The 112,756-nt window shown below is 63.8% G+C and carries 106 protein-coding genes and 4 tRNA genes (1 of these 110 cut by a window edge); 57 read left to right on the top strand and 53 right to left on the bottom strand.

Annotated features, from left to right (window positions below; all coding sequences use genetic code 11):
• Positions 1 to 757, bottom strand: the 5' portion of a protein-coding gene (locus ACFPO9_RS05165; RefSeq protein ID WP_379768068.1) for an RluA family pseudouridine synthase. Its footprint begins 212 nt before the window's first position; the window shows 757 of its 969 coding nt (coding positions 1-757); it begins with the start codon at positions 755 to 757; the stop codon falls past the left edge of the window.
• Positions 758 to 1,326: 569 nt separating this feature from the next.
• On the opposite strand from ACFPO9_RS05165, the gene ACFPO9_RS05160 reads away from it, so the two are divergent.
• From ACFPO9_RS05160 to moeA, 4 genes are all read left to right on the top strand, one after another.
• Positions 1,327 to 4,491: an Rne/Rng family ribonuclease gene (locus ACFPO9_RS05160; protein WP_379768065.1), complete on the top strand. Its 3,165-nt coding sequence runs from the start codon at positions 1,327 to 1,329 to the stop codon at positions 4,489 to 4,491.
• A 150-nt stretch (positions 4,492 to 4,641) separates the two neighbouring features.
• A complete protein-coding gene (chrA, locus tag ACFPO9_RS05155) occupies positions 4,642 to 5,955 on the top strand; it encodes a chromate efflux transporter (protein WP_379768062.1) in 1,314 nt (437 codons plus the stop codon).
• Positions 5,948 to 7,063 carry a GTP 3',8-cyclase MoaA gene (gene moaA / locus ACFPO9_RS05150; RefSeq protein ID WP_379768059.1) on the top strand — a complete coding sequence of 372 codons (1,116 nt, stop codon included), beginning with the start codon at positions 5,948 to 5,950 and terminating at the stop codon, positions 7,061 to 7,063. Before chrA ends, moaA begins: the two co-directional genes overlap by 8 nt.
• A 5-nt stretch (positions 7,064 to 7,068) precedes the next feature.
• Positions 7,069 to 8,937, top strand: a complete 1,869-nt coding sequence (gene moeA, locus ACFPO9_RS05145; protein ID WP_379768056.1) for a molybdopterin molybdotransferase MoeA — start codon at positions 7,069 to 7,071, stop codon at positions 8,935 to 8,937.
• Here the strand turns inward: moeA and ACFPO9_RS05140 are convergent.
• The 5 genes from ACFPO9_RS05140 to ACFPO9_RS05120 form a co-directional block, all read right to left on the bottom strand.
• On the bottom strand, positions 8,934 to 9,122 hold the full coding sequence (locus ACFPO9_RS05140) for a hypothetical protein (protein WP_379768053.1): 189 nt from the start codon (positions 9,120 to 9,122) through the stop codon (positions 8,934 to 8,936). The two genes, moeA and ACFPO9_RS05140, sit on opposite strands and share 4 nt — an antisense overlap.
• 68 nt (positions 9,123 to 9,190) lie before the next feature.
• Positions 9,191 to 10,522 (bottom strand): DNA recombination protein RmuC, encoded by a 1,332-nt coding sequence (locus tag ACFPO9_RS05135; RefSeq protein WP_379768050.1) that lies wholly within the window; start codon positions 10,520 to 10,522, stop codon positions 9,191 to 9,193.
• Between the two features lie 6 nt (positions 10,523 to 10,528).
• On the bottom strand, positions 10,529 to 10,957 hold the full coding sequence (locus tag ACFPO9_RS05130) for a group II truncated hemoglobin (protein ID WP_379768048.1): 429 nt from the start codon (positions 10,955 to 10,957) through the stop codon (positions 10,529 to 10,531).
• Between the two features lie 14 nt (positions 10,958 to 10,971).
• Positions 10,972 to 13,503, bottom strand: coding sequence for an ABC transporter permease (locus ACFPO9_RS05125; protein ID WP_379768045.1), 2,532 nt, complete (start codon positions 13,501 to 13,503; stop codon positions 10,972 to 10,974).
• Positions 13,504 to 14,514, bottom strand: coding sequence for an adenosine deaminase (locus tag ACFPO9_RS05120; RefSeq protein ID WP_379768042.1), 1,011 nt, complete (start codon positions 14,512 to 14,514; stop codon positions 13,504 to 13,506).
• Positions 14,515 to 15,093: 579 nt separating this feature from the next.
• Here ACFPO9_RS05120 and ACFPO9_RS05115 point away from each other — a divergent pair.
• The 17 genes from ACFPO9_RS05115 (at position 15,094) to ACFPO9_RS05035 (ending at position 35,021) form a co-directional block, all read left to right on the top strand.
• Complete coding sequence (locus ACFPO9_RS05115; protein ID WP_379768039.1) at positions 15,094 to 17,016, top strand: PrkA family serine protein kinase; 1,923 nt, start codon at positions 15,094 to 15,096, stop codon at positions 17,014 to 17,016.
• Positions 17,017 to 17,182: 166 nt separating this feature from the next.
• On the top strand, positions 17,183 to 18,454 hold the full coding sequence (locus ACFPO9_RS05110) for a YeaH/YhbH family protein (protein WP_379768036.1): 1,272 nt from the start codon (positions 17,183 to 17,185) through the stop codon (positions 18,452 to 18,454).
• 13 nt (positions 18,455 to 18,467) lie between these two features.
• The gene (locus tag ACFPO9_RS05105) at positions 18,468 to 19,994 is read left to right on the top strand and encodes a SpoVR family protein (RefSeq protein ID WP_379768033.1); all 1,527 of its coding nucleotides are present in this window, start codon (positions 18,468 to 18,470) and stop codon (positions 19,992 to 19,994) included.
• 557 nt (positions 19,995 to 20,551) lie between these two features.
• Entirely contained in the window at positions 20,552 to 21,214 is a 663-nt protein-coding gene (locus ACFPO9_RS05100) for an energy transducer TonB (protein ID WP_379768030.1), read from the top strand.
• Positions 21,215 to 21,298: 84 nt separating this feature from the next.
• A complete protein-coding gene (locus ACFPO9_RS05095; RefSeq protein WP_379768027.1) occupies positions 21,299 to 22,213 on the top strand; it encodes a MotA/TolQ/ExbB proton channel family protein in 915 nt (304 codons plus the stop codon).
• 3 nt (positions 22,214 to 22,216) lie between these two features.
• Positions 22,217 to 22,645, top strand: coding sequence for an ExbD/TolR family protein (locus ACFPO9_RS05090; protein ID WP_379768024.1), 429 nt, complete (start codon positions 22,217 to 22,219; stop codon positions 22,643 to 22,645).
• An 81-nt stretch (positions 22,646 to 22,726) separates the two neighbouring features.
• The gene (locus tag ACFPO9_RS05085; protein WP_379768021.1) at positions 22,727 to 23,158 is read left to right on the top strand and encodes an ExbD/TolR family protein; all 432 of its coding nucleotides are present in this window, start codon (positions 22,727 to 22,729) and stop codon (positions 23,156 to 23,158) included.
• Positions 23,159 to 23,228: 70 nt separating this feature from the next.
• On the top strand, positions 23,229 to 24,458 hold the full coding sequence (locus tag ACFPO9_RS05080; RefSeq protein ID WP_379768019.1) for a tetratricopeptide repeat protein: 1,230 nt from the start codon (positions 23,229 to 23,231) through the stop codon (positions 24,456 to 24,458).
• A 117-nt stretch (positions 24,459 to 24,575) separates the two neighbouring features.
• Positions 24,576 to 25,547, top strand: a complete 972-nt coding sequence (locus ACFPO9_RS05075; RefSeq protein WP_379768016.1) for a bifunctional riboflavin kinase/FAD synthetase — start codon at positions 24,576 to 24,578, stop codon at positions 25,545 to 25,547.
• A gap of 80 nt (positions 25,548 to 25,627) precedes the next feature.
• Positions 25,628 to 28,516 (top strand): isoleucine--tRNA ligase, encoded by a 2,889-nt coding sequence (ileS, locus tag ACFPO9_RS05070; RefSeq protein WP_379768013.1) that lies wholly within the window; start codon positions 25,628 to 25,630, stop codon positions 28,514 to 28,516.
• Positions 28,517 to 28,527: 11 nt separating this feature from the next.
• On the top strand, positions 28,528 to 29,046 hold the full coding sequence (gene lspA / locus ACFPO9_RS05065) for a signal peptidase II (RefSeq protein WP_379768010.1): 519 nt from the start codon (positions 28,528 to 28,530) through the stop codon (positions 29,044 to 29,046).
• A 2-nt stretch (positions 29,047 to 29,048) separates the two neighbouring features.
• Positions 29,049 to 30,266, top strand: a complete 1,218-nt coding sequence (gene coaBC / locus ACFPO9_RS05060; protein ID WP_379769199.1) for a bifunctional phosphopantothenoylcysteine decarboxylase/phosphopantothenate--cysteine ligase CoaBC — start codon at positions 29,049 to 29,051, stop codon at positions 30,264 to 30,266.
• Between the two features lie 33 nt (positions 30,267 to 30,299).
• Positions 30,300 to 30,749, top strand: a complete 450-nt coding sequence (gene dut / locus ACFPO9_RS05055; RefSeq protein WP_379768007.1) for a dUTP diphosphatase — start codon at positions 30,300 to 30,302, stop codon at positions 30,747 to 30,749.
• Positions 30,750 to 30,766: 17 nt separating this feature from the next.
• The gene (locus ACFPO9_RS05050) at positions 30,767 to 31,840 is read left to right on the top strand and encodes a M48 family metalloprotease (protein ID WP_379768004.1); all 1,074 of its coding nucleotides are present in this window, start codon (positions 30,767 to 30,769) and stop codon (positions 31,838 to 31,840) included.
• Between the two features lie 303 nt (positions 31,841 to 32,143).
• Positions 32,144 to 33,043 carry a DMT family transporter gene (locus tag ACFPO9_RS05045; RefSeq protein WP_379768001.1) on the top strand — a complete coding sequence of 300 codons (900 nt, stop codon included), beginning with the start codon at positions 32,144 to 32,146 and terminating at the stop codon, positions 33,041 to 33,043.
• Positions 33,040 to 33,918: a DNA-3-methyladenine glycosylase 2 gene (locus tag ACFPO9_RS05040; protein WP_379767998.1), complete on the top strand. Its 879-nt coding sequence runs from the start codon at positions 33,040 to 33,042 to the stop codon at positions 33,916 to 33,918. Before ACFPO9_RS05045 ends, ACFPO9_RS05040 begins: the two co-directional genes overlap by 4 nt.
• A gap of 44 nt (positions 33,919 to 33,962) precedes the next feature.
• Positions 33,963 to 35,021 carry a hypothetical protein gene (locus tag ACFPO9_RS05035; RefSeq protein WP_379767995.1) on the top strand — a complete coding sequence of 353 codons (1,059 nt, stop codon included), beginning with the start codon at positions 33,963 to 33,965 and terminating at the stop codon, positions 35,019 to 35,021.
• Here ACFPO9_RS05035 and ACFPO9_RS05030 read toward each other — a convergent pair whose 3' ends face one another.
• Entirely contained in the window at positions 35,022 to 35,432 is a 411-nt protein-coding gene (locus ACFPO9_RS05030; RefSeq protein ID WP_379767992.1) for a T6SS immunity protein Tdi1 domain-containing protein, read from the bottom strand.
• 159 nt (positions 35,433 to 35,591) lie between these two features.
• Positions 35,592 to 35,668, bottom strand: a tRNA-Met gene (locus ACFPO9_RS05025).
• A 128-nt stretch (positions 35,669 to 35,796) separates the two neighbouring features.
• Between ACFPO9_RS05025 and ACFPO9_RS05020 the strand changes: the two genes are divergently transcribed.
• The 5 genes from ACFPO9_RS05020 to ACFPO9_RS05000 all read left to right on the top strand — a co-directional run bounded on the left by ACFPO9_RS05020 (position 35,797) and on the right by ACFPO9_RS05000 (position 40,181).
• Positions 35,797 to 36,378, top strand: a complete 582-nt coding sequence (locus ACFPO9_RS05020) for an NUDIX hydrolase (protein ID WP_379767989.1) — start codon at positions 35,797 to 35,799, stop codon at positions 36,376 to 36,378.
• A 13-nt stretch (positions 36,379 to 36,391) separates the two neighbouring features.
• Positions 36,392 to 37,114: a leucyl/phenylalanyl-tRNA--protein transferase gene (gene aat / locus ACFPO9_RS05015; RefSeq protein WP_379767986.1), complete on the top strand. Its 723-nt coding sequence runs from the start codon at positions 36,392 to 36,394 to the stop codon at positions 37,112 to 37,114.
• A 59-nt stretch (positions 37,115 to 37,173) separates the two neighbouring features.
• Positions 37,174 to 37,902, top strand: a complete 729-nt coding sequence (locus ACFPO9_RS05010) for an arginyltransferase (protein ID WP_379767983.1) — start codon at positions 37,174 to 37,176, stop codon at positions 37,900 to 37,902.
• A gap of 130 nt (positions 37,903 to 38,032) precedes the next feature.
• Positions 38,033 to 39,097: a quinone-dependent dihydroorotate dehydrogenase gene (locus ACFPO9_RS05005; RefSeq protein WP_379767981.1), complete on the top strand. Its 1,065-nt coding sequence runs from the start codon at positions 38,033 to 38,035 to the stop codon at positions 39,095 to 39,097.
• Between the two features lie 37 nt (positions 39,098 to 39,134).
• Positions 39,135 to 40,181 carry an aldo/keto reductase gene (locus ACFPO9_RS05000; protein WP_379767978.1) on the top strand — a complete coding sequence of 349 codons (1,047 nt, stop codon included), beginning with the start codon at positions 39,135 to 39,137 and terminating at the stop codon, positions 40,179 to 40,181.
• A gap of 61 nt (positions 40,182 to 40,242) precedes the next feature.
• Here the strand turns inward: ACFPO9_RS05000 and ACFPO9_RS04995 are convergent, their stop codons facing one another.
• The 7 genes from ACFPO9_RS04995 to ACFPO9_RS04965 form a co-directional block, all read right to left on the bottom strand.
• Positions 40,243 to 41,175 carry a CysB family HTH-type transcriptional regulator gene (locus ACFPO9_RS04995; RefSeq protein WP_379767975.1) on the bottom strand — a complete coding sequence of 311 codons (933 nt, stop codon included), beginning with the start codon at positions 41,173 to 41,175 and terminating at the stop codon, positions 40,243 to 40,245.
• Positions 41,172 to 42,245 carry a sulfate/molybdate ABC transporter ATP-binding protein gene (locus ACFPO9_RS04990; protein ID WP_379767972.1) on the bottom strand — a complete coding sequence of 358 codons (1,074 nt, stop codon included), beginning with the start codon at positions 42,243 to 42,245 and terminating at the stop codon, positions 41,172 to 41,174. Before ACFPO9_RS04990 ends, ACFPO9_RS04995 begins: the two co-directional genes overlap by 4 nt.
• Complete coding sequence (gene cysW, locus ACFPO9_RS04985) at positions 42,242 to 43,147, bottom strand: sulfate ABC transporter permease subunit CysW (protein WP_379767969.1); 906 nt, start codon at positions 43,145 to 43,147, stop codon at positions 42,242 to 42,244. Before cysW ends, ACFPO9_RS04990 begins: the two co-directional genes overlap by 4 nt.
• Position 43,148: 1 nt before the next feature.
• Positions 43,149 to 43,994, bottom strand: coding sequence for a sulfate ABC transporter permease subunit CysT (cysT, locus tag ACFPO9_RS04980; protein WP_379767966.1), 846 nt, complete (start codon positions 43,992 to 43,994; stop codon positions 43,149 to 43,151).
• A gap of 124 nt (positions 43,995 to 44,118) precedes the next feature.
• Positions 44,119 to 44,892, bottom strand: a complete 774-nt coding sequence (locus tag ACFPO9_RS04975; RefSeq protein WP_379767963.1) for a sulfite exporter TauE/SafE family protein — start codon at positions 44,890 to 44,892, stop codon at positions 44,119 to 44,121.
• A 171-nt stretch (positions 44,893 to 45,063) separates the two neighbouring features.
• Complete coding sequence (locus ACFPO9_RS04970; RefSeq protein WP_379767961.1) at positions 45,064 to 45,702, bottom strand: peroxiredoxin; 639 nt, start codon at positions 45,700 to 45,702, stop codon at positions 45,064 to 45,066.
• Between the two features lie 36 nt (positions 45,703 to 45,738).
• Positions 45,739 to 46,125: a diacylglycerol kinase gene (locus ACFPO9_RS04965; RefSeq protein ID WP_379767958.1), complete on the bottom strand. Its 387-nt coding sequence runs from the start codon at positions 46,123 to 46,125 to the stop codon at positions 45,739 to 45,741.
• Positions 46,126 to 46,243: 118 nt separating this feature from the next.
• On the opposite strand from ACFPO9_RS04965, the gene ACFPO9_RS04960 reads away from it, so the two are divergent.
• Complete coding sequence (locus ACFPO9_RS04960; RefSeq protein ID WP_379767955.1) at positions 46,244 to 47,029, top strand: IclR family transcriptional regulator; 786 nt, start codon at positions 46,244 to 46,246, stop codon at positions 47,027 to 47,029.
• Here ACFPO9_RS04960 and pbpG read toward each other — a convergent pair whose 3' ends face one another.
• The 3 genes from pbpG to ACFPO9_RS04945 form a co-directional block, all read right to left on the bottom strand.
• Complete coding sequence (pbpG, locus tag ACFPO9_RS04955) at positions 47,030 to 48,142, bottom strand: D-alanyl-D-alanine endopeptidase (RefSeq protein ID WP_379767952.1); 1,113 nt, start codon at positions 48,140 to 48,142, stop codon at positions 47,030 to 47,032.
• Between the two features lie 172 nt (positions 48,143 to 48,314).
• The gene (locus tag ACFPO9_RS04950; RefSeq protein WP_379767949.1) at positions 48,315 to 49,010 is read right to left on the bottom strand and encodes a nitroreductase; all 696 of its coding nucleotides are present in this window, start codon (positions 49,008 to 49,010) and stop codon (positions 48,315 to 48,317) included.
• Positions 49,011 to 49,028: 18 nt separating this feature from the next.
• Positions 49,029 to 49,961, bottom strand: a complete 933-nt coding sequence (locus ACFPO9_RS04945) for a DMT family transporter (RefSeq protein ID WP_379767946.1) — start codon at positions 49,959 to 49,961, stop codon at positions 49,029 to 49,031.
• Positions 49,962 to 50,253: 292 nt separating this feature from the next.
• Here ACFPO9_RS04945 and phaP point away from each other — a divergent pair, with 292 nt between their 5' ends.
• The gene (gene phaP, locus ACFPO9_RS04940; protein ID WP_379767943.1) at positions 50,254 to 50,823 is read left to right on the top strand and encodes a TIGR01841 family phasin; all 570 of its coding nucleotides are present in this window, start codon (positions 50,254 to 50,256) and stop codon (positions 50,821 to 50,823) included.
• Positions 50,824 to 50,998: 175 nt separating this feature from the next.
• Here phaP and ACFPO9_RS04935 read toward each other — a convergent pair whose 3' ends face one another.
• The 7 genes from ACFPO9_RS04935 to ACFPO9_RS04905 all read right to left on the bottom strand — a co-directional run bounded on the left by ACFPO9_RS04935 (position 50,999) and on the right by ACFPO9_RS04905 (position 56,779).
• The gene (locus ACFPO9_RS04935; protein ID WP_379767940.1) at positions 50,999 to 51,721 is read right to left on the bottom strand and encodes an ABC transporter ATP-binding protein; all 723 of its coding nucleotides are present in this window, start codon (positions 51,719 to 51,721) and stop codon (positions 50,999 to 51,001) included.
• Positions 51,722 to 52,495, bottom strand: a complete 774-nt coding sequence (locus ACFPO9_RS04930) for an ABC transporter ATP-binding protein (protein ID WP_379767937.1) — start codon at positions 52,493 to 52,495, stop codon at positions 51,722 to 51,724.
• On the bottom strand, positions 52,492 to 53,700 hold the full coding sequence (locus ACFPO9_RS04925) for an ABC transporter permease subunit (protein WP_379767934.1): 1,209 nt from the start codon (positions 53,698 to 53,700) through the stop codon (positions 52,492 to 52,494). Before ACFPO9_RS04925 ends, ACFPO9_RS04930 begins: the two co-directional genes overlap by 4 nt.
• Positions 53,701 to 53,712: 12 nt before the next feature.
• A complete protein-coding gene (locus tag ACFPO9_RS04920) occupies positions 53,713 to 54,642 on the bottom strand; it encodes a branched-chain amino acid ABC transporter permease (protein ID WP_379767931.1) in 930 nt (309 codons plus the stop codon).
• 192 nt (positions 54,643 to 54,834) lie between these two features.
• Entirely contained in the window at positions 54,835 to 55,347 is a 513-nt protein-coding gene (locus tag ACFPO9_RS04915; protein ID WP_379767929.1) for an adenine phosphoribosyltransferase, read from the bottom strand.
• Positions 55,348 to 55,358: 11 nt separating this feature from the next.
• Positions 55,359 to 56,303 (bottom strand): 4-hydroxy-3-methylbut-2-enyl diphosphate reductase, encoded by a 945-nt coding sequence (ispH, locus tag ACFPO9_RS04910; RefSeq protein WP_379767927.1) that lies wholly within the window; start codon positions 56,301 to 56,303, stop codon positions 55,359 to 55,361.
• A 20-nt stretch (positions 56,304 to 56,323) separates the two neighbouring features.
• Positions 56,324 to 56,779 (bottom strand): FKBP-type peptidyl-prolyl cis-trans isomerase, encoded by a 456-nt coding sequence (locus ACFPO9_RS04905; RefSeq protein ID WP_379767924.1) that lies wholly within the window; start codon positions 56,777 to 56,779, stop codon positions 56,324 to 56,326.
• 93 nt (positions 56,780 to 56,872) lie between these two features.
• On the opposite strand from ACFPO9_RS04905, the gene radC reads away from it, so the two are divergent.
• From radC to ACFPO9_RS04875, 6 genes are all read left to right on the top strand, one after another.
• Positions 56,873 to 57,547 carry a RadC family protein gene (gene radC / locus ACFPO9_RS04900; RefSeq protein WP_379767922.1) on the top strand — a complete coding sequence of 225 codons (675 nt, stop codon included), beginning with the start codon at positions 56,873 to 56,875 and terminating at the stop codon, positions 57,545 to 57,547.
• 40 nt (positions 57,548 to 57,587) lie between these two features.
• On the top strand, positions 57,588 to 57,761 hold the full coding sequence (locus ACFPO9_RS04895; protein ID WP_379767919.1) for a hypothetical protein: 174 nt from the start codon (positions 57,588 to 57,590) through the stop codon (positions 57,759 to 57,761).
• A gap of 246 nt (positions 57,762 to 58,007) precedes the next feature.
• On the top strand, positions 58,008 to 58,244 hold the full coding sequence (rpmB, locus tag ACFPO9_RS04890) for a 50S ribosomal protein L28 (protein WP_060567073.1): 237 nt from the start codon (positions 58,008 to 58,010) through the stop codon (positions 58,242 to 58,244).
• Between the two features lie 13 nt (positions 58,245 to 58,257).
• On the top strand, positions 58,258 to 58,425 hold the full coding sequence (gene rpmG / locus ACFPO9_RS04885) for a 50S ribosomal protein L33 (protein WP_005665735.1): 168 nt from the start codon (positions 58,258 to 58,260) through the stop codon (positions 58,423 to 58,425).
• Between the two features lie 145 nt (positions 58,426 to 58,570).
• A complete protein-coding gene (locus ACFPO9_RS04880) occupies positions 58,571 to 59,680 on the top strand; it encodes a hypothetical protein (RefSeq protein ID WP_379767916.1) in 1,110 nt (369 codons plus the stop codon).
• A gap of 92 nt (positions 59,681 to 59,772) precedes the next feature.
• Positions 59,773 to 60,015, top strand: a complete 243-nt coding sequence (locus ACFPO9_RS04875) for a hypothetical protein (RefSeq protein ID WP_379767913.1) — start codon at positions 59,773 to 59,775, stop codon at positions 60,013 to 60,015.
• Between the two features lie 8 nt (positions 60,016 to 60,023).
• Here the strand turns inward: ACFPO9_RS04875 and ACFPO9_RS04870 are convergent, their stop codons facing one another.
• From ACFPO9_RS04870 to ACFPO9_RS04840, 7 genes are all read right to left on the bottom strand, one after another.
• On the bottom strand, positions 60,024 to 60,782 hold the full coding sequence (locus ACFPO9_RS04870; protein WP_379767910.1) for a GGDEF domain-containing protein: 759 nt from the start codon (positions 60,780 to 60,782) through the stop codon (positions 60,024 to 60,026).
• Positions 60,783 to 61,098: 316 nt separating this feature from the next.
• Entirely contained in the window at positions 61,099 to 61,329 is a 231-nt protein-coding gene (locus ACFPO9_RS04865; protein WP_379767907.1) for a hypothetical protein, read from the bottom strand.
• Positions 61,330 to 61,476: 147 nt separating this feature from the next.
• Entirely contained in the window at positions 61,477 to 62,688 is a 1,212-nt protein-coding gene (locus ACFPO9_RS04860; RefSeq protein ID WP_379767904.1) for a DesA family fatty acid desaturase, read from the bottom strand.
• A 103-nt stretch (positions 62,689 to 62,791) separates the two neighbouring features.
• On the bottom strand, positions 62,792 to 64,165 hold the full coding sequence (locus tag ACFPO9_RS04855; RefSeq protein WP_379767901.1) for a mechanosensitive ion channel family protein: 1,374 nt from the start codon (positions 64,163 to 64,165) through the stop codon (positions 62,792 to 62,794).
• A 5-nt stretch (positions 64,166 to 64,170) separates the two neighbouring features.
• Positions 64,171 to 65,511: an RsmB/NOP family class I SAM-dependent RNA methyltransferase gene (locus ACFPO9_RS04850; RefSeq protein WP_379767898.1), complete on the bottom strand. Its 1,341-nt coding sequence runs from the start codon at positions 65,509 to 65,511 to the stop codon at positions 64,171 to 64,173.
• 13 nt (positions 65,512 to 65,524) lie between these two features.
• Positions 65,525 to 66,142 (bottom strand): phosphoribosylglycinamide formyltransferase, encoded by a 618-nt coding sequence (purN, locus tag ACFPO9_RS04845; RefSeq protein ID WP_379767895.1) that lies wholly within the window; start codon positions 66,140 to 66,142, stop codon positions 65,525 to 65,527.
• A 222-nt stretch (positions 66,143 to 66,364) separates the two neighbouring features.
• Positions 66,365 to 66,814, bottom strand: coding sequence for a barstar family protein (locus ACFPO9_RS04840; protein ID WP_379767892.1), 450 nt, complete (start codon positions 66,812 to 66,814; stop codon positions 66,365 to 66,367).
• Positions 66,815 to 67,112: 298 nt separating this feature from the next.
• Between ACFPO9_RS04840 and ACFPO9_RS04835 the strand changes: the two genes are divergently transcribed.
• From ACFPO9_RS04835 to ACFPO9_RS04815, 5 genes are all read left to right on the top strand, one after another.
• The gene (locus ACFPO9_RS04835) at positions 67,113 to 67,625 is read left to right on the top strand and encodes a glycine zipper 2TM domain-containing protein (RefSeq protein WP_379767889.1); all 513 of its coding nucleotides are present in this window, start codon (positions 67,113 to 67,115) and stop codon (positions 67,623 to 67,625) included.
• A 228-nt stretch (positions 67,626 to 67,853) separates the two neighbouring features.
• Positions 67,854 to 68,687 (top strand): spermine/spermidine synthase domain-containing protein, encoded by an 834-nt coding sequence (locus ACFPO9_RS04830; protein ID WP_379767886.1) that lies wholly within the window; start codon positions 67,854 to 67,856, stop codon positions 68,685 to 68,687.
• A 7-nt stretch (positions 68,688 to 68,694) separates the two neighbouring features.
• Positions 68,695 to 70,506, top strand: a complete 1,812-nt coding sequence (gene tfpB, locus ACFPO9_RS04825) for a type IV pilus assembly ATPase TfpB (protein ID WP_379767883.1) — start codon at positions 68,695 to 68,697, stop codon at positions 70,504 to 70,506.
• 84 nt (positions 70,507 to 70,590) lie between these two features.
• A tRNA-Lys gene (locus tag ACFPO9_RS04820) sits at positions 70,591 to 70,666 on the top strand.
• Positions 70,667 to 70,830: 164 nt separating this feature from the next.
• The gene (locus ACFPO9_RS04815; RefSeq protein ID WP_379767880.1) at positions 70,831 to 71,388 is read left to right on the top strand and encodes an RNA methyltransferase; all 558 of its coding nucleotides are present in this window, start codon (positions 70,831 to 70,833) and stop codon (positions 71,386 to 71,388) included.
• Positions 71,389 to 71,395: 7 nt separating this feature from the next.
• Here the strand turns inward: ACFPO9_RS04815 and ACFPO9_RS04810 are convergent, their stop codons facing one another.
• Positions 71,396 to 73,726 carry a penicillin acylase family protein gene (locus ACFPO9_RS04810; protein ID WP_379767877.1) on the bottom strand — a complete coding sequence of 777 codons (2,331 nt, stop codon included), beginning with the start codon at positions 73,724 to 73,726 and terminating at the stop codon, positions 71,396 to 71,398.
• Positions 73,727 to 73,893: 167 nt separating this feature from the next.
• Positions 73,894 to 74,304 (bottom strand): hypothetical protein, encoded by a 411-nt coding sequence (locus ACFPO9_RS04805; protein ID WP_379767875.1) that lies wholly within the window; start codon positions 74,302 to 74,304, stop codon positions 73,894 to 73,896.
• Between the two features lie 292 nt (positions 74,305 to 74,596).
• Here ACFPO9_RS04805 and ACFPO9_RS04800 point away from each other — a divergent pair, with 292 nt between their 5' ends.
• Together ACFPO9_RS04800 and ACFPO9_RS04795 are read left to right on the top strand one after the other, a co-directional pair.
• Positions 74,597 to 74,986 (top strand): hypothetical protein, encoded by a 390-nt coding sequence (locus ACFPO9_RS04800; protein ID WP_379767872.1) that lies wholly within the window; start codon positions 74,597 to 74,599, stop codon positions 74,984 to 74,986.
• A 60-nt stretch (positions 74,987 to 75,046) separates the two neighbouring features.
• Positions 75,047 to 75,122 (top strand) — tRNA-Lys (locus ACFPO9_RS04795).
• 120 nt (positions 75,123 to 75,242) lie between these two features.
• On the opposite strand, the gene tssK is transcribed toward ACFPO9_RS04795, so the two are convergent.
• A complete protein-coding gene (gene tssK / locus ACFPO9_RS04790) occupies positions 75,243 to 76,571 on the bottom strand; it encodes a type VI secretion system baseplate subunit TssK (RefSeq protein ID WP_379767869.1) in 1,329 nt (442 codons plus the stop codon).
• A gap of 201 nt (positions 76,572 to 76,772) precedes the next feature.
• Here tssK and tssE point away from each other — a divergent pair, with 201 nt between their 5' ends.
• The 7 genes from tssE to ACFPO9_RS04755 all read left to right on the top strand — a co-directional run bounded on the left by tssE (position 76,773) and on the right by ACFPO9_RS04755 (position 86,282).
• Positions 76,773 to 77,252 (top strand): type VI secretion system baseplate subunit TssE, encoded by a 480-nt coding sequence (gene tssE / locus ACFPO9_RS04785; RefSeq protein ID WP_379767866.1) that lies wholly within the window; start codon positions 76,773 to 76,775, stop codon positions 77,250 to 77,252.
• Positions 77,253 to 77,278: 26 nt separating this feature from the next.
• The gene (tssF, locus tag ACFPO9_RS04780) at positions 77,279 to 79,105 is read left to right on the top strand and encodes a type VI secretion system baseplate subunit TssF (protein WP_379767863.1); all 1,827 of its coding nucleotides are present in this window, start codon (positions 77,279 to 77,281) and stop codon (positions 79,103 to 79,105) included.
• Complete coding sequence (gene tssG, locus ACFPO9_RS04775; protein ID WP_379767860.1) at positions 79,069 to 80,166, top strand: type VI secretion system baseplate subunit TssG; 1,098 nt, start codon at positions 79,069 to 79,071, stop codon at positions 80,164 to 80,166. Before tssF ends, tssG begins: the two co-directional genes overlap by 37 nt.
• A gap of 148 nt (positions 80,167 to 80,314) precedes the next feature.
• The gene (locus tag ACFPO9_RS04770; protein ID WP_379767857.1) at positions 80,315 to 82,951 is read left to right on the top strand and encodes a type VI secretion system Vgr family protein; all 2,637 of its coding nucleotides are present in this window, start codon (positions 80,315 to 80,317) and stop codon (positions 82,949 to 82,951) included.
• Positions 82,948 to 84,846 (top strand): esterase/lipase family protein, encoded by a 1,899-nt coding sequence (locus tag ACFPO9_RS04765; RefSeq protein WP_379767854.1) that lies wholly within the window; start codon positions 82,948 to 82,950, stop codon positions 84,844 to 84,846. Before ACFPO9_RS04770 ends, ACFPO9_RS04765 begins: the two co-directional genes overlap by 4 nt.
• A gap of 3 nt (positions 84,847 to 84,849) precedes the next feature.
• Positions 84,850 to 85,986, top strand: coding sequence for a T6SS immunity protein Tli4 family protein (locus tag ACFPO9_RS04760; protein WP_379767851.1), 1,137 nt, complete (start codon positions 84,850 to 84,852; stop codon positions 85,984 to 85,986).
• Between the two features lie 41 nt (positions 85,987 to 86,027).
• Positions 86,028 to 86,282 (top strand): PAAR domain-containing protein, encoded by a 255-nt coding sequence (locus ACFPO9_RS04755; protein ID WP_379767848.1) that lies wholly within the window; start codon positions 86,028 to 86,030, stop codon positions 86,280 to 86,282.
• 596 nt (positions 86,283 to 86,878) lie between these two features.
• On the opposite strand, the gene ACFPO9_RS04750 is transcribed toward ACFPO9_RS04755, so the two are convergent.
• Together ACFPO9_RS04750 and ACFPO9_RS04745 are read right to left on the bottom strand one after the other, a co-directional pair.
• The gene (locus ACFPO9_RS04750; RefSeq protein WP_379767845.1) at positions 86,879 to 87,316 is read right to left on the bottom strand and encodes a hypothetical protein; all 438 of its coding nucleotides are present in this window, start codon (positions 87,314 to 87,316) and stop codon (positions 86,879 to 86,881) included.
• Positions 87,317 to 87,473: 157 nt separating this feature from the next.
• Positions 87,474 to 87,854 carry a GYD domain-containing protein gene (locus tag ACFPO9_RS04745; RefSeq protein WP_379767842.1) on the bottom strand — a complete coding sequence of 127 codons (381 nt, stop codon included), beginning with the start codon at positions 87,852 to 87,854 and terminating at the stop codon, positions 87,474 to 87,476.
• A 157-nt stretch (positions 87,855 to 88,011) separates the two neighbouring features.
• Here ACFPO9_RS04745 and ACFPO9_RS04740 point away from each other — a divergent pair, with 157 nt between their 5' ends.
• Together ACFPO9_RS04740 and ACFPO9_RS04735 are read left to right on the top strand one after the other, a co-directional pair.
• A complete protein-coding gene (locus tag ACFPO9_RS04740) occupies positions 88,012 to 88,647 on the top strand; it encodes an outer membrane beta-barrel protein (RefSeq protein ID WP_379767839.1) in 636 nt (211 codons plus the stop codon).
• Between the two features lie 55 nt (positions 88,648 to 88,702).
• Positions 88,703 to 89,083, top strand: a complete 381-nt coding sequence (locus ACFPO9_RS04735; protein ID WP_379767836.1) for a hypothetical protein — start codon at positions 88,703 to 88,705, stop codon at positions 89,081 to 89,083.
• Positions 89,084 to 89,095: 12 nt separating this feature from the next.
• Here the strand turns inward: ACFPO9_RS04735 and ilvD are convergent, their stop codons facing one another.
• Positions 89,096 to 90,958 (bottom strand): dihydroxy-acid dehydratase, encoded by a 1,863-nt coding sequence (gene ilvD / locus ACFPO9_RS04730; RefSeq protein ID WP_379767833.1) that lies wholly within the window; start codon positions 90,956 to 90,958, stop codon positions 89,096 to 89,098.
• Between the two features lie 192 nt (positions 90,959 to 91,150).
• On the opposite strand from ilvD, the gene ACFPO9_RS04725 reads away from it, so the two are divergent.
• Positions 91,151 to 91,750 carry a hypothetical protein gene (locus ACFPO9_RS04725; RefSeq protein WP_379767830.1) on the top strand — a complete coding sequence of 200 codons (600 nt, stop codon included), beginning with the start codon at positions 91,151 to 91,153 and terminating at the stop codon, positions 91,748 to 91,750.
• 94 nt (positions 91,751 to 91,844) lie between these two features.
• Positions 91,845 to 91,920 (top strand) — tRNA-Lys (locus tag ACFPO9_RS04720).
• Positions 91,921 to 91,981: 61 nt separating this feature from the next.
• Here the strand turns inward: ACFPO9_RS04720 and ACFPO9_RS04715 are convergent.
• Positions 91,982 to 93,877, bottom strand: coding sequence for a S8 family serine peptidase (locus tag ACFPO9_RS04715; protein ID WP_379767827.1), 1,896 nt, complete (start codon positions 93,875 to 93,877; stop codon positions 91,982 to 91,984).
• A 35-nt stretch (positions 93,878 to 93,912) separates the two neighbouring features.
• Positions 93,913 to 94,605, bottom strand: a complete 693-nt coding sequence (locus ACFPO9_RS04710) for a PEP-CTERM sorting domain-containing protein (protein WP_379767824.1) — start codon at positions 94,603 to 94,605, stop codon at positions 93,913 to 93,915.
• Between the two features lie 276 nt (positions 94,606 to 94,881).
• Between ACFPO9_RS04710 and ACFPO9_RS04705 the strand changes: the two genes are divergently transcribed.
• Positions 94,882 to 95,469, top strand: a complete 588-nt coding sequence (locus ACFPO9_RS04705; RefSeq protein ID WP_379767821.1) for an IMPACT family protein — start codon at positions 94,882 to 94,884, stop codon at positions 95,467 to 95,469.
• A 144-nt stretch (positions 95,470 to 95,613) separates the two neighbouring features.
• Positions 95,614 to 96,780: an MFS transporter gene (locus ACFPO9_RS04700; RefSeq protein WP_379767818.1), complete on the top strand. Its 1,167-nt coding sequence runs from the start codon at positions 95,614 to 95,616 to the stop codon at positions 96,778 to 96,780.
• Positions 96,781 to 96,783: 3 nt separating this feature from the next.
• On the opposite strand, the gene ACFPO9_RS04695 is transcribed toward ACFPO9_RS04700, so the two are convergent.
• The 8 genes from ACFPO9_RS04695 to ACFPO9_RS04660 all read right to left on the bottom strand — a co-directional run bounded on the left by ACFPO9_RS04695 (position 96,784) and on the right by ACFPO9_RS04660 (position 106,071).
• Positions 96,784 to 97,815 (bottom strand): choice-of-anchor A family protein, encoded by a 1,032-nt coding sequence (locus ACFPO9_RS04695; protein ID WP_379767815.1) that lies wholly within the window; start codon positions 97,813 to 97,815, stop codon positions 96,784 to 96,786.
• A 72-nt stretch (positions 97,816 to 97,887) separates the two neighbouring features.
• A complete protein-coding gene (locus ACFPO9_RS04690; protein WP_379767812.1) occupies positions 97,888 to 98,703 on the bottom strand; it encodes an HDOD domain-containing protein in 816 nt (271 codons plus the stop codon).
• Between the two features lie 98 nt (positions 98,704 to 98,801).
• On the bottom strand, positions 98,802 to 99,893 hold the full coding sequence (locus ACFPO9_RS04685) for a BON domain-containing protein (RefSeq protein ID WP_379767809.1): 1,092 nt from the start codon (positions 99,891 to 99,893) through the stop codon (positions 98,802 to 98,804).
• Between the two features lie 118 nt (positions 99,894 to 100,011).
• On the bottom strand, positions 100,012 to 100,704 hold the full coding sequence (locus ACFPO9_RS04680) for a hypothetical protein (RefSeq protein ID WP_379767806.1): 693 nt from the start codon (positions 100,702 to 100,704) through the stop codon (positions 100,012 to 100,014).
• Positions 100,705 to 100,818: 114 nt separating this feature from the next.
• On the bottom strand, positions 100,819 to 102,438 hold the full coding sequence (locus tag ACFPO9_RS04675) for a methyl-accepting chemotaxis protein (RefSeq protein WP_379767803.1): 1,620 nt from the start codon (positions 102,436 to 102,438) through the stop codon (positions 100,819 to 100,821).
• A 188-nt stretch (positions 102,439 to 102,626) separates the two neighbouring features.
• Positions 102,627 to 104,357, bottom strand: coding sequence for a dipeptidyl-peptidase 3 family protein (locus ACFPO9_RS04670; protein ID WP_379767801.1), 1,731 nt, complete (start codon positions 104,355 to 104,357; stop codon positions 102,627 to 102,629).
• 68 nt (positions 104,358 to 104,425) lie between these two features.
• Positions 104,426 to 104,980, bottom strand: coding sequence for a tetratricopeptide repeat protein (locus tag ACFPO9_RS04665; protein WP_379767798.1), 555 nt, complete (start codon positions 104,978 to 104,980; stop codon positions 104,426 to 104,428).
• A 41-nt stretch (positions 104,981 to 105,021) separates the two neighbouring features.
• Complete coding sequence (locus ACFPO9_RS04660; protein ID WP_379767795.1) at positions 105,022 to 106,071, bottom strand: WD40/YVTN/BNR-like repeat-containing protein; 1,050 nt, start codon at positions 106,069 to 106,071, stop codon at positions 105,022 to 105,024.
• Between the two features lie 72 nt (positions 106,072 to 106,143).
• Here ACFPO9_RS04660 and ACFPO9_RS04655 point away from each other — a divergent pair, with 72 nt between their 5' ends.
• Complete coding sequence (locus ACFPO9_RS04655; RefSeq protein WP_379767792.1) at positions 106,144 to 106,410, top strand: hypothetical protein; 267 nt, start codon at positions 106,144 to 106,146, stop codon at positions 106,408 to 106,410.
• Between the two features lie 12 nt (positions 106,411 to 106,422).
• Here ACFPO9_RS04655 and ACFPO9_RS04650 read toward each other — a convergent pair whose 3' ends face one another.
• The 4 genes from ACFPO9_RS04650 to ACFPO9_RS04635 all read right to left on the bottom strand — a co-directional run bounded on the left by ACFPO9_RS04650 (position 106,423) and on the right by ACFPO9_RS04635 (position 111,215).
• Positions 106,423 to 106,752 (bottom strand): TM2 domain-containing protein, encoded by a 330-nt coding sequence (locus ACFPO9_RS04650; RefSeq protein ID WP_379767789.1) that lies wholly within the window; start codon positions 106,750 to 106,752, stop codon positions 106,423 to 106,425.
• A gap of 125 nt (positions 106,753 to 106,877) precedes the next feature.
• Complete coding sequence (locus ACFPO9_RS04645; protein ID WP_379769196.1) at positions 106,878 to 108,338, bottom strand: efflux transporter outer membrane subunit; 1,461 nt, start codon at positions 108,336 to 108,338, stop codon at positions 106,878 to 106,880.
• A gap of 117 nt (positions 108,339 to 108,455) precedes the next feature.
• Positions 108,456 to 110,045: a DHA2 family efflux MFS transporter permease subunit gene (locus ACFPO9_RS04640; RefSeq protein ID WP_379767786.1), complete on the bottom strand. Its 1,590-nt coding sequence runs from the start codon at positions 110,043 to 110,045 to the stop codon at positions 108,456 to 108,458.
• Between the two features lie 9 nt (positions 110,046 to 110,054).
• Positions 110,055 to 111,215, bottom strand: a complete 1,161-nt coding sequence (locus ACFPO9_RS04635; protein WP_379767783.1) for an HlyD family secretion protein — start codon at positions 111,213 to 111,215, stop codon at positions 110,055 to 110,057.
• 115 nt (positions 111,216 to 111,330) lie between these two features.
• On the opposite strand from ACFPO9_RS04635, the gene ACFPO9_RS04630 reads away from it, so the two are divergent.
• Both ACFPO9_RS04630 and ACFPO9_RS04625 read left to right on the top strand, forming a co-directional pair.
• The gene (locus ACFPO9_RS04630) at positions 111,331 to 111,996 is read left to right on the top strand and encodes a TetR/AcrR family transcriptional regulator (protein WP_379767780.1); all 666 of its coding nucleotides are present in this window, start codon (positions 111,331 to 111,333) and stop codon (positions 111,994 to 111,996) included.
• A gap of 95 nt (positions 111,997 to 112,091) precedes the next feature.
• Positions 112,092 to 112,277: a hypothetical protein gene (locus tag ACFPO9_RS04625; RefSeq protein WP_230019913.1), complete on the top strand. Its 186-nt coding sequence runs from the start codon at positions 112,092 to 112,094 to the stop codon at positions 112,275 to 112,277.
• A gap of 53 nt (positions 112,278 to 112,330) precedes the next feature.
• Here ACFPO9_RS04625 and ACFPO9_RS04620 read toward each other — a convergent pair.
• Positions 112,331 to 112,756: transposase (locus tag ACFPO9_RS04620; protein ID WP_379767776.1), on the bottom strand; the 426-nt coding region annotated here is incomplete at its 5' end.

Genomic DNA, 112,756 nt, shown 5'->3' with positions numbered 1-112,756 from the left:
CTGCGATCGGGAAGCCGCTCGATGCCAGGTGCACGCGGATCTGGTGCGTGCGTCCTGTCTTGAGCTCGGCTTCGAGCAGGGCGAAGCTCTCCCATTTGCGCAAAAGATTGAACACGGTGTGCGCTTCCTGGCCGCCGGCCTGCACCACCACGCGGCGTTCGCCGTCGCCGGTCGTGAACTTGTGCAGCGGCAGCTTGATGTGCTGGCGCGGATTGGTCCAGTTGCCGCTCACCAGGGTCAGGTAGCGCTTGTCCGTCGTTCCTTCCCTCATCTGGTCGTGCAGGTGGGTCAATGCCGAACGTTTCTTGGCGAGCAACAGCAGGCCCGAGGTTTCACGGTCCAGGCGGTGCACCAGTTCCAGGAACTTGGCCTGCGGACGCGCCGCCCGCAACTGTTCGATGACGCCATACGACACGCCCGAGCCGCCATGCACGGCGACGCCGGCCGGCTTGTCGATGACGAGCAGGTGGCTGTCCTCGTGGACAATGGCGAACTCGGCGCCTGGCACCGGGGCGTTGCCGGCAGCTTTTTCGGCGATGCGGATCGGCGGGATGCGCACCACGTCGCCGGCTTGCAAGCGATACAACTGATCGATACGCCCCTTGTTCACGCGCACTTCGCCGGAGCGGAGGATGCGGTAAATATGGCTTTTCGGGACACCTTTACAGACGCGCAGCAGGTAGTTGTCGATGCGCTGTCCAGCTTCTTCTTCGGCGATCGTTACAAGCTGGACAGAATTCTTCTCTAAGTCCTTCATTTTGAATATATAATCGACAGGCGGCGGTCAAACCTCTGCAGGTGTAAGAATTAAAACGATATTTTACACAGGGGGCGTCTTCGTCGGTCCCGCTAAATGCGAATTCGATGAAGAAAATAGTGTACGCACATTCTTGCGCGCGCCAGGGTTGCACCGCAGTTGTAATCGGGTAGCGCACAGGACTGCAGGATTGGATTGTTTGGAATCTTAAGGATAAGTACCGGCAAGCCGGCTTTTTCGGCTCGCCGGGTGATGGCGTCGATAACGCTTGTCGAAGAAACCCGCTGGCCAAGGCTGATAGATCGCCTGGCCCAGGTTCACGATGCGGCCGCTCCGCGGTCTGGCTGTGGTCGCTGTTAGCACCCGCCCCGAGGCCCTTTGCGCCGCCCTGACCGGGCCGCGCCGGCCGAGCAAGGTTGCGGCGTGCGCGCGACAATGACGTTCGATGCCATTTGCGCCCTGTGGCCGGCAATGCCGTGCCACACCCCGGGCATACCACCGCCAACACTCCCCTCCCCGCGTACGTTTCTAGCAATTACAACGGTCTACGGGCCGCGGAGTTAATAAAAATGAAACGTATGTTGTTTAACGCTACGCAGCAAGAAGAGCTGCGCGTAGCGATTGTCGACGGCCAAAAACTGATCGACATCGATATCGAAACCGCTGGTCGTGAACAGCGCAAATCGAATATCTACAAAGGTGTCATCACCCGCATCGAACCCTCCCTCGAAGCCTGCTTCGTCAGCTACGGCGAAGACCGCCACGGTTTCCTCCCCTTCAAAGAAGTCGCCCGTTCCTATTTCCGTGATGGTGTCGATGTCCGCAATTGCACCATCAAGGAGGCATTGCGCGAAGGCCAGGAAATCATGGTCCAGGTGGAGAAAGAGGAGCGCGGCAACAAGGGCGCGGCGCTGACCTCCTTCATTTCCCTGGCCGGCCGCTACCTGGTCCTGATGCCGAACAATCCGCGTGGCGGCGGCGTTTCGCGCCGCGTCGAAGGCGAAGAACGCCAGGAACTGCGCGAGACCATGGACAAGCTGGACCTGCCGCAAGGCATGTCGGTGATTGCCCGCACTGCCGGCATCGGCCGCACGGTCGAAGAACTGCAGTGGGACCTGAACTACCTGATGCAACTCTGGCGCGCGATCGAAGGCGCCGGCAAATCGGCCCCCGGCGCCTTCCTGATCTACCAGGAATCCTCGCTGGTCATCCGCGCCATCCGCGACTACTTCCAGCCCGACATCGGCGAAGTCCTGATCGACACCGACGAGATCTTCGACCAGGCCCAGCAGTTCATGAGCCACGTGATGCCCGACATGGCGCACCGCGTGAAGCGCTACACCGACGACGTCCCGCTGTTCTCGCGTTTCCAGATCGAACACCAGATCGAGACCGCGTACTCGCGTACCGTCCCGCTGCCGTCGGGCGGCGCGATCGTGATCGACCACACCGAAGCCCTGGTCTCCATCGACGTCAACTCGGCGCGCGCCACCCGCGGCTCGGACATCGAGACCACCGCCTTCAACACCAACTGCGAAGCGGCCGACGAAGTGGCCCGCCAGCTGCGCCTGCGCGACCTGGGCGGCCTGATCGTGATCGACTTCATCGACATGGAAGTGGCAAAGAACCAGCGCGAAGTCGAACAGCGCCTGAAGGACGCCCTGCACCATGACCGTGCACGCGTCCAGATGGGCAAGATCTCGCGCTTCGGCCTGATGGAACTGTCGCGCCAGCGCCTGCGTCCGTCGCTGTCGGAAGGCTCGCACGTCACCTGCCCGCGCTGCTCGGGCACCGGCCACATCCGCGATACCGAATCCTCGGCCCTGCAAGTCCTGCGCATCATCCAGGAAGAGGCGATGAAGGAAAATTCGGCCGCGATCCACGTGCAGGTCCCGGTCGACGTCGCCGCGTTCCTGCTGAACGAAAAGCGCGGCGAAGTGCTGAAGATCGAGACCCGCCACCGCATCACGGTCATCCTGGTGCCGAACAAGCACCTCGAGACCCCGCACTACAAGCTCGAGCGCATCAAGCACGACGATCCGCGCCTGGAAGACGCCGCCTCCAGCTACACGCTGGCCGAGTCGGCCGACACCGACATGGCTTTTGCCAAGCGCCAGAAAGAAGAAGCCAAGCCGCGCCAGGAAGCTGTGGTCAAGACCATCACCCCGGCCCAGCCGGCGCCGGTGGTCGAGCGCCAGCCGGCCAAGGTTGAGCCGGCCCCTGCCCCGGCCGCGCCAGCCGCTCCCGTGGTCCAGCCGCCGGCGGAACAAGGTTTCTTCGCCAAGCTGCGTAACTTCTTCTTCGGCACCCCGGTTGCCGTGACTCCGCCGGCCCCGGCCGCGGCGCCGGTCAAACCGGCTGAACCGGCAACGGCAGCCGCCGAACGCGGTGACCGCAACCGTGGCCAGCGTAATGGCCGCGGCGGCCGTACCGGCACCGGCAAGGGCCGCGAGCGCGAGGACCGCGAACAGGTCGCGAAAGGCGCAGCCGTCGACGAGACCGCCAAGCCGGCCGATGCCGAAGGCAAGCCGGCACGCCAGCCGCGCAAGCCGCGCGAGCCGCGTGAAGCCCGTGAGCCGCGCGAGACCCGCGAGCAGGCGCAGGCCGAGCTGCAAGCCCAGCTGGCGCCGCGCGCCGAACGCGGCGAGCGTCCGGAACGTGCCGAGCGTCCGGAACGCCAGCCGCGCCAGCCGCGCGAGCGTGCCGAGCGCGCACCCGTTGCCGAAGCGAAATCCGATGAACTGAACGTGGTCCAGGCCACCGCTGCGACCAGCGTCACGATCGCATCGACCGGCCCGAACGGCGAGCAGGAAATCATCCAGGAACAAGTCGTGAAGACCGTCACCACGATCGGTCCGAATGGCGAAGAAGCCGATGCGGAAGGTGGCGATGAGCCGCGCCGCCGTCGCCGTCGTGGCGGCCGCAACCGTAACCGCCGCGACCGCGAAGATGGCGACGTCATCGACAACGCGAACGGTGAAGAAGGCGCACCGGCCTTCGCACCGGTAGCCGATGAAGAAGCCGCCAAGTTCCAGGCCGAGTCCAAGGCCGCGAAGACCAAGGGCGCCAAGCCGGCCAAGGCTGCCACGCCGGGTCCGTGGCCCTTCCCGACCGCGGCATCCGTGAAGGCTGCTGCCGATAAGGTGATTGCCGACAAGGCTGCCGCCGAACAGGCTGCGGTCCAGGCGCGCGCCGAGGAAGCTGCCGCCGCCGCGCTGAAAGCTGCTGCCGAAAAAGCCGCCGCCGAGGCTGCGAAAGCTGCGGCCCAGAGCCCGTGGCCGTTCCCGACCTCGCAGTCGGTGGCCGAGGCGAATGCACGTGCTACTGCCGCCGCCGAGGCGCCGGTTGCTGCTGCTCCGGCTGCTCCGGCTGCTGCTCCGGCTCCGGCTGCTGCTCCGGCTCCGGTTGCTGCTCCGGCTGCTGCTTCGGCTCCGGTTGCTGCCCAGGCTGCTCCGGCGCCGGTCGAAGCCGCTGCACCGGTTGCTGCGCCAGCGCCCCAGCCTGTCGTGATGCCGGCGCCGGTGGCACCGGTGGCGCAGGCGCCGGCCGCCGATCTGGGTGACGTGCTGGCCCAGGCCGGCCTGCAACTGGCCGCGACCGATCCGGAAAAACTGCGCGCCGCGCAGGAAGCTGCCGCGCAGACCCAGCAGCCGGTCCGTCTGGGCCGCACCCGCAAGGTGGCCCCGCCGCCGGTGCAGGAGCCGCTGATCCAGGTGGATACGACGCGCCAGTAAGCAGGGTTTGAGCCGCCATTGCGCGGCTTGAGAATAAGGGGAGCTCCGGCTCCCTTTTTTTGTTAACTCGTCGTCCCCGCGCAGGCGGCGACGACGGTTTAAAGCTTAGCTAATGTAATATGAGCAATCCCTGAGCTCATCTATATAGAAGTGCCCCCCACCCTCCCCTTCCGCACCGCCCTGCGCTACTGGCTCAAACTCGGCTTCATCAGCTTCGGCGGCCCGGCCGGCCAGATCGCGATGATGCACGCCGAGCTGGTCGAGCGGCGGCGCTGGATTTCGGAGCAGCGCTTCCTGCACGCGCTCAACTACTGCATGCTGCTGCCGGGACCGGAGGCGACCCAGCTGGCCGTCTACATCGGCTGGCTGCTGCATCGGACGCCCGGCGGCATCGTGGCCGGGGTGCTGTTCGTGCTGCCGTCGCTGATCATCCTGATTGCGCTGTCCTGGATCTACCTGGCTTACGGCCACCTGCCTGCCATCGCCGGGATCATGAGCGGTATCAAGCCGGCGGTGGTCGCCATCGTGCTGGGCGCGGCCTGGCGCATCGGCAGCCGCACGATCCGCAACGGCCTGCTGGCCGCGATCGCCGCCTGCGCCTTCGTTTCGATCGCCGTGCTGGACCTGCCCTTCCCGCTGATCGTGCTGGGCGCGGCGCTGGCCGGATTCGCCGGTGGACGGCTGCGGCCGCGGCTGTTCGAGCTTGGCGCAGCACACGCGGCGACCAAAAAATCCTGGGGCCCGGCGCTGATCGACGACGATACGCCCACGCCACCGCATGCCCGCTTCAGCTGGGCCGGCCTTGCCCGCGTGGCGCTGGCCGGCATCGGCATCGGGCTGGCGGCCTGGCTGCTGCTGGCGGCGCTGTACGGCTCCGCGAGCGCGCTGGCCCGGATGGGCTGGTTCTTCACCAAGGCCGCGCTGATGAGTTTCGGCGGCGCCTATGCCGTGCTGCCCTACGTCGTGCAGGGCGCCGTCGGCCATTACGGCTGGCTCAGCGCGGGCCAGATGATCGATGGCCTGGCGCTGGGAGAGACCACGCCCGGCCCCCTGATCATGATCGTCGCTTTCGTCGGCTTCGTCGGCGGCTGGAGCCATGCGCTGTTCGGCCCGGATGCCCTGTTCCTCGCCGGCGCGGCGGGGGCGGCGGTGGCCGGCCTGTTCACCTTCCTGCCCTCCTTCGTGTTCATCCTGGCCGGCGGGCCGCTGGTCGAGTCCACGCGCGGCAATGTGCGCATGACGGCGCCGCTGACCGCGATCTCGGCGGCGGTGGTGGGCGTGATCGCGAGCCTGGCCGTGTTCTTCGGCGGCCAGGTCTTCCTGGCTGGCGGCAAGCCGCACTGGCAGGCGATCGCGATCGGCGCCATCGCCACCGTCGCGCTGCTGCGCTACAAGCTCGGCACCATCCCGCTGATCCTCGCCTGTGCGCTGGCTGGCGGCGTGCTATCGTATTGGCATGTCTGAAAAAATCATCATGCTCGGCGACGCCCGCTCCCCGGCGATGCCGATTCCGGCGGACCTGCAGGCGCCGACCGGGCTGCTGGCCGACGCCCTCGGCCGGCCGCTGCACGACCTGCGCATCTCGGTCACGGACCGCTGCAACTTCCGCTGCGTCTACTGCATGCCGAAGGAAGTCTTCGACAAGAACTACGCCTACCTGCCGCATTCCTCGCTGCTCAGCTTCGAAGAGATCACGCGGGTGGCGCGCCTGTTCGTCGCCCACGGCGTCGAGAAGATCCGCCTGACCGGCGGCGAACCGCTGCTGCGCAAGGACCTGGAGCGCCTGGTCGCGCAACTGCGCGAACTGCAGACGCCCTCCGGCCGGCCGCTCGACCTGACCCTCACGACCAACGGCTCGCTGCTGGCGCGCAAGGCGCGCAGCCTGAAGGATGCCGGCCTGGATCGCGTCACGGTCTCGCTCGACGCCATCGACGACGCCATCTTCAAGCGCATGAACGACGTCGACTTCGCGGTCTCGGACGTCCTGAACGGCATCGACGCCGCGCATGCCGTGGGCCTCGGCCCGGTCAAGGTCAACATGGTGGTCAAGGGCGGCATGAACGACGGCCAGATCCTGCCGATGGCGCGCCACTTCAAGGGTTCACCGACCATCCTGCGCTTCATCGAATACATGGACGTGGGCGCCTCGAACGGCTGGAACATGGATGAGGTGATCCCGTCCAGCGAGGTGGTGCGGCGGATTTCGGCCGAGATGCCTTTGACGCCCATCGGCGCCAACTATCCAGGTGAGACCGCGTCACGCTGGCGTTACGCGGACGGCGCCGGCGAGGTCGGCATGATCTCGAGCGTGACCCAGGCCTTCTGCCACGACTGCTCGCGCATCCGCCTGTCCACCGAAGGCAAGCTGTACACCTGCCTGTTCGCGACCCGCGGCCACGACCTGCGCGCCCTGCTGCGCGAAGGCCGCGGCGACCTCGAGATCGCATCGAGCATCGCCCAGCTGTGGAGCCGGCGCGCCGACCGCTATTCCGAGACCCGCACCATCAACACGGAAGGCCTGACGCGCGGCGGCTCTGCGAAGAAAATCGAAATGTCTTACATCGGTGGTTAAAACAAATGAATACAGCATCGATCAGCGGCCTGGTCCTGGCCGGCGGACGCGGCACGCGCATGGGCAGCGTCGACAAAGGCCTGCAACCCTTCGGCGGCGCGACCATGGCGGCGCATGTGCTGGAGCGCCTGCGCCCGCAAGTGGCGAGCGTGGCCATCAACGCCAACCAGAACCTGGACGCCTACGGCGCCTTTGGCGTGCCGGTATGGCCGGACGATACCCCGGGCTTTGCCGGTCCGCTGGCCGGACTGGAAGCGGGACTGCGCCGCTGCGGCACGCCGTATTTATTGACTGTGCCATGCGATTCGCCTTTCCTGCCATTGGATCTGGCCGCGCGCCTGTCGGCTGGATTGATGGCCGCCGACGCCGATCTCGCCCTGGCCGTCACCGAGGAACATGGCCTGCGCCAGCCGCATCCGGTGTTCTGCCTGGTGAAGGCCGACAAGGCCGACGTATTGTCGGCGTATCTGGCCGCCGGCGGCCGGCGCATGGATGGCTGGTACCCGCAGATCAAGGTGGCCGAGGTGCTGTTCGAGGATGCCGCCGCCTTCCGCAACATCAATACCCTGGACGAGCTGCGCGGACTCGATCCTGCGCGGCCGCCCAGACTGGCCGATGTGGTCAGCTGCCTCTCCGCCTATGACCCGGACGCCCTGCCGGTGCGCGACGCCCAGAAGATCATCCGCGATTTCGTCGCGCCGGTGCGCGCGACCGAACAGGTGGCGCTGCGCTCCGCGCTGGGACGCGTGCTGGCGGCCGACATCGTCTCGCCGATCAACGTGCCGGCCCACGACAACTCGGCGATGGATGGCTATGCGCTGCGCGGTTCGGACCTGTCGCTCGACTTTGACACGCGCCTGCGGGTGATCGATACCGTGTATGCGGGACATGCTTCTTCCGCCGTGCCGGCGCAAGGCGAATGCGTGCGCATCATGACCGGCGGCGTGATGCCGGCCGGCTGCGACAGCGTGGCGCCGCAGGAATTCGTTCGTGAAGAGGACGGCGTCATCGTCATGGCCCCCGGCACGATCCGTCCCGGCGACAACCGCCGCTTTGCCGGCGAAGACCTGAAAGCCGGCAGCGCCGCGCTATGCAAAGGGAAGATCATCCGCCCGGCCGACCTGGGCCTGCTGGCGTCGCTGGGCGTGGCCGAGGTGCCGGTGCAGCGCCGCCTGCGCGTCGCCTTCTTCTCGACCGGCGACGAGCTGCGCTCGATCGGCCAGCCGCTCGACGAAGGCTGCGTCTACGACAGCAACCGCTACACCATCTACGGCATGCTGCAGCGCCTGGGCTGCGACATCGTCGACATGGGCGTGGTGCGCGACGACCCGGCCGCGCTGGAAGCGGCGCTGCGCGAGGCATGCGAGAACGCCGACGCCATCATCACCTCGGGCGGCGTCTCGGTCGGCGCGGCCGACTACACCAGGCAGATCATGGCGCGCCTCGGCGACGTCACCTTCTGGAAGATCGGCATGCGCCCGGGCCGCCCGCTGGCCTTCGGCCGCATCGCCTCCGGGGGGAAAAGTGCATTCCTGTTCGGGCTGCCGGGCAATCCGGTGGCGGTGATGGTGTCCTTCTACTTCTTCGCGCGCGAGGCGCTGCTGCGCATGATGGGGGCGGAGGCGCCGCTGCCTTTGCTGCGCGCCCGATCGGTCGGCGCCATCCGCAAGAAGCCGGGCCGCACCGAGTACCAGCGCGGCCTGCTCTCGCGCGGGGCGGATGGGCTGCCCGAAGTGAAGATCACGGGCTCGCAGGGCTCGGGCATTTTGCGCTCGATGTCGGAGGCGAACTGCATGGTGGTGCTGCACGATGAGCAGGGTGGCGTGCAGGCGGGGGAGATGGTGGATGTGCTGATGTTCGAGGGCTTGATTTAAACGCCGTCGAGATCGACCTCGCGCAGGAAGTCCTGCTTCAGATATTCGGGAATCTTCGTGAATTCCGCCAGCACGCGCCGACGGAATTCTTCGTGCTCGTGCCAGCGCTCGCGCTCGACGCCGAAGCCGTTCATGGCGCAGGCGAAGCGCCGCGGCTGCGGCCAGTGGCGGTATCCCGGTTGCACACGAGGGCCACAAAACGACGTGCGGCGCCACGTTGATACCGACGACAGGCGATTACGGCGGCGATTGATCAAGCCGGATCGTCGCCGTCGCCGGCAGCCGCCCCCAGCATCAACTGCGCCGCCTCGCTCGGCAGCGCTTCCACCGACTTCAACTTGCGCGCCATCTGCCGGCTGCGCACCTCGGCATTCTCGATATTCTTGGCCGCGCGCTCCAGGGTGGTCTTGGTCGCGGCCAGCACGTCGCCGAACTTGCCGAACTCGGTCTTCACCGCGCCCAGCACCTGCCACACTTCGGACGAGCGCTTTTCCAGCGCCAGCGTGCGGAAGCCCATCTGCAGGCTGTTCAGCAGCGCCGCCAGCGTGGACGGGCCGGCGATGGTCACGCGCAGCGTGCGCTGCAGGTCGTCGGCCAGGCCGGGGCGGCGCATCACTTCGGCGTAGAGTCCCTCGGTGGGCAGGAACAGGACCGCGAAGTCGGTGGTCTGCGGCGGCGAGACGTATTTTTCGCAGATGGTTTTCGCCTCGTTGCGCACCGCGCGTTCCAGCTCGGCGCCAAAGCGCAGGACGCCGTCGGCGTCGGCGCTGTCGACCGCTTCGACCAGGCGCTCGTATTGCTCCTTCGGGAACTTGGCGTCGATGGGGAGCCACAGCGGCGGGCCGCCCTCGACCGTGCCCGGCAGCTTGATCGCGAATTCGACGCGGGCGTTGGTGCCGGCCACGGTCTCGACGTTCTTGGCGTACTGGTCGACGGTCAGCACCTGCTCGAGCAGTATCTCGAGCTGGACCTCGCCCCAGGTGCCGCGCGTCTTCACGTTGGTCAGCACGCGCTTCAGGTCGCCCACGCCGACGGCCAGCTGCTGCATCTCGCCCAGGCCCTGGTGCACGCGCTCGAGGCGGTCGGACACCTGGCGGAAGGATTCGGTCAGGCGCGTCTCCAGCGTCGCGTGCAGCTTCTCGTCGACGGTCTGGCGCATTTCTTCGAGGCGGCGCGCATTGTCGTTCTGCAGGTCGCGGATCTTGGTCTCGAGCGTGGCGCGCACTTCCAGCATGCGCTGGGCGTTCGACTCCGTCAGATTCCCGAGCGCGCTGTTCATGCTGTCGGCAAAGCGCTTCAGGGTGCGCGCCTGCTCTTCGCGCCCGCCGGCGGACTGCAGCTGGATCTGCTGGCGCATCGCCTCCAGCTGCTGGGCGGTGGCGGCCTGGTTCTGCGCCAGGTGGTTCGCCATTTCCTGGCGCGTGGACTGGGCGCTGGCCTGCAGTTCGTGGCGCAGCTCGCGCTCCAGGCGTTCGAAGGCGTGGGCGGAACCGTCCGTGCGGCGCGCGCGCGCAAACAAGGCGAATTGAAGGCCGAGCACGGCCAGCAGGCCAATCGCGAGAACGATGAACTCGATGGTGGACATATCGTGTCAGTGGGGACGGTTACGCATCCAGTCGGCGGTCTGGTAGAACGCGCCCATCAGACGCAGGCGCAGGTCGTAGTCGTAGCCGAGGTCTTCGAGCGCCATCGCCATGCAGCGCAGCCACTGGTCGCGCTCCGTGGTGCCGATCGCGAACGGCAGGTGGCGCGCGCGCAGCATCGGGTGGCCGTGCTTTTCGATGAACAGGTTCGGCCCGCCCAGCCAGCCGGACAGGAACATGAACAGCTTTTCGCGCGAGCTGTCATTGGGCACCGGGTGCATGGCGTGGATGCCGGCAAAGTCGGCCTCCAGCTGCATGATGTCGTAGAAGCGGTCGACCAGTTCGCGCAGGCGGCTTTCGCCGCCGATCAGTTCATACGCGGTGCGCTCGTCCTGTTCCTGACCGGCGTCTTGTTGGGTGTTCTGAGGTTCTTGCATCTTCCCATTTTATCTCAGGCCTCGCGCAGCGTCTGCAGCGGCGGCTGCCGCAACACATTCCGCAAGCCCAGCCAGCCGCCGACCAGCGCGCACGCGGCGCCCACCAGCAGTCCGGCCGCCCAGACCTGCGGCTCGAAGTGCCACGGAAACTTGAACTGGTACTCGGCCAGCGCCCAGCCCAGGGCCGCCGCGCCGCTCGCCGCCAGCAGGCCGGACAGGCCGCCCACCAGCACGAATTCGATCCGCTGCGCGCTGGCCAGCTGGCCGCGGGTGGCGCCCAGCGCGCGCAGCAGGCCGGCTTCGCGGGTGCGCTCGGACGTCGATCCCATCAGCGCCGCGTACAGCACCAGCACGCCGGAGGCCAGCGTGAACAGGAACAGGAACTCGACCGCGGTCACGACCTGGTCGAGCACGTCCTGCAGCTGGCGGATGATGCCGCTGACATCGATCACGGTCAGGTTCGGGAACTGCCGCGTGAGCGCATTCGCCAGCCCGACGCCGCGCGCAGGCAGGTGGAAGGCGGTCATGTAGGTAGTCGGCGCGTCACGCATCGCGGCCGGGTTGATGATGACGAAGAAGTTGGCGCGCATCGAGCCCCATTCGAGCTTGCGCAGGCTGGTGATCTTCGCGTCCACCAGCAGGCCGCCCATGTCGAAGCGCATGGTGTCGCCGAGCTTCAGGCGCAGGGTCTGCGCGATGCCCTGCTCGACCGAGGCTTCCGCCACGCCGGGCGCGTCGCGGTACCACTGGCCGGCGACGATGTCGTTCGCTTCCGGCAGGTCCGTGACGCTGGAGAGATTGAATTCGCGGTCCGACAGCGCCTTCGCGCGTTCATCGGTATAGGTGCCGGCGGTGACCGGGTTGCCATTCACCGCCACCAGGCGGCCGCGGATCATCGGGTACAGCATCGGATCGTCGACGCCGGCCTCGCGGATGCTCTTTTCCACGCCCGTTTTCTGGTCGGGCTGGATGTTGATGATGAAGCGGTTCGGCGCATCGGCCGGGGTAGCGACGCGCCAGGCTTCCATCAGGTCGCCGCGCACCACGGTCAGCACCAGCAGCGCCATCAGGCCCAGCGACAGCGAGACGATCTGCACCACGGTCGCGCCGGGACGGCGCTGCAGCGAGGTGATGGCGAAGCGCCAGCCCTGGTTCTTCGACACGCCGCGCAGGCTGCGCAGGCCCAGCAGCGCCAGCCAGCCGACCAGTGCGAACACGGCCAGGCCGCCGAGGAAGCCGCCGGCGGTCAGCAACGCCAGTTTCAAATCGCCGGCCTGCCACAGCAGCAGGCCGATGAACACCGCGGTGCCGAGGCCGTAGGTGGCCAGCGCCATCGGCTGCGGCGCCGCCTGCTCGCGGCGGATCACGCGGTTGTGCGGCACGTTGCGCAGCTGGAGCACGGGCGGCAGCGCAAAGCCGACCAGCAGCAGCATGCCGGTGGCGACGCCCTGCAGCGCCGGCAGCAGCGATACCGGCGGCAGCTCGGTCGGAATCAGCTTGCCGATCAGTTCGAGCAGCACGAAGTGCGCGCCGAAACCGACCAGCACGCCCAGCACGCTGCCCGCCAGGCCGACCAGCGCGAACTCGATCAGGAACAGCACGCCGGCCTCGTTCTGCGTCATGCCCAGGCAGCGCAGCATGGCCACCGAATCCAGGTGACGCTGCATGAAGCGCCGCGCCGCCATCGCGACCGCGACGGCCGCCAGCATCGCCGACAGCAGGCCGACCAGGGCCAGGAAGCGTTCGGCGCGGTCGAGGGTCGAACGCATCTCGGGTCGGCCGTTTTCCAGGGTCTCGATGCGCACGCCTTTGACATTGTCGGCCGCCATCCGCTCGCGCAGCCATTGTTCATAGCCCGCCACGGTCGCGCGGTCGTTCGGCGACCTGGCCGCCACCTGCATGCGCCAGGTGATGCGGGCGTAGTTGTCGACCAGGCCGGTGGCCTTCAGGTCGGCCATGGGCAGCATCACGCGCGGGGCGAAGTTCGAGAACGAAGCGCCGCGATCGGGTTCGGAGGCGATCAGGCGATCGATCCTGAAGCTTTTGTCGCCCAGCTGGATCACGCTGCCGAGCTTTGCCTTCAGCGCCGGCAGCAGGTTGACGTCGACCCAGACCGTGCCAGGCGCCGGCGTGTCATGGGTGGCGTCGCCCAGCGCTTCGCTGGCGTCGTCGGCGCTGGTCGTAATTTTCAGCTGTCCCCGCAGCGGATAGGTCGGCGACACCGCCTTCACCGAGGCCAGCACGGCCTGCGAAGCATCGCCCTCGCCTGCCTGCGCCATGCTGGGGAAGGTGACGGTATCGGCCAGCAGCAGGCCGCGCTTCACGGCTTCGTCGCGCCAGTCCTGGCGCAGCGGCTGGTCGGCGTTGATCAGCAGGTCGGCGCCGAGCAGCTGGTGGGCGTCGCGGTTCAGGCCAGCGCGCATGCGGTCGACGAAGAAGCCGACCGCGGTCAGGGCCGACACCGCGACCACCAGGGCCACCAGCAGGAAGCGCAGCTCGCCGGCGCGCCAGTCGCGCGCGGTCATGCGCAGGGATTGCATCAGCATTTATTGAATCTCACTAAAAAAACGGTCGACTTCGGCCAGCCAGGCGCGCTTCTGCTCGGGCTCGAGGAAGGCTGCGTTGAAGCTGTTGCGCGCCAGCTGGCGCGCATGCGAGGCGTCCAGCGGCAGCGCTTCGAACGCGGCCAGGTAATTATCGTTGACGTAGCCGCCGAAGTAGGCCGGATCGTCGGAGTTGACGGTGACGGCCAGGCCGGCGTCGAGCAGGCGGCGCAGGTTGTGCTGGCCCATCACGTCGAATACGCGCAGCTTGATGTTCGACAGCGGGCACACCGTCAGCGCCATGTGCTCGCGCACCAGGCGCGCCACCAGCGCCGGGTCCTCGAGGCAGCGCACGCCGTGGTCGATGCGCTCCACGTTCAGCACGTCCAGCGCGCTCTCGATATAAGCGGGCGGCCCCTCCTCGCCCGCATGCGCCACCAGGTGCAGGCCGAGATTGCGGGCGCGCTCGAACACGCGCGCGAATTTTTCCGGCGGGTGGCCGACCTCGGACGAATCCAGGCCCACGCCGATGAACTTGTCGCGGTAGGGAATCGCATCTTCGAGGGTGGCAATCGCCTCTTCCTCCGACAGGTGGCGCAGGAAGCACAGGATCAGGCTCGCGCTCACGGGGCTGTCCTGGCAGGCGCGCCAGATCCCGTTGATGACGGTCTCGATGGCGATGCCGCGCGCGGTATGGGTCTGCGGGTCGAAGAAGAGCTCGGCGTGGCGCACGTTGTCCGCCGCCGCGCGTTGCAGGTAGGCCGCGGTCATGTCGTAGAAATCCTGCTCGGTGAGCAGCACGCTGGCGCCAGCATAATAAATATCGAGGAAGGATTGCAGATCGCTGAAGGCGTACGCCTGCCGCAACGCTTCCACCGAGGGGTAAGGCAGGGAAACACCGTTCCTTTGCGCTAGCTCAAAAATCAGCTCGGGTTCCAAAGAGCCCTCGATATGGATGTGCAATTCTGCCTTCGGCATCGCCGTCAGGGTGCGGCGCAGCTCTTCATTCAGCATCGGGAATCTCCACGTTGGACCGGCGATCAACGCCTCGAAAGGAAAGTGTAGCGCATGCGCCGCCGGGGGTCATTTCACTCTAGAATTTCATGGAAAGACGGCACGATACACGTGCGCCACTGCTTAGCAAGTTGGTGCAATATCTACTTACCTTTTGATAAACATGACGTCGTCAACCGGGGTCAAAAGCCCCGCCAAACATGACCTCGCCAAAGCGCCGAAAAACGGTGTAAAGACTATATCGGCAGGCTCGTCAGAATGGCTTTTTTTTCTTTATTTTCATAGGCTTATTGCCGACACCATACAGCGCACGACACTGTTTTGACTTCGGGAACTAATAGGCACATAATAAATTTCATAAGCGTAAGAAGACGCTCTCAGCGGGCGCTAACAAGCCGGTGGCCATACCGGATGAGAACAAGAAAATCGCCCTCCGCTTCCACGTCATGCCGCATGGCCTGACCTCTCGAATGCAGAACGGCGACCCCACGGCTTCGATGCCGGGACCGGGGCCTGGACAGCCGTCTTTCATCGGCTGCCGCGACAGTGATCAGTGTTAGCACATTAGAGGACATTCACATGACCATTTTTGATAACTACGCAGCCCGCTATGAGCGTACCCGGGAAGAGGAATACTCCCTGACGGAGTATCTCCAACTGTGCAAGAAGGATCCCCTGACTTACGCCAGCGCTCCGGAGCGCATGCTGGCCGCCATCGGCGACCCCACCCTGGTCGATACCCGCCTCGACCCGCGCCTGTCGCGCATCTTCGCCAACAAGGTCATCAAGATTTATCCCGCCTTCCGCGAGTTCTACGGGATGGAGGAAGTGATCGAACAGGTCGTTTCCTATTTCCGCCACGCGGCCCAGGGCCTGGAAGAACGCAAGCAGATCCTATATCTTCTGGGTCCGGTGGGCGGCGGCAAATCGTCGATCGCCGAAAAGCTCAAGCACCTGATGGAGCACATTCCCTTCTACGCGATCAAGGGTTCGCCGGTGAACGAATCGCCGCTCGGCCTGTTCAGCGAAGAAGAGGATGGCGCCATCCTCGAAGAAGACTACGGCATCCCGCGCCGCTACTTGCGCAACGTGCCGAGCCCGTGGGCGGTCAAGCGCCTGCACGAGTTTGGCGGCGACATCAACAAGTTCCGCGTGGTGAAGCGCTACCCGTCCATCCTCAAGCAGATCGCGATCGCCAAGACGGAACCGGGCGACGAGAACAACCAGGACATTTCCTCGCTGGTCGGCAAGGTCGACATCCGCAAGCTCGAGGATTATTCCCAGGACGATCCGGACGCCTACAGCTACTCCGGCGGCCTGTGCCTGGCCAACCAGGGCCTGATGGAATTCGTCGAGATGTTCAAGGCCCCGATCAAGGTCCTGCACCCGCTGCTGACCGCGACCCAGGAAGGTAACTACAAGGGCACCGAAGGCTTCGGCGCGATTCCCTTCGAAGGCATCATCCTGGCGCACTCGAACGAATCCGAGTGGAAGACCTTCCGCAACAACCGCAACAACGAGGCTTTCCTCGACCGTATCTACATCGTCAAGGTGCCCTACTGCCTGCGCGTCTCCGACGAGATCAAGATCTACGACAAGCTGCTGCGCAACTCCTCGCTCGACAAGGCGCCCTGCGCCCCGGGCACGCTGCGCATGATGTCGCAGTTCGCGATCCTGTCGCGCCTGAAGGACCCGGAAAACTCCAGCATCTATTCGAAGATGCTGGTGTACGACGGCGAGAACCTGAAGGACACCGATCCGAAGGCGAAGTCGATGCACGAATACGTCGACTACGCCGGCGTGGACGAAGGCATGAACGGCCTGTCGACGCGCTTCGCGTTCAAGATCCTGTCCAAGGTCTTCAACTTCGACAACACCGAGGTGGCGGCGAACCCGGTACACCTGCTCTACGTGCTCGAACAGCAGATCGAGCGCGAGCAGTTCGCCGGCGAGACCGAGCAGCGCTACATGTCCTATATCAAGGAACACCTGGCGCAGCGCTACGTCGACTTCATCGGCAAGGAAATCCAGACCGCCTACCTGGAAAGCTATTCCGAGTACGGCCAGAACATCTTCGACCGCTACGTGACCTTTGCCGACTTCTGGATCCAGGACCAGGAGTTCCGCGATCCGGACACCGGCGAGAGCTTCGACCGCGAATCGCTGAACGCCGAACTCGAGAAGATCGAGAAGCCGGCCGGCATCTCGAACCCGAAGGATTTCCGAAACGAAATCGTCAACTTCGCGCTGCGCGCCCGTGCGACGAATGGCGGCAAGAATCCGGCCTGGACGAGCTACGAAAAGTTCCGCACTGTGATCGAGAAAAAAATGTTCTCGAATACCGAGGAACTCCTGCCCGTCATTTCGTTCAATGCAAAGGCCAGCACGGAAGACGCGACCAAGCACGCCGACTTCGTGGCACGCATGGTGGAAAAGGGCTATACGCCAAAACAGGTTCGTTTGTTGTGCGAGTGGTATCTGCGGGTTCGTAAATCGTCGTAAGGGCCTGACGCGACACCAGGTGCGTGGTTGGGCGGGCCGATTTCTGGCCCGCCCGTAGGCTTTATCCCACCAAAATCCGGGACGCCAACCACGTTGACGCGCGGCGCGTTAATATAGGGTACCGGTGTGATCCCGGCCCGCCGCGAATTTGAGCAGGAGGCCTGTTTTGACTTACCTCATCGACCGACGCTTGCAGGGCAAGAACAAGTCTGCGGTCAACCGCGAACGCTTCTTGCGCCGCTACAAGGCGCAGATCAAGGATGCGGTCGGCCGGGCGATCAAGGGTCGCTCGATCACCGACATCGAAAATGGCGAAAAGGTCTCGATTCCCGTCAAGGACGTGAGCGAGCCGCATTTCGGACACGCCCATGGGGGTGTCTGGGAAGTCGTCAATCCCGGCAACACCGAATACCAGAAAGGCGACCAGATCAACCGTCCGCGCGGCGGCGGTGGCGGCAGCGGCCGCGGCCGTGCCGGCAACAGCGAGCAGACCACCGAGGATGACTTCATCTTCGAACTGAGCCGCGAAGAATTCATGAATTACTTCTTCGAGGACCTCGAACTGCCGAACATGGTCAAGACCCAGCTGACCCAGGTCGTCGAATTCAAGAACCAGCGCGCCGGCTACAACATCTCCGGTACGCCCTCGAACATCCACGTGCTGCGCTCGCTGCGCGGCGCGCTCGGCCGGCGCATCGCGGTCGGCGGCCCCAGCAAGAAAACCCTGGCGAAACTCGAAGAAGAGCTCGAAGAAATCAAGGCGCTCGGCTTTGATCCCGACGACCCGCGCGTGCTCGAACTGAAGCACAAGATCCACGCCCTGCACACGCGGCTGCTGGCGATTCCCTTCATCGACCCGATCGACCTGCGCTACAGCAACCGGATCAAGATCCCGAAGCCTTCGACCGCGGCCGTGATGTTCTGCATCATGGACGTCTCCGGCTCCATGGACGAGAGCCGCAAGGACACCGCCAAGCGCTTCTTCATCCTGCTCTACCTCTTCCTCAAGCGCGTGTACGAGAAGATCGACGTGGTCTTCATCCGCCACCACACCGCTGCGGCCGAGGTCGACGAGAACGACTTCTTCCACTCGCGCGAATCGGGCGGCACCGTGGTGTCCTCGGCGCTGTATCTGCTGAGCAAGGTGATCAGCGAGCGCTACAGCAGTGGCGACTGGAACAGCTACGTGGCCCAGGCCTCCGACGGCGACAACTGGGACAACGATTCGGTCCTGTGCAAACAGATCCTGACCAATGCCATCATGCCGCGGGTGCAGTACTACACCTATGTCGAGATCACGGACGGCCCTCCGCAAAACCTGTGGGAGCAGTATTCCGAGGTCGCGACCACGCATGCGAACTTCGCGATGCAGAAGATCGTGACGCCGGCCGACATCTATCCGGTATTCCGCGAATTGTTCAAGAAGCAGCCCAAGTAGACGAGGCCCGCTCATGCCAAGAGATCCAAAAAACCCGCGCGCCTTGCCTGACCAGTCGGAGTGGACCTTCGACCTGATCGAGCAGGCGCATGAGGAAATCCGCCGGGTGGCCAGGAAGTTCGGCCTGGACACCTATCCCAACCAGCTCGAAATCATCACCGCCGAACAAATGATGGATGCCTACACCTCGGTAGGCATGCCGGTCTCGTACAACCACTGGTCCTTCGGCAAGCATTTCCTGAGCACGGAAAAGAGCTACCGCCGCGGCCAGATGGGACTGGCCTACGAGATCGTGATCAACTCCAATCCCTGCATCGCCTACCTGATGGAGGAAAACAGCCTGACGATGCAGGCCCTGGTAATCGCGCACGCGGCCTACGGCCACAACTCCTTCTTCAAGGGCAATTACCTGTTCCGCACCTGGACCGATGCCGACGCCATCGTCGACTACATGGTCTTTGCCAAGAACTATATTGCCGAGTGCGAGCAGCGGCACGGCATCGACGCCGTCGAGGAACTGCTCGATTCCTGCCATGCGATCCAGAACTATGGCGTGGACCGCTACAAGCGCCCGGCCAAGCTGTCGGTCGCCCAGGAACAGAACCGCCAGAAAGAACGAGAGGAATACGCGCAGTCGCAGGTGAATGAGATCTGGCGCACCCTGCCGCGCCGCGAAGAGGCCCAGCGCGATGCCAGCCCGATGCGCTTCCCGCCCGAGCCCGAGGAAAACCTGCTCTACTTCATCGAGAAGTACGCCCCGCTGCTGGAACCCTGGCAGCGCGAGCTGGTGCGCATCACGCGCAAGATCTCCCAATACTTCTACCCGCAGCGCCAGACCCAGGTCATGAACGAGGGCTGGGCCACCTTCTGGCACTACACTATCCTGCAGGAACTATATAAAGAGGGGATCGTCGGCGACGGCTTCATGCTCGAGTTCCTGCAGAGCCATACCAACGTGGTCTTCCAGCCGGCGGCCACCAGCCCTTATTACAATGGGATCAATCCCTACGCGCTCGGCTTTGCGATGATGACCGACATCAAGCGCATCTGCGAAGACCCGACCGATGAGGACCGCGCCTGGTTCCCGGACATTGCCGGCAGTGACTGGATCAAGACCCTCGACTTTGCGATGCGCAATTTCAAGGACGAGAGCTTCGTGGCCCAGTATCTGTCGCCCAAGCTGATCCGCGACTTCCACTTCTTTGCGGTGCTGGACGACGACCGCAGCGACAAGCTGACGATTTCGGCCATCCACGACGAGCAGGGCTACCGCTACGTGCGCCAGCAACTGGCCGAGCAGTACAACCTGGGCAACCGCGAGCCGAATATCCAGGTCTGGCAGGTCAACACCCGCGACGACCGCGCCCTGACCCTGCGCCATACCCAGTTCCAGCGCCGTCCGCTGAACCAGCAGGCGCATGAAGTGCTCAAGCACGTGGCCCGGCTCTGGGGCTTCGACGTCCGCCTTGAAACGGTGGACCCCTCCGGCCGCGTGGTCAGCAGCCTCGAATGCCGCCGCGAGAAGCGTGCCCGCTATTAATAGCGCTTGCCGCGCCGCGCCCCCAGGCCTGCTCTTTAAGAGCAGGCTTTTTTTCTGTGTCAACGCAAGAATTTTTCTCCGTGGCTGCTGAGCCATATCAAAGAGGCGTCTGCACATAAGTGCCTCTTATGACTGATCCCCCTACCACAAGGGGGAAGTCGTTTCAACAGTACGCCCCACCTTGATGAATCTGGCTATAGTTTGCAGAAACGCCACGAATCGATAATATGATATTTGCCAACCGGCAAAATCAGCATCAAAAATTTGGCGAAATGCGTAAACCAGCCTCATCTTCCACACATCAAGAAAGGGTTATCGTCAATGTTGCAAATAAACTAACTACATTCCGCATCATGCACCCTACGGACCCTCATAACTGATGAGCTTGTTTGCTTGGTTTTACAGGCAGTTAGCCCCTCTTTGAAGGTATAAAAATGTATGTGCAAAAAAGAATTCGTAGGTATAATTCGCCGATGTCCCGGATGCGGCTCTGAGCTTTTTGTCGTGTTTTGTGGGTTTAAGTAGCAACAAAAAAGGTTGGTATTGGAGAAAGCAGGATGAATTTTTCGCACGAGAAGAACCCCGGGAAAAACGTCACTGGTATCGCCATTGTCATCGTCTTGCACCTGATCGTTGCTTACGGGATCGTTACTGGTCTCGGCAAGCGAATGGTCACCAAGATGGCCGAGGCAGTGGAAACCAAGATTGTCGAAGACGTGAAACCGCCGCCACCGCCGGAAACGCCGCCCCCGCCTCCGCCGCCGGAAATGAAGGCCCCGCCGCCTCCATTCATCCCGCCGGTTGAAGTGCAGGTGCAGACGCCGCCGCCGCAGCAGAATGTGATCGCTAACACGACGCAGGCCAAGCCTGCGACCACTGAACTCAACCGCACGCCGCCAGCACCTACGGCGCCGCCGGCACCGGCCGCACCGAAAGGCCCGGCCCGCACGGCAGCAGTGGTGGATTTCAATACGTGTTCGAAACCGGAGTACCCGAAATCGTCGCTGCGTAACGAAGAAACAGGTGTCTCGACCATCCTGTTCAAGATCGCATCAGACGGTTCGGTGCAGGGAGCTTCGATTCAGAAATCGAGTGGCTTCCGAGACCTGGACAAGGCCGCAATGGCAGCCTTGAGCAAATGCCGATTCAAAGCGGCAACTGAGAACGGCCAAGCGGTAGAATCCTCGCAGCCTGTGCAGTACGTCTGGACGCTGGACTAACCCGAGGCAGTAGGATCGTCTCAAACTGTGATTTTCGTTGTCATCTGTTCAGCGAACAGTTCATTTTAAATTTTTGGAGGAAGCATGTTTAAGAATACCCGTTTGTCCGCTCTGCTGGCGGCTGTCCTGTTCTCGGTTACGGCCGCTTCGGCACTGGTGTCGGCACCGGCCTTCGCCGACGCCCCGGCATCGGCAGCGGCAAGCGCCCCGGCCGCTGACGCAGCTGCACCTGCAGCCGCTCCGGCAGCCGACGCTGCAGCACCGGCAGCAGCCGCTCCGGCAGCTGGCAAGACCGAAGAAGTCGAGAACCCGTACGGCTTCGAAGCCGTCTGGGCTGGCGGCGTCGTGTCGCGCGGCACCCTGATCATCCTGGCCCTGATGTCGATGGGTTCGTGGTACATCATCATCACCAAGCTGCTGGACCAGATGAAGATCTTCAAGCAGTCGAAAGAAACCAACCAGAAGTTCTGGAAAGCACCGTCGATCGCTGCTGGCTCGGCTCAACTGTCGAATGGCTCGCCGTTCCGTTTCATCGCTGAAACCGGCACCAAGGCAACCCAGCACCACGACGGCGCCCTGCTCGAGCAGATCGACCTGTCGACCTGGACCACCATGCAGATCCAGCGCGCCGTGGACAAAGTCCAGTCGCGTCTGCAAGATGGCCTGTCGTTCCTGGCAACCGTCGGCTCGACCGCACCGTTCATCGGTCTGTTCGGTACCGTCTGGGGTATTTACAACGCGCTGATCGGTATCGGTATGTCGGGTAACGCCTCGATCGACAAGGTTGCAGGTCCGGTGGGTGAAGCACTGATCATGACCGCATTCGGTCTGTTCGTTGCAGTCCCGGCCGTTCTGGGCTACAACTGGCTGGTCCGTCGTAACAAGACCGCAATGGAAGACGTCCGTTCGTTCAGCGCCGACGTGCACTCGGTCCTGATCTCGGGCGCCATGCACACCTCGGAAGCTGCCCGCGCAGCTGGTACTAAAAAGGTTGGTTAAACCATGTCGATGAGTGTCGGCTCCGATAGCGGAGATGAAGATACCGTGATGTCGGAGATCAACACGACGCCCCTCGTGGACATCATGTTGGTTCTCCTGATCATCTTCCTGATCACCAGCCCGGTCGTCCTCCACCTGCAGAAGATTAGCCTGCCGATCGAGGCCAACCAGGTTGTTAAAACCACGCCGGAAGACGTGAACATTGTCGTCAACAAAGATGGCGAAATGTACTGGAACCAGAAGCGCCTGGCCAACACCGATGAACTGTTCGATTTCCTGAGCAAGGAATCGGTGAAGGTCCCGCAACCGGAAGTGAAGATTCGTGGCGACCAAGCTACCCGCTACGAATTCATCGGCAAGGTGCTGTACACGGCCCAGCGTGCCGGGGTTCAGAAGGTCGGTTTCATCACTGAGCCGCCTGATAAGGGTTAAACCTGACAAAGGCCCAACCCTTCCGCTCGATGCCTGCATTGCCGGCATCGGGCGGATCCCCAAGATTTGAAAGGAAACACCATGTCTATGAGCGTTGGTTCTTCCGGAGCTAAAGGAGCAGATCCGGAACCGATGATGGAAATGAACATGACGCCGCTGATTGACGTCATGCTGGTGCTGATCATCATGATGATCATCACCATTCCGAAGCAAAATCACTCGGTTAACTTGAACATGCCGGTTGGCAATCCGCCGCCGCCGACCAAGGAACCCGTAGTGATCACGATCGACGTGGACTTCGACGGCACTATCCTCTGGGATAACGTCCCCGTCCCCGATCGCGCCACTCTTGAATCGAAGCTGTCCACCGTGGCGGCCCAAGCTGATCAGCCGGAAGTGCACCTGCGCCCGAACAAACTGGTCGAATACAAGGTTGTGGCTGGCGTGATGGCTTCGGCTCAGCGTCTGGGCGTGACCAAGATCGGTATGGTCGGTAACGAACAGTTCCAGTAATTAGCTTTGGCTATAATGAACACGGCAGGGATTCCCTGCCGTGTCTATTTTGAATGAAAGAATTCCGATAATGTCCAAGTTCCGCCTCGCACACCTCGGCCTCGCACTGGCCGCCCTCGGTTTCACCGCCGCCGCCCCGGTGGTTGGCCTGGCCCCTGCCTACGCGGCAGAAACCCTCCGTCCGGAAGTCGGCAAGCCACTGCAGGAAGCGCAGCAGCTGATGAAGTCGGGCAAGAACAAGGATGCCCTGGCCAAGCTGCGTCAACTCGACAGCGTCAGCGGCAAGTCCGCGAATGAAACTTACCTGATCGAACGTACCCGCGCAGGCGCCGCATCGGCTGCCGGCGATTACGACACGGCTGCCAAGTCCTTCGAATACCTGATCGGTTCGGGCAAGCTGTCGGGCCAGGAAAAGGCCCAGTTCTCGGAAGGCCTGATCGGCATCTACATGCGCGCAGGCGACCTCGGCAAGGCGAACGCCGCGATCGAGAAGCAGCTGAAAGAGCACGACGATCCGAAACTGCGCGCCTACCTGCTGCAGAACTACTACAAGCAGGGCAACGTCACCGCGCTCGAGAACGAACTGCGCAACGCCGAAAAGCGCGGCTCGATGAACGAAGACATGCTGGGCATGCTGGCCAATATCCAGCTGAAGAAGAACGACAAGGCAGGCTACGTCAACACCATCGAGAAGCTGGCCGCCAACTATCCGAAGGCCCAGTACTGGACCGACCTGCTGAACCGCGTACAGGGCAAGCCTGGCTTCTCCAGCCGCCTGTCGGTTGACGTCTGGCGCCTGAAGCTGGCCAACAACCTGATGAAGAAGCCGAGCGAGTACATGGAAATGGGCCAGCTCGTCCTGCAAGCCAAGGCCCCGGCCGAAGCCATCAAGGTCATCGACAAGGGTTACAAGGCAGGCGCCCTCGGCACCGGCCCGGATGCCGCCCGTCACCAGCGCCTGAAGGACCTGGCCGAGAAGAACCTGGCCGAGCAGAACAAGGGCCTGGCTGCCGACGAAGCCGATCTGGTCAAGGCCGGCGACAACGACGGCCTGGCGACCCTGGGCTACGCACTGGTCCAGTCGGGCCAGAGCGACAAGGGCCTGAAGATGATGGAAGCCGCCATCAAGGCCGGCAACCTGAAGTATCCGGACGAAGCCAAGCTGCACCTGGGCGAAGCCTATGCCGTGGCCGGCAAGAAGTCGCAGGCCATCAGCACCCTGAAAGGTGTCGGCGGCAAGGAAGGTACCGCCGAACTGGCCCGTTACTTCATCATGGCGATCAACAAGCCGGCGGCCTGAGCCTCTTAGTCCCGGTTTAGCCGAAAAAGCGCCGCCCTGCCCAGCAGGGGGCGCTTTTTTTGTTTCCTGCGGGTTGCCGTATAATCTGGTATTTCGCCTCGGAGCACGAATCATCCAATGAAGGTATTTCGCGGACTTCCCAACGACAGGGCGCGCGCCCCTTGCGCACTCACGATCGGCAACTTCGACGGTGTCCACCGCGGACACCAGGCGTTGTTGGCGCACGTGACCGCAGCCGCGCAGCGCCTCGGGCTGGAATCCGCCGTGATGACCTTCGAGCCGCATCCGCGCGAATACTTCGCCCGCCGCGCCAACGATCTATCGAAAGCCCCGGCCCGCATCGCCAACCTGCGCGACAAGCTGGAATCGCTGTCCGCGGCAGGCGTCGACCGCGTCATCGTCGAACATTTCAACGAGCATTTCGCCTCGATGTCGCCGCAGGCGTTCACTGAAAAAGTGCTGGTCGAAGGCCTGCACGTGAAGTGGCTGATGGTCGGCGACGATTTCTGCTACGGCGCCCGGCGCGCCGGCAACGTGGCCCTGCTGGCCGAAGCGGGCAAGGAATTCGGCTTCGAAGTCCACAGCCTGCCGGCCGTGCTGCACGATTCGACCCGCATCTCCTCCTCGGCCGTGCGCGCGGCGCTGGCGGCCGGCAACTTCGAGGCCACCCGCGCCCTGCTCGGCCACCCGTATTCGATGTCCGGCCACGTGATCCACGGCGCCAAGCTCGGCCGCACGCTGGGTTTCCCGACCCTGAACCTGCGCGTCGCCCACCGCCCGGCCCTGGCCGGCATCTTCGTGGTGCAGGTGCATGGCCTTACGGACGAACCGCTGCCGGCCGTCGCCAGCCTGGGCGTGCGCCCCACCGTCGAGGATGCGGGCCGCATGCTGCTCGAAGTCCACGTGTTCGACTGGAACCAGTCCTGCTACGGCAAACTGGTGCGCGTCGAATTCCTGAAGAAGCTGCGCGACGAAGAAAAATACATCGACCTACCGACGCTGACCGCCGCCATCGATCGCGACGCCCTGCAGGCGCGCGCCTGGTTCGCCCAGCGCAGGTCCGCCCTCACCGCCACCGACCGAATTTGAACGTGAACGATCCGGCCAGGCCGCCTGCCGCGGCCTGGCGTCACGTCACGCACAACCGCATTTCACTTTAGAAGAATCTTATGTCCGATACGAAGAACGGCCCCAAAGGCGCCAAGCAAGGCAACAAACCCGACAGCAAATACCCGGTCAACATGACCGACACCGCCTTCCCGATGCGCGGCGACCTCGCCAAGCGCGAGCCGGGCTGGGTCAAGCAGTGGCAGGACAAGAAGATCTACGAACGCGTGCGCAAGGCGGCCGCCGGCCGTCCGAAGTTCATCCTGCACGACGGTCCCCCGTACGCCAACGGCGACATCCACCTGGGCCACGCCGTCAACAAGATCCTGAAGGACATGGTCGTCAAATCGCGCACCATGGCCGGCTTCGATGCGCCCTATGTGCCGGGCTGGGACTGCCACGGCATGCCGATCGAGATCCAGATCGAAAAACAGTTCGGCAAGAACCTGCCGACCGCCGAAGTGCTACAGAAGGCCCGCGCCTACGCGCTCGAACAGATCGACCGCCAGCGCGCCGGCTTCATCCGCCTGGGCGTGCTGGGCGAATGGGACAACCCCTACATGACCATGGCCTACGGTAACGAGGCCGACGAGCTGCGCGCCCTCGGCAAGCTGCTGGAGAAGGGCTATGTGTACCGCGGCCTGAAGCCGGTCAACTGGTGCTTCGACTGCGGCTCGGCGCTGGCCGAGGCGGAAGTGGAATACCAGGACAAGCGCGACCCGGCGATCGACGTCGGCTTCCCGTTTGCCGAGCCGGAAAAGCTGGCCAGCGCGTTCGGCTTGAGCGCACTGCCGGAAGGCGACGGCTTCATCGTGATCTGGACCACGACGCCGTGGACCATCCCCTCGAACCAGGCGCTGAATGTGCACCCGGAAGTCACGTATGCGCTGGTGAAGACCGAAAAGGACGGCAAGGCCATCCTGCTGATCATCGCGAAAGACCAGGCCGAATCGGTCCTGGCGCGCTACAAGCTGGAAGGCGAAGTCGTGGCCACCACCGAAGGCGCGAAGCTGGAAGGCATCCGCTTCAAGCACCCGCTGCACGCCGCCGATGCGTTCTACGACCGCCTGTCGCCGGTCTACCTGGCCGACTACGTCACCACCGAGAGCGGCACCGGCGTGGTCCACTCGGCGCCGGCCTACGGCCTGGAAGACTTCCAGTCCTGCAAAGCGCACGGCATGAAGGACGACGAGATCCTGAAGCCCGTGATGGGCGACGGCCGCTTCGCGAGCACCCTGCCGCTGTTCGGCGGCATGACGATCTGGGAAGCCAGCAAGCCGATCTGCAGCGCCCTGACCGAAGCCGGCGCCCTGTTCGAACTCAAGATGTTCGACCACAGCTACATGCATTGCTGGCGTCATAAAACCCCGATCGTCTACCGCGCCACCAGCCAGTGGTTTGCCGGCATGGACCTCACGCCGAAGGATGGCGGCCCGACCCTGCGCGAGACCGCGCTGGCAGGCATCGACGAGACCAAATTCTTCCCGGACTGGGGCCAGGCGCGCCTGCACGGCATGATCGCCAACCGTCCGGACTGGACCCTGTCGCGCCAGCGCCAGTGGGGCGTGCCGATGGCCTTCTTCATCCACAAGGAGACCGGCGCGCTGCACCCGCGCACCCCGGAACTGCTGGAGCAGGTGGCCAGGCTGATCGAGGCGAAGGGCATCGACGCCTGGCACGAACTCGACCCGCGCGAGCTGCTGGGCGACGACGCCGAGACCTACGAGAAGAACCGCGACACCCTGGACGTCTGGTTCGATTCCGGCACCACCCACCAGACCGTGCTGCGCGGCTCGCACGCGGAGCAGTCCGCGTTTCCGGCCGACCTGTACCTGGAAGGCTCGGACCAGCACCGCGGCTGGTTCCACTCCTCGCTGCTGACCTCCTCGATGTTGAATGGCAAGCCGCCCTACAAGGCGCTGCTGACCCACGGCTTCACGGTCGACGAGAACGGCAAGAAGATGTCGAAGTCGCTGGGTAACACGATGGCGCCGCAGAAGATCTCGGATACCCTGGGCGCCGACATCCTGCGCCTGTGGGTGGCCTCGACCGACTACACCGGCGAGCTGTCGATCGGCGAAGAGATCCTCAAGCGCGTGACCGAGTCCTACCGCCGCATCCGCAATACCCTGCGCTTCCTGCTGGCGAACACCTCGGACTTCGACCCGGCTCAGCACGCCGTGCCGGTGGCCGGGATGCTCGAGATCGACCGCTATGCGATGGCGGAGACCGAGAAGCTGCAACAGGACATCGCCGCCCACTTCGAGCGTTACGAGTTCCACCCGGTGGTCGCCCGCCTGCAGAACTTCTGCTCGGAAGACCTGGGCGGCTTCTACCTCGACATCCTGAAGGACCGCCTGTACACCACCGGCGTCGATTCGCTGGCCCGCCGCTCGGCCCAGACCGCGCTGTGGCACATCGCGCACAGCCTGCTGCGCGTGATGGCGCCGATCCTGTCCTTCACCACCGAGGAAGCCTGGGCCGTGTTCGCGGGCGAAAAAGCCTTCGCGGACAGCGACGAGACCATCTTCACCCAGACCCTGTGGGCCTTCCCGGAAATCGCCGACCGCGAAGCCCTGCTGGCCAAGTACGCCCTGCTGCGCGCGGTGCGTACCGACGTCACCAAGCAGCTGGAAGAAGTGCGCGCTTCCGGCGCCATCGGCTCCTCGCTGCAGGCGGAACTGGCGCTCAAGGCTGCCGGCGACAAGTACGACGCGCTGGCGAGCCTGGACGACGACCTGAAGTTCGTCTTCATCACCTCGCAGGCAAGCGTGGAAAAGGCGGACGACGCGGCCCAGGAAGCGGTGACCGTGACGCCGTCGACGTTCGATAAGTGCGAGCGCTGCTGGCACTACCGCCGCGACGTCGGCCATGACGCAGCCCATCCGGGCCTGTGCGCGCGCTGCACGAGCAACCTGTTCGGCGGCGGCGAGCCGCGCCGCTTCGCTTGATAGGAATAGAGATGGCAACCAAGAAGAAACCGTCGTTCACCGCCGTCAAATCCAGCGCCGGGAGCGGCATGGCGCCCTGGCTGGGCATCGCCTTCATCGTGATCCTGCTCGACCAGATCAGCAAGATCACGATCACCCGCATGTTCATGCATGGCGAGGAGAAGCCGGTCACCAGCTTCTTCAACCTGGTGCTGGCCTATAACCCCGGCGCGGCCTTCAGCTTCCTGTCGAACCAGGGCGGCTGGCAGAAGTACTTCTTCGCCGCGATCGCGATCGGCGCGGTCATCTTCATCCTCTACCTGCTGCGCAAGCATGCCGGCCAGAGGATGTTCTGCTGGGCCCTGGCCCTGATCATGGGCGGCGCGCTGGGCAACCTGATCGACCGCCTGGCCTACGGCCACGTGATCGACTTCCTGGACTTCCACCTGTCCGGCGTGGGCCACTTCCCGGCCTTTAATATCGCCGACACCGCGATCACCATCGGCGCGATCCTGTTCATCGTGGATGAACTGCGGCGCGTGAACAAATGAGCATGGACCTGAAGGGCAAGAAGATCGTCCTCGGCCTGTCCGGCGGCGTGGCCTGCTACAAGGCCGCGGAGCTGTGCCGCGCGCTGACGAAGGAAGGCGCCAGCGTGCAGGTCGTGATGACCGATGCCGCCACCCACTTCATCGGCCCGGTGACGATGCAGGCCCTGTCCGGCCGCACCGTCTACACCGACCAGTGGGACGGCCGCATCCCCAACAACATGGCCCACATCGACCTGACGCGCGACGCCGATGCGATCCTGGTGGCGCCCTGCTCGGCCGACTTCCTGTTCAAGCTGGCCCACGGCGCCACCGACGACCTGCTGTCGACCCTGTGCCTGGCGCGCCCGAACCAGGTGCCGCTGCTGGTGGCGCCGGCCATGAACGTCGAGATGTGGGACAAGCCGGCCACGCAACGCAACGTCGCGCAGCTGCGCGAGGACGGCGTCTGCATCTTCGGCCCGGCCGCCGGCTCCCAGGCCTGCGGCGAGACCGGCATGGGCCGCATGCTGGAGCCGAACGAGCTGCTCGAGGAACTGGTGGCCTCCTTCCAGCCCAAGCTCCTGGCTGGCAAGCGCGTGCTGATCACGGCCGGCCCGACCTACGAGGCGATCGACCCGGTGCGCGGCATCACGAATCTCTCGTCCGGCAAGATGGGCTATGCGGTCGCGCGCGCCGCGCGCGAAGCCGGCGCCGAGGTCACCCTGGTGTCCGGTCCCACCGCGCTGGAGACGCCGCATGGCGTGCGCCGCATCGACGTGCAAAGCGCGCAGCAGATGCTGGACGCCGTCATGGCCGGCATCCACGGCCAGCACGTCTTCATCGGCGTGGCCGCGGTGGCCGACTGGCGCGTCGAAAATGCCAGCGAGCAGAAGATCAAGAAGGACGGCAGCGGCACGCCGCAGTTGCAGTTCGCGCAGAACCCCGACATCCTGGCGACCGTGGCCGGCACCACCTCGCTGAACGGCTGGCCCTACTGCGTGGGCTTTGCCGCGGAGTCGGAAAACCTGATCGCATACGGCGCCGCCAAGCGCGAAAAGAAGGGCATCCCTTTGTTGGTCGGCAATATCGGCCACCATACCTTCGGGCAGGATGAGAATTCGATCGTGCTGTTCGACGACAGCGGCCACACCGTGCTGCCGCAGGCAAGCAAGCTGCAACTGGCGCGCCAGCTGGTCTCCGAAATCGCCAAGCGCCTCGAACAGCGATCCCTGCTGACCTGATTCACCCATCAACGCATCAACGCTGCATTCTCCATGAAACAAGTAGACCTCAAGATTCTCGACCCGCGCATGAAGGACTTCCTGCCCGCCTACGCCACCGGCGGCAGCGCGGGCCTGGACCTGCGCGCCTGCATCGATGCCCCGCTGACCCTCGAACCGGGACAGACCGTGCTGGTGCCGACCGGCCTCGCCATCCACATCGCCGATCCGGGCTATGCGGCCATGATCCTGCCGCGCAGTGGGCTCGGCCATAAGAACGGCATCGTTCTCGGCAATCTGGTAGGCTTGATCGACTCCGATTACCAGGGCCAGCTGATGGTCTCGACCTGGAACCGGGGGCAGTCCGCGTTCACGCTGCAGCCGATGGACAGGCTCGCACAGCTGGTCGTGGTTCCCGTCGTTCAGGTTGGTTTCAAGGTCGTGGAGGACTTCGCATCGAGCGACCGGGGCGCCGGCGGTTTCGGCAGCACCGGCAAACAATAAAATGACATGAGGAGCTTATGAGCGCCACTCGCCTTGCGGCCGTATTGGCCGCCACCGCCTTTCTGCTGACCGGCTGCGCCACCCAGGCGCCGCAGCAGCCCGGTAGCGCACCGCGCGTCGTCGAGCGCACGCCCGAAGCGCCCGGCCTGAACCCGCAGATGGCCGCCGCCGCCGACACGCTCAGCAAGATGGCCGACCTGCAGAACCGCCTGTACAAGGCCGCTTCGCCGCTCCTCATTCACAACGCCGAGCTGTGCAAGGGCCAGGCCCGGCCGCTGCTCGGTTTCACCGCCAAGAACCGCTGGTCCTACCCGGGCGACTACAACGAAGCCGCGCACCTGGCCTTCGGCATGGACGAGCGCCTGCAGGTCACCAGCGTGCTGACCGGCAGCGGCGCCGCCAAGGCCGGCCTGCAGACCGGCGACGTGCTGCTGGCCGCCGCCGGCAAGCCGCTGCCGACCGGCCAGCATGCGCTGAGCCAGGCCGGCGCTGTCTTCAACAAGATCACCGCCTCCCAGGCCGCGCTGCCGCTGACGGTCGAACGCCGCAACAGCGAGCGCCAGCTGTCGATCCCGGTCACGCGCGCCTGCGCCTTCGCGATCGAACTGGGCAACGCCGACAACGTCAACGCCTATGCCGACGGCTCGCGCGTGCTGGTCACGCGCGGCATGATCGCCTTCACCCGCAACGACGAAGAACTGGCCTACGTGCTGGCCAAGACCATGGCCCACAACATGCTCGGCCACGCCGCCGCGCAGCGCAACGTCAGCACCATCGGCAGCATCATCGACAACCTCAAGAGCATCACGCCGGACACCTCGATGCTGATTGGCAGCGGCGGCATCAAGGCGATGCCGCCCGAGATGGACGCCGCCGCCGACCGCCTCGGCCTCTACCTGGCCGCCCGCGCCGGCTACGACGTCGACGACGCCGACAACTTCTGGAAGCGCCTGAACGAGACCTATCCTTCCACTGTGCTGAACGGCTACAACGCCAACCACCCGGCGCTGGCGGCACGGCTGGCGGCGATCGGGAAGGCGCAGGCGGAAATCAAGGCGGACAAGCGGGCGAAGAAGGCGCTGGTGCCCTGAGCCGCTCCGCTCTCGCTAATCACGTTAGCTTGTAAACGTCATTCCCGCGCAGGCGGGAATCCAAGTTCGGCGTGGACTAGCGGCGTTTGCCGAAGCTGTTCATCGAAACTTGGGTTCCCGCCTGCGCGGGAAGTCGGGTCGGGCAATGCCCGGCACGACGGTATCTCTGTCAGCAACCATCCCGCATTACTTGTATCATTGCCCATTCCCCGGGCCACGCTTCCGAATTCAAACACAAGAAACAGGAAGCCCCCCGGCGCCGAGCCAGGCCATCATGCCTGCGCTCCAACCAAGAAAACCGCAATGAACACCGCCAACCTGCTGCGCCTCATCCTGCTTGCCGCCATCTGGGGCGGCTCCTTCCTCTTCATGCGCATCAGCGCCCCCGTGCTCGGGCCGGCGGTGCTGATCGAGTTCCGCGTGCTGTTCGCGGCGCTGTTCCTGGCGATCGTCGGCTTCGTGCTGAAGAAGCGCCTCGACCTGCGCGCCAACTGGAAGCATTTCTTCATCCTCGGCTTCTTCAACTCGGCCCTCCCCTTCCTGTTATTTGCGTTCGGCGCGCGCACCCTGTCGGCCTCGGTGCTGTCGGTGCTGAACGCCACCGCGCCGATGTGGGGCGCGCTGGTCGGCGCCGTCTGGACACGCCATGCGATCGGCTTGCGCACCGCCCTCGGGCTGCTGCTCGGCACCGCGGGCGTGGCCCTGCTGGTCGGCTTCGATCATGTGTCGAGCAAGCCGGGCGCCGGCCTCGCCGTGATCGCCGCGCTGGCCGCGGCCCTGAGCTACGGCATCGCCAGCCAGTACGCGCGCTCGGCGAAAAGCGTCGAACCCTTCGCGAATGCGCATGGCACCATGTGGACCTCGAGCCTGATGGTGCTGCCGGTGCTGCCCTTCTTCCCGATGACGGGCGCGCCGACCGCCGGCATCGTCGGCGCCGTGGTCGCACTGGGCGTGCTGTGCAGCGGCATCGCCTACATCCTCTACTTCCGCCTGATCGAGGAAGTCGGCACCACCTCGGCGCTGACGGTCACCTTCCTGAATCCGGTCTTCGGGATCCTGTGGGGCGCGCTCTTCCTCGGCGAGACCATCGGCTGGTACACCATCGCCGGCTCCGCGATCACGCTGGCCGGCACCGCATTGGTGACCGGCTTCGTGCCGCGCATCAAGCGCCGTTCGGCTGTGGCGGCGGCCGCCGGCAAATGAAGCGCACGGAGATCGCGATCCACCTGCCGAAGGACTACCGCCGGCAGGATCTCTTCAGCTTCCACGGCCGCGACGCCGAAGGCCTGGCCGAGCGCGTCGATGGCGCGTGCATCCGCAAGGGCGTGATGGTGGGCGGCGTGCCGGTCGCGCTGGCGATCGACCTGGGCGCGCGGCCCGGCCAGGCCCTGTGCACCGCCGACGCCGACGGCGCGCTGGCGCCGGCGCAGCTCGACGACATCCTGCGCAACGTGCTGGGCCTGCGCATCGCGCCCGAGCCCTTCGAGGCCGCCGTGCGCGAAGACCCGCTGTTCGCGCCGCTGGTGGCGCGCGAGCCCGGCCTGCGCGTGATCCAGTCCGCCACCATCTTCGAGGCCTTGAGCTGGGCCATCATCGGCCAGCAGATCAACCTCGGTTTCGCGATCGCGCTGCGCCGCACCTTCATTGCGCTGGCCGGCCGCGCCCACCCGAGCGGCCTGTGGTGCTATCCGGAAGCGTCGGACGCGGCCCGCCTCGACCTCGACGATCTGACGAGCCGCAAGTTCTCGCGCGCCAAGGCCGAGACCCTGCTGCGCCTGGCCCGCCTGGCCGACGAAGGCGCGCTCGACCTGGCGCGCGACGCCGACCTGCCCACGGTCAGCGAACGCCTGCTGGCGGTGAAAGGGATCGGCCCCTGGACCGTGAACTACGCGCTGCTGCGCGGCTATGGCTTCGCCGATTGCTCGCTCGAAGGCGACGTGGCCGTGCGCACCGCCATCGGCCGCCTGCTCGGCTCGGCAGAACGGCCGAATCTGGCGGAAGCTGCCGCGTTTCTCGCAACATATCGCCCGCATCGGACCATGGCAGCCGCCCACCTTTGGGCCAGCCTGAGCGCGTGAAAGCAGACGCTGCACTAACGCCGGATTTTCATTACACTTCGATAATGAAAATCAAACCGATCTACACCACTTGCCTGGCCGCACTGCTTTTCGCATGCGCCGGCGCCGCCCACGCCCAGACCGTCCCCACCGACGTCACCGAAGCCCCGGACGACCATGGCGCCTATTTGTCGGCGGTCTTCGGCAACGGCCGCATCCACGGCGGCAATGCCGAGGGCAAAGTCTGGATGCGCGGCCGCACCTTCGAAATTCGCGCCGGGCGCCAGCAGCGCACCCTGTTCGGCGCGTCGCTGCCGGACGGCCTCAGCGAACGCATCGACTTCGTCCACTACAACGAAGGGCATCCGGACAACAACCACCGCGACGGCTTCGCCGTGCAATGGCTGATGGTGCGCCAGCTGGGCGCGCGCAGCGCCATCGAGCTGGGCGTCGGCCCCTACTTGAGCATGAACACGACCATCATCGACGGCCGCCAGATCGACGATGCGAATGTCGGCGCACTGGTGAGCGTGGGCCTGCGGTTGCCGCTGGGCTTCATGCCGGACGGCACCCACCTGCGCATCGGCTACAACCACGTGCAGATGCGCAATGTGCACCGCTCGGATGCGTTGATGATCGGCATCGGCCGCCAGTTCGGCCGCTCGGAAGCCGATCCGGAAACCGACCCGGCCGACGGCCAGACCTGGTTCGGCCTCTCGGGCGGCAACTCGATCACCAACATGTCCGGCACCGACGGCGCCCTGGCCGCCGTGCTCGAAGCGCGCCGCTACCTGGGCGAGCGCATGGAGCACTGGGCCGTGTCCGGCAAATTCTTGTTCGAAGGCGACGACGGCGCCCGGGTCGACCGCCGCGGCCTGGCCGCGCAATTGTTCTACGTGCAGCGGGTCACGCCGCGCTTCGCGATGAGCGCCGGGCTCGGCCCCTATGTCGCCCGCAACCGCCGCGCCGATAACGAAACCCGCGGCAACCTGCTGGTCACCTTCCAGGCCGAGCATGCCCTGACGCGCCACGCGCGCGTGTTCGCGAACTTCAACCGCGTAAAAACCTTCCGCCAGACCGACGACCGCGACCTGTTCCAGGTGGGCTTCTTGAAGGACTTTTAACTAGTTCCAGCGCAGGCCCTCGAACTGCTGGGCGCTCTCGCCGGCAAAGCGGATCAGTTCGGCCAGCGGCACGGTGGCCAGGTTGTCGCGCCGGTAGTGGCCGCCCAGCGCGCTCGGGATCTTGAGGCAGTACTTGCGGCCCGCGCTCAGCGGACCCAGCGCGGATTCGGCCAGGTCCACCTGCTCCGGCATATACCACTCGCTCAGGAATGCCTGGTTGTACGACAGGGCATCGAGGGCGGCGCGGTCTTCGGCCACGGGTTCGCAGCACAGGTCCTGCGGCGACAGGTGCCAGTACCTGCCTTCGTCGTCGCGGATGATCAGGTTGCCGAAGGCATTCTCGCCCAGCACCTCTTCCGCGTTCAAGCCGACCCAGCCCCATGCCTCGTTAATCTCGTCTACATTGATCATCGAATGGCTCCGCAATGGTAGCGACATGGCATTCGACCGGGCTGGGCCGCATACGTTGCGGCAAGGGAGAGGGGGATTGAGGCGCTTCAGGCGCTGCCGGGGCCGGCAGGGAAAATGAAAAGGCCGCTGATCCTAAACAGAATCAACGGCCTCCGAATCTGGTTGCGGGGACAGGATTTGAACCTGTGACCTTCGGGTTATGAGCCCGACGAGCTGCCAGACTGCTCCACCCCGCGTCTGATGGTTCGTATTATACGCAGCCGCGCCGGTTTACGCAATGCCATTCCTCTTTCCACCGCGGATCAAGGTACAGCTGTTGCGATACGGTGGTAAAGTAAGGGCAACGTCATTACCAACAGATTCCATGAAATTCTGCTCCGAGTGCGCCCATCCGGTGACGGTGGCCATCCCCGAAGGCGACAACCGTCCGCGCTACGTGTGCACCCAATGCGGCACCATCCATTACCAGAACCCGAAGATGGTGATCGGGACCATCCCTGTCTGGGAACAGGATGGCGAGCTGAAAGTGCTGCTGTGCAAGCGCGCGATCGAGCCGCGCTACGGCTATTGGACGCTGCCGGCGGGCTTCATGGAAAACGAGGAGACCACCGGCCAGGCCGCGATGCGCGAAACCGAGGAGGAAGCCGGCGCCAACGTCGCGCTGGGCGAGCTGTTCACCCTCCTGAATGTCGCCCACGTGCACCAGGTCCACCTGTTCTACCTGGCGCGCCTGCTCGACCTCGATTATGAAGCGGGGGTCGAGAGTCTGGACGTGCAGATGTTCGCCGAGCACGAGATTCCCTGGGACGACCTGGCCTTTCCGACCATCCGCACCACGCTGGAGCTGTTCTTCGCCGACCGCCGCAAGGTGCTCGAAGGCGGCAGCTACGGTTTTCATGGCCGCGACATCACGAAACCGATGCGGGCTCCCGTCGAACCCGATTGATCATAGATAGACGATGATCCCCTGGCTCGAAGCGAATACGCCCTTCCCCGACGTATCCGAGGCGCTGACAACGGACGCCCCCGGCCTGCTCGCGGCCGGCGCCGACCTGTCGCCCCAGCGCCTTCTGCAGGCCTACCGCAACGGCATCTTTCCCTGGTTTTCGGAAGGCCAGCCCATCCTGTGGTGGAGCACCGATCCGCGCATGGTGCTGTACACGGAGCGCTTCAAGGTCAGCGACAGCCTCAAGAAAACCTTGCGCAAGGTCGAACGCTCGCGCCTCGAAGGCGGCCCCTGGGTGGTGCGCTTCGACAGCGCCTTCGAGGCCGTGATGCGCTCCTGCGCCGCGCCGCGCAAGGACGGCCCCGGCACTTGGATTTCGGAAGACATCATCGCCGGCTACACCGGTCTTCACCGCATGGGCTACGCGCATTCGGCGGAAGTGTGGCTGGATGGCGAACTGGTTGGCGGCGCCTATGGCGTCTGCATCGGCCGCATGTTTTATGGCGAATCGATGTTCGCGCGCGTGTCGGACGCCTCCAAGGTGGCGCTGGCCTACCTGGTCGCCTTCCTGCGCAGCCAGGGCGTGCGCCTGCTGGATTGCCAGCAGGAGACCGGCCACCTGGCCTCGCTGGGCGCCATGCCGATTCCGCGCAAGGCTTTCCTCGAACACCTGCGCCAGGCGATCGCCGAGCCCGCCATCGAACGTTGGGAAGTTGCGCCACCGTTGACCACCTAACGGTGCGCCGCGCCGTCTTTGGCTACAATGGGTCAAACACGTCGTCTCGAGAGCATTGCATGACGCACTTAAATGACCTGCCCTTTTCCACGCTGCAGTTCTACACCACGGCGCCCTATCCGTGCAGCTACCTCGATGCGCGCCAGGCGCGCTCGCAAGTCGCCACGCCTTCGCACCTGATCAACGCGGACGTGTATTCGGAACTGGTGCGCAATGGTTTCCGCCGCAGCGGGATCTTCACCTACCGTCCATATTGCGACGGCTGCCGTGCCTGCATCCCCGTGCGCGTGGCCGTGAACGACTTCGGCCCCAACCGCAGCCAGCGCCGCGCCTGGAAGCGCCACGAGGACCTGTCGGCGACGGTGGCCAACCTGTCTTTCTCGGACGAGCACTATGCGCTCTACCTGCGCTACCAGACCACCCGCCACGTCGGCGGCGGCATGGACCAGGACAGCCGCGACCAGTACGCCCAGTTCCTGCTGCAGAGCCGCGTGAACACGCGCCTGGTCGAATTCCGCGAACCGGACGGCCTGCTGCGCATGGTGTCGATCATCGACGTGCTGTCGGACGGCCTGTCCTCGGTCTACACCTTCTTCGACCCGGACATCGAAGGCGCTTCCTTCGGCACCTACAACGTCCTGTGGCAGATCGAGCAGGCGCGCGAACTGGACCTGCCCTACGTCTACCTCGGCTACTGGATCGAGCAGAGCCCGAAGATGGCGTACAAGATCAATTTCCGGCCGCTGGAGGCGCGCATCGATGGCGTGTGGGGCGTTCTCGAACGTTGATGGCATGCGTGGGCACGGGGTGCCCACCCTACGTTGCCGTGTAGGGTGGGCACCCCGTGCCCACGATCCGTATTTACATCGCAACCGACCCGTACAAGGTAAAATGTCGCGAATTCACGTTTAGGCAACCATGTCCGACAAATTCCTGTACGCCCTTGCCCGCCCGCTGCTATTTGCCCTCGATCCCGAAACGGCCCACAACCTCACCCTGCCCGCATTGCGCCGCGCCAGCGCGCTCGGGTTGACCGGCCTCGTCAGCAAGCCCAAGCCCGATCCGCGCACCGTGATGGGCATCACCTTCCCGAACCCGGTCGGCCTGGCCGCCGGCCTGGACAAGGACGGCGCCTACATCGACGGCCTGGCGGCGCTGGGCTTCGGCTCGATTGAAGTCGGCACGGTCACGCCGCGCCCGCAGGCCGGCAATCCGAAGCCGCGCATCTTCCGCCTGCCGGCCGCGCGCGGCATCATCAACCGCATGGGCTTCAACAACGGCGGCGTCGACGCCTTCGTCGCCAACGTGCAGGCCTCGCGCTTCTATCAGGAGAAGCGCGGCGTGCTCGGCCTGAACATCGGCAAGAACGCCGACACCCCGATCGAACGCGCCGCCGAGGACTACCTGCACTGCCTGCGCAAGGTCTACCCGTATGCGAGCTACGTGACGGTCAACATCTCCTCGCCGAACACCAAGAACCTGCGCCAGCTGCAGGGCGCCTCCGAACTCGACGCTCTGCTGGCCCAACTGAAGGGCGAGCAGTCGCGTCTCGCGGACGAGCACGGTCGCTACGTGCCGCTGGCCCTGAAGATCGCGCCGGACGTCGACGCCGACCAGATCCGCGACATCGGCGCGGCCCTGCTGCGCCACGGCATCGACGGCGTGATCGCCACCAATACCACGCTCAGCCGCCGCGACGTCGAAAACCAGCGCTACGCGAGCCAGCAGGGCGGCCTGTCCGGCGCCCCGGTGTTCGACCTGTCGAACATCGTGATCCGCGCGCTGAAGAAGGAAGTCGGCGATGCGGTGCCCATCATCGGCGTGGGCGGCATCCTGAGCGGACGCGACGCCAAGGCCAAGATCGCCGCCGGCGCGCAGCTGGTGCAGCTGTACAGCGGCCTGATTTATCGCGGGCCGGCGCTGGTGAAGGAGTGCGCGGACGCGCTCAGGGGTCAGAGCCCGGTTCACGCGGTTGGGCTCTGACCCCGGGTTTCGGCCCGCGGCCCAAAAGGATCGAGGAATGAAAAAACACCAACTAGGTCGCACCGACCTCAGCGTCTCCCGCATCTGCCTCGGCACCATGACCTTCGGCGAACAGAACACGGAAGCCGAGGCCCACAGCCAGCTCGACTACGCCATCGAGCGCGGCATCAACTTCATCGATACCGCCGAGATGTACCCGGTGCCGCCGAGCGCGAAGACGCAGGGCTCGACCGAGCGCTTCATCGGCAGCTGGCTGAAGAAATCCGGCCAGCGCGACCGGATCGTGCTGGCCACCAAGGCCGCCGGCCCGAACGCGAGCCAGACATGGATCCGCGGCGGCCGCCACAACCTGGATGCGAAGAATATCCGCACCGCCGTCGACGACAGCCTGGCGCGCCTGCAGACCGACTACATCGATCTCTACCAGCTGCACTGGCCCAGCCGCAATGTGCCGATCTTCGGCGCCAACCAGTTCGAGCCGAAGAAGGAGCGCGCCAGCGTGCCGGTCGAAGAGACCCTGGCCGTGCTGGGCGAGCTCATCAAGGAAGGCAAGATCCGCCACATCGGCGTATCGAACGAGAGCCCCTGGGGCGTGTGCGAGTACATTAAGCAGAGCGAGATGAAGGGCTTGCCGCGCATCGCCACCATCCAGAACCTGTACAACCTGACGGCGCGCGCCTTCGAGACGACTTTATTGGATGAAGTTTGCTATCGCGAAGAAGTCAGCCTGCTGGCCTACAGTCCCCTCGCCTTCGGCCAGCTGAGCGCGAAGTATCTCGACAACCCGCAGGCCGTCGGACGTTTGACGATTTATCCGCCGACCTGGAGTCCGCGTTATCTGCGGCCGTCCGTGCTGGCGGCGGCGAAGGAATATGCGGACTTGGCACGTGCGAATGGATTGAGCCCTGCGCAGATGGCGCTGGCCTGGTGTTATTCGCGGTGGTTCGTGGGCTCGACCATCATCGGTGCGACCACGCTGGGGCAGCTGAAGGAGAACATCGATGCGGAATCGCTGACGCTGCCGGTTGAGGTGATGAAAGCCATTGATGCGGTTCACGCGCGCTATACGAATCCTGGCCAGTAAGGTATAAACCGTGATTCCCGCGAAAGCGGGGAGTCGGGTCGGGCAATGCCCGGCACGACGGCTAATCGGCCACCACCGGATGCAAAGCCCGCTCGATATCCGCCCTGGTAAACCCCTGCGCAAACCGCTCAATAAAATCATACGCATACGCCCGCAAATAAGCCCCCTTCCGCACCGCCAGCCGCGTCACATTCGGCGCAAACAGGTGGGAAGACTCGATCGCCCGCAGCCCACGGTCCCGCCCGTGATCGAAAGCCATGGACGCCACGATCCCGACCCCCATCCCCAGCGACACATACTGCTTGATCACGTCCGAATCCATGGCCGTCAGCACGATGTCCGGATGCACGCCGGCGCTGGCGAAGGCCGCGTCGATATGCCCGCGGCCGGTGAAGCCGACGTCGTAGGTAATCAGCGGGAACTCGGCCAGGTCGGCCAGCTTGATCGGGCTGCGGCTCAGCAGCGGATGGCCGTCCGGCACCACCACCAGGTGGCTCCAGCGGTAGCACGGGAAGGAAACCAGGTCCGGGAAAGTCGATAGGCCCTCGGTGGCGATGCCGATGTCGGCGCGGCCCGACAGCACCCATTCGGCGATGTGTTCCGGCGCGCTCTGCTGCAGGGCGATGCGCACCTCCGGGTAGGTGTTGCGGAAAGCCTGCACCACCTGCGGCAGCGCGTAGCGCGCCTGGGTGTGGGTCACGGCCACCGTCAGCGTGCCGCTGTCCTGGGCCGCGTACTCGCTGCTGGCCTGCTGCAGGTTCTCGGCCTCGACCAGCAGGCGTTCGATGATCTTCAGGATGCCCTTGCCGGGATCGGTCATGCCGGTCAGGCGCTTGCCGTTGCGCTCGAAGATGACGACGCCCAGCTCGTCCTCGAGTTCGCGGATCTGGCGCGACACCCCCGGCTGCGAGGTAAACAGGGCGTTCGCCACATCGGTCAGGTTGAAGTTGCGGCGCGCCGCTTCGCGCACCGAGCGCAGCTGCTGGAAGTTCATATGCCGTCTCCCTGATCGACGAACACGTGCATGCGGCGCGGCTTCACCAGCAAAGTCTCGCCGTCGCGCAGCTTGAGCGCACGGTACTGCTCATTTGGTATCACCGCTTCGATCAATTGAGCATTGTCGGCGCGTTCCAGGTCGAGCTGGGCCAGCGGTCCGATCGCGTGGGCGCGGCGCAGCTTGACCGGCACGCCCTCGCCGCCCGGCACGAAGCGTTCGACTTCGAGGTCGTGCGGACGGACATAGGCGATGCCCTCGCCGTTCTGCACGCCGGCGTATTGCGGCGCCTCGAATTTCGCATCGCCGCTGGCCAGCACGCCATCGTGGACGCGGCCGTGGAACAAATTGACGTTGCCGAGGAAGCCGTAGACAAAGGGCGAGGCCGGCTGGTTGTAGACGGCGTCCGGGGTGCCGAGCTGCTCGACCCGGCCCTTGTTCATCAGCACGATCTGGTCGGCCACTTCCAGCGCCTCTTCCTGGTCGTGGGTGACGAAGATCGAGGTCACGTGCAGCTCGTCGTGCAGCTGGCGCAGCCAGCGGCGCAGTTCCTTGCGCACCTTGGCGTCCAGGGCGCCGAAGGGTTCGTCGAGCAGCAGCACGCGCGGTTCCACCGCCAGCGCGCGCGCCAGGGCGATGCGCTGGCGCTGGCCGCCGGACAGCTGCGGCGGATAGCGGTCGGCGATCCAGTCGAGCTGCACCAGTTCGAGCAGCTTCTTGACCCTTTCGCGGATCTGCGCTTCGCTCGGGCGCTCCTTGCGCGGCTTCACCCTCAAGCCAAACGCGACGTTCTCGAACACGGTCATGTGCTTGAACAGCGCATAGTGCTGGAACACGAAGCCGACCTGGCGCTCGCGCACGTGGCTGGCGGAAGCGTCGGCGCCGTCCAGCAGCACGCGGCCGGCGTCCGGGAATTCGAGGCCGGCGATGATGCGCAGCAGCGTGGTCTTGCCGCAGCCGGAAGGACCGAGCAGCGCGGTCAGCTCGCCGTCGGCGAACTGCAGCGAGACGTCATCCAGGGCCGTGAACTGGCCGAACTGCTTGCGGATGTGTTGGACTTCGATCGTCATGCCGATTGCTCCGTGATATTGGCTTTGCGCGCCATGTGCAGGCGCCATTCGATAAAGGATTTCACCGCCAGCGTGACCAGGGCCAGCAGGGCCAGCAGCGAAGCGATCGCGAAGGCCGCCGTGAAGTTGTATTCGTTGTAGAGGATCTCGACCTGCAGCGGCATGGTGTTGGTTTCGCCGCGGATGTGGCCCGACACCACGGACACCGCGCCGAACTCGCCCATCGCGCGGGCATTACACAGGATCACGCCGTACAGCAGGCCCCACTTGATGTTGGGGAGGGTCACGCGGCGGAAGGTCGCCCAGCCGGACGCGCCCAGCACCAGCGCCGCCTCCTCTTCCTCGCTGCCCTGGGCCTGCATCAGCGGGATCAGTTCGCGCGCCACGAACGGGAAGGTGATGAAGACGGTCGCCAGCACGATGCCCGGCACCGCGAACAGGATCTTGATATCGTGGTCCATCAGCCAGGGGCCGAACCAGCCCTGCGAGCCGAACAGCAGCACGTAGATCAGGCCGGCGATCACCGGCGACACCGAGAACGGCAGGTCGATCAGGGTCAGCAGCACGCTCTTGCCGCGGAAGTCGAACTTGGCGATGGCCCAGGCGGCGGCGACGCCGAACACCAGGTTCAGCGGCACCGAGATGCCGGCCGCGATCAGGGTCAGCTTGATGGCGGCCAGCGCATCCGGCTCGATGACGGCTTCCTTGTAGGTGGCCCAGCCATGCTTCAGGGCTTCGAAGAACACGGCCATCAGGGGCACGAACAGGAACAGGGTCAGGAACAGCAGCGCCACCGTGATCAGGGCGTAGCGCACCCAGCCCGGCTCCAGCGTGCTGGTGGCCTTGCGCGGCGTTTGTGCGGCGGCATTGGCGGGTTCGAGTTTTTCCAGGACGGCACTCATGTCATTTCCCCGCCCGCTTGCGCGTCCAGGCCTGCAGCAGGTTGATCGCCAGCAGCAGGAGGAAGGAGACGACCAGCATGACCACGGCGATCGCGGTGGCGCCCGTGTAGTCGTACTGTTCGAGCTTGGTGATGATGAAGAGCGGCGTGATCTCCGAGACCATCGGCATGTTGCCGGCGATGAAAACCACCGAGCCGTATTCGCCGGTCGCGCGTGCGAAGGCCAGCGCAAAGCCGGTCAGCAGGGCCGGCACGATGCCCGGCAGGATCACGCGGATGAAGGTCTGCCAAGGGCTGGCGCCGAGGCTGGCGGCGGCCTCTTCCAGTTCGCGCTCGGCGTCTTCCAGCACCGGCTGCACCGTGCGCACCACGAACGGCAGCCCGATGAAGGTCAGCGCCACCACCACGCCCAGCGGGGTGAAGGCGACCTTGATGCCGAGCGGCTCCAGGTACTTGCCGATCCAGCCGTTGGACGAATACAGCGCGGTGAGCGTGATGCCGGCCACCGCGGTCGGCAGCGCGAACGGCAGGTCGACCAGGGCGTCGACGAAGCGCTTGCCCGGGAACTGGTAGCGCACCAGCACCCATGCGACGATGCCGCCGAACACCACGTTGATGGCGGCGCCGATCAGGGCCGCGCCGAAGCTCAGGCGGTAGGAAGCCATCACCCGTTCCGAGGTGACGGCGTTCCAGAACGCGTCCCAGGTCATGGTGAAGGTTTTCAGGAAGATCGCCGACAAGGGCACCAGGACGATCAGCGCCAGGTAGAAGATCGTGAAGCCGAGCGACAGCCCGAAGCCGGGGATCACCCGGTTGGCGCTGCTGCGGCTGGGCACTAAGCTAGTCATGGAGGGCCTTATTACAAATTCTTCTAATAACGCACCATAATCGCATCCGCAGCACATATTGCAAACGAAGCATTCTTCATTTGCATAGATCGCCTGGCTATTAGGCGGCGCGCTTGGCCGGACCTCAGGCGACCAGCTTGAACGCCACCAGCGCCAGGGTCATGGCCAGCAAACCGCGCAGAAAACCTTCCGGCACGGCGCGCGCCGCCCAGGAGCCCAGCGTGATGCCGGGCACTGAACCGACCAGCAGGGTCGCCAGCAGCATCCAGTTGATCGAGCCCAGCCACCAGTGGCCGGCAGCCGCGATGGCGGTCAGCGGCACCGCATAGGCGATGTCGGTGCCGGCGATTTCGGCCGGGCTCAGCTTGGGATACAGCATCACCAGCAGGGTGGCGCCGATCGCCCCCGCGCCGATCGAGGAGATGGTCACCAGGGTGCCGAGCACGGCGCCGGCAGTGATGGTGGCGGCAGAGAGCGCCCTGCCCTGCAGCTGGCGCCCAGGCTTGGCATTGACCCACGCCAGCATCCTTGAACGGAACAGGATCGCGACCACGGTCAGCATCACCGAGACGGCGATCGAATAGCGGATGGTCTGGCCGATGGCGGGATTCAGCGGGCCGAGGTGCTGGAGGGCCAGCGTCGCCAGCAGCGCGGCGGGCAGCGCGCCCATGCACAGGCGGCCGACGATGGGCCAGTGCACGTTGCCGCGCGAACGGTGGGTGACGGTGCCGGCGCTCTTGGTGAGCGAGGCGAAGGCGAGGTCGGTGCCGACGGCCACCGAAGGCGTGACGCCGAACAGCAGCGTCAGGAGCGGCGTCATCAGCGAGCCGCCGCCGACGCCGGTCATTCCGACCAGCAAGCCGACGCCGAAGCCCGACAGGATATACGTAATAAGCATGCTTTACCCCCAGATTGGCTCCAAGGGTAAAGTGCCTCAGCCGTTAAGCCAACAACAGATTACTTCTTTGCTTATGCGGGGAGGAGCCGTCATCCCCGCGAAGGCGGGGATCCAAGTTCGTGGCGGACCACATAAACTTGGGTTCCCGCCTGCGCGGGAACGACGATTTGCTTATTTGTTCGGCTGGGGCGTCAGGCGCAGATACGGCTTCGGCGAAGTAAACCCCTTCGGATACTTCTGCTTCAGCTGCTCCGGATCCTGAATGGTCAGCGGGATGATCACGTCATCGCCGTCCTTCCAGTTGCCCGGGGTGGCGACGGTGTAGCCGTCGGTCAATTGCAGGGCGTCGATCACGCGCAGGACTTCGTCGAAGTTGCGGCCGGTGCTCATCGGGTAGGTGATCATCAGGCGCACTTTCTTGGCCGGGTCGATCACGAACAGCGAGCGCACGGTGGCGGTGGCCGAGGCGTTCGGGTGGATCATGTCGTACAGCTGCGACACCGATTTGTCGGCGTCGGCAATGATCGGGAAGCCGACCACGGTCTGCTGGGTTTCCTCGATGTCCTTGATCCAGGCCTTGTGCTGCTCGGCCGGGTCGACCGACAGGGCGATGGCCTTGACCTTGCGCTTGTCGAACTCGGGTTTCAGCTTGGCGGTCAGGCCCAGCTCGGTCGTGCACACCGGCGTGAAGTCGGCCGGGTGCGAGAACAGCACCACCCAGGAATCGCCCGCCCAGTCATGGAAGCGGATGCGGCCGATGGTGGAATCCTGCTCGAAGTCGGGAGCGGTGTCGCCTAGTCGTAAGGTCATGCGGATCTCCTTCAGGTTGAGAGGCAAAAACTACGGTCAAAAAAAGCGGTTGTACAAGACCACGGCCCAGGTGGCGGCGGCCATCGCGACCGCCAGGGCCACCGCCGCGCTGCCGAGGTCCTTGGCGGCCTTGGACAGCGGATGGCGCTCCAGCGAAACGCGATCGACCACCGCCTCGATGGCGGCATTGATCAGCTCGACCAGCAACACCAGCCCGAGCACGGCAATCAGGGCCAGCTTCTGGAAGGCGGAAATCGGCAGGCACAGCGCCACGATGGCCGCCGGCAGCGCCACCATCAGCTCCTGTCGGAAGGCATGCTCGTGCTGCCAGGCGTGCCTGAACCCGGCGATCGAATAGCCGGTGGCGGCGGCGATGCGTGCCAGGCCGCCCTTGCTCTTGAACTCGCTGCTTGGTTGATCCATGGATGTCGTGGTTGCTTGCTGGATTGGCATTATGCCGCAGCTTCGGATAACACGTTAAACACAATTTTCACATTATGGTATAAAGTAGGGAAATATACCGCACCGCAGCAACCACACTATGAAAATGGAAACTCTCGAACCGGCGAAAACTTCCATCCAGGTGATCGAGCGCATGGTCGCCCTGCTCGACGTCCTGGCCAGCTATTCGGACCCTGTGAGCCTGAAGGAATTGTCGAAGGTATCCGGCCTGCATCCGTCGACTGCGCACCGGATCTTGAACGACATGGTGGTGACCCGCTTCGTCGACCGCGTCGAGCCCGGTACCTACCGCCTCGGCATGCGCCTGCTGGAGCTGGGGAATGTGGTGAAGAGCCGCTTGTCGGTGCGCGAAGCGGCGGTCGACCTGATGCGCGCCCTGCACAACAAGACGCGCCAGACCGTGAACCTGTCGGTGCGCCAGGGCGACGAGATCGTCTACATCGACCGCGCCTTCTCCGAGCGTTCCGGCATGCAAGTGGTGCGTGCAATCGGCGGCCGCGGTCCGCTGCACCTGACCTCGACCGGCAAGCTGTTCCTGTCCGTCGACGAGCCGAAGGCGATCCGCGCCTACGCCACCCGCACCGGGCTGGCCGGCCACAACAAGAATTCGATCACCGACCTCGCCCGCCTCGAGCGCGAACTGGCGCTGGTGCGCTCACGCGGCTACGCGCGCGACAACGAGGAACTGGAACTGGGCGTGCGCTGCATGGCGGCCGGGATCCATGACGACAGCGGCAAGCTGGTGGCGGGACTGTCGATCTCGGCGCCGGCCGACCGGCTGCAGGAAGAATGGCTGGAAGATCTGGTGAATACGGCGGCGCAGATTTCGGCGACGCTGGGGCACAGAGTAGGCGCCGGTATCTGATTACTGCGCAGCCGTCCCCGGCACCACCGCCGACACCGTCACCGGCACCGCGGCAGCCGCCGCCGCCGGAATGGCCGGCTTCAAGGCCTCCAGCCATTTGCGCATCCGGCCCGCATCCGCGGTCCGCGACTGTTTCCCCTTCGAATCCAGGAACACCATGATCACGTTGCGACCCTGGATCATGGCCTGCATCACCAGGCAGCGCCCCGCTTCGTTGATGAAGCCGGTCTTCTGCAGGCCGATATTCCAGTCCGGCATCTTCACCAGATAATTGGTGTTGTGATATTGCAGGGTCCGGCCGCTGGCCTGGACCGCGTAGTTCGGATCGGTCGTGTACTGGCGCAGCAGCGGTTCCTGGTGGGCCGTGATCGCCAGCTTGGCCAGGTCGCGCGCGCTCGAGACGTTCTGGCTCGACAGGCCGCTCGAATCCACGTAATGCGTGTCGTTCATGCCAAGTTCCCTGGCTTTGGCATTCATCGCCGCGACGAAGGCATCGATACCGCCCGGATAGTTGCGGCCCAGCGCGGCAGCGGCGCGGTTTTCCGAGCTCATCAGCGCGATGTGCAGCAGATTGCCACGCGTCATGCGGGCGCCGACCGCCAGGCGGGAACTGGTGTACTTGTGCTTGTCGACGTCGGCGTCGGTGATGGTCAGCACTTCGTCCAGGTTCTGATGGGCCTGGACGACGAGCAGGCCCGTCATCAGCTTGGTGATCGAGGCGATCGGCAGCGCGACGGTGGAATTCTTTTCGAACAGTACTTCCGAACTGGTCTGGTCCATCACGTAGGCGACGGAAGAGCGCAGGTCCAGCGGATCGTGGGTCTTGTTCAGGCCGACCAGGTCGCCGGCGCTGAGGATGGCGATGGCCGGCGCGGCGCGGCGCACGCGCTGGTAGACCACCCGGCGCTTGCCGTGCACCATCTCGATCCGGCGGACCATGCGCTGACGGTTATCGTCGGCGATGACCTTGGCCAGGTCGGTGCGCTTGGGCTTGACCTGCTTGACATGCTTGGCCGCGGCGGTGCGTCCCTTGTGCTTGGTCCTGGCGGCAGCGTCCGGCGGGGCAAGCAGGAACATCATGGAGATGGCGGCGGCCAACGCGAGCTTGAGCATCTGTAAATCCTTGAACGCGAACTGAAGCGCACTATTGCAGTGTAGCGAATGACGAGTGGAGCGCAAGTGAATGTAGCACCGGCGCTCGCATTTTGCTACAACGCAAGGTTTCTCACGTTGTAGAAATCTCTTGATATTTCAACAGCTTGGCGCGTTCAGTATATCCAATAACTTACTCGACGAAGCGCACGAAGCTCGACACCGGCTCGCGTTCCGTTACTAAAGTGTTCTCGATCTTGTCCGGATCGGCATAGCCGAGCGCCATGCCGCAGACCACCATTTCATTCTCCGGAAAGCCCAGCTGTTCACCGATGATGCGGTGGAACTGGGTGAAGGCCGCCTGCGGGCAGGTATCGAGGCCGCGGCCGCGCGCCGCCACCATGATGTTCTGCAGGAACATGCCGTAATCGAGCCAGGAGCCCTGCTCCATCACGCGGTCGATCGTGAAGATCAGGCCGACCGGCGCATCGAAGAAGCGGTAATTGCGGCCATGCTGGGCGGCCATGCCGGCCTTGTTCTCGCGCGTCAGGCCCAGCAGCGCATACAGGTCCCAGCCGACCTTGCGGCGGCGGTCGATGAAGGGCGACACCCATTCGCGCGGATAGTAGGCGTATTCCTCGGTATGCGCTTTGTTCTGCTGCGGATCGGCATAGGCCGCCAGGATCGCGCTGCTGAAGCGCGCCTTGGCCTCGCCTGTCAGCACATACACCTTCCACGGCTGGGTATTGGTGCCGGACGGGGCGCGCGCCGCGACCTCGAGCAGGGCTGCGATGTCCTCGCGCGGGACGGGGGTCGGCAAATAGGCGCGGATCGAGCGGCGCGAAGTGATGGCGGCGTCGACGTCCTGCTGCTGCTGGCTGCTGATCATATGGGTTCTCCCGATGTTTTATTTTTTGACGACGAAGGCGACGCCCATCACCGCCACCGCCATCCCGACCAGGCCCAGCGGGCTCAGCGCTTCGCCGAACATCAGCCAGGCCATCACGGCCGTGGTCGGCGGCGTCAGGTAGAGCAGGCTGGTGACCTTGGTGGCGTCGTTGCGGCTGATGAGCCGGAACAATAAAAAGATGGCGCCGATCGACAGCGCGAGGATGGACCACAGCAGCGCGCCGATGAACTGCGGCGTCCAGTGGATGTTCGCCAGTGTCGGGCCGAAATCCTCGAACACGGCGGCCAGCGGCAGCAGCACCAGGGCCGTGGCCGCGAACTGGATCAGGGTGCCGGTGCGCAGGTCGAAGTGCGGGCAGAAGCGCTTCTGGTAGAGCGTGCCGCAGGTAATCGACAGCAGGGCCAGCACGCAAAAGCCGATCGCGGCGGGCGACAGGCCGTTCAGGCTGATCTTGGCGTACACGACCAGGCCGACCCCGCCCAGGCCGAGCAGCAGTCCCAGCCACTGGCGCGGGCTGACGCGCTCGCCGACCAGGGGCGCGGCGAAGGCGGTCAGGATCGGCTGCAGGCCGACGATCAGGGCGGACAATCCGGCCGGCATGCCGATCTTGATGGCGCTCCAGACGCCGCCCAGGTAACCGGCCTGCAGCAAAAGCCCGGCCACCGCCACGCGCAGGATGCGCCCGTGTGGCCATGGTGCGCCGCCCACCAGCACCATCGGCACCAGCACCAGCAGCGCGCCCAGGCAGCGCAGGATCAGGAAGGACAGCGGCGGTGCATACGGCAAACCGTATTTGGCGGCAATGAAACCGGTGCTCCACAGGACGACAAAGAACAGCGGCACCGGCGCCAGCCAGCCGGCTTGCGCCGGCGCCGCGGAGGGCCGGGCATGAGGCGGCTTGGCTGGGGATGGGGAAGTGTCTGGGCTCATCGGATTGCCAGTCTAGCATGCTGCCAGGGTCCCTGCCGGCGCCCTCTTTACCCATCGCGAATGTTGTATCCGTGCAAACAAGCAAGCACGCAAACGATTGTATGGATTGATATATCTCAAAACATCGCCTTTGTATTGTGCGCCGCATCAAAAGTGCTTGACGCATAATCGGAACCCGGTAGAATCTGTTCATGTTGCGGCGCACAAACAGGTTCGAAACAAGACGCCTGCAAGAATCCGAGCAGTATCGGGTCTACCCAAGTTCAATATTTGTCCATTACTGGAGAACACCATGTTTGCATTCCCCGAGCAGTTTTCGAACGCGACCAAAGCCAATCTGGAATCCCAATTCGCCCTGTTTTCGGCGCTGACCGCCAAGACCTTCGAGGGTGTCGAGAAGCTGGTGGACCTGAACATCGCCACGGCCAAAGCCGCGCTGGAAAATTCGTCGGCAACTGCCCGCCAGCTGCTGGCTGTCAAAGATCCGCAGGAATTCTTCTCGGTGACCACCGCCCAGGCACAGCCGAGCGCTGAAAAGGCCCTGGCCTACGGCCGTCAAGTGGCAACCATCGCCGCCGACACCGGCGCCGAGTTCTCGCGCGCTGCCGAAAGCCAGGTCGCCGAAGTCAACCGCAAGGTGATCTCGCTGGTCGACGAAGTGACCAAGAACGCCCCGGCCGGTTCCGAGACCTATGTGTCGGCCCTGAAGACCGCCATCAGCAACGCCAACGCTGGCTACGAGCAGTTCACCAAGACCAGCAAGCAGGCTGCAGAAGCCATCGAGTCGAACATGAACGCCGCCGTCTCGCAGTTCACCGCTGCTGCCGGCAAGGCCGCCAACGGTGCTGCCAACGCTGCCTAAGTAATACTGCGCTCCTGCAAAGGAGAACGGCCCGGACTGCTTGCGCGGTCCGGGCCGTTTGTTTTGCCGCCGTCATCCCCGCGAAGGCGGGGATCCAAGTTCGTAGCTAATTGTTAGCGTCGGCAGTATGCGCATAACTTGGATTCCCGCCTGCGCGGGAATGACGTGCAACTGTTTACTCTCCCAAATACGCCGCCTGCACCCGCGGATCATGCAACATATCCGCCGCATTCCCGGACATCGTGATCGCCCCCGACTCCATCACATAAGCCCGATGCGCCGCCTGCAGCGCCAGCCGTGCATTCTGCTCCACCAGTAAAATCGTGATCCCCTGCGAAGACACATCGCGGATCACCTCGAAGATCTTCTCGACCATGATCGGCGACAGGCCCATCGAGGGCTCGTCCAGCAGCAGCAGGGTCGGATGGCACATCAGCGCGCGCGCCATGGCCAGCATCTGCTGCTCGCCGCCGGACAGGGTGCCGGCCAGTTGCGCAGAACGTTCCTTCAGGCGCGGGAACACCGCATACCACTTCTCGATGTCGGCCTCGATCCCGGCCTGGTCCTTGCGCGTATAGGCGCCCATCATCAGGTTTTCGTGGATGGTCATGCGGGTGAACACGCCCCGCCCTTCCGGCACCATCGCCAGCTTGCTCTGCACCAGCTTGAAGGACTTTGCGCTGCCCAATGGCTGGCCCAGGTAGGACACGCTGCCTTCCACCTTGCAGGCCGGCAGGGTGCCGGTAATGGCTTTCAGGGTCGTGGTCTTGCCCGCGCCGTTGGCGCCGATCAGGGTCACCAGTTCGCCGCGATCGACCTCGAGGTCGATGCCTTTGACGGCCTTGATGCCGCCGTAGGCCACCTTGAGGCCGCTAATCTTGAGAATGTTCTCGCTCATTTAATGACTACTCCCGGTGCCGAGGTAAGCCTCGATCACCGCCTTGTTCTTCTGGATCTCGGCCGGCAGGCCTTCCGCGATCAGCTTGCCGTATTCCAGCACCGAGATGCGGTCGCACAGGCCCATCATCAGCTTGACGTCGTGCTCGATCAGCAAAATCGTGATGCCGGCGCCCTGGATCTTCACCAGCAGCTCGCGCAGCGCCAGCTTTTCGGTGGCGTTCATGCCGGCCGCCGGTTCGTCCAGCGCCAGCAAAGTCGGCTCGGTCGCGAGCGCGCGTGCGATCTCGAGGCGGCGCTGGTCGCCGTAGGCTAGGCCCCGCGCGGTGCGGTCGGCAAACTGGCCGATGCCGACGAAGTCCAGCAGTTCCTGGGCCCTGGCGCGGATCGCCGCTTCTTCAAGACGCGCCGCCTTGTGGCGCAGGATGGCGCCGATCACGCCCTGGCGGGTGCGCACGTGGCGTCCCACCATCACGTTTTCCAGCGCCGTCATCTCGCCGAACAGGCGGATGTTCTGGAAGGTGCGGGCGATGCCGGCCTTGGCCACCTGGTGCGGCGCGGACGGCGAATACGGCTTGCCGGCCAGTTCGAAGGTCCCGGTGTCCGGCTGGTAGAGGCCGGTGATGACGTTGAAGAAGGTGGTCTTGCCGGCGCCGTTCGGCCCGATCAGGCCATAAATCTGGCCTTTCTCGATCTTGATGCCGACCTCGGTCAGGGCTTGCAGGCCGCCGAAGCGCTTATTGACGCCTGAGATGTTCAGGAGGAAGTTACTCATGCTGCTTCCTCGGCTTCTTCCTTGGCCAGCGCCGCGTCCGGCCTGTCTTCCTTGCGTGGCGACGGCCACAGGCCCGCCGGGCGGTACAGCATGATCGCGACCATGGCCAGGCCGTACAGCAGCTGGCGCAGCACTTCCGCCTCGATCAGCACCTTGCCGAACAGCGCCTGCTGGGCCGGCTCGACCACGTGGCGCAGCACTTCCGGCAGCGCCGCCAGCAGCACGCCGCCCATCACCACGCCGGGGATGTGGCCGATACCGCCCAGCACCACCATCGCCAGCACGGCAATCGATTCGGTGAAGGAGAAGGATTCGGGCGAAACAAAACCCTGGAAGGCCGCGAACATGGCGCCGGCCACGCCGCCGAAGCAGGCGCCCATCGAGAAGGCCAGCAGTTTGACGTTGCGGGTATTGATGCCCATCGCCTTGGCGGCGATCTCGTCCTCGCGGATCGCCACCCAGGCGCGGCCCAGCCGCGAGTGCTGCAGGCGGCTGGTCATGAAGATGGTGACGATGCACAGCAGCAGGAACAGGAAGTAGTAGGCGTTCACCGACGGCATGCCAAAGCCGCCGACATACACGGTGGCGCGCGATCCCGCCTCACCCGCCAGCGAGACGCCGAAGATGCGGATCGGATCGATCAGATTGATCCCCTGCGGACCGTTGGTGAAATTGATCGGATCGTTCAGGTTGTTCATGAAGATCCGGATGATCTCGCCGAAGCCCAGGGTCACGATGGCGAGGTAGTCGCCGCGCAGCTTCAGGGTCGGCGCGCCCAGCAGCGCGCCGAACAGCCCGGCCGTGATCGCCGCCAGCGGCACGATCGCCCACACCGACAGGTGGATGCCGTTGGTGCGGATGTCCTCGCCGAACAGCGCGACCAGCGAATCGCCTAGCGCCGGCGAATAGTTGACGACCGATTCCAGCAGCGCCGCGAACTGCGGCGAGGCCATCAGACCGGTCAGGTAGGCGCCGACCGCGAAGAAGGCGATGTAGCCGAGGTCCAGCAGGCCGGCAAAGCCGACCACGATGTTCAGGCCCAGCGCCAGCATGATGTACAGCAGGGCCATGTCGAGGATGCGCACCCAGGAATTGCCGAACTGGCTGGCAACGAAGGGGAAGACGAGCATCACCGCGAGCAGGATGCCCATGCTGGCGTAAGCCTGGCGCGGTTTGTGCGCGGTGTCGAAGGTCAGGAGAGCCATGTCGTCGTCTCCTTATGCGCGGTCGGCCACGCGTTCGCCCATGATCCCGGACGGGCGCACGGTCAGCACCAGGATCAGCACGACGAAGGCGAAGATGTCCTGGTAGTGGCTGCCGAGGAAGCCGCCGGTCAGGTCGCCGATGTAGCCGGCGCCCAGGCTTTCTATGATGCCGAGAACGATCCCGCCGATCATCGCACCGTAGATATTGCCGATACCGCCCAGCACCGCGGCCGAGAAGGCCTTCATGCCCGGCACCGTACCCATCGCAAACTGGATCGATGCGTAATTGGCGCCCCACATCACGCCGGCGACGGCGGCCAGCGCGGCGCCGATGGCGAAGGTCGTCACCACCACGCGGTTCGCGTCCACGCCCATCAGCCCGGCCACGCGCGGGTTCTCGGCGACGGCGCGCATGGCGCGGCCCATTTTCGTCTTCTCGACCAGGAACACCAGGCCCATCATGGCGACGGCGGCCAGCACCAGCAGCAGCACCTGGGTCTGCGAAATCACGGCGCCGCCGATGAAGATCGGATCCGAGGACAGCAGCTGCGGGAAAGGCAGCGGGCTGCGGCCCCAGATCATCATGGCGAAGGTCTGCAGCAGGATCGAGACGCCGATCGCGGTAATCAAGGGCGCCAGGCGCGGCGCATTGCGCAGGCGGCGGTAGGCGATGCGTTCGATCAGCACATTGACCAGCATCGCCACCGGGATCGCGCCGAGGATGGCGAGCGCCAGCTGCAGCCAGCCGGACATGCCGGGGAAATGCGCGTCGAGCATTTTGAGGATGCTCAGGCCGACCATGGCGCCGATCATCAGCACGTCGCCGTGGGCGAAGTTAATCAGGTTCAGCACGCCGTACACCATGGTGTAGCCGAGCGCGATGAGTGCATACATGCTGCCGAGCACCAGACCGTTGAGGATCTGCTGGATGAAAGTTTCCATTGTTCAATGTCTCGCTTAAAAAAAACGGCACCCGGATGGCCGAAGTGCCGCGCTGACATCATAGCTATATTTTTGAGAAACTGACATCGGAAAATTGCCGATCAGCCAAATATTATTTTACGAAAACGATAGATGGGAGAATGAATGCGCCGCGACGGGGCGCTTTGCACCATCGGCAAGCGCAGATTGCTCTTAAACTTTGCGCAGCGTCGTCACCGGCATGGTCAGCGTGCGCTTGTCTTCGAAGAAGCCGATGTCGAACAAGGCCGCCGCACCGACGACTTCCTTGCCGACCTGGCGCAGCAGCGACGCCGCCGCCTCGATGGTGCCGCCGGTGGCCAGCACGTCGTCGACGATCAGCACGCGCTCGCCCTTGATGCGCGCCGGCTGGATCTCGATGGTGGCGCTGCCGTATTCGCGCTGGTAGTCGATGCTGATCGCCTCGCCGGGCAGCTTGCCGGGCTTGCGCGCCATCGCGAAGCCGATCGCGCGCTTATAGGCGAGCGCGCCGGCGATCATGAACCCGCGCGCATCCATCGCCAGGATGAAGTCGAAGTGCAGGTGCGCGGTGCGCTCGTACAGGGTATCGATCGCCAGTTGCCAGTGCACCGGGTCGTCGAACACGCAGCCGACGTCGATGAAATTGACGCCCGGCGCCGGGTAATCCTGGAAGAACTCCAGGGGGATCGCGTCGAAACCGCTCATCGTGCTTCCGTTCAGGCGGCCGGCGCGTCGCCGGTCAAGCCCTTGGGCAGCGGGAAGGTGACATGTTCTTCCACGCCTTCGAGCGCACGCACGCTGGCCGCGCCCAGTTCCTTCAGGCGGTCGATCACGGCCTGCACCAGCACTTCCGGGGCCGAGGCGCCGGCCGTCACGCCGATACGTCGCTTGCCCGCGATCCAGGCCGGGTCGATGGCCTCGGCATTGTCGACCATGTAGGCCGGGGTGCCCATCTTGTCCGCCACTTCGCGCAGGCGGTTCGAGTTCGAGCTGTTCGGGCTGCCGACCACGACCACGACCTCGACCTGCGGCGCCATGAACTTCACGGCTTCCTGGCGGTTGGTGGTGGCATAGCAGATGTCGCCCTTCTTCGGCTCGATGATGCTCGGGAAGCGTGCCTTCAGCGCTTCGATGATCTCGGCGGTGTCGTCGACCGACAGCGTGGTCTGCGAGACATAGGCCAGCAGGTCGGGATTGGCGACTTGCAGCGTGTTCACGTCCTCGACCGTCTCGACCAGGTGCATGCCCTCTTCCGCCTGGCCCATGGTGCCCTCGACTTCCGGGTGGCCGGCGTGGCCGATCATGATGATCTCGGCGCCCTGCTTGCGCATCTTGGCGACTTCGACGTGGACCTTGGTGACCAGCGGGCAGGTCGCATCGAAGACCTTCAGGCCGCGCGATTCGGCTTCCTCGCGCACCGCCTTCGACACGCCGTGGGCCGAGAACACCAGGGTGTTGCCCGCCGGGACGTCGTCCAGCTCTTCGATGAAGATCGCGCCCTTGGTGCGCAGGTCGTTGACGACATAGGCGTTGTGCACGATCTCGTGGCGCACGTAGATGGGCGCGCCGAACTGCTGCAGGGCGCGCTCGACGATCTCGATCGCGCGGTCGACGCCGGCGCAGAAGCCGCGCGGCTGGGCTAACAGGATTTCGTTTTCCATGACGTTTGCTCTTAGCTTTTTTACAGGACGGAAATCAGGTTCACTTCGAACTTCAGGGATTGCCCGGCCAGCGGGTGGTTGAAGTCGAACAGTGCATCGTTCTCGCGCACCTGCAGCAGTACGCCGGCAAAACGGCCGCCCCCCGGCGCCGCGAAATCGACCAGGTCGCCGACCTGGTAATCCGCGTCCGGCACCGAATTCTCTTCCAGGGTCTTCTTCGACACCGGCTGGATCAGCTCGGGATTGCGCTCGCCAAAGGCTTCGGCGGCGCTCAGCTCGAAGGTCTGGTGCGTGCCTTCCGTCATGCCCAGCAGGCGCTGCTCGAGGAAAGGCGCGAGCTGGCCCTGGCCCAGCATCAGCGTGGCCGGCGTAGTGCCGAAGGTTGTGACGAGATCAGTACCGTCGGCGGTGGCAAGACGATAATGCAGGGTCAGGTAAGCCGATTCGGTGACGATGGGAGCGTTGGTGGTGGACATTGCGTGTTGGTATGTGCTTGACGTGCAAACCGCTATTGTAAGCCAGAGCCGGCTCACTGTCCCCGCCCCGGTCCATTTTTGCATGGAGGCAGGATGGGTATCAACGACTGGTCCGAACAGGAAAGACCGCGCGAACGCCTGGTGCGCGACGGCGCCCAGGCGCTGTCCAATTCCGAGCTACTGGCCCTGCTGCTGCGGGTGGGCGTGCGCGGCAAGAGCGCGGTCGAACTGGGGCGCGACATGCTGCATCACTTCGGCTCCCTGCACGGCCTGTTCGGCGCGAGCCTGTCCGACTTTTCCGAGGTGCATGGCCTCGGCATGGCCAAGTACGCGCAAATGCAGGCCGTGATGGAACTGGCAAGGCGCGCGATCGCCGAGCAACTGCAGGCCGGCGACCTGTTGTCCTCGCCCGAGGCGGTCAAGCGCTACCTGCGCATCAAGCTCGGCGGCCGGCCCTATGAAGCCTTCACGGTGTTGTTTGTAGACGTCAAGAACCGCCTGATCGCCGACAAGGAGCTATTCCGCGGCACGCTCACCCACGCCAGCGTCCACCCGCGCGAAGTGGTCAAGGAAGCGCTGGCTTGCAATGCCGCCAACGTTCTACTCGCCCACAACCACCCGTCCGGCTCGCCGGACCCGAGCGAGGCCGATGTGCGCCTGACGCGTACCCTCAGCCAGGCGCTGGCCCTGGTGGACGTGCGGGTGCTCGACCATTTCGTGGTGGCCGGGCCGCAGGTGTACTCGTTTGCCGAGCACGGGCAGCTCTAGGCTACACTGCGTAGATTATATTTCCGCGAATGGAAGGGGAATGGCCGCGATCTTCAGCTTCAAATGCGCATCCGTCCATCCGCGCGCCCATCATCAGCGGCCCTTCATCGTGCTGGAGGAATCCGGCCACCCGCTGGCTGTCGATGACCACCAGGGCATCAGCGTACAGCGCGCCCAGGAAATCGCCGAAGCAGCCATGCACGGGAGCGCATGAAGCTGCCGGTCCTGTGCTACGGGCGACCGTGCAACACCTCGCAAAGCCGCGCTAAAGACCCCCATCGCTGCCGGATAACAGTGTGAAAACAAGCCCTTACGGCGCAATACTTGCGTAATTTTACGATTGTTAAATACATTCTATGATTTAAGAAACAATTTTTTTCTGCAAGTGATTGATTACGCGACTGTTTTCGCGCTATACTCTCGTTTTTCCGATTGTGGAAGTTTACTCAAGGAGTGCGCTATGGCACGTGTTTGCCAAGTTACTGGCAAGGGCCCGATGGTTGGCAACAACGTCTCCCACGCCAACAACAAAACCAAGCGTCGTTTTCTGCCGAACCTGCAGAACCGCCGCATCTTCGTAGAATCCGAAAACCGCTGGGTCTCCCTGCGTATTTCGAATGCCGGCCTGCGCGTCATCGACAAGCTGGGCATCGACGCTGTGCTGGCCGATCTGCGCGCCCGCGGCGAGAAAATCTAAATAGGGAGCTATCATGGCAAAAACTGGCCGCGACAAGATCAAACTGGAATCGACCGCAGGTACCGGTCACTTCTACACCACGACCAAGAACAAGCGCACGATGCCGGCGAAGATGGAAATCACCAAATTCGACCCGAAAGCACGTAAGCACGTGATCTACAAAGAAACCAAGATCAAGTAATCTGGTTCTTTCGGTTGTAAAAAGAAAGCCGCCCACTTCATTGTGCGCGGCTTTTTTGTTTTAGGTCCGCTCCCTCCTGCGGCAGGCTCGCTATAGTCGAGTCCGTCTGCCGACCGCCCCGGCCGGCGCTCCTGGAGGAAGAACCATGCGCCATGTTCATCGGTTCCTGCTGACCCTGCTGGTCCCCGGCCTGCTGGCCGCCTGCACCACGCCCTACCGCCCAGCCGTCGTCGTCCGCGACAGCGCGCCCTTCCCCGGCATCGCCAGCCTGGTCCAGAACAGCGGCGGCCGCCCGCTCGACCTCATCCTGGTGCACGGCATGTGCACCCACGACGCGGCCTGGGCCAACCACGGCATCGACCGCATCGCCGGCGTGGTGTCGGCCAATGTTCCCGAACAGGCGGCGGCCGCCTCCAACGGCATCCAGCTCGTCGAGCGTACCCAGCAGATCGGCGGCGCGCAGGTGCGCTTCCACGCCCTGATCTGGTCGCCGCTGACGGCGCCGCTCAAGCGCCAGCTCGACTACGACAACACCGGCACGCCCACCGGCTGCGCGAGCGCCGGCAGCGGCGAGTGCAAGCCGAAGCGCGCCTGGGCCAACGGCTACGTCAAGGACAGGCTGCTGAACGACTGCCTGTCCGACGCCGTGATCTACGAGGGCGCCAGCCACGATGCGATCCGCGATGCGATGGTCGAATCGGTGTCGCGCATCATCGAGCGCAATCCAAACGGCGACCGCACCCTGGCCGTGGTCGCCGAAAGCCTGGGCAGCAAGATCCTGTTCGATGCCCTGAGCAGCATGCTGGAGTCGAACCAGCCGCGCACCCGCGAGCTGGGCCTGCAAGCCTCGCGCCGCCTGGGCCTGCTGTTCATGGCGGGCAACCAGTTGCCCATCCTCGGCCTGGCCGAGCAGAACATCGAATCGCGGCCCGAGAACCGCAGCGTGGGCGCGCCGGATGCGCTGCAGCGCTACCTCGAACTGCGGCGCCGCCAGTCCTTCACGCCGCGCGCGGAAACGGTCGCGCGCCTGGCGGTGGTCGCCTTCACCGACCCGAACGACCTGCTCACTTATCGCCTGCTGCCGGCACGCTATGCGGCGCCAGACGTGGCGGTGGCGGACGTGCTGGTGTCGAATGCGCGGACCTGGCTGGGATTGATCGAGAATCCGGTGGCGGCGCACCTGGATTATCTGGAGAACCCGGATGTGGGGGATTTGATTGCTTGTGGATTTCCGCGGTTTTCGGGCTGCCGATAAGCGGCGGCCGGCGCCCTTGGCGTGCGCCCGGCAGCAGCGAATGCGCGTAGATTCGAAAGCTGGCCGCGCCACAGCGCGCGCAGGGAGACGCCATGAACCAGATCGAATCGCGGGCCACGTTCCGCGGCCTGCCGCTGACCCCGGAACAGGACAGCGAAATCAGGCACTACATCCACCTTCAGACGCGCCACGGTATTCCGTGGGACACGCCGGAACTGGAAGCCATGCTGCACGATATGCTCGACCCGCCGGAACTCAGCGACGAAGACGGCAAGTCGCTGGGCGACTCGATGGCGGCCGAACGCTCCGTGGCAATCGGCGAAGACGCCGCCTAGGTCGCATCCTAGTGCAGGCGCTTACGCTTGTGCACGTACATCTGCTGGTCGGCCAGCATGAGGTAATTTAACAGCGTCTGTTCGCTCCCCGGATCGCACTGCACGATGCCGGCGCTGATCGATACCCGATAGGGACGCTCCTGCATCAGGTTGAACGCATGCGCATTGGCGTTCAGGCGTTCCAGGATAATGTGCGGCCTGCCTTCGTCCAGCGTGTAGGCGACGAATTCGTCCCCGCCCAGCCGCGCGACCACGTCGGCATCGCGGAAGGACTCCCGGAAGATACTTCCCGCATCACAGATGAGGCTATCGCCCGCTTCATGCCCGAGTTCGTCGTTGACCTGCTTGAGGCCATCCACGTCGGCAAAGATGACGGCACTGCGCGCATGCTTGCGCTGGGCCAGCCGGAAGATGTGCTCCGCATGGATGAAGAAGCCGCGCCGGTTGTTCAAGCCGGTCAGCACATCGGTCAGGGACAGGCGGCGCATTTCGCCTTCGTTCACGTCGCGGCGCGCCAGTTCCTCGGCATGCGCCTGGGCAGTGTCTGCCATCTGCGCGTATTGGGAATACACCAGGCGTTCGAGCGAACTGCGCCCCTGCAGGCTGCCCAATGCCGCCGCGCCCAGTTCGAGGATGGTCGACAGCACCCGCCTGCGCTCCTGCCAGGCCGGCATGTCCGCGTCGCGCTCCCAGCCGACCACCAGCGCAGCCATCGCCGCCGGCGCCGGCACCCCGAGCGCCAGCAGGCGCTGGCCGAGGCGCCGCACCGCGGGCTGGCTTGCCGCGCCGCCGCCAGCCGGGCTGCAGGGCTGCAGGGCGGCGCCAGCATCGCGGCCGCGGCCCGGTACCAGGGATGGTCCTGTGCATCCGCTTGCGGCCTGCCGCGGCGATCGAAAGCAACCACGTCCTCGCTGTCGCCGCCGCACACCACCAGCAAGGCGGCATCCGCATGCGTCAGCCCGGCGATCTGCTGACCGACCAGCGACAGCACACCCCCGGCCGCGTCCATCTGCAGGAGTTCGCGCGCCATGGTCAGCAATGCGCGCGCCTGGGCCAGCTCCGCCTGCGGTCCCGTAGCGGGCTTCATGGGTCTTCCGGATGGGTGGGTGTGATCGCTTCCGATACCGATTGTTCGGAACTCTCACGGCGACGCGCGTCGGGCCGGCCGATCACGCGGGCGATGACGGTGTCGGGTACGCCCTTGTGGCGCATGTAGCGCCGGGCCAGCACGACGTTGCGCACATCCAGGATGTTCAGGCCGCGCGCGACGGCATTTGCCGTGGCCGCGTCGCTACGCCGTTGACGCTCGTTCATGAAGGACATACCTTCCCGCGGTGAGCGAGGAGCCGCCCGGAGGCGGCAATGCGGCCCAATATACGCGCAGCGCCATCGATCTGCCAGCCATTTCAAAAAAAAACGCCCCTGGACAGGGGCGCTTTCAGACTAGGGGGCGATCAGCGATCAGGCATAGCTACGCAAACGCAGCGAAAACTCCTGCAGCGCCTTGATGCCCGACGCTTCCGCGCGGGTGCACCAGTCCTGCAGTTGCTGCAGCAGCTGGTCGCGGGTCGAGTGCGAGCGTTCCCAGATCGCGCCCAGTTCCACGCGCATATTGTGCATGGTTTCCAGAACCTTGCTGTGCTCGAACAGCTCGCTCAGCTGGGCCTGTTGCGGGGCCTGCAGCTTGGCCGGCTCGCCCTGCATCAGCTTGCGCGAGGTTTTGAGGAAACGCTTCTCCAGCTCGGCCTTGTGCTGCAGGTGCATCACTTCCTCGCGGAAGGCGGCCTTCACCGACTTGGCGTATTTCGCCATCACGTCATAGCGGTTGGTGATGACGGACTGCAGCGTATCGAGGTCGGCTTCCAGCTTGTTCTTGGCCAGCTTCGGCTTCGGAATCGTCTTCTTGACCTTGGCCAGGCCCACCAGTTCCATCATGCGGATGTAGGCGTAGCCGATGTCGAACTCGTACCACTTGCTCGACAGCTTGGCCGAAGTGGCGAAGGTGTGGTGGTTGTTGTGCAGTTCTTCGCCGCCGATCAGGATGCCCCAGGGAATCAGGTTGCACGCCGCATCGCTGCAGTCGTAGTTGCGGTAGCCGGTCCAGTGGCCCAGGCCATTGATGATGCCGGCCGCGGTGATCGGGATCCACAGCATCTGCACGGCCCAGATCGTGATGCCGGCCACGCCGAACAGCATCACGTTCAGCGGCAGCAGCGCCGACACGCCCAGCCAGCTGTACTTGGTGTACAGCTTGTTCTCGATCCAGTCGTTGGGGCAACCGTGACCGTATTTTTCCAGGGTTTCCAGGTTCTTGGTCTCGGCGCGGTACAGCTCGGCGCCTTCCAGCAGGACTTTCTTGATGCCGCGGGTGACCGGGCTATGCGGATCTTCGGGGGTCTCGCACTTGGCGTGGTGCTTGCGGTGCACCGCAGCCCATTCCTTGGTGACCTGGCCGGTGGTCAGCCACAGCCAGAAGCGGAAGAAATGACTGACAATCGGATGCAGATCCAGCGCGCGGTGCGCCTGGTGACGGTGCAGGTAGATGGTGACACCGGCAATCGTGATGTGCGTCACGATCAGCGTGTACACAAGCATCTGCCAACCCGACAGGTCGATCAAGCCACCGTCCAGGAAGGACAGGACAGCTTGGAAGATGTTGCTCAGAAAATTCATTAACACTCCAGAATGGTGGCGTTCGCCAGGATGTCATACGAATCGCATGACGACAATACGCATTTTACGCGTATCCAGTGATGCACGGCACGTTAGGGCGCAATCAGTTGGCCGTTGATGATGGATTGACCAGCGATTCCGGGGCAGGCTGCGTGATTCGCGCCACAACCGATGCTATATGTGCATCGAGCAGCCGAGTATCAAGTGCGGGGATGCCAAGTTTGATGTCCCCGGCCTGCACCAGGCTGTAGATTTTCCTGTTGATTTCGGACACCACGCCGCCCGATCCGTTCTCCGGATCGCCGATCCAGAAGCCCAGGTCGAGCTCATAGCCTTCCGGCGCGAAACGGCTCAGCGACACGCCCGGGGCCGGCGTTTCCAGCACCCGCGGGGTACCGGCGGCCTGCGCCACCAGCAGCGGCATGACCTGGTCGAGGTCGGAACCATAGGCCACCGTCAGCTTGGTGCCGGCCCGTACCGCGCGCATGCTGAGGGTCTGGTTGAGCACCGGACCGGAGATCAGCATCTCGTTCGGCAGCACGGTCTCGACGCCGTCCAGGCCCTGCAGCACCGTGTAGCGGGTATTGATCTGGGTAACTTTGCCGGAATACTTGTCGACGGAAATCATGTCGCCGATCGACAGGCTGCGTTCGAGAAGGATGATGAAACCCGAGACGTAATTGCTGGCAATACGCTGCAGGCCAAGACCGAGGCCCACGCCGAGCGCGCCACCAAACACGGAAAGCACGGTGAGGTTGATGCCCACCAAGCGCAGGCTGCCCAATACCGCGCCGACAATCAGGACAGCCTTGCTAACGCGCGCCAGCGCCACCCGCAGCGAGCTGTGCAAGCCTTGCAGGCCCATCAGTCGCTCTTCCATTGCGGCGCCAGCCCACAGCGCCAGCATCATCAGCACCGCGACCGAGATGATGCCCTGCAGGACATCTTCGAAAGTAACGTAATCGTGCTTCCCGGGTCCGTATTTCAGCCTGTAGCTATCCAGGAAGTCAAAGATAGTCGGCCACTGGCCGGTGATATATAGCGCCACCGCCGCCCATACCAGCAAGGCAAAAATCTTCTCGAAGGTAACGAAGGCCTCGCCCAGCTGGCCATGGCGCGCGAACACGCGCCGCAGCAGGAAGAAAGCCGCGCGGATCACCACCAGCGACCAGAACACCGGAATCGCCACCTTCACGATATTCGTGTGGAAGCGGTTCGTCGCCAGCAGCCAAGTGGAAACATACAACAGGCCGACCACCAGCAAGGGCGCGATCACCCGCGTCAGGCTGGCCACGCCTTCGTGGCGCGTGATGCCCTGCGCCGTGCGGCGCCCGCGCCACCATGCCTGCAACAGGCCCGCGCACAGCCAGCCGAGTGCGATACTGGCCGCGATCGACCCGACCTGCCACGGCATGCCGGGCCGGCTGAGGTCATCGAGCAGGTCGTCGATCAGACTGGTGATCTGCAGCGGGGCCAAGATGCTTACTCGGCGGCGGCGTCAGCGCCGGCGTCGCCGGCTTCAGCGGCCTCGTCCGCCTTGGCAGGCTTGGCGGGCTTGTCGGCCGCCTTGCGCTCGAACACGGCGGCGAAGAAGCCGTCGGTGCCGTGCTTGTGCGGCAGCATCTTCAGGTAATCGCCCATTTCCAGCGGAATGCGCTGTTCGGCCAGCACCTTGTGCATCGGCACCAGTTCGAAGTCCGGATGGCTGGCCAGGAATTGCGCCGCGATGCCGTCGTTTTCCTCGTCCAGCAGGCTGCAGGTCGCGTAGACCAGGCGGCCGCCGAATTTCACCAGGCGCGAGGCGCCGTCCAGGATCGAGGCCTGCTTTTCGGTCAGCTCGGCGACGCCCGAGGCTTCCTGGCGCCACTTGACGTCAGGATTACGGCGCAGCGTGCCCATGCCCGAGCATGGCGCGTCGACCAGCACGCGGTCGATCTTGCCGGCCAGGCGCTTGACCTTGGCGTCGCGCTCGTGGGCGATGACGACCGGGTGCACGTTCGACAGGCCGCTGCGCGCCAGGCGCGGTTTCAGCTTGGTCAGGCGCTTTTCCGAGACGTCGAAGGCGTACAGGCGGCCGGTGCTGCGCATGATGGCGCCGATGGCCAGGGTCTTGCCGCCGGCGCCGGCGCAGAAGTCGACCACCATCTCGCCGCGGCGCGCGCCCAGCAACTGGGCCAGCACCTGGCTGCCCTCGTCCTGGACTTCGATCGCGCCTTCCTTGAACAGCGGCAGGTTCTGCAGGGCCGGCTTCTTCATGACGCGCAGGCCGGTCGGCGCATACGGCGTCGGTTCGGCGACGATCGGCGCGACGGCCAGCTCGGCGACGACTTTTTCGCGGTCGGTTTTGAGGGTATTGACGCGCAGGTCCAGCGGCGCCGGCGTGTTCAGTACGGCAGCAAGCTGCAAGGTCTCTTCTTCGCCGTATTGGGCGACGAACTTGTCGTACAGCCATTCCGGCAGGTTGGCGCGCTGCTTCGGCGGCAGCAGCGAACGGTCGATTTCCTGGATGCGGGCCAGGAAGGCGGTCTCGTCTTCGCTCAGGCCGCCCAGCGACTCGACGCCGACGGCTTCAGCCATGCCCAGCAGGACCAGACGGCGCATGGTGGCGCTGGTGCCGGTGCCGAAACCGCCGAAGTCGGTGTAGAAATTCTTGTTGCGCAGGATCGAATACACGCACTCGGCAATGGCGCCGCGCTCGCGGCCGCCCAGGCGGGGATGGTCCTTGAAGTAGCGCGACAGGGTGACGTCGGCCGGCGCCATGAAGCGCAGGATCTCGCGCAATACTTCTTCAGCATTGCCGAGAATCGCGGGTGGCAATCTCATGTGTTTCCTTGGTTTAAATACTGGTGGTCTCGGCGATGCGGACTTCGCCGTCTGCGATGCTGAGCCTGTTTTCAACGAACAGGCGCACCGCTTGCGGATAAATGACGTGTTCCTCAGCCAGCAGCCGCTCTGCCAGCATGTCTTCTGTATCGCCCGGCAACACCGGGATGCGCGCCTGCAGCACGCTCGGGCCATGGTCCAGCTCGGCGGTAACGAAGTGCACGGTCGCGCCATGCTCGCTCACGCCCGCCGCCAATGCCTGCCGGTGCGTATGCAGCCCCGGGAACAGCGGCAGCAGCGAGGGATGGATGTTCAGCATGCGGCCGGCGTAATGCTCGACGAAGCCGACCGTCAGGATGCGCATGAAGCCGGCCAGCACCACCAGGTCGGGCGCGAAGCCGTCGATGGTTTCCTGCAGGGCCGCGTCGAAGGCTTCGCGCGAGGCGAAAGCCTTGTGGTCGACCACGGCGGTCGGAATGCCGTGCGCCTGCGCGAAGCCGAGGCCTTTGGCATCGGGCTTATTGCTGATCACGGCGGCAATGCGGGCCGGCCAGTGCTGCGCTTCGCGCGCCCGCACGATGGCTTCCATATTGCTGCCGCGGCCAGAAATAAGGATCACGATATTTTTCATAAGCGCGCATTGTAACCCGGCCGCGTCCCTACGTCGCCCCCGCGAAGGCGGGAGCCCAGGTTTTGCGTGAGCTGACGAAACGCTTGCAAACTTGGATCCCCGCCTGCGCGGGGACGACGTTTACGGGCAGCGGGTTATCCGCATTACGGGCAGCGGGTTATCCGCATTACGGGCAGCGGCTTATCCGCATTACGGGCAGCGGCTTATCCGCAAACGCACGAATTATTCGAAAGGCCGCGGCCCGACCCACCCCACCGACTGCGGCGATTGCGGCTCTTCAAAAGAATAAAACACCCGGAAAGGCACTTTTTTCTCGGCCCAGAATTCGGCCGCGTCGCGGAACACGTCGAGCAGCGTTTCGCGCGCCTCCTTGTCGAATTTTTGCGTATTCGGCAATTGATCGAGCACGGCGATAAAGCCCGGTTGCGGTCCGGATTCGGCGATCACGTTGGTGATGCAATTACGCAACGCTTCGAAGTTTTTACTGCACGGACGGGGGAAGGTGAACTGCTCGCCGATGCGGGCGCAGACTTGTTGTTTGGTGAGGGCGTTGGCGCAATGAGCGTAAAGGAAGTGATGGCCCAGGCGGCCCGCTTCCTTCTGCAGCTCCGTGGCGCGGTAGGCCCGGATCGACTGCACCAGATTAGGCGGCACTCTCATCAACAAACTCATTTTCCCCTCAAGTTTCCCACCGTTAAAACCCTTAGTCCCGTAAGGGTAACGTTTTGTGGTATCCAGATCAACCCGAATATGGACGGGCAGGCCGGATTTGTAAGAATTGATGGCCTTTTTCAGGCTGAATTAAGGCTTTTTGCTTCTTTTTCGCTCTGGAGACGTATCTGCATGTCGCCTTCCGCCTGTTACATTTTGTTGCCATGCGGATCGCCTCAATGCGGCGAGTCGCAGTAACATTCACTCATGGCAGTAACCGTCCAATAAACTCAGAAGACCACCTTACCGAGGTACGAACATGAACTTCAAAGCCAAACTGATTCTCTCCGCCCTGGGCATCTGCGCCCTTCCGCTGGCCCAGGCTGGCGATTTCGAAGACTTCGGCCAGGTCGTGCGCGTTCAACCGCGTATCGAACAGGTCCGCACCCCGCGCCGCGAATGCCGCACCGACTACGTGCAGGCCCCGGTCCAGCAGCAGCGCAGCCAGGGCGGCTCGGTCGTCGGCGGTATCGCCGGCGCCCTGCTGGGCAGCCAGGTCGGCAGCGGTAACGGCAAGGTCGCCGCGGCAGCCGCCGGTGCGATCGCCGGCGCCATGGTCGGCGACCACGTCGAAAACGATGGCCGCAGCGGCTATGCCGGCACCCAGGAACAGGCCGTGCAGCGCTGCCGCACCGTGGAATCGGTCGAACAGCGCACCAACGGCTACGACGTGACCTACGATTACCGCGGCCACACCTACACCACCGTCATGCCGCGCGACCCGGGCAACCGCATCCGCGTGCGCGTCTCGGTGGAGCCGGAACAGTACTGATAGGACCTCGCCAAACCTGCTGCGCGTTGCAGGTTCGGCCTGCGATGCTCGCGACGGTTTGACGAGGCCCCGATACGTTAGTTGTCTTTCGTTTTACCGGCTCGGAGGACCCTCTCTCTTCCGCGCCGTCAGTTCCCTCCGCAGCCTTAAGCCAGCTGCACCCTGCCGTGGTGCTTGCACCCCGGCAGGACCTCACCCGATAATAGGACGTTCCCTTCAGGTCGCCCTATGCTCATCAAACGCAAATCCATCGAACTGGCCGAATCCTCGCGCCGTCCCACGCCCGCTGCCGCCCGCGCCTCCGCACCCAAGCCGGCACGCAAGCCGAAGTTCGCTCCCGTCACCCTGTCCGAACAGGACGGCGTGCGCTTCCTGCACTTCGGCACCGAGTGGGTGCAAGGCGCCATGCGCATCCGCAAGCCGGACTGGCCCGAGCTCGAATACGCGCAGCAGATGATGGCGTGGATGCTGTTCATCGAGCAGCCGCGCGCCATCGCCCAGCTGGGCCTGGGCGCCGCGACCCTCACCAAGTTCTGCTACCGCCAGTTCCCGCAGGCCCTCGTCACCGCGGTCGAACTGAATCCGTCGGTGATCGCGATCTGCTCCTCGATGTTCAAGCTGCCCTCCGACGACGAGCACCTGCAGGTGCTGGAAATGGACGCGATGGACTTCGTCCTCGACGGAGAAAACCATGCAGCCTTCGACGTCCTGCAGGCCGACCTGTACGACGCCACCGCGCGCGGCCCGGTACTCGACACGCCCGAGTTCTACCAGGCCTGCAACGCCTGCCTGGCCGAGAATGGGGTCATGACCGTCAACCTGTTCGGCGACCACCCCAGTTTTAAAAAGAACATCAAGGCGATGCGCTTCGCCTTCGACACCGTGATCTGCCTGCCCGAGGTCCACGACGGCAACGTGGTCGCGCTGTGCTTCAAGAACAAGCCCGACCTCGACCCGGAACGCCTGGCCGCGCGCGCCGCGCAGATCGTGGCCACGACCAAGCTGCCGGCCAAGTCCTGGATCAAGGGACTGCAAACGGCCCTCGCTGCCGATAAGCGCTGACGCCACCATGCACGCCCCCGCCGCCGCTGCGAAATCCGCCCGCCCCAAGGCGCTCGATCTGCAGACCATCTTCTCCTGGCTGCTGGCGGACGGCATCGTCGAAAAGTCGACCGTCAAGCCGCACTTCGCGCAGGCCCAGGGCATCCTGAAGAACGCGGTCGGCGCCATGCATCCGCTGACGGCCATCGCCCAGTGCAAGATCGTCTCCGCCAGGCCGCCGCACAAGCTGCTGACGCTGGACGTGCTGAGCGAATGGTGCGCGGCCAAGGTCGGCCTGCCCCTGCTGCGCATCGACCCCTTGAAAATCGATTTCACCAAGGTCGCGGACGTGATGTCGGCCAGCTATGCGGCGCGCTTCAACATCCTGCCGGTCGAACTGAAAGGCGACGCGCTGGTGGTGGCCACCGCCGATCCCTTCCACACCGAGTGGCAGGACGAGATCGCGCGCATTTCCCGCAAGCGCATCGAACTGGTGCTGGCGAACCCGCTCGACATCGCCCAGTACATCTCGCAGTTCTTCAGCCTCGCCAAGTCGATCCGCGACGCCAACAAGTCCAGCGGCCAGGACCTCGCGCTGCGCAACAACTTCGAGCAGCTGGTCGAACTGGGCAAGGCGAACAAGCAGGTCGACGCCAACGACCAGCACATCGTCAACATCGTCGACTGGCTGTGGAGCTACGCCTTCGAGCAGCGCGCCTCCGACATCCACCTGGAGCCGAAACGCGAATCCGGCGTGATCCGCTTCCGCATCGACGGCGTGCTGCACCAGGTGTACCAGGTGCCGGCGGTGGTGATGATCGCCATGACCGCGCGCATCAAGCTGCTGGGACGGATGGACGTCATCGAAAAGCGCCGCCCGCAGGATGGCCGCATCAAGACCAGGACCAACGCCGGTTCAAATGCCGGCCAGGAAGTCGAGCTCCGACTCTCGACGATGCCGACCGCCTTCGGCGAAAAGCTCGTCATGCGTATCTTCGACCCCGAAGTGGTCGTCAAGACCCTGCCGGAGCTGGGCTTCCCACCCGACGACGCCCAGCGCTGGGACGCGCTCACCAAGCGCCCGCACGGCATTATTCTGGTGACCGGACCGACCGGCTCGGGCAAGACCACGACCCTGTACACGACCCTGAAAGCGCTGGCCACCAGCGACGTGAACGTCTGCACGGTCGAGGACCCGATCGAGATGGTGGAAGCGGCCTTCAACCAGATGCAGGTCCAGCCGGGCATCGATCTCTCCTTCGCCGACGGCGTGCGCGCGCTGATGCGCCAGGACCCGGACATCATCATGGTCGGCGAAATCCGCGACCTGGAGACGGCCGAGATGGCGATCCAGGCGGCGCTGACCGGCCACCTGGTGCTGTCGACCCTGCACACCAACGATGCGCCATCGAGCGTGATGCGCCTGCTCGAACTGGGCGTGCCCTGGTATCTGCTGGGCTCGACCCTGAGCGGCATCATGGCGCAGCGCCTGGTGCGCACCCTCTGCCCGCACTGCAAGAGCCCGGACGGCGAACTCTCGGACGAGGTCTGGGACAGCATCGGAGGCGCCTGGAAGATCCCGAAGCCGGCCACCGTCTACCGCCCGGTCGGCTGCCCCGAATGCCGCCAGACCGGATTCCGCGGCCGCACCGGCATCTATGAACTGGTGACGGTGACGGAGCCCTTCACCCACCTGATCAAGGAAGTGACCGACCTGGCGGCCCTGCGCCGGCAAAGCGTGGCGGATGGGATGAAGCCGCTGCGGATTGCCGGGGCATACAAGGTGGTGGAAGGGGTGACGACGGCGGAGGAGGTATTAAAAGCGACAACAGTGCACTAAGCACGGTTGTCGATCGGCGCTGTCTTATATTGCACGTAGCTCTGGCGTAAATCAAAACGTCCCGCTATAATGCGAGCCTTCTTCGGGTCGTTAGCTCAGTTGGTAGAGCAGCGGACTTTTAATCCGTTGGTCGCAGGTTCGAGCCCCGCACGGCCTACCAAAGATTCAGCATGAACGCCAGCCTTCGGGCTGGCGTTTTTGTTTTTCCGCGTTCCATTCAAAACGAGTTGCTCCCCGCCGAACACAGTATTAGATTACCAGGACTTGTATTCCGAACTCGCAGATTGTTAGCAGCGCTATTGCCCCTAAACCAAGGAGAATATCGTGAAACTAAGCACTGCAAAGTACGACGACGATGAAGCCTACTATGCCGTGAACAATGCTGATTACGATATCGGCTTGAATTCCACGGCCGGCGACCCGGAAATCATCCAGGAACTGCGGCGCGCCTCGAATGACATCATTATTCGTCAGGCGAAAGTGCCCGGGCAATTTGCCGTCAAGGTTGCGGCTGGCTTGAACCAGCCCAGATCCACTGTCAAAGGCTACGCCACCTTCCTGCATCTCATTCAAGGCAGCACGCTGCCTGAACTGGAACAACGGCTGGGCTTCAAAAGCGGCGTGCTTCAGCGCGATGGCGCCTATATCTACCTGGTCGACGGCTTGGCGCTCAATCAGAACAACATCGCTCCCAGAGGCAATACAGACTGGTCGGCAGGCGTGAGCCCCAGAGACCTCGATACGCTCTCCAAGGCCGCGGGCAAAGCCGTCGGCTATCATCGCGACTACCCGGCGGCGGCAAAGCCCGTGATCCAGTTCGCGATTCTCGAGCCGGTCCCGCATGTCGGCATACGCTTCATTTTGCCGGGCGGGACCGTCTGAATTCGCCTCACTTCGCCGTCAACACCTGCGAAGAAACCCGCTCCGCCCTGACCTGCTGCTCCGAGAACGGCAACACCGCCAGCTTCTTCTGCGAGAACAGCGTCAGCTGATCGGCATACCAGGGCGACGCCGGATCGACCGACTGCCCATACACCAGCAGCCCTTTCGCAACCGGCCCGGCGTTGTCGAAGCCCACAAGCTGGATATAGCTCGTACCCCAGTCGACGTTGCGATAGCCTTTCGCCGTCAGCGCCGAGCGCATGTGGAGAGACGAATACGAGCCGTCTTCGTCGCCGATGCCGCCGTGCAGGCGGTAGAGCTTGTTGTTGCGTTGCTCGGTCTGGTAGTCGCCCAGCTGGCCGAACACCGGCACGCCGACTTCCTGCATGGCTGCCGATGCCGCCCGCAGCGCGTCCAGCAAGGCCGGCGCCGCGGACGCGGCGACGCCGCTCGGCGTGTTCACCGGATCGGCCGGATTGAAGGGCGTCGCCCACAGGTCGGGCAGCGCACGCGCGCGGTTCCAGAATTCGCGGAACAGGACGGCGCCGCGGCTGTCGAGGTCGGTTTTCCTGTCCCAGGCCGCCAGCGTTGCGCATGGCGCCAGCAGGCGCGCGTCGTTGGCCCTCAGGCAGGCGCGCAGCAGCGAAGGCAGCACCAGCTCGGCGGCGTAGAGCCGGTTTTCGAACATCAGGTCCTGCACGTCGTCGATGCGCAGGAAGCGGCGGTCCGCCAGCATCTCTTCCACCTGCTTGAAGCCGAGGCGGGTGCGCAGCGACTGCTGCTCGCCGGCGGCGCCGAACAGCGGCGAGTAGCCATAGGGCGCCGGGCCGACCAGCGGCGCCTTGGCATTCGTCAGCCAATAGGAATCGTTGGAGTTGCCGACGTAGTCCTGGCGAACGGTCGCCGGGGCGTTGGCGGCGCCGAACACGCCGGCCGGCGCGTCCGCGTCCTGGCCCCAGCCGCACTCGCTGCGGGTGCCGTCGAAGGCCAGCAGCGCCGGCACCAGCAGGCAATCGCCCAGGAACTTATCGGTGGTCATGTGCGGCACGACGCTGCCGTCGATGTAGAGCGCATTGCCTTTGCGATCGGCCGCGACGGTGTTCACCCAGGGCAGCCCTTTCACCGCATGGATGGCGCTCTGCAGCTGCGTCACGTCGTCGGCCTGGCCCATCTTCAGCCACTGGTCGCCGAGGCGGGTGTTGAAGCGGTTCGCGTCCGCCAGCACGAAGGCGCTGTCGCTGGTCCAGCCGATGCCGGCGTCGGGCAGCACGATCACGGCGCCCTGGTGGCTGAAGAAGAAGGAACGCTGCTTCGTCACCAGCTTGCCGTCGGGCTGCAGCACCTCGACCGACACGGTGCGCTCGGTCATCTTGCGCGGCGCGCCATCGTAGAAATAGGTGGTACCGGACGGGTCGGCCGGATCGAGGGCCAGGCGGAAGGTGGTGAAGTGCGACGCGCTCGTCACCGTATGCGACCACGCGAGGTTGCGGTTGAAGCCGATGGTGACGAAGGGCATGCCGCCCAGGCTTGCGCCCATCACGTCGTAGCGGCCCGGAACGGTCAGGTGCATCTGGTAGAAGCGGTCCGTGCCGGTCCAGGGATAATGCGGATTACCGAGCAGGATGCCCTTGCCGTTCGCGCTCGCGGCGCTGCCGACCGCCAGCGCATTGCTGCCCACGCCGGCCGGTATGCCCTTCGGCATCGGCGCGGTCGCGGCGGGCATCGCCCTGGCCAGCGAGACAGGTTCGGCAGGATCGCGCGAAGCCCCGACGATGGCCGCCGCGAAGGCTTCGCCGCTTGCGTGCAGCGCCTTTTCGCCGATGACCAGGTAGAGGTCGTCGACGCTGATCGGCTTGACCCAGGCCGCGCCATTGCAGGCCTTGGGCAGCCTGCCCCGCTTGTCGGCGAGGAAGCGGTTATAGCCTTCCGCATAACCGGCCAGCAAGTCCCTGACGTCCTTCGACGCCGCCGCATAGCCGGCGCGAAGCTGTTCCAGGTCCAGGTAGCCCTTGAAGAAGAAGTCGCTCTGCTCGTTCGGGAGCTGCATGAACAGGTCGAGGCCGGCGCCGTATTCGCCATTCACCGGCGCGGTGGCCGGGGCGGCGCCGCCGAAATAACGGGAACGTTCGCCGCGTACGGTCAGCAGCGAGTCCGCGAACATGCAGACATTGTCCTCTGCATACGCATAGGCCGCGCCATAGCCGAGGCTACGGAAATCGCCGGCCTTGACGTGGACGACGCCGTGGCTCGTACGGGTGATTTCGGTACGCACGTTGGCGGCCGCCGCGACATTCGACAGGGCCAGGGCGCTGAGCAAAGCAACAGTCGAGAGCTTCATGGGACTCCAGAGTCTTGTTGTAGAGAAATTGTGTCTGGAGAATAACAGATTTAAACATTTTCACGCACGCGTATCGTGCGGGCGTAACCCGGCATGCATGGAGCGAAAAAGTGCAAAGAAAACGCCAACCCGCGGGTTGGCGTTTGGTGGCCGGCGCCGGCGCGGCGTCATCGTTGCGCCAGGGTGGCCGTCACCACGTAGCGGATGGCCAGGCGCTGGTCCGGCACATAGCTCATCGTCATTTCGTCGCCGTTGTCGCCTTGGTTGAAGTCCATCGTGACATTGCCGTCACGGGAAACGAACTTGTCGGCCGAGACCGCGACCATCCGGATCGGCGGCTGCTGGTCGATCCGGGCAACGATGCCTTTCGAGGCCCTGTCCACTTTCATGTGCCAGCCGTTCGACAGGGCGTAATAGCCGCGCAGCGATTGGATCTGCTCCTCGCTGAGACGGACCGGGGCCGTCACCTGCACCGTGGAGATCGGCCCGGTGTCGGGCGATGGATAATTTCCTGACTGGGCGCCGGCGTTCGATGCCAGCAACAGGGCCGCGGGGACTGCCAATAGTGAGAGACGCATGATCGCTCCTTCGCGAAACAGGTTTTACCGCATGCTGGCCTCGCCAGCGGCGGTGAACTCAGTGTAGGACGGCGGTCTGCGGCCTCAAGGCCTTTGCGGGACCCATCACGAAACGGTCTGGGTTCCTGCAAAGCCAGACAGATACGAAATGACGCAAAAATGACGGGCGGCGGCGCAATTCGTATCACGATTCCTTGCTGAACTAAAAGTTGCCTATGGTCAATACTCTCACTTCGGGTTTTGCCTACATTGGACTCATCCAGTTTTCTCAACCAACCGAAAGGGAACGACCATGCGAGTACTTTCCACCTTCCTGGCGGCTGCCGTCCTGTTGACGACGGCAAGCGCGGTGCAAGCCGGCATCGAAGCCGATGAGCCCAGCCTGGCCGCTGCCGAGCAGATGGAACAGATTACTGGGGCGTACAGACTCAGTGACGGCCGCCGTGCAGACATTTTCCTGGTGGGCACGAGGCTCTACGTCAAGATCGGGCGTAGCCAGCAGAAAGCACTGCAATGGGCCGGGCCGAACCGCTTCGCATCGGCCGACGGCAAGATCGCCATCCAGTTCGGCCCCGATCCCGCCAACGACCGCATCGTGCTCGAGCACGACCGCGGCATCCTGCGCCAGGACACGATCCGGCTGGCCGCCAGCGAGCGCCCGGGCCGCGGCGGCGCCGACTGAGCCGCCGCGGCGCAAAAGGGACTGGCAAAATACCGCCAAGCCGTTATAATGCCGGCCTTCGGGTCGTTAGCTCAGTTGGTAGAGCAGCGGACTTTTAATCCGTTGGTCGCAGGTTCGAGCCCCGCACGGCCTACCACGAATATGCAGTATCGAATCAAGGCGTTACGAGTGATCGTGACGCCTTTTTTTGTGGCTGCGGCAGTCCTTCCTGATACATGCGCTACCCTGCTGGTGACGCGCAGCGGTCCGTCTACTCTCACTGCGTGAACGCGATCAGCTCCATCTTCAGCTCCCGCATTCCATCCGGCGCATAGATCGCGATCGCCTGCGCCTTCAGCGCATTCTCGTAGAGCCCGTTCCTGGTCGACAGCAGGAAGTAATAGGTGTCCGGACGAACCGGCACCGCCGTCGGCACCTGCGGCATGTGGGTCAGCGTGATGCCGGGAAGTGCCGATACCACGATGCGTTCGATGTCGTCGGGTGAGCCGATCTTGAATCGCACCGGTACGGCCGCCACCAGCTCGAGCGCCGGCATGTCCGCGCTCACGGCAAGGCAGAGCTGCGTTTCCTGGGTCAGTTTCGACGCATCGAGCGTTCCCCGATAGTGTGTGCGGCGATTGTCCTCGGCGATGAGCGGAATGGTGAAGTACTTGGCCGAGATGACGGTATCGACCAGATAGCGGATCACGGCATCGAGCTGTGCAAACGTGACGCCGGGATCGGCGTGCTCATAGGCAGGCAGGTCAGGCGTTTTGTACCTGTCCGAGAACGTCATCAAGCCGCCCGCCAGCGCCAGCAGCTTCTCGTAAAGGTCCTCGGGATGCTGTACCTTGGCGCGCGCGCAGTGCTGCAGGGATGCATTCGCCGTGCTGATGATGTTCAGCATCCACCAGGACGTGATGTCGCCTGCGTGCACCTCGAAGGTGGCCGCATTCGTCTTCCGGTGCGAGTTGTGCAGCTGCACGATCTTGGCCGACAGCGCGCTCATCAAGCCATCGAGCAGTTGCTGGAGCGGCGGGGCGGCACTGATTGCCACACATGGCGGGACGAAGGTCGGATCGGCCTCGAACCCACCGCGCGGGTCGCGATGGATGCGCAGCACGGGAAAGCTGACATGCCCATCGCGCGGCTCGACGTGGGACATCAGCCGGAGCCGCTTTTTCAGGAACGGCACGTCGATCGGCACCGCGTCGCTGAACAGGTCGGACGTTTCCGCCTCCGCCAGCGCATAACGGCCGCCCTCCTCCGCGTTGGCGCCATGCGGCCGGATGGTCGGGAGTGCGGCATAGATGGTAAAGGTGTTGATTTCCTGCGGCAGCTGGGCCAGGTCGACCGGCAGCGGCAACAGGTCCGTTGCCGGTGCATCGTAGACCTCCCCATCCTGGAAGATCAGCGACATCGCCTGCGCCTCGAGCATGTTATGGCCGAGTCCTTCCATGTTCCATTGCAGAAGACGGGCGCCCCAGAAGTTAGGATTGAGTGCGGACGCCATCCTGAGCAGACGCGTCTCGTGGTACAGGTCCTGCCGCTGGAAATGCTGGGGTCCCAGCGTCAGCCCCTCGGACCACAAGATTTTCGCTCCCATGCTCATCGCTCTCTCCTCGGCCAGATACGCATTGTTCAGATTCCATAAAGCATGGCCGGCATTGCGCAAAAATTGTTGATCCAGCGCATCAAGCTGAAATTTCTTCTTCTAAATATATCTGTTGATAGGACGCAACTTTAGGAGCGCCAAGAAGGGAATAATGACGCTTCGTCTGCTCATGACGGTCTTAGGGGAAACAGCATGCAGAGTGTCGTGCCAGGCTTGTTCGACCGTTTGGATGCCGATGACGATGCACCGCAAAGTCAGTTTCGTACATCTCCTCGCAAACTTGACGAATGGCGGGAGAGCATTACCCGCGACCTCGAAGCGCTCCTCAACACGCGCTCCGCCCTGCTCCCCGATGCGCTGGCCAGCTACCCCGAGGTGAGCGCGTCCATCGTGCATTACGGCCTGATCGATTTCGCCGGCATGTGCATGACGAGCGATACGGACCAGAAGCGGATCTGTAGCGCGGTCCAGAAGGCGATCGAGCGGCACGAACCGCGGCTGCACAGAGTGACGGCGACGTTGCAACCCAGGAAAGGCGCGATCAACCGGGTCGACTTCGTGATCACCGCCGAATTGAAGAGCGCGCCGGTGGCCGAACCGATGCAGTTCAACGCCGTGTTCCAGCCATCGCTGCAGCGCTATTCGGTGCAGAGCGTGCGCAGCGCCAGCTAATTCGGCACAATCGAGGCACCAGCACCATGGATGAACTGTTTGCGCAATACGAACGCGAGCTCGTCACGATGCGGCAGCTTTGCCGCGAATACGCCGAGCGTTATCCGAAGGTCGCGGCCAAGCTGCAGATTGGCGACGAGGCTTGCGACGATCCGCACGTCGAGCGCCTGATCCAGTCCGTCGCCCTGCTGTGCGCCAGGGTGTCGAAGCGGCTTGACGACGCGTATCCGCAATTCACGGAGGCGCTGCTCAACCTCCTCTTTCCGCACTATTTGCGGCCATTCCCCTCGTGCGCGATCGTGCGCTTTCTCCCGGCAGCGCGTGGCACCGGCGGCAGCACCAGCACCGTCGCGCGGGGAAGCTTGCTGGAGTCAGCGCCAGTACGCGGTGTGAACTGCAGGTTCCAGACCGCGTACGATGTCACGCCCTGCCCGGTCACTATCACCTCCGCCCGCTTCGATGAAGTCATCCGCGCGCCGTCTTCGACCAGGCTCACGCCGGCGGTAACGGCATCGATCAGCATCGAGTTCGAATCCATGGCCCCTTTGACGACGTCGGCCGCGTTCAGGTTTTATCTCGACGGCGATGCTTCGTTCAGCGCGGCGTTGCGCGATGCGCTGTTCATGCGCACGGCAACGACATACGTCCAGGCCGGCGCCGACGGGGCATGGCAGCCGCTCGCCGCGATACCGGTCGCCGCGGCCGGTTTTGCCGATGGCGACGCCTTGATCCCGTTCGACGCCCGCTCGCACCGCGCCTACCGGATCCTTGCGGAGTATTTTGCCTTTCCGGAGAAGTTCAACTTCGTCGATATCGACCTGGCCGCGCTATGCGCACGATTGCCCGCGGATTGCACCCGCTTCACGCTGCATCTTGGGCTGGCAGGCGTGCCGCCGGGGTCAAGCCAGGCAAGGATGCTCGCCGGCCTGTCGGCACGCAGCCTGCTCCCAGGCTGCACGCCGGTCGTCAATCTGTTCAGGCAGCCGGGTGTCCCGATCGACTACAGCCAGCAGACGGCCGAGTATTCGGTGCTGGCACATCCCGCTCATGCGTCTGCGTATGAAGTCTATTCGGTCGACCGGGTCCACATGGTGCGTCAGCAGGGAAAGGACATCGCGCCAGTCGAATTCCACCCATTCTATGCGCTGCGGCACGGCGAGTGCGATGCACGCAAGGGGCGCTACTGGATACTCCGCCATGACGACACATTGGCAGCCATCAGCCCGGGCCACGAAAAGCTCATCTCGCTCGTCGATGCCGACGGCGGGCCGCTCGCGGTAGAGCAAGCAACGCTCTCGATCGACCTCACCTGCACGAACCGCGACCTGCCCTGTCTGTTGAAGACCGGCGCGGCCGGCGGCGACCTGTCCGTACCGGGCGCCACCGAGGGCGCGGCGATCCGTTTCCTGCGCCGGCCCACGCGCCCCCATCGCCTGGCAAACGGCCGGGGCGCCCACTGGCGCCTGATCTCGCACCTGACCCTCAACCATCACTCGCTCGCCATGGAAGGCGCGGACGGCCTGCGCGAAATGCTGGCCTTGTACGACTTCACGGGATCGGCGGTATCGCGACGGCAGATCGCCGGCATTGTCGGGCTTGAACATGCGGAGGCCACCGCGTGGTTGCGGCACAAGCGCGGTTCGTCGCTGGCGCATGGGACGGAGGTACGCCTGACGATCGACGAAGAGGCCTTCGTTGGCGCCGGCCTCCACCTGTTCGTGCAGGTCATCGATCAGTTCTTCGCGCTGTACGTCCAGATGAACAGCTTTATCGAGCTCGTGATCCTGTCACACCAATCCGGGGAGGAGCTGTTCCGATGCAAACCACGCAGCGGCAGCATGCCGCTCTCCTGATCGAGCCCCTGCTCGCGGCGCCCTACCGCTACCGGTTCGCACAACTGCTGAACATCCTGGTGCGGATGCTGCGCCAGCAGGGCATTCCCTATCCTCAGGCGTTCAGCCAGGTGCTGCGCTTTCGTAACAGCCTGTCGCTGGCTTTTCCGGCCAGCGAGATCGAGAGCATGCAGGTCGACGCGGTGGATGATGACAGCATGCCGCGCATTCACATCACGCCGGCATTCATCGGGCTACTCAGCGCAAGCGGCACCCTGCCCCTGCATGACACCGAACGCGCGGCCGCCAGGGCGAACCTGGGCGCGGACGAGAGCTGGAAGCCATTCATCGACCTGTTCTCCAATCGGGTCATCGGCCTGTTCTACGAGGCTTGGGGCAAGTACCGCGTCGAGCATGGCCTGGACACGCAAGGCCAGGACGATCTGCTGCCGCTGTTGAGCGCCTTGGGCGGTCTGCGGCCGGCCAGCTTCGGGGCAGCCCGGCCCTATGCATCGATTCCAGCGGAAGTCGCCGGTTACTATTCCGGGCTGCTCAGGACGCGTCCAATCGCTGCCTCGAGCGTGGAGCGTGTGCTGGGCGAGTATTTCGGCGTTCCTGTCCGGGTCGAGGAATTCGTTGGCGCCTGGGACCCGATACCGGAGAAGATCCGCAGCACGCTGGGCGCTACCCACCCCACCCTCGGCTTCGGCGCCGCCTTGGGCACGCGGGCATGGCGCAACGACTTGCGGGTCCGCCTGCATATCGGCCCGCTGGATGAGGAAGCGGCGAAATCGTTTTTGCCGAATGGCCGTTCTCACGCCGCGTTGACGGAGATGGTCAGCCTGTTTGCGGTGCCGTCGGTGCAGTACGAAGTCCGGCTTTTATTGGACAAACCCTGTCTCAAGCCCTTGACCCTGGCGACCAGAGGACCGGATCGCAAGCGTCTTGGTTTGAATTCCTTCCTGACCGTCAGCGCGGGGAAGGCAAGCCGGCCCGATATACGTTCCGTCCTTCGGCTGACGGCAGCGAAGGGCACGACAGGACAAGGACTTCGGCGCCGGAATGTCGCCCTGCAGCTGTGACGCATGGATCAGCACGGACGCGACGACCGCTACCCATCAGGACAACAGCACAGTTCGGTTATTACTCTATATCAAGGTCGTCAGAAGAGCGCTTGGTTACCTTAGCCGATGGAAAATCTGATACCTGATAACCCATCGGAGGCAACACATGGGCGAAAGCCAAGCGATCGCGGCGGGAGCTGCGCTGTCGGCGTTCAGTCTCGATGCGCAGCACGACCGCCTGATGCGCCTGGATTTCCCCCGCAACGACGGGCCGGATCGCATACTCCTGCCGAACCGGCTCAAGGCGCACGAGGAAGTCTCGCGCTGCTTCCGCTTCGAGGTCGAACTCCTGTCGGACAACGTAGAGATTCCCCTGAAGGCGATAATGGCCAGGATGGTCACGATCTCCCTGGTGCGCGAAGACGGCTCGCTGCGCTACTTCAACGGCTACGTCACCGAATTCCGCTTCCTTCGCGCTGATGGCGGCTTCGCGTTCTACCACATGGTCCTGGAACCCTGGCTGGCCTTCACCAAGCTGCGCAAGGACAACCGTTCGTTCCTTGGCAAGAGTGTCATCGACATCACCGAGCTCACCTTTGCCCAGTACCGCCAGAACGACTGGCATCCAGTCATCGTCGAAGAGTATCCCCGGCTGACCTGCGCCAACCAGTACGACGAGACCGACTACAACCACCTGCACCGGCGCTGGGAAGAGCTCGGTCTGCACTATTACTACGAGCACCGGGCCGACGGACACACGCTCTTTCTCAGGGACAGGAGCACGCTCGCCCAGCCCATCGACCCGACCGGCATTGACGATTCCGGCGAAATCCCGTTCCGCGACAAGGCCGGCTCGCTCGAAGACGACGGCATCCGCGAATGGATTCCGATGCGCCGCCTCGGCTCCGGCCAGACGACGCTGGTCAGCTTCGACTACAAGAACCCGGTCGCGCAGCGCTCGACCGCCGAGTCGCTCAACAAGCAGGGCGACGTCTACCCTTACGAAATCTACGAAGACACGGGCGCCTACGGTTTCCGCACGCACGACGAGGGCGAACGCCTCGCGCAGCAGCGCATGGGCGGGCTTGATGCGAACACGCAGACTTTCGAAGCGCGCGGCAACGACCGCACCGCCCAGCCGGGCCGGTGCTTCAAGCTTGCCGACCATTTCAGCGCCGAGCTTCGCGTACCCAAGCGCGGCGAGCCGGCCAAGCCCAGTATCCGCGACCGCGACTACCTGATCCTTTCCGTCGACCACGAAGCCAGCAATAACTACCAGGCCGGGCCGGGCGCGCCATCGCACTACGAGAACAGCTTCCGCTGTGTGCGCAGGGATATCCAGTGGCGCCCGGGACGGCACTACAACAGTCAGCCCTGCACCTGTCACGGCATCCAGACCGCCATCGTGGTCGGGCCGGCCGGCGCCGAGATCCATACCGACGGCTATGGGCGGGTCAAGATCCAGTTCCACTGGGACCGGCTGGGCAAGCGCGACGAGAAGAGCTCGGCCTGGGTCCGCGTGATGTCGCCCGGGGCCGGGGTCGAATTCGGGAACATCCGCCTGCCGCGGGTGGGCGAGGAAGTGGGCGTGGTCTTCGTCAACGGCAACATCGACCATCCGCTGATTTTGGGTGTGCTGTACAACTTCACGCACATGCCGCCGTGGCAGCTGCCGGAACAGCAGGCTTTGAGCGGTCTGCGCAGCCGGGAGCTGCAGGCGGGTGAAGCGAGCGGGCGTGGCAATCACCTGGTGTTGGACGACACCCCAGGCAAGATCCAGGCGCAGCTGAAGAGCGATCATCAGTGCAGTCAGCTGTCGCTTGGGCATATTACCCGCATTGAGGACACGTCCGGCCGAACGGATCCTCGCGGCGAAGGATGGGAGCTGGCCACCAATGCCTGGGGCGTGGCGCGTGCTGGCCAAGGCATGCTTATAACGACGGAAACACGGCCGAACGCGGCTTCCCATATCAAGGACATGGGCGAGACGATCCAGCGGCTGTCGGCCGCCGCGGACGTGCAAGAGCAGTTGACCAGTATGGCACAGCACTGTGGCGCCCAAGAGAAACAGGAACCTCAGCAAGCGGATGCTGTCGAGGACCTCAAATCTCAGAACCAGGGCATCCGAGGCGGCGGCAAGGGAGAGTTTCCGGAATTGGCCGAGCCACACCTGGTCGTCGCGAGTCCGGCTGGTATCGAACTCAGCTCGGCACAATCCACCCACATCGCCAGCAGCCGCCATACCGCCATCACCAGTGGTAAAAGCCTGTCAATAGCCAGCATCGACGGGCTGTTTGCGAGCGTCGGTAAGACCTTCCGGCTATTCGTGCACAAGGCCGGTATGAAGCTGATCGCCGCCGGCGGCAAGGTATCTGTGCAGGCGCAAGAGGACGACGTGGAAATCATCGCCAACAAAGTGCTTGCGCTCTTGAGCGAGTCCGACTGGGTGACGATCAGGGCCAAGAAAGGGGTGAGGCTGCAGGGCGCCAATCACATGGTTGAGATTAGCGATCAAACGCAGTTCTTCACTTCATCGCCTGTGCTCTTTCACGGCAATTTAGAAACTTTGCCTCCCAAGAGCGTTTCGCAAGCTTTCAACGAGAAGCCGACCGGTTATCACTTCGACCAGGAAGTGCATTTTCTCGAAGTGGACGGCAAGCCAGCAAAGGACGTTGCATATGAGATCGTTCGGGATGACGGTTCCGCCAAGAATGCCAAGACCGGAAAAAATGGCAGTACCGAAATAGAAAAAGGCACAGGAATGGACAGCTATACGATCTACTGGAAAGGTGAACTTCCATGAGCGATAAAAGCAACCTCAACGAACGCGGAAACCACCAAGGTCATTTCACTCAAGGTGTCGGTGGCTGGGCTGAATACACAGTCCACCTGACTGAAATTGGAGACACCGCCCGACACGACGTCGCGGTGCCACCAGGAAAGGTAATTCCAGTCATCTTTCTGCCCGGCGTGATGGGAAGCAATCTGCGCATGAGCAAGGAGCGCCAAAACAATAAAGAATTGAAGCGCACCGACAACCGTGCCTGGCGCCCCGACGACCTTCTGTCCGCCTCCGGTCAACTGGATGTTTTAGGCGGCAATGGCATAGGCAACTGGTTCAAGAACGCGACGCCAGCGCAGCGCCAACTCGTCTTTGACCCAAACGAAACAGAGGTCGAATACTACCATTATACGGAAAGTAAAAGCCGCTTTGACCCTGACGGAAAAGAAACGCTTGCCGCTGATACCCGACATCAGAATGTACCAGATTCGCTCCCTCCGATTCCGCCGCTGATCGGAACCCTCTCGATCTCAGACAACAAGAGAAGTGGGAAACGCTCGAAAGCAACTCCGGCACAAGTCGCACGTTGGAGAGGTTGGAGCGAAGTGTTATTTGCTGGCTCATATGGGGAAATGCTGCAGACGGCTGAGTACTTCCTTAATAATATGGTCATGTCCAAACAGCTCAATCCATGTTGGCAAAAAAAGCCAACGAACCCGATCACGGGACAACCTATGGACAGATCGGGTTGGAGATATGGGAATATATCTCGCTTACTCTTGGGCGACCCAAAACACCTTGGCGCCGACTCGGGTGTGGCGATCGACGAAACCGACATAAAAAGAATATCCAAATGCTGGTATCCGGTCCATGCAATGGGTTACAACTTCTTGCAAAGCAACGGCAAGTCTGCAACTGTCGTCGCAAAGCGTATTCGTGGCTTAGTGAAGGGTTACCAAGAACGCGGTTTCAAATGCGACGAAGTGATCATCGTAACCCATAGTATGGGCGGCCTTGTCGCCCGCGCCCTGCTGCACCCTCACTACGGAAATATGCTCAACGACCAGAGCGTTAAAGTACTAGGGATATACCACAATGTAATGCCTACGATGGGGGCCGGGAGTGCGTACAAGAGGATGCGATTCGGTTTTCAAGATAAGCCCGGAAAATTAGAACAAATCAAATCCAAGATTATCGGCATCAACGGTGAGCACGCGACCGCGATTCTTGCCAATACACCCGCGCCCTTGGAATTGCTGCCTGGCGCCGCATACGGAAAAGACTGGCTGAAGGTAATAGACGAATCAGGTAAGACACTGTGGAGTTGGCCACGCAATGGTGAGACGGCACTTGACAATATTTATCTGCAATCCGAAGACACCTGGTGGCGTCTAATCAATCCCAAATGGGTCAATCCTGCGGATATAGAGGAAAAGAACGGTGGCGGCTTAGGAAAAGTACGAGCTCGCCTAAAAGATGCGGCTGACTTTCTTCAGTCTATCGAAAATACCTTCCATCCAAAAAATTGCTACGCGAGCTTCTGCGCCTCCCGCGAGCGCCTAACATACGGGGAAGTTGTCTTCAAGACGCAAGACTATCTATGGCAGCCCGGCAAAATTCGCAAGGCATTGCCCCCGCCCGAGACCTGGAAACTATTAGCTGACGACGCAAAAGGCGTGCTTACAGTTCAGGCAGGAGCGGAAAAATTATTTCTGTTGTTACAGCACCCCAATGCCCCCGGTGATGAGACCGTTCCTTCTGAGCGTTCTGCACGGCTAATCAAAGGTCATCTCTTCGTGCATGGTGAAACAAAAGGCGGAAGCTATGAGCATCAGGCGAGCTATTCGGACCCGAAAGTGCTGGCATCCATGCTGTATTCAATCGTCCAAATAGCCAAGACGGCCAAATGGGAGTGAGGTATGACTAAGTCATCGAGAAACGTAAAGCATTGGGCGGCTTTGCTAATTTCAGTTTCGCTACAAGCCTGCTCGCCCAACTATTCCTATAAGGAGAAAGCCGTGCCTGCCCCCGTACAACTCAGCGCTCGCTTAAGCAAATTGTTCTCAAAAACCAAGCTCGTCTGCTTCGGTCGGTATGCCTTGGAAGTACCCCAAGAAGCACAACTCGTATGGGGAAATGCCTCTTTTCCATCTAAGGTCGAGGTATTTCCCGGCGGTTTAGATGCAAGCAAGCAACGGATCGAGGATGACATTGCCAAGTTAAAAGAGGACGACAAAACTGTAGAGATTACATATAACCAGGCAGGCCCAGTCGAAAACAGCTGGCAAATCCGGTATTACCCTGGCAAAAATGCAAAATCCGAAGGGCTCTATTTCTTTGATACCTATATCAACAAGGGGGAGCTAACATTCGTTCTCGGCGGCTCTCTCAAACACCAGACAGAAGAAGCTGCGGCAGCTAGACAGGCGATGCGAGCAAAGAGCTTACGTCTGCGCACGCCAGACGAAATTCCTGCTGAACCGGGTTATTGCATCGAACATGGCTTCATGACTGGCACTTCTTACAAAGACCAAGAAATGGTCAATGTAGGAATTGTGATCCCAAGCCTGCCAGATGTAAGTTTTTCAGTAAGTTCAAATAAGAATGCTTATGGCGACTACACCCCTGAAGAGTTCGAGAAAATCCAACGACCGAAACTTTCTCTGCTCGCTCGCATTAAGGAGGCGCAAGATGATCAGGGCATTCACTATCCTAGCCGTACAGTCCTGCGCGAAGGAAAGCGCAACGTGCAACACTGGCACGGTGAGGAATCGCTAATCAGACGCAAAGATGGCACGCACGATTTCGAATGGGCCTTAGTCGGGACACCGAGGGACGTTGCCAATCCCTCCGAGTTTAGCGCACAGATGTTCACGAAGGTGGAACATAACACAGTTAGCGCGGCCAAATCGGCGTCGCTCAGCGATGACGAAGCGGTCGCACTATGGGACAAACTCCTCTCCGGCCTGAAGTTCAGGGTCAAGGTGCCAGGGGCACCTGAAGGCTCGTATTTCATGCCACCGGGTAAAGCCGACGCTGCAATTGCAGGCCGGTAACGTTCAAATTACGATCTCTACAAGAACGAACAGGACGAACAATGAAGCATCAAGGACGCGGTGTAATTCGCGCCAACGACAAGACCGATCACGGCGGCCAGGTCATCAGTGCATCCTCAGGCACAACAGTAATCGGCGTAGTCGCAGCACTTCAAGATGACATGACGCAGTGCCCGAAGTGCAAGGGTAACTTTGCGATCAAGCCTGATGGCGCAGGCGCACGACACGAAGGTAAGCCGTATGCCTACGATGGCGACGTGACCGAATGCGGCGCAAAATTGATAACGTCGTTGTGAATTGACCGCTAAAAGTACCGTCACTGTGCCATGCTATCTCGATGTGAAGGAGTATGCCATCGCAACGAGAGATCCATTCGACGGTACCGAGCCGCCAAACAACGCTTGAGTTTCTCGAAGTTATGGTCACAATGGAGACACTATGGCAGGACCGTCCTATTTTAAAGGTAGCTACTGGGGTCGCGGTTGGAACGATGGCGTATGTCGTTCTCGCAGTCTGCGCGTTTGCTGTGCGCTCTCCTGCAGTAAATTTGCTTCTGCTGCCCGGTTACTTCATGTTGATCGCGCCAGCGCCGATCCTTGCCATGGTAGGGTTGAGTGCTAGAGGCTGGCTCATAGCAGAGCCAAACACGGCTGGATTTGTGCTGTTGAGCTCCCTGACAAGCCCATGATTAATTTCACTGAAGGGAAAATTGATATCGGCGAGAAAAATATTCTCGCTGCACAAGTCATTGATCAATAAAGAATGTCCGTACCGACCCTGCGACTTTTAACCCCTTGGGCACTGGTTCGAGCCCAGCACGGCCTACCAAGATTCAACGAAAACGCCAGCCCCCGGGCTGGCGTTCTTGTTTGCGGGACCGATCCCGCTATCTTCAACGCTGCACCAGCCTCGTCGTCGAGATCACGACCACCTGCGCCGTGCGCGAACTTGGCACATAGCTCATCAGCATTTCATCGCCCAGCGCGCCGCGGTTGAACTCCATCGCGACATTGCCGTCACGGGTCGCGTACCTGTCCCGCGACAGCGCAACGAGCCGGATCGGACGCTGCTTGTCGATCTGCGCGACGATGCCGTCGGCCGACGGATCCACCTTCAGGCGCCAGCCGTTCGACATCGCATAGCCGCCGCTGATCGCCTCCGCTTCGTAGTCGCGGAACGTGAACGCCGGTGTTTCCGCCATCACCTCCACCCGTGACATCGCCTCGGGCGTGGTCAATGGGTAGTCTTGTGCCTGCGCTTGTGTCTGCGCACCCGCGCTTGACGCCAGCAGCAGCAGGGACGCGGGAAGAATCAGTACTCGGGATCGCATGATGACTCCTTAAAACAGATTGACCGTAAGGCCAGTCTAGAGGGGAGTCCACGGGCCGCAAGCAATTCGGCCCCGGCATCACGAAACCGTCTCATACCGCTGGAGTCTAGATCGATGCGAAATGATACGAATCCACGGCAATGCGCGGATTCCCGTATCACGAGCCGCCCGCCAGATGGCCGCCCTCGCCTTCCCAGTTGGCGACCTCGTACGGCGTGTCCTGGCCGGGTGGACGGTAGGTGCCGCTCCTGGTCACGGCATGGTCGATTTCCTGCGCCGTGAGCAGGACCGTCGTCTTGCAGGTCGTGACGCCGGCGGCGTTCACCCTGAGGGCCAGGGCCGCGGCGCTGGTGTTATCGGGAAGCTCGCCGATGATGATGACGTCGCGGTCGCCGAACACGAAATAAAGCGCTTCGACCTTGCCGCCCAGCGAGGCGAACAGTTCGTCGACCGCGGCGCGCCGCCGCGTGCCGCCTTCCTTCATCAAGCCGTTGATCCCTTTGCTGAGATAGTTTGCTTCCACCAGATACTTGGCCATGGCAGTCCCCCGTCCGGATGTCCTGCTGTTGGACCCTGGCGCCTGCACGGCGGTTCAACGGCGGCCATGGCATATGCATGTTTGATAACAAATCGTGACAGTTTTTCGGAACCCGCGCTGCTATCCTGTAAAGGTGCAAGCAAGAGGGAGAAGAAAAATGAACGCCTTCCGGTTCGGATTGGCGGCGGCACTGTTCGCCGCCGGCAGCGCCCATGCGCAATTGCGGGATCCGGCATCCCAGGCCCGGCTGCAGGCCCAGCCTTCACCGGAAGCCAGGGCTTTCGCGAAGATGCCCACGCCTTTCGAACGAACCTACATGGTCGACGAAGGCGCCCATCCGTTCACGAAGCTCTTCGATGGCTACCGCAGCGATCCGCGCCTGGTCGCCGGCATCGATCTCAACCGCCACCTGGCGCTCGAAGCCGGCTATGTCGAGCGCAAGGACCGCGGCTTCCACGCGATCGACCCGCGCGACCCGCTGGACACGGCCGGCGCCCTGGGCGCCAAAGGTTTCCACAGCTATGTCGCCCTCAAGGTGACGGCCCCGATCACCGACGATCTCTCGGCCTACGGCAAAGTGGGACTTTCCCACAGCGAGCGGCGCGGCGCCGATGCCCGCGGCAGGGAGGACAACGCCATCGGCGGCGCCTATACCGGCATCGGTGCGAAATACAAACTGAACGAGAAGGCGTCCGTGAGCGTGGAAGGCCAGAAATTCGGCAATACCGCCGAGAAGTGGGGCAACGACACCAACGGCAACAAGGTCAACGCAAAGCTCAATCTCGGCTTCTGAACCTCTTACCGCAGAGCGCATCCAAAGGGTATCGACAAGTTACCCCGGAGCGGCCATGCGAGTTCTTCTCTGTCTCTTTGTCCTGCTGCTGGGCTGTGCGGGCTGCGCCAGCAACATCTATCCACGCAAGCCGACCTCCCAGGAAATGGCCAATGCCGAAGGCCTCTACGGTCTGCAGGACGGCTACCGCGCCCACATCTTCGAGCTCGACAGCCGGCTCTACGTCAGGATCGGCGCCCATCAGCAGAAGGAACTGCAGCTGGCCGGACCGGAGCACTTCGTCTCGAAGGCCGGCGACGTCTCGATCCAGTTCCAGCCCGAGCGCGAGGAGGATGACGCCGAGCGGGTCGTGGTCGAGTACGCACGCGCGCCCGGCGGGCATCCGCCGGTCCTGTTCTCGACCGGGCCGCGGCCGGGGCGCAGCTTCGTCGATTAGTGGATCGCCCGATCAGCGTTTCAATTGCGAGAGATCGCGCACCGCGCCGCGGTCCGCCGACGTGGTCAGCGCCGCATAGGCCTGCAGCGCCTGCGACACCACGCGCTCGCGGCCGAGCGGCTTCCAGGCCTCGAGGCCGCGGTCTTCCATCTTCGCGCGGCGATGCGCCAGTTCCTCCATCGAAACGCGCAAGTCGATGGTGCGCGCAGGGATGTCGATGTCGATCATGTCGCCCTCTTCCACCAGGCCGATCGCGCCGCCTTCCGCCGCTTCCGGCGAGGCGTGGCCGATCACCAGGCCCGAGGAGCCGCCCGAGAAACGGCCGTCGGTGAACAGCGCGCAGGCTTTGCCGAGTCCCTTGGACTTGATGTACGAGGTCGGGTACAGCATCTCCTGCATGCCGGGGCCGCCCTTCGGGCCTTCGTAGGTGATGATGACGACGTCGCCGGCCACGACCCGGTCGCCGAGGATGGCTTCGACCGCGGCGTCCTGGCTCTCGAACACGCGCGCCCTGCCGGAGAATTTCAGGATGCTCTCGTCGACGCCGGCCGTCTTCACGATGCAGCCCTTCTCCGCGATGTTCCCGTACAGGACCGCCAGGCCGCCGTCCAGCGAATAGGCATGGGCCAGGTCGCGGATGCAGCCCTTGGCGCGGTCGATGTCGTTGTCGTCGAAGCGCTCGGCCTGCGAGAACGCGACCTGGGTCGGCACGCCGCCCGGCGCCGCGCGGAACAGCTGGTGCACGGCCGGGTCGTCGCTGCGGCGGATGTCGTATTTCTCGATCGCCTCGGCCAGGCTGGCGCTGTGCACGCTGGGGACCGAGGTGTCGAGCAGGCCGGCGCGCGCCAGTTCGCCGAGGATGGCGACGATGCCGCCGGCGCGGTGCACGTCTTCGATGTGGTACTTGTCCGTCATCGGCGCGACCTTGCACAGGCAGGGCACCTTGCGCGAGATGCGGTCGATGTCGGCCATGGCGAATTCGACGCCGGCTTCGTGGGCCGCGGCCAGCAGGTGCAGCACGGTGTTGGTCGAGCCGCCCATCGCCACGTCCAGCGTCATGGCGTTCTCGAAGGCGGCCTTGGTGGCGATCGAGCGTGGCAGCACCGAGTCATCGTCGCCTTCGTAGTGGCGCTTGGCCAATTCAACAATCAAGCGTCCCGCGCGCAGGAACAGCTCCTTGCGGTCGGCGTGGGTGGCGACGATGGTGCCATTGCCCGGCAGCGACAGGCCCAGCGCCTCGGTCAGGCAGTTCATCGAATTGGCGGTGAACATGCCCGAGCAGGAGCCGCAGGTCGGGCAGGCCGAGCGCTCGATTTCGGCCACGTCGGCGTCCGACACGGTGCTGTCGCCGGCCTTGATCATGGCGTCGACGAGGTCCAGCTTGATGATCTTCCTGTCGTTGTTGACGGTCTTGATGACCTTGCCCGCTTCCATCGGCCCGCCGGACACGAACACCACCGGGATGTTCAGGCGCATCGCGGCCATCAGCATGCCGGGCGTGATCTTGTCGCAGTTCGAGATGCAGACCATGGCGTCGGCGCAGTGGGCGTTGACCATGTATTCGACGGAATCGGCAATCAGGTCGCGCGAAGGCAGCGAGTACAGCATGCCGCCGTGGCCCATGGCGATGCCGTCATCGACGGCGATGGTGTTGAATTCCTTCGCCACGCCGCCGGCCGCCTCGATCTCGCGGGCGACCAGCTGGCCGAGGTCCTTCAGGTGCACGTGGCCGGGCACGAACTGCGTAAACGAGTTCACCACCGCGACGATCGGCTTCTCGAAGTCGCCGTCCTTCATGCCGGTTGCGCGCCACAGGGCGCGGGCGCCCGCCATGTTGCGGCCCTGGGTGGTGGTACGGGAACGGTAGGTCGGCATGATGTCTCCTCGAGGCCGGGCTTCAAAGCGGCCATAGATCAAAGCACCAGATTGCCGCAGCGCCTGTGATTTGTCTAATATATGATTTATTGCTCAGTGATTCTTTTTGCGTATCACAGGGAATAGCCGACATGCGGGCATGCCTGGAATGGTAGAGTATGTTTTTTATTAACTCTGCTGATGAGGCTTTAGATGTTGCTTCGAAACGTATCGATTCTCCCCTTGATCGCTTCTTTAGCAGCATGTGCGGGCACAGCGCCAAGCAGCCTCACTCGCCTGGATGACGGACGCTCGATCAAGCTTTCTGACAGCCTCGTTTACGAAGTAAACAAGGGCATTCTCGGCACAAAATACGAATACACTTTCGTTCCAGGCACCTATCGCGCGGCATTTTCAGATTTGAATGGCGCTTATTTTCAGGGACCTCCCTCGTGTTTTCGTGCGAAGCTCATGGTTGCAGGAGGTCTGCAGGATTCGTTAGTCGGTAAAACAGTGGTTGTTGCCGATTGCGGTGTGTATGTTCCTGCGGATCCGAGCAAGCTACCTTCGCTTTATACGGTGAACGGCACCGGTGCAAATATGACGCTCGGTGCGAAAGACGACGATATCTCGCGTGCGTTAACAACAAATCAAATCATCGCCAACCCATCAATCAGTCCGGCAGCAGGAGGCCTGGCCGGCGGTATCGTTGGGGGACTTTCCGCAGCCATTTCGGCCGCCGAACAAGGACGTCTCGTCATGACGGATCAGCCGCCTACGGCCCAGCTAAAACTGCTTGTATCAGGCCACTGAAGCGGTACAAGCGCCGGCGTGAGGAGCCGCCCCGATATTTTCTGCACGAAAGGCCTTGGCCGGATGCTGTCGAGCCGCTATAATGCTCGCCGTTGGGTCGTTAGCTCAGTTGGTAGAGCAGCGGACTTTTAATCCGTTGGTCGCTGGTTCGAGCCCAGCACGGCCTACCACGAACAAGCAGTAAAGAAAAAGGCTTCCATCAGGAAGCCTTTTTTTCGTCCAATGGTCCGCTTAGTTCAACTTATTGAGCGCTTCGACAGCATCGATCAAGCCAAAGCCATCGTAGAGGCTCCATACCTTGGTCGCCGAACCACCCGAGAACGGCACCACGCGCGCCGGCGCGGCGGTTTGCATGATCGACTTGACCTGCTTCGGCGTGAGCGAACCAGGTCCGCCCGCTTTCTGCAACATCAGCGCGGCCACGCCCGCCGCATGCGGCGCAGCGGCGCTGGTGCCGAAGAAGTTCGGGCGCCCATTGCCTTCGTAATCCGAACCCGGGTAGAAGAAAGTCGTGTCACCGCCGTCCGTCGCGGCCATGTCGGGTTTCTTGCGCGTTTCCGGCACGGCCAGGCGATTGCCGGCTGCATCGAAATAGATGCTCGATGGCCCCGGACTGCTGAAGCCCTCGAGTCCCGGCTTGTACGGCATGACCGAGGGATTCAGCACCGTGTAGCGGTAGGCTGCGACACTGTTGGCATTCGCCGCCGCGTTGTGTCCGAAGGTGGTAGGACTGTTCGACGCAGCCAGGGCCGAGCCACCCCAGCCGTCGAGGTTTACCAGGCGCACGCGCGTCGCTTGCTTGGTACCGGCACTGGTGCGCCCGACCATGATGCGATAAGTACCCGACGCACCGCCCGACAAGCCGATGATCTCGGCCGCGTAGTCGTTGGTGATATTGTTGGTGGCGAAGGTGAACACGCAATTGCCGGCGCTATTGAACATGTAGAAGTTCAAGTCCGTCGTGACCTTGCCCTGATAAAACAAATCATCCCACTGCATGATGAAAGTCGAACCGGCGCCGTTGTAGGTCACAGGCAGCGCATAGACGCCGCTGCCGAAATTGAGCCAGCCGCCCCCCACGTTGGCCTTGGTGCTGCCGGAAGATGGCGCACTGGTACAGGTGGCGGCGCTTGCCAGGTTGATGTTGCCAAGGCCGGTAGGCGTGGTGGAGAAGGTCGCGTTCGGCACATCGATCGAACCGCCGCCGCCGGCAGCGCCCTGGTTACCTGCCGAGGAGAAGTAGCTGACCTTTTTCCCTGGCAGGGTGCTGCTCGTCACCACGTCGTTGACGGCCTGGGCGACTTGGCCGTCGGAGAAGAACGGTTCGTCATAGTAGAACACGTCGTCGACGATGATGTCGGCATTGCAGGCCGGATTGGTGCGCAAGGCGCGAATGTTGGCGGCAAACGCCGACTCTCCTGCAAATGCGGTCGCAAAACATTGATCCGCCATCGGCGCGACATCCTGCACGATCTGCATCATCGCACGGCCTTCGTCGGTATTCGACGGATCGGGACCGATGTCGATCACCAGTTTCGGAGGCCGCAGGTCGCCACTCGCGATGTCGGTGGCGGCGCGGGTCATGGTAAAACTGAGAGGTGAAGCATCATACGAATCGGACAGCACGCCGACCGTGATGCCGGACCCATTGTAGCCGCTGGCGTTGGCAAGGTCCGAACGCAGCACCTTGGTGCCCTGGGAGGTTGTGACCCCCACGTTCCTGGCGGGCCGCAGCGACATCTTCATGAGTCTCAGTCCGCTGCTCGCCGCGAGTACCTCGAGCTGCTCCACGGGGACATAGGCCGATACCGCGCCATTCTGGAAGTAGGGATCGACGCCGGTGACGACGGCGCCGTTGGCCTTGAGGCGCTCGACGATCACCGCGAGCGGCTCGCTACCGTCCAGATGGATGTCGACCAGCACCCGGCCTGCGGCGTCGAGCATACCGTCGAAACGGGCAGTCGGCTGATCGGCCGATTGCGCCAGGCGCGCACCCGGCTTGGCAAGGCCGGCCGCCTTTTTCGCGGCGACCAGGTCGGCAAGGCGGCTGTCGAGCTGACCCGCCTCAGCAGCCGAAAAAACCGAAAGCAGAAGCACCATCATTGGTGCCAATGACATTTTTTTCATGATTGATCCCTTTCAGTTAAGCAGCGAGGAAGGCCTCAGGCAGAGCGGCGTGCAGCGCGGCGGCGGCTGGCGCGCAAAGCGCCCAGACCGAGTGCGGCGAGCGCCAGCGAAGCCGGTTCCGGCACATCGGCAGCTTGCGGCCCAGCGAAGGCGCCGCTGAGCAGGATTTCATAAGCGTCGCCTTCGCTCGTGATACTACTCCAGTCCGTCAGCGCGCCGCCGCCGCCGGTGCCAGTCGGGCCGACCTGGTCCTGGCCGATCAGGTCGCCGAAAATAGCGCCGGATGCACTGACCGGCGTGTAACCCGCGCCGGCAATCGCCAGGTAGTAATAGTCCGAAGTGGCCGAGGTGTAGCCGATTGTCGAGGTCGGTCCAACGTTGGGATCGTCGTCATTGGCCACCACGCCGAGGCCGGCGCTGTTGAATAGGAACAGGCTGGTATCGAAATTGTTGTATGCGAAGGACGAGAGCGTGGTCGTCGCGGAGAACACACTGCCCGCTTTCAGGTAGATGCGGAAGATATCGGCATAGTCGTCGCTGCTGGAGCTCAGCAGGGATCCGCGGATGGCGTCGATGGCGCCGCTGCCCGAACTCGTCTGCGCCGTCGACGTGAGTTTCCCGGCGTCGCCGGCTTCAGTGATTACCGATGCCTGGGCAGAATTGCTGAAGGCCAAAACCAATGCACTAGACAAGGCAAGCAAGGGAATTCGAATCTCTGCAATTTTCATGTTTTTTCCTAGTTTTGAAGGGAGGAACGACTCGCTGGAAGCCTGACCCTGTCGATGCATGACGTGCTAGTCAGGACCGCGAAGTTTCCTATGCATAAATCGTTCCAACTCTTTTCAAAGTCCAATGCAAAACAGCAAGATGCTGATTTTCAACGATATTATTTTTTCAATGAAAGCAAGCCCGTTTCAGTTGTGAAGAAAATGTAAAGTCCTTCGACATCGATCCTAGCGAATTCGGGTAAAGTCCAGCCTTTTGCAAGTCCATCCATTGCCGCAATGCCCCAGACCATCCTCGCCCCCGTCCACCACGAACTCATCATCAAGAAGAGCCGCTTCATCGCCTGCGTGCAGCCGATGCCGGACCGCGCCGGCGCGCAGCAGGTGGTGGCGCGGCTGCGTGGCGAGCATCCCGGCGCCGCCCACGTGTGCTGGGCCCTGCTGGCGGGCGGGCAGTCGGCCGCGGTCGACGATGGCGAGCCGAGCGGCACCGCCGGACGGCCGATGCTGGACGTGCTGCGCCACCAGGACCTCGAAGGCGTGCTGGCCACCGTGGTGCGCTATTTCGGCGGCGTCAAGCTGGGCGCCGGCGGGCTGGTGCGCGCTTATACCGACAGCGTGGCCCAGGCCCTGTTGAAAGCCGAAAAAATCGCCATCATCCGGCAGCGTACCCTGCGCTGTGCGGCGCCCTACCCGCTCGAGGGCCTGCTGCGGCGCGAGCTGGAACTGGCCGGCGCCACGCTGGAACAGGTGGAACACGGACAGGACGTGCGCTTCACTTTCAGCCTGCCGGACGACAGGGCCGATGCCCTGGTGGTGCGGCTGAGCGACGCCGGCAGCGGGCGCGTCGTCTGGATCGATGAATAGCCACGTCGTTCCGGCGCAGACCGCCGGAATGCCGGATGAGCCAACATCAAGCTCGCTAATACCGGTCATCACCACTCGAAAGCGGACTCCCCAGCCGTGCAGGGCTATAGTGACCGCCCTTCCCCGTAACAAGAAAAGATTTCAGTGATCAAGAAAAGCCTGGCCCCACTGGCCCTCGGCGGGTTCGGCATTGGCATGACGGAATTCGTCATGATGGGCATCCTCCCCGACATCGCCACCGGCCTGAACATTTCCATCCCCCAAGCGGGTTACCTGATTTCAGCCTACGCCGTCGGCGTGGTGGTCGGCGCCCCGACCCTGGTCAGCATGCTCGGCCACCGTCCGCCGCGCGGCGTGCTGGTCTGGTTCATGCTGATGTTTGCCGCCTTTAATGCGCTGTCGGCCTTTGCGCCCAACTTCCATACCATGATGCTGTTCCGCTTCCTGGCGGGCCTGCCGCACGGCGCCTTCTTCGGGGTCGGCGCGGTAGTCGCCACCCGCCTCGCGGACAAGGGCAAGGAAGCGGCGGCGCTGGCCAGCATGTTCTCCGGCCTCACCATCGCCAACGTGGTCGGCGTGCCGGCCGGCACCTGGCTGGGCCACCACATGAGCTGGCGCCTGGTGTTCCTGATCGTCGCCGCGATCGGCCTGGCGGCCGCACTGATGACGCAAAAGGTCATTCCCTATTTCGAGGGCAAGCCGCGCGCCGGCCTGGCCCAGGACCTGCGCATCTTCCGCAACCCCAAGCTGTGGCTGGCGCTGGGCATCACCTCGATCGGCACCGGCGGCCTGTTTGCCTGGCTCAGCTACATCGCGCCGCTGCTGACCGAGGTCACGCACTTCCACGCCGACATGATCCCGCTGATCATGACCGTGGTCGGGGTCGGCATGACGGCCGGCGTGCAGTTCGGCGGCAAGCTGGCCGACCGCGTGCATCCGCTGCGCGCGATCCAGATCCTGCTGGCTTCGATGATCGTGCTGCTGCTGCTGAACGCGGTGCTGGCGTCCTCGCAAGCCGCGATGGTGATGCTGGCGTTCGGGGTCGGCGCCAACGCGCTGGCGCTGGGGCCGTCGATCCAGATGCTGCTGATCGAACACTCGCGCGAAGCCGAGATGCTGGGCTCCTCGCTGGGCCAGTCCGGCTTCAATATCGGCAATGCGTTGGGCGCCTTCCTCGGCGGCATTCCGCTGATCCTGGGCTTTTCCTACGCTTCGCCGCAGTGGGTCGCCGCCGGCCTGGCCGGCGCCGGCCTGGTGCTGGCGCTGGCGATGCAGGCCCACGCGCGCCGCAGCGTGCGCGCGCTGGCCTAGGCCTCAGGCGCGCGCGGAGGACGCCGCGCGCTTGCGGCTGCGGTGCAAGGCAGCCGCGGCCACCGCGCCGGCCAGCAGCAGCGCCAAGCTGCCCGGTTCCGGCACGTCGCCGGTCTGGACATTGCCAGGGGCTTCGACCGGGAGATTGCCCCCGCCGGTCGAGGGAGGCGTGGGCAGGTCGATGACCGGCTTGCTGCCATCGTTGAATCCCTTTACGTCGACCGCCGTGAAGTAATGGTTCGCGTTGACCTGGACCGTCGACGCCCAGGTATCGACGATCACGTTACCGTTGATCACACCCCAGTTCTCGCTCACCGTCGCATACGGCGCCAGCACGCTGCCGATCACGCCTTTCACATTCAGGCTGGTGGCTTCGTAGAAGTTGAACAGCACGTTGTAGCCATCGAGCGGGCCAAAGCCGATGCCGCCATTGTTGAAGGTGCCCGACTTGCCGCTGATGTTGAAGATCAGGGTCTCGCCCGGCGTCAGCTTGTCCAGGGTCCAACTGCTCGAGGTGGCGAACATGTCGGCCGACACGTTGAACACGTCCACACCGCCATTGCCGCTGCCCGTGATCTTGACGCCGCTCCACAAGGGTGCAACCGTGCCGGTCGGATCGAGTTCCGTCAGATTCTTGGCGAGGGTCTTGTAATAACTTTCCAGGACCTTGAAGTCGACCGGGCTGCTTGCGGCCGAACTCACGGCCGGCGCCGACGAGATGGAAGTCGTGCCGCCGGCATAGACAAGGCCGTTGTTGATCGAGCCATTACTCAGCTTTACATTGCCACCCGCGGCCACGGCAATATCCTTGGCGCCAAAGGCATCCTTGTTTTTCGCATTGACCGCGTAATTCGACAGGGTCACGTTGCCACCTGCGACGATCGCGCCTTCCACGTCGCTCGAGTAGGACGTGAAATCATGAATCACATAGATGTTCGCGCCGCCGATCGGCGTCGTCAAATTGACGATGCCCGCATGGGCGCTGCCTGCGCAGAGAACGGCACACAGAAGGGCAAGGCGGCGTTTGATTGGCATGAAATTTCCAGTTAGAAATTAATGATTCTTAAGAGTATCATCAATTTCATCAACTTGCCTGGAAGATTAGCTCTAGACCAGTACGACCTGTTCCATCGAAGCGCCGAGCTCGGCAGCTTCCAGGATGATCTCCTGCAGGGTCGCCGCGTCGACCACGCCTTCGTCCGGCACCGGCGCGACGGCGCCCAGCGGTGAAGGCATCCTGGCATACAGATTCGCCAGCAGCAGCGTATCGAGCAGCGACACCGGCGGCGTATGCAAGGCGGCGCCGCGCAGTTCGAACACGGCATGGGCCACCGGTTCCGGCAGGAACAGGCGGCGCCCGACTTCGCGCGTGACCACGTCCTCGCACAGCTCGCCCCAGCGCTCCTCGTCGTCGTCGAGCAGGCCCGGGAATTCGCCGGCGCGCAATAAAAGGGTGAAGGCGCCGATCTCGTGGACGATGCCGGCGAACATCGCGGTGTCCGGATTGACGAAGGTGAGCCGGCGCGCGAATACGTGGGCCAGGGAAGCCACCTGCACGGTGTGCTCCCATAGCTGCTCGGCCTTGGCGCGCAGGACCGGATCCTGGATGCAATTGCCGAACTGTCGCACCAGCAGGCTGGCGACCAGCATCTGCAGGTTGCGGTAGCCGACCCGGGTGACGGCCGCGCGCACATTGGTGATCGGCTGGTTGCCGGCATTGAAGGCGGACGAATTGGCCAGCGCCACCGTGCGCGCCGCCAGCTGCGGTTCGCCCAGCACCAGCCGGATCGCCTCCTCGAGATGGCAATCGGGATCGTTCAGCGCCTGCTGCAGGCGCAGCACGGCGTTGACGCTGGTGGGAAAGGATATGTCGCCGCGCGCTGCCTGGGCCGCGATGATTCCGAAGGCTTCTAGTCTGTTCACCTGAACGATTATATCCTGCAAAAAAGACGGCCGACTGTGGAAAGCCGGCCGAAAAATGGCAGAAATCGGATGCGCCCGGGTGGACGCTTGTTCAGTGCTTACTTGACCTTGATCGCGCTCTTCACGCTGCTCACGCCGTCGACACCCTTGGCGACCTTGACCGCCTTGGCAGCCTCGGCCTTCGAATTCACGAAGCCGCTCAGCATCACCACGCCCTTCTCGGTCTCGACGTGGATGCCCAGCGATTCCAGGTTCGGCTCCTTGACCAGGCCGGCCTTCACCTTGGTGGTGATGACGGTGTCGGAAGCGGCCAGTTTGGTCTTGCCTGCGGCGTCACGGGTCTTGTCGCCGGCATTGTCCGCCGCGTTATCGGTTTTTTGCGCGCTGACCTCCGCGGTATCGCGGGTCTTGTCGCCGGCGCGGTCCATCGCGTTTTCGGTCTTCTGGGCGACCGCTGCGCCGACTTCCCTGGTTTTTTCGACGGCGGCTTTCGCGACTTCCTTCGTCTTCTCGACAGCGGTGGCGGCCACGGCCCTGGTCTTGTCGGCAGCGGTCGAGGTGGCGGCCGCAGCCTTGTCGCCGGCGCGGTCGGCGGCGTTCTCGGTGCGGTTGGCGATGTCGCCCGCGTTGTCCTTCACGGTGGACGGCTTGGTCTGCACCAGGCAGCCGGTCCTGTTGTCGCCCTGGGCGCACTTGTCGGCCGCGGTCGACTTGTCGGTGCTGCCGACCAGGCCATTGCCGGAGCCGGAGCCGGTGGCGCCGGCGGCGCTGGCGCCGGTCGCGGTGGCGCCGGACTTGGCATCGGCCAGGGCGGCGGTGTGCACCGACTTGGCGTTGTTCATGCAGTCGTCCTTGTCGGCGCCGCTCTTGCCGCCGCACTTGGCCTTGGCCAGGTCGTACTCGGCGTCGGCCATGTTGCTGCGCGCCTTGGCGCGGCTGGTGGCGGTGTTGTTGTACTGGGCCAGGGCGTCGGCTTCGGTACGGGTGCGGGACAGCCTGGCCTCGGCCATGCACACATCCTTGTCGTTGCCGTTCATGCTGCCGCACTTCGCGGTCGCCGCCTTGTAGTCGGCGGCGGCCTTCTGGGTGACGGCGCGGTAGCTGGCCGGATCGTGGTTGAGTGCGAAGGTGGGAGCGGCGAAAGCGGCGCCGGCGGCCGTCGCGAGCAAAGTCGCAATCAGCGTTTTCATATCGGTAGCCCTTGTAATCGGTTGTTTTAATACAGACGATTAGACGCCTGCCTGAACCGGCTATCTGTGCGACACCGTACAATTGCCGAAAAAACCATAAATGCCGGGCAGAGCGGCATCAGTCGTCGTTGACCAGGCCATCCTTCCACAGCTTGGCCGCATCCGCGAAAGGATGGCCGGCGGCGCCGAAACGGCCGCCGTCCGCCGCCAGCTTGACCCACACCCGCGTATCGTGGCCGCTGCGCGCCACCGGCTGCACCGCACGCAGCTTGTCCAGCCAGGCGTGTACGCGCGCGTAATCGCCGGGATGGCTGTGGCGGGTCCAGGCCAGCGCCACCAGGTCGGCATAGCCTTCCTCGCGGCGCATCTCGCGCATCTCTTTCGATGCCGCCAGCAGCGACGGATCGGCCGAGCTTTCCTCGCCCGCCTCGACGAAGCCGGCCGGCAGCGCATGCCAGGCGCCCTGGGCGTAGCGCCAGCAATGCGCGATCTCATGCGCCGCCATCGCCTCGATCAGCTCGCCCTGCTCTGCCGGGGCCACGCCGGCCAGCTGCTTCTCCGCATCCGGATTGCCGCGCAGCGAGATCACCAGCTTGCAGCGGCCATCGGCAAAGCCCATCGCCAGCGGCACGTCAGCCGGGCCGGCTTGCGGCTGGACCACGATGTCGATCGGCAACTGCTGGCGGTTGGCGTAGTCGAGTACGGGAAGGGCGGCGCCGAGCCAGCGCTTTTCGAGCGAAGTGAGTTCGGCGGCGCCGGCGGCCTGGGAGGCCGCGCAGAAAGCGGCCAGGGCAAGGAAGAGCTTGGACATATGGGTTTCCCAAGAAAAATAGAATTCCTATTGGAAATTCTATCTCTGTGGAAACCCACTGCAGAACTATTTTTTACTGGATGTTTAGAAAAGCAAACTTACCAATAGTACAAATCAAGCGCGTTCCAGGGATGGCGTCGCGCCGGCCAGGCGGCGTACCGGCGCACTGTCCAGCTTGAAGATGCTAACCAGCCGCGCCAGGTTTTCCGCTTCTTCCTGCAAGGCCGAGGCGGCCGCGCCGGCCTGTTCGACCAGGGTGGCGTTCTGCTGGGTGGTCTCGTCCATCTGGCCGATGGCCTGGTTGACCTGCTCGATGCCGGCGCTCTGCTCCTGGCTGGCCAGGCTGATGTCGGCCATGATATCGGTGACACGCTTGACCGAGTTCACGATCTCTTCCATCGTGCTGCCGGCCTGGTCCACCAGCTTGGCGCCATCCTCGACTTTGGCCACCGAGTCGCCGATCAAGCCCTTGATCTCCTTGGCCGCGGCGGCCGAGCGCTGGGCCAGGTTGCGCACTTCGCTGGCGACGACGGCAAAGCCCCTGCCCTGTTCACCGGCGCGGGCCGCTTCGACGGCCGCGTTCAGCGCCAAAATATTGGTCTGGAAAGCAATGCCATCGATCACGCCGATGATCTCGGCGATTTGCTTGGAGGAAGCGTTGATCGAAGCCATGGTCTGCACCACCTGGGCAACCACGGCGCCGCCGCGCAGGGCCACGCTCGATGCCGACTCCGCCAGGGCATTGGCCTGGCGGGCATTGTCCGCATTCTGGCGCACGGTGCCGGTCAGCTCTTCCATCGACGAAGCGGTTTCTTCCAGTGTGCCGGCCTGCCGTTCGCTCCGGTCGGACAGGTTGTGATTGCCGGCTGTGATCTCGGTCGAGGCGCTGGCGATCGTCAGCGTGCCGGCGCGCACCTGGCTGACGATGGTCACCAGGCTGTCGCGCATGCCCTTCATCGCGAACAGCAGGCTGGATCGGTCGCCGGCCCGGGTATCGATCGGCACCGACAAGTCACCGGCCGCAATCGCACCGGCAATCGCCACCGCGTAGTCGGGCTGGCCGCCCAGCTGGCGCAGCAGGCCGCGGGCGATATACCAGGCGGCGAGCGCACCGGCGCCGGCGGCGGCGGCCAGCAGCACCAGCATCCAGGCGAAGAAGCTGCCGGACAGGCCGCGCGCGTCCCTGGTCGCTTCCTTGTTCAGCTTCTCTTCAAGGTCGATGAGCGCGTTGACACTGGCCAGCCAGTCGACGAAGGCCGGGGCCGCCTGCTTGTCCAGCAGCGCAGCGGCATCCGCCAACTGGTCCGCCTGGCGCAGCGCGATCACTTTCGCGATCAGCGGCTGGGTACGGCGCTCGACCTCCTTGATGGTGGCGAGCGCCTGCTTTTCCTCCGGCAGATTGTCCTGGCCCGGGGCGAACAGGGCGTCCAGCGGCCCTGCGGACGCCTGGTATCTGGCGTCCAGTTTGCCGATCAGGTCGGCATGCACCTTGGTGGCTTCCGGACTGCTGGCGAGCACCACGTCACGCAGGGCGATGGCGCGGTCATGCACGCTGCCCCGGAAATTGATCGCATAACGCTGCTTGACGCTGTTGACGTCGTTGATACGGGTAAGGATGGTATCGATCTGGCCCACGCGCTGGATCGCCAGTCCGGCCAACACGGCCATGAGCACGAGAACGCCGCCAAACCCGATGGTCAGGCGCTTGCCGATGGTAAAACCTGAGTGAGTCATGAAATCACGCTGTAGAAAAGCCGGAAGAGCGCTCCGGACGCTGCAGACATTAGTTGCCCTGCGGAAAGCTGGCGACTATAGCATGCTTCTCTTGCTGCTTCTCAGACGACTCACTCAGATTTCTTATATTTCCCGCGATTTTTGCGCGGGCCGTGTCATTTCAACCGCAATCCGCGCCAAAGGATCGATTATTTCGTCAATTTCGCCGCCGTCACGAAAGACGGCCGGATGTCGTTCGGCACCGCCTTCATCTTGTCCAGCGCCTTCTGCACGTCCGGGCGGATCACCACGTACTGCTTCATCAGCGCCTGGGCCCTGGCGTAATCGCCGGTCGCCTCGATGGTCAGGAATTCGCGGTCGAGGTCGGCCACGGCGCCCTTGATCTTGTTGAAGTCCACCGAGAAGGTGCCGTCGCCGTGCGAGACGAAACCGCCCTTGTCGAGCAGGTAGTTGACCTGGATCGCCATGCCGCGCGCATGCGAGTCGGTCAGGCCGAAGTGCAGGGTGCGGAAGGCGGAAGCGAGGAAGGTGTTGTACAGCTTGCGCTCGGCGGCAGCGCCCTGCCCCAGCGAGGATTTCAGCTGGCCCTTGTCCATCATGTAGCTGAGCGCCCACAGGCCGGTGACGTCGGCCTTGGCTTCCTCGATGGTCGAATAGGCGTCCTTCAGGTCCTGGCGCGGCGTCGACGGCTTGCCGTCCCGGGTGGTCGCGTGCGGGCCCAGGCCGTGCATGATTTCGTGCGCCAGGATGTGGGTGAAGAAGGAATCGAAGTCGAGGTCCTTCTGGTCGGCCGGGCGCAGCACCAGCTTCGTGATCGGCTTGAGCGTCGACTCGAACTTCGCTTCCTGCACGTTCTTCAGCATCACGCGCTTGGAGCCGCGCTTGCTGATGATGCGCTCGTCGTTCGGCAGGTTGTAGGCGGCGGTCTGCACGCCCATGTTGCCGTCGCCGGCGCCATACACCTGGTTGACCACCACCATCGGCGCGAGCGCCCCGACCTTCGGGTTGCGATACCTGGCGTCCAGCGGCAGGTTGTTCTCCAGTTCCTGCATGTGCTTGCCGAAGAAGTTCAGCTTCTCCGTCTCTTTCGCATCGCGCACGTTCACATAGGCCTCGAACGCGGCCTTGTAGCCGAACAGCTCGTCGTTATAGGTCTCGTAGGGGCCGATGGTGACGTCGACCGGCGAGTCGAGGTCCATCCAGGCGAAGTCCGAGGCCAGGTAGTCGTTCGACAGGAAGGCGTCGGCGCGCAGCTTGAGGAATTTCTTCAGCGAGGCGTTGTCGGTGGCATTGGCCGCTTCCTTCAGCAGCTTGGCCAGCTGCTGCAGCTCGGTCGCGTATTCGTCGGAATAATTCACGCTGGTGAATTGCTGCTTGCCCTTGCCGTCCTTGGTGCGCTTGATGACGGTGAAGAACCACTGCGCCTGCTCCTTGTCCTTGGCGGACAGGCTGTTCATCCAGGTCTCGAGCTCCTGCTTGCTCGCCCCTTCCGGATAGAAGTTGGCGCCCAGCGGTTTCTCGGCCGGGATCTTGATGCCGCCGAACTCGGCCGGCATGAAGGCATGGTTGCCGTCGATGATGGACCACGGACCCTTGTTCAGCCAGAAGTAGTCGCGGCGCGCTTTACCCAGCGGCGTCGTGTCTTTCTGCAGCGCGGCCCACAGCGCCTCGTTGCCGGACCAGCGCTGGCGCAGCTGCAGGGTGTCGACGATCTTCGCGGCCTCGATCAGCTTTTCGATGGCGACGCGGTCGCCTTGCGAGAGCTTGCCGGTGTCGGCGGTCAGGTCGACCGGGGCGAAGCGCTTGGCCATGGTGGTCAGTTCGGTGACCGTGGCGGGGGCCGGGGCGGCGGCGTGGGCGATAGTCATGGCGCCGGCGGCCAGCAGGGCGGCGGCCAGCGGGGTGAGCAGGTTTTTCATGGTGGGTCTTGGTCTCCAGGAATTGTTATAGGGGCCGATTGTAGCGAAAAACACCGCCGCTTCCTTGCCTATCGGTTCGCGGCCGCTCTGGAATATTTGGCGATATAGCGTTGCGCCAGCTTTTCAGCAGCGTCGAAGTCGCGCGGCGAGAGCCTGGGCAACAGCCTCGCGAGCGACTGGCTCGCGTCACGCGCTATCTCGGTGTCGAGTTCATCGGCAGCCGGCGCTGCCTGAAAGCCCGTGCTTGCACATCGATACCAGGCATACGCCCTGGTGAAGCTTTGTTCCACGCCCTTGCCATCTTCGAATGCCTGGCCGAGATGCCACTGGGATTCCCGTTCACCGCTTTCCGCCGCCTGCGTCCAGAGCGAAATGGCCTGCGTGATATCAGTCTCTCCACCCAGGCCGTGGTAAAGCAGATAGCCGAGATTGTTCCTGGCGAAGGGCTCGTGCTCTTCCACCAGCGCTTTTGTCCAGTGCTGGCGCGCGGATGCATAATCCTTCTGCCTGAAAGCCTGGACGCCAAGATTGTATTCAGAATCCTTCGGCTTCAGATCCGAGCATCCGCAGAGCACTGAAAAACAGAGCAACACAACAGGCTTTTTAAGCGCGAATGCGATCATCCTGGCGTCATGAATAATGCCACTGGCAGGAACCGCGGATGTCACTTCAGCGGCGTTCCGATGTACTTCATCAGCAAGCCCTTCGGCCCCACCGCCCAGCCCCTCGACGGCGAAGCAAAACCGACCGTGTTCATCGGCGTTCTGTCGAGCTCGATCCAGCTCTTGCCGGCATCGAGCGAGTAGCCCGAGCCCGCCAGGCCCGCAGCGACCAGCGCACGCGGCGCACCGGGCACCGGCGCCACCACCGACATGTAACCCGCAGGCTGAATCGAAACGGGCGTCCAGGTGGCGCCGCCGTCGGAAGTCGCCGCGCCGTTGACGCCGGCCATCCGCGTCTCCTTGTAATCGCCGCCCGCCGCGAAGCCCTCTTTCGCGTTCAGGAAAGCCACCGAGAACACGCCGCGCGCCGCCGCGCCGGCCGGGATCGGGGTCGAGGCCGCGCGCCAGGTCTTGCCGCGGTCGGCGGAGTGGAACACGCGCGATGTCGCGCTGCCGCCGGTGGCGATCCAGGCGTCGCTGGCGCCGGCCACGCTCAGGCAGGTGCCGCTGGCCGCGAAGGCGCCTTCGTTCGGCATCGCTTCCAGCCCCTTGGCCGCGACCTCGCGCCAGCTGGCGCCGCCGTCGCCGGTGGTGTAGACCTGGAAGCTGCCCTTGACCGGGTCGCCGAACAGGATGCCGTTGTCCTTGTCCCAGAACGCCATCGCGTCCCAGAAGCCCTCGGCTACCTGGTTGGTCGTCATCAGCTTCCATGATGCGCCGCCGTCTTCCGTGCGATAGATGCGCGAGGCTGCGCCCGGGCCTGCACCCATCACGATGGCGGTCTTCGCGTCGATCGCGTGGATGTCGCGGAAGTCGATCTTGTCGGCGCCGGGCACCTGCATCGCCTGCCAGTGCGCGCCGTCGACGGTGCGCAGGACCGTGCCCTTGGCGCCACTGGCCCAGGCGACCGTGCTGCTGACGACGGACAGGCCGCGCAGTTCTGCCGTGGTGCCGCTGGGGGTGGGTTGCCAGACCTGGAGCATGGTGGTGGCGGACACGGAAGCAGCGGTGGCGGACAGCAGTGCGGCGACCAGGAGGGAGCGTGCGAACATGGGTATCGGCCTTCAGAGTATAGGTACGGACATTATAATGGTGACCTTATCCCGCATTTAGAAACGAATACCATGGCCACCACCCTGACCTACGAAGCCTTCCTCGACGAAGTGACCACCCTGCTCACCGAGATGTACGACATGGAGGATGACGCCGCCATCAAGCTGGTGATGCAGGCGCAGGACGCCGAGTACTTCGTCATCCACGACGACCAGCCGGAACTGCGCACGCTGGAACAGGCGAAGAAGGACGCGGTGGCCTTGCACACCGCAAAGCAGAACCGCGTGCAGACGCAGCAGAAGCAGCAGAAACGCGTGGCGGTGAAGAAGCGGCCGTAAGCAGCCGGCGGATCAGGTCCAGAGATTGATCAGGTTGCCGTCGCTGTCGCGGAAAGACCCGATGACGATCATGATGAAATCGATAAAGGCCCAGATACCAAGGCCGCCGAAGGTCAGGATCTGCAGGATGCCGGTGCCGATCTTGCCGACGTAGAAGCGGTGCACGCCGAGGAAGCCGAAGAAGAAGCACAGGATCGCCGCCGGCAGGATGCGCTTGTGCGATGCGCTGAAGCCCTGGCCCTGCTGGGGCGCGCCGCAGCCCGGACAGGCCTGCGCGCTGAAGTGCATTTGCGAGCCGCAGGCGCGGCAATAAATCATCTGCGAATGGACGGCGGTGTTCATCGATCGGGTTCCCTGTTTGAACTTGTTATCGATCCAGCATAACACGCAGGGAACACCGGGAAGTTCACCAAATATCACGGGGCGGCCGCCCGCTTCGGCCGGTGCAAAGGCCGGCCAAGCAGGTTTTAATTGCCGGCCTTGGCGATGGTCGCCTCGGCCGCACCCTGCGTCCATCCCCCACCCAGCGCACGCGCCACCGACACCGCCGCCAGCAGGCGCTGGGTACGGATCTGCGCCGCGGCGCGGTCCGCCGCCAGCGTGCTGCGCTGGGCGTCGGTCACGTCGAGGTAGGTCGAGACGCCGCGGTCGTAGCGCGCCTGCGCCACCAGCAGCGCGCGGGCTGCGGCCTGCTGGGCCTGGGACTGCACCTCGCCCTGCTGCTGGCGCTGCTGCACGTCCGACAGCGCATCTTCCACTTCGCGCAGCGCCGTCAGCAGGCGGGCTTCGTGGTTGGCGACGGCTTCGTCGTACCTGGCCTGGGCCAGCTTCAGGTTGGCGCGGTTGCGGCCGGCGTCGAAGATCGGCAGCGACAGGGCCAGCGGACCGAAGGAAAACTGGCGCGCGCTGCCCTGGGCCAGGTTGCGCAGGTTTTCCGAGGCATAGCCGTAGTTGCCGGTCAGGGACAGCGCCGGGTAGAAGGCGCCCCGGGCCACGCCGACCTGGGCGTTGAAGGCCTGCAGGTTGGCCACGCTGCCAGCCAGGTCCGGGCGCTGGCCCAGCAGGCTGGCCGGCAGGCCGACCGGGATAGCGGGCGGCTGCGGCAGTGCCGCGTCCTGCGAAGCGGCGACCACCGGCGCGCTCGGCGAGGCGCCCACCAGCACCGCCAGCGCGTGTTCCAGCGTGTTGCGCTGGCGCTGGGCTTCGTGCAGGTCGGCCTCGGCGTTGGCGCGCTCGATGCGGGTGCGCGAGACGTCCAGTTCGTTCGACAGGCCGGCGTTGAAGCGCGCCTCGATCAGTTCCTGGGATTCGCGGCGGGTCGCCAGCGCGTTGCGCAGGATCGCCAGCTCGGCGTCCAGGCCGCGCAGCTGCCAGTAAGTCGTTGCGACCTGGCTCGACAACATCAGCAGCACGCCGTCGCGGTCGTCCTGGGCCGCCAGGGCCTGGGCGTCGGCCGCTTCGACGATGCGGCGCACGCGGCCCCACAGGTCCAGCTCCCACGAGAAGCCGACGCCGGCCGAGTAGTTGTTACCTTCGATCGAACGGTGGCCCAGCGCCAGGCCCTGCGAGGTCTCGGCCGAGGTGCGCGAGTTCGACACGCCGGCCTGCACGTTCACGCTCGGCAGCTGGCCGGCGCGCACCACGCCCAGCTGGGCCTGTGCCTGCACCAGGCGCTGCGCGGCGGCGCGCACGTTCGGGTTGTCGTGCAGCGCGCGCTGCTCGAGGGTGTTCAGGGCCTGGTCGCCGAACACGGTCCACCAGTCGGCCGGCAGGCGCGCAGTGTCGTTTGCCTGCGTGGCCGGCGCGTGGCGCCAAGCTGCCGTTTCGACGGCTTGCGGGGCCTTGAAGTCGGGGCCGATGGTGCCGCAGGCGGACAGCAGCGCGGCGACGGCCGCGGCGATGGCGGTGTGGATGACGGGTTTGAACATAATAGTTTTCATTGATTTTATCCTCAACCATCGTCGTTCCCGCGGAGGCGGGAACCCAAGTTTCCGTGGTTCGCCACGAACCTGGATCCCCGCCTGCGCGGGGACGACGTTCATAATTTAGTGTCCACCACCACCACCCCCGCCAGGGGACTTGACCTTGTCCGCGAACCACAGCGGAATGATCGCTCCCAGCAGGATCGCGGCGACGATGAAGAAGCCGTCGTTGTAGGCCATCACGAAGGATTCGCGCCGCACGATGCGGTCGATCGCCGCGATGGCCTGGTTGGCCGCGGTGGCGGCATCCATGCCGCGCGAGATGAAGGCCTGGGTCAGCGTGTCCAGGCGGGCCTGGGTGGCGGCCGCGAACAGCGACACCGATTCGCCCAGGCGCGCCGAGTGGAAGTGCTCGCGGTTGGTCAGGGACGTCGCCAGCATCGCGATGCCGACCGAGCCGCCCAGGTTGCGGGTCATGTTGAACAGGCTCGAGGCCGAAGGCATGTCCTTCGGCGAGACGCCGTTCATCGCGAAGTTCGACAGCGTCAGCATCACGAAGGGCTGGCCGAGCGCGCGGATGACCTGGGTGACCATCAGCTGGTCGTAGCCGGTGCTGGCGTCCATGTAGGCGTTCATCAGGCAGGACACGCCGAACAGCATCAGGCCGAACATGCACAGGATGCGGTTGTCGATCTTCTGCGACAGGCGCGCCACGAAAGGCATCACGAACAGCTGCGGCAGGCCGACCCAGGCGATGACTTCACCGATCTGCATCGGCGAGTAGCCGGCGATCTGCCCCAGGAACAGCGGCAGCAGGTAGGAGGTGCCGTAAAGGCCCATGCCGATCACCGCCGACAGCATGGTCGCGACCAGGAAGTTGCGCTGGCCATACAGGCGCAGGTTCACGAACGGCTCGGCGCGCGACAGGCTCGTCACCACCCAGCCGAGGATGCCGACCAGCGCCAGCGCGGCGAAGGTGATGATGAAGCTCGACTCGAACCAGTCCTTCGAATTGCCCTCTTCCAGGAAGATGGTCAGGCTCGCCAGGCCCAGCGCCATGAAGGCGATGCCCAGCCAGTCGGCCTTGATCAGGGTCTGCAGGTTGGACTTTTCCTTGTCGAGGCCCCAGTACATGCCGGCGATGAGCAGCACGCCCGGCACCCAGTTGATGTAGAAGATCGAGGGCCAGCCGTACAACTCCGTCAGGTAGCCGCCCAGGGTCGGGCCCATGGCCGGGGCCAGGGTCGCGGTCAGGCCGAACATCGCCATGCCGACCGCGCGCTTGGAGGCGGGCAGGCGGGTCATCACCAGGGTCATCGCCATCGGAATCAGCGCGCCGCCGGTGAAGCCTTGCAGCATGCGGAACACGATCATGCTCTGCAGGTTCCAGGCCGTGCCGCACAGGGTCGAGAAGGCCAGGAACAGCGCGGTGGTGATCATCAGGTAGCGGCGCTGGCCGAGGGCGCGCACGAACAGCGCGGTCATCGGGATCACCACGATCTCGGCGCACAGGTAGGCGGTCGAGATCCACGAGCCCTCTTCCTGGGTCGCCGACAGCGTACCGAGGATGTCGCGCAGCGATGAGTTGGTGATCTGGATGTCCAGCACCGCCATGAAGGCGCCGAGCAGGCCGGCGGCCACCGCGATCCAGGTGCGCGCATCGACCCGCACATTGTTGGCGGGCGGCGCCATCGTGTGGGTGGAACTGGTCATGACGATCCTTTATTGCGCCGAGGCGGTGCGCTGCGGCTGTTGCTGGGGCTTCTTGCGCAGGTCGATCTCGACCACCGTCGACATGCCCGGCACCAGGCGGCCCGCGTACTTCTTGAGATCTTCGGGCTTGAAGGTGATCTTGACCGGCACGCGCTGGACGATCTTGGTGAAGTTACCGGTCGCGTTATCGGCCGGCAGCAGCGCGAACTGGTTGCCCGAGGCCGGCGAGAAGCTGTCGACGCGGCCAATGAGCTCTTTGTCCTTCAGGGCGTCGACTTCGATCTTGACTTCCTGGCCCGGCGCCAGGCCTGGCAGCTGGGTTTCCTTGAAGTTGGCGGTCACCCAGACATCGTCCTGGACGATGGCGGCCAGCTGCTGGCCCGGCTGGACGCGGGCGCCGACTTCGACGCTGCGCTTGCCGATGCGGCCCGACACCGGCGCCACGATCTGGTTGTAGCCGAGCTGCTGCTGGGCGTCCTTGAGCTGGGCCTGCAGCACCTTGACCTGGGACTTCAGCACCTCGCGCGCCGAGGCGGCGGCGGTGATCTGGGCCTTGGCGGCATTCGCGTTGTCGCGGCGCGCGGTGACGTCGGCGGTGGCGCCGGCGCGGGCCGCGGTGGCGGCGTCGACCTCGGCCTTCGAGACGGCCTTCATGTTGGTGTTGTACAGTTGGCCGTAGCGCTCGGCGTCCTGCTTCGCGCGCACCAGGTTGGCCTGGGCCTGCGCGACCTGGGCGCCGGCGGCCGAAGCCTGGGCCTTGGCCTGCTCGACCGAAGCGTCGGCCTGCAGGATCTGCTGCTGCACGCTGGCGATCTGGGCCTGGATCTGCTCGATCTTCACGCCCTGGTCGGCCGGATCCAGCTCGGCCAGCACGTCGCCGGCCTTGACGATCTGGTTGTCGTCGAACAGGACCTTGGTCACGACGCCGGGGATGCGGCCCGAGACCGGGTGCACGTGGCCGGTGATGTAGGCGTTTTCGGTTTCGACGAAGTTGCTGCTGCGGTACCACATGCGGCCGCCGGCGCCGATGGCGGCCAGCGCGATCAGGCCGACCACGATCAGCACGCGCTTCGGCGGTCCCTTGCTGGCGTTGACCGGTGCAGTAGCTGCGCCTGCCGGCGGAACGGCGGCGGACGGTTTCTGCTCGACCGTGGTTTGCGAATCTGCCATGAATACGACTCCGAAGAAGAAATGAAATGGGTTCATCGCATTATTCGACAAAGATCCAGCTAAGTCAAGAAATGAAACGGTTGCATTTCATTTTTTTCTGGGCTACAGTGACGGCATGGACAAATCACTGCAAGACCCTGTCGACGCTTCCTGCAAGGCGGCCGGTCGCCCCAAGGCGGCCGACGTCGAAGCACGCATGCAGGAGCTGCTGCAGACTGCCGGCGCCCTCTTCCTCAAGAACGGCTACACCAAGACCAGCCTCGAATCGATCGCCCGCGCCGCCCACGTGGCGGTGCGCACCATCTACGTCAAGTTCGGCGGCAAGACCGGCCTGCTGCACGCGGTGCTGGCGGCCAAGCGCGACCGCTTCTTCCGCAGCCAGCCGATGCAGACCGATCCGCGCCCGCTGAAGGCGATCGTGGACGAGTTCTCGCGCAATATGTACGAACTGCTCACCTCCCAGGAAGCGATCGACATGCAGCGCATCGTGCTGGCCGAGACCCCGACCAACCCGGAACTGGCGGAAGCCTTCTGGAACGGCGGCCCGCGCCAGACCCGCGAGATGCTGGCGCGTTTCTTCGCGCGCCCCGACATCCGCGCCCAGATGCGCGCCGACGTCCCGGTCGACCTGCTGCCCGGCCACCTGATGGGCTGCATCGCCGGCGACCAGCTGTGCCGCTTCGTGTTCCCGGCAGAGAAACCGACGCCCGAACAGGCGCGCCGCGAACTCGAGCGCCGGCTCGAGCTGTTCTACCTGAGCATCCTGCCGCCGCAGCGATAAGCGGCCGGGTCAATGTGCGGCATCGCACGGACCGGCGCCACCCGGTTCGGGCATCCTGAACGTCTTATGTATTTCGCCGCAAGGAGATAAAAAAAATGAGCAAGTCGTCCCGTTACGAATGGCGAGACCAGCAGGCTGCGCTGCAGGAGCGCATGAAAGGATTCCTCGCGAACCCGAACAGCGAGCAGATGGAGGCCGTGCTCGCCGAAATGCGCGCCTATGCCGACGCAGCCCAGTCGGGCCATATCGAAATTCCGCAGCGCTGGACCAGTTACAACTGATCCAGCCGCTGCCGCCGCCATGCCGTCCTTTGGGCGGCATTTTTTTTGGTTCTTCACGGATTCCCGGGAAACGCGGCTTTGATCTTGAGGAAGAAGAAGGCGCTGTCCCGGTACCCATAAGCCATCCGCTTCATGACTTTGATGCGGTTGTTGATACCTTCGAGCTGGCCGGTGTGCATCGGCCAGCGCACCCGCGCCAGGATGCCACGCCAATAGGGCGCGAGTTTGTTGGCAAAGCGGACCAGCGGTTCGACGCCGCTGTCTCGGGCCATGGCCAGCCAGTTGCGCCAGGCCGCTCGCCAAGTCCAACCGCCCTGGGTTTGCCATAGTTCCTTCAAGCTCGCTTTCATGACGTAAGCCGTCATCAGGCTGGCATTGGCGTCCAGTAGTTCGTCAAGTTTCGGCAGCTGAGCTGGCGGCACATTCTCGCGGTTACGCAGCAAGAGCCAGCGCGATCGCTTGACGACTTGGCGGAGTTT

It is taken from the genome of Massilia aerilata (genome assembly GCF_042656905.1).
Taxonomy (GTDB): domain Bacteria; phylum Pseudomonadota; class Gammaproteobacteria; order Burkholderiales; family Burkholderiaceae_D; genus Telluria; species Telluria aerilata.
Note: the sequence above shows the minus strand (reverse complement) of the source record. Positions and strands in the feature narration are given on the sequence as shown.

Coding starts and splice junctions, on each gene's coding strand:
- ACFPO9_RS05160 (WP_379768065.1), top strand. CDS start 1,327: ATGAAACGTATGTTGTTTAACGCTACGCAGCAAGAAGAGCTGCGCGTA.
- moaA (WP_379768059.1), top strand. CDS start 5,948: ATGTCTGAAAAAATCATCATGCTCGGCGACGCCCGCTCCCCGGCGATG.
- moeA (WP_379768056.1), top strand. CDS start 7,069: ATGAATACAGCATCGATCAGCGGCCTGGTCCTGGCCGGCGGACGCGGC.
- ACFPO9_RS05135 (WP_379768050.1), bottom strand. CDS start 10,522: ATGTCCACCATCGAGTTCATCGTTCTCGCGATTGGCCTGCTGGCCGTG.
- ACFPO9_RS05130 (WP_379768048.1), bottom strand. CDS start 10,957: ATGCAAGAACCTCAGAACACCCAACAAGACGCCGGTCAGGAACAGGAC.
- ACFPO9_RS05125 (WP_379768045.1), bottom strand. CDS start 13,503: ATGCTGATGCAATCCCTGCGCATGACCGCGCGCGACTGGCGCGCCGGC.
- ACFPO9_RS05120 (WP_379768042.1), bottom strand. CDS start 14,514: ATGCTGAATGAAGAGCTGCGCCGCACCCTGACGGCGATGCCGAAGGCA.
- ACFPO9_RS05115 (WP_379768039.1), top strand. CDS start 15,094: ATGACCATTTTTGATAACTACGCAGCCCGCTATGAGCGTACCCGGGAA.
- ACFPO9_RS05105 (WP_379768033.1), top strand. CDS start 18,468: ATGCCAAGAGATCCAAAAAACCCGCGCGCCTTGCCTGACCAGTCGGAG.
- ACFPO9_RS05100 (WP_379768030.1), top strand. CDS start 20,552: ATGAATTTTTCGCACGAGAAGAACCCCGGGAAAAACGTCACTGGTATC.
- ACFPO9_RS05095 (WP_379768027.1), top strand. CDS start 21,299: ATGTTTAAGAATACCCGTTTGTCCGCTCTGCTGGCGGCTGTCCTGTTC.
- ACFPO9_RS05090 (WP_379768024.1), top strand. CDS start 22,217: ATGTCGATGAGTGTCGGCTCCGATAGCGGAGATGAAGATACCGTGATG.
- ACFPO9_RS05085 (WP_379768021.1), top strand. CDS start 22,727: ATGTCTATGAGCGTTGGTTCTTCCGGAGCTAAAGGAGCAGATCCGGAA.
- ACFPO9_RS05080 (WP_379768019.1), top strand. CDS start 23,229: ATGTCCAAGTTCCGCCTCGCACACCTCGGCCTCGCACTGGCCGCCCTC.
- ACFPO9_RS05075 (WP_379768016.1), top strand. CDS start 24,576: ATGAAGGTATTTCGCGGACTTCCCAACGACAGGGCGCGCGCCCCTTGC.
- ileS (WP_379768013.1), top strand. CDS start 25,628: ATGTCCGATACGAAGAACGGCCCCAAAGGCGCCAAGCAAGGCAACAAA.
- lspA (WP_379768010.1), top strand. CDS start 28,528: ATGGCAACCAAGAAGAAACCGTCGTTCACCGCCGTCAAATCCAGCGCC.
- coaBC (WP_379769199.1), top strand. CDS start 29,049: ATGGACCTGAAGGGCAAGAAGATCGTCCTCGGCCTGTCCGGCGGCGTG.
- dut (WP_379768007.1), top strand. CDS start 30,300: ATGAAACAAGTAGACCTCAAGATTCTCGACCCGCGCATGAAGGACTTC.
- ACFPO9_RS05050 (WP_379768004.1), top strand. CDS start 30,767: ATGAGCGCCACTCGCCTTGCGGCCGTATTGGCCGCCACCGCCTTTCTG.
- ACFPO9_RS05045 (WP_379768001.1), top strand. CDS start 32,144: ATGAACACCGCCAACCTGCTGCGCCTCATCCTGCTTGCCGCCATCTGG.
- ACFPO9_RS05040 (WP_379767998.1), top strand. CDS start 33,040: ATGAAGCGCACGGAGATCGCGATCCACCTGCCGAAGGACTACCGCCGG.
- ACFPO9_RS05035 (WP_379767995.1), top strand. CDS start 33,963: ATGAAAATCAAACCGATCTACACCACTTGCCTGGCCGCACTGCTTTTC.
- ACFPO9_RS05030 (WP_379767992.1), bottom strand. CDS start 35,432: ATGATCAATGTAGACGAGATTAACGAGGCATGGGGCTGGGTCGGCTTG.
- ACFPO9_RS05020 (WP_379767989.1), top strand. CDS start 35,797: ATGAAATTCTGCTCCGAGTGCGCCCATCCGGTGACGGTGGCCATCCCC.
- aat (WP_379767986.1), top strand. CDS start 36,392: ATGATCCCCTGGCTCGAAGCGAATACGCCCTTCCCCGACGTATCCGAG.
- ACFPO9_RS05010 (WP_379767983.1), top strand. CDS start 37,174: ATGACGCACTTAAATGACCTGCCCTTTTCCACGCTGCAGTTCTACACC.
- ACFPO9_RS05005 (WP_379767981.1), top strand. CDS start 38,033: ATGTCCGACAAATTCCTGTACGCCCTTGCCCGCCCGCTGCTATTTGCC.
- ACFPO9_RS05000 (WP_379767978.1), top strand. CDS start 39,135: ATGAAAAAACACCAACTAGGTCGCACCGACCTCAGCGTCTCCCGCATC.
- ACFPO9_RS04995 (WP_379767975.1), bottom strand. CDS start 41,175: ATGAACTTCCAGCAGCTGCGCTCGGTGCGCGAAGCGGCGCGCCGCAAC.
- ACFPO9_RS04990 (WP_379767972.1), bottom strand. CDS start 42,245: ATGACGATCGAAGTCCAACACATCCGCAAGCAGTTCGGCCAGTTCACG.
- cysW (WP_379767969.1), bottom strand. CDS start 43,147: ATGAGTGCCGTCCTGGAAAAACTCGAACCCGCCAATGCCGCCGCACAA.
- cysT (WP_379767966.1), bottom strand. CDS start 43,994: ATGACTAGCTTAGTGCCCAGCCGCAGCAGCGCCAACCGGGTGATCCCC.
- ACFPO9_RS04975 (WP_379767963.1), bottom strand. CDS start 44,892: ATGCTTATTACGTATATCCTGTCGGGCTTCGGCGTCGGCTTGCTGGTC.
- ACFPO9_RS04970 (WP_379767961.1), bottom strand. CDS start 45,702: ATGACCTTACGACTAGGCGACACCGCTCCCGACTTCGAGCAGGATTCC.
- ACFPO9_RS04965 (WP_379767958.1), bottom strand. CDS start 46,125: ATGGATCAACCAAGCAGCGAGTTCAAGAGCAAGGGCGGCCTGGCACGC.
- ACFPO9_RS04960 (WP_379767955.1), top strand. CDS start 46,244: ATGAAAATGGAAACTCTCGAACCGGCGAAAACTTCCATCCAGGTGATC.
- pbpG (WP_379767952.1), bottom strand. CDS start 48,142: ATGCTCAAGCTCGCGTTGGCCGCCGCCATCTCCATGATGTTCCTGCTT.
- ACFPO9_RS04950 (WP_379767949.1), bottom strand. CDS start 49,010: ATGATCAGCAGCCAGCAGCAGCAGGACGTCGACGCCGCCATCACTTCG.
- ACFPO9_RS04945 (WP_379767946.1), bottom strand. CDS start 49,961: ATGAGCCCAGACACTTCCCCATCCCCAGCCAAGCCGCCTCATGCCCGG.
- phaP (WP_379767943.1), top strand. CDS start 50,254: ATGTTTGCATTCCCCGAGCAGTTTTCGAACGCGACCAAAGCCAATCTG.
- ACFPO9_RS04935 (WP_379767940.1), bottom strand. CDS start 51,721: ATGAGCGAGAACATTCTCAAGATTAGCGGCCTCAAGGTGGCCTACGGC.
- ACFPO9_RS04930 (WP_379767937.1), bottom strand. CDS start 52,495: ATGAGTAACTTCCTCCTGAACATCTCAGGCGTCAATAAGCGCTTCGGC.
- ACFPO9_RS04925 (WP_379767934.1), bottom strand. CDS start 53,700: ATGGCTCTCCTGACCTTCGACACCGCGCACAAACCGCGCCAGGCTTAC.
- ACFPO9_RS04920 (WP_379767931.1), bottom strand. CDS start 54,642: ATGGAAACTTTCATCCAGCAGATCCTCAACGGTCTGGTGCTCGGCAGC.
- ACFPO9_RS04915 (WP_379767929.1), bottom strand. CDS start 55,347: ATGAGCGGTTTCGACGCGATCCCCCTGGAGTTCTTCCAGGATTACCCG.
- ispH (WP_379767927.1), bottom strand. CDS start 56,303: ATGGAAAACGAAATCCTGTTAGCCCAGCCGCGCGGCTTCTGCGCCGGC.
- ACFPO9_RS04905 (WP_379767924.1), bottom strand. CDS start 56,779: ATGTCCACCACCAACGCTCCCATCGTCACCGAATCGGCTTACCTGACC.
- radC (WP_379767922.1), top strand. CDS start 56,873: ATGGGTATCAACGACTGGTCCGAACAGGAAAGACCGCGCGAACGCCTG.
- ACFPO9_RS04895 (WP_379767919.1), top strand. CDS start 57,588: ATGGCCGCGATCTTCAGCTTCAAATGCGCATCCGTCCATCCGCGCGCC.
- rpmB (WP_060567073.1), top strand. CDS start 58,008: ATGGCACGTGTTTGCCAAGTTACTGGCAAGGGCCCGATGGTTGGCAAC.
- rpmG (WP_005665735.1), top strand. CDS start 58,258: ATGGCAAAAACTGGCCGCGACAAGATCAAACTGGAATCGACCGCAGGT.
- ACFPO9_RS04880 (WP_379767916.1), top strand. CDS start 58,571: ATGCGCCATGTTCATCGGTTCCTGCTGACCCTGCTGGTCCCCGGCCTG.
- ACFPO9_RS04875 (WP_379767913.1), top strand. CDS start 59,773: ATGAACCAGATCGAATCGCGGGCCACGTTCCGCGGCCTGCCGCTGACC.
- ACFPO9_RS04865 (WP_379767907.1), bottom strand. CDS start 61,329: ATGAACGAGCGTCAACGGCGTAGCGACGCGGCCACGGCAAATGCCGTC.
- ACFPO9_RS04860 (WP_379767904.1), bottom strand. CDS start 62,688: ATGAATTTTCTGAGCAACATCTTCCAAGCTGTCCTGTCCTTCCTGGAC.
- ACFPO9_RS04850 (WP_379767898.1), bottom strand. CDS start 65,511: ATGAGATTGCCACCCGCGATTCTCGGCAATGCTGAAGAAGTATTGCGC.
- purN (WP_379767895.1), bottom strand. CDS start 66,142: ATGAAAAATATCGTGATCCTTATTTCTGGCCGCGGCAGCAATATGGAA.
- ACFPO9_RS04840 (WP_379767892.1), bottom strand. CDS start 66,814: ATGAGTTTGTTGATGAGAGTGCCGCCTAATCTGGTGCAGTCGATCCGG.
- ACFPO9_RS04835 (WP_379767889.1), top strand. CDS start 67,113: ATGAACTTCAAAGCCAAACTGATTCTCTCCGCCCTGGGCATCTGCGCC.
- ACFPO9_RS04830 (WP_379767886.1), top strand. CDS start 67,854: ATGCTCATCAAACGCAAATCCATCGAACTGGCCGAATCCTCGCGCCGT.
- tfpB (WP_379767883.1), top strand. CDS start 68,695: ATGCACGCCCCCGCCGCCGCTGCGAAATCCGCCCGCCCCAAGGCGCTC.
- ACFPO9_RS04810 (WP_379767877.1), bottom strand. CDS start 73,726: ATGAAGCTCTCGACTGTTGCTTTGCTCAGCGCCCTGGCCCTGTCGAAT.
- ACFPO9_RS04805 (WP_379767875.1), bottom strand. CDS start 74,304: ATGCGTCTCTCACTATTGGCAGTCCCCGCGGCCCTGTTGCTGGCATCG.
- ACFPO9_RS04800 (WP_379767872.1), top strand. CDS start 74,597: ATGCGAGTACTTTCCACCTTCCTGGCGGCTGCCGTCCTGTTGACGACG.
- tssK (WP_379767869.1), bottom strand. CDS start 76,571: ATGGGAGCGAAAATCTTGTGGTCCGAGGGGCTGACGCTGGGACCCCAG.
- tssE (WP_379767866.1), top strand. CDS start 76,773: ATGCAGAGTGTCGTGCCAGGCTTGTTCGACCGTTTGGATGCCGATGAC.
- tssF (WP_379767863.1), top strand. CDS start 77,279: ATGGATGAACTGTTTGCGCAATACGAACGCGAGCTCGTCACGATGCGG.
- tssG (WP_379767860.1), top strand. CDS start 79,069: ATGCAAACCACGCAGCGGCAGCATGCCGCTCTCCTGATCGAGCCCCTG.
- ACFPO9_RS04770 (WP_379767857.1), top strand. CDS start 80,315: ATGGGCGAAAGCCAAGCGATCGCGGCGGGAGCTGCGCTGTCGGCGTTC.
- ACFPO9_RS04765 (WP_379767854.1), top strand. CDS start 82,948: ATGAGCGATAAAAGCAACCTCAACGAACGCGGAAACCACCAAGGTCAT.
- ACFPO9_RS04760 (WP_379767851.1), top strand. CDS start 84,850: ATGACTAAGTCATCGAGAAACGTAAAGCATTGGGCGGCTTTGCTAATT.
- ACFPO9_RS04755 (WP_379767848.1), top strand. CDS start 86,028: ATGAAGCATCAAGGACGCGGTGTAATTCGCGCCAACGACAAGACCGAT.
- ACFPO9_RS04750 (WP_379767845.1), bottom strand. CDS start 87,316: ATGCGATCCCGAGTACTGATTCTTCCCGCGTCCCTGCTGCTGCTGGCG.
- ACFPO9_RS04745 (WP_379767842.1), bottom strand. CDS start 87,854: ATGGCCAAGTATCTGGTGGAAGCAAACTATCTCAGCAAAGGGATCAAC.
- ACFPO9_RS04740 (WP_379767839.1), top strand. CDS start 88,012: ATGAACGCCTTCCGGTTCGGATTGGCGGCGGCACTGTTCGCCGCCGGC.
- ACFPO9_RS04735 (WP_379767836.1), top strand. CDS start 88,703: ATGCGAGTTCTTCTCTGTCTCTTTGTCCTGCTGCTGGGCTGTGCGGGC.
- ilvD (WP_379767833.1), bottom strand. CDS start 90,958: ATGCCGACCTACCGTTCCCGTACCACCACCCAGGGCCGCAACATGGCG.
- ACFPO9_RS04725 (WP_379767830.1), top strand. CDS start 91,151: ATGTTGCTTCGAAACGTATCGATTCTCCCCTTGATCGCTTCTTTAGCA.
- ACFPO9_RS04715 (WP_379767827.1), bottom strand. CDS start 93,877: ATGAAAAAAATGTCATTGGCACCAATGATGGTGCTTCTGCTTTCGGTT.
- ACFPO9_RS04710 (WP_379767824.1), bottom strand. CDS start 94,605: ATGAAAATTGCAGAGATTCGAATTCCCTTGCTTGCCTTGTCTAGTGCA.
- ACFPO9_RS04705 (WP_379767821.1), top strand. CDS start 94,882: ATGCCCCAGACCATCCTCGCCCCCGTCCACCACGAACTCATCATCAAG.
- ACFPO9_RS04695 (WP_379767815.1), bottom strand. CDS start 97,815: ATGCCAATCAAACGCCGCCTTGCCCTTCTGTGTGCCGTTCTCTGCGCA.
- ACFPO9_RS04685 (WP_379767809.1), bottom strand. CDS start 99,893: ATGAAAACGCTGATTGCGACTTTGCTCGCGACGGCCGCCGGCGCCGCT.
- ACFPO9_RS04680 (WP_379767806.1), bottom strand. CDS start 100,704: ATGTCCAAGCTCTTCCTTGCCCTGGCCGCTTTCTGCGCGGCCTCCCAG.
- ACFPO9_RS04675 (WP_379767803.1), bottom strand. CDS start 102,438: ATGACTCACTCAGGTTTTACCATCGGCAAGCGCCTGACCATCGGGTTT.
- ACFPO9_RS04670 (WP_379767801.1), bottom strand. CDS start 104,357: ATGAAAAACCTGCTCACCCCGCTGGCCGCCGCCCTGCTGGCCGCCGGC.
- ACFPO9_RS04665 (WP_379767798.1), bottom strand. CDS start 104,980: ATGATCGCATTCGCGCTTAAAAAGCCTGTTGTGTTGCTCTGTTTTTCA.
- ACFPO9_RS04660 (WP_379767795.1), bottom strand. CDS start 106,071: ATGTTCGCACGCTCCCTCCTGGTCGCCGCACTGCTGTCCGCCACCGCT.
- ACFPO9_RS04655 (WP_379767792.1), top strand. CDS start 106,144: ATGGCCACCACCCTGACCTACGAAGCCTTCCTCGACGAAGTGACCACC.
- ACFPO9_RS04650 (WP_379767789.1), bottom strand. CDS start 106,752: ATGAACACCGCCGTCCATTCGCAGATGATTTATTGCCGCGCCTGCGGC.
- ACFPO9_RS04645 (WP_379769196.1), bottom strand. CDS start 108,338: ATGTTCAAACCCGTCATCCACACCGCCATCGCCGCGGCCGTCGCCGCG.
- ACFPO9_RS04640 (WP_379767786.1), bottom strand. CDS start 110,045: ATGACCAGTTCCACCCACACGATGGCGCCGCCCGCCAACAATGTGCGG.
- ACFPO9_RS04635 (WP_379767783.1), bottom strand. CDS start 111,215: ATGGCAGATTCGCAAACCACGGTCGAGCAGAAACCGTCCGCCGCCGTT.
- ACFPO9_RS04630 (WP_379767780.1), top strand. CDS start 111,331: ATGGACAAATCACTGCAAGACCCTGTCGACGCTTCCTGCAAGGCGGCC.
- ACFPO9_RS04625 (WP_230019913.1), top strand. CDS start 112,092: ATGAGCAAGTCGTCCCGTTACGAATGGCGAGACCAGCAGGCTGCGCTG.